Genomic DNA, 115343 nt, shown 5'->3' on the forward strand with positions numbered 1-115343 from the left:
AACCAGGCCCTGCGTTCCCTCGCGCTCGCGGTTCCGCAGGACCGACCCAGTGTCGTGGTCATCGATGAGGTCCCCTGGTTGGTCGAGCAGGACACGGAGTTCGAGGGGGCACTCCAGACGGTCTGGGACCGTCAGCTGTCCGCCAAGCCGGTCCTGCTGCTACTGGTGGGGAGCGACCTGTCGGTGATGCAGGCCCTGCAGTCGTACGGTCGGCCCTTCTTCGGCCGGGCAGCGAAGATGGTCGTCGATCCGCTCAATCTGGCCGACGTCCGCACCGTGACCTCGCTGGACGCCGCGACGGCCGTGGACGCCTACCTGATCACCGGTGGTTTTCCGGAGATCGTGCAGTCCTGGCGGCCCGGTACGAGCCGGACCGAATTCCTCCAGGCGTCGCTGGCGAATCCGCTGTCCCCCCTGCTGGTCGCCGGGGAGCTTGTCCTGTCGGGTGAGTTTCCGGCAGCCGGTCATTCGCGGGCGGTGCTGGAATCGATCGGTAGTGGCGAGCGGACATTCAGCGCCATCGCCGCCCAGGCCGGCGGTGCCAACGCACTACCGTCCGGGACGCTCTCCCCACTGCTCACCACCCTGCAGGAGAAACGCATTCTGGCGGTGGACGTGCCGCTGTCCACCAAGCCGGACAGCAAGAACAAGCGGTACCGGATCACCGATCCGTACCTGCGGTTCTGGCTGGCGTTCCTGCGCCGTGGCGTTCCCTTCGCGGAGCGGGGGCGGGCGGATCTGGCGCTGCAGCTGATCGAGCGTTCCTGGACGGCCTGGCGTGGCCGGGCGGTCGAGCCGTTGGTGCGCGAATCCCTGTTGCGGCTCCTGCCTGATTCCGGGTGGTCGGAGGCCGAGGTGGTGGGTGGGTGGTGGAACCGACAGAACAATCCGGAGATCGACCTGGTCGGCGCGGACCGTGCCCCGGTGGCCGCGAAGGTGCACTTCGTGGGCTCGGTCAAGTGGTTGGCGAACCGGCCCTTCGACCGCCACGACTACGACGCCCTGGTCCGCGATGTGCTCGCCGTCACGGGGGCGACGCCGGACACACCGCTGGTGGCGGTGTCCCGAGCGGGAGTGACCCCGGGGCTGCCGCTGGCCGCCCACTGGGGCCCGGACGACCTGGTGGATGCCTGGCAGCGCCGGTAGCGGGTGAATGAGGTGGTGACCGGGGTGCCCCGCTCTACCGGAGACGTTAGGAAGGGGCCCTTCCTTACCGGTGGGGAAATGTGCCGGGCTGCGCGGTGTCGGACGGCCGATAGACTCTGCGGTCATGAGCGTTGATGAGGACACGGCCAACCACGGCCGGCTGCTGGCCACGGTGCGCGGTCCGCAGGACGTCAAGCGGATGTCCACCGAGCAACTGGCCCTGCTCGGCGCGGAGATCCGGGACTTCCTGATCGCCAAGGTCTCCCGGACCGGCGGGCACGTCGGCCCCAACCTGGGCGTGGTGGAGCTGACCATCGCCATGCACCGGGTCTTCGACTCGCCCCGGGACCGGCTGCTGTTCGACACCGGCCACCAGGCGTACGTCCACAAGATCATCACTGGCCGGCAGGCCGGCTTCGACCAGCTGCGCCAGCGCGGCGGCCTCTCCGGGTATCCGAGCCAGGCCGAGAGCGAGCACGACCTGATCGAGAACTCGCACGCCTCCACCGCGCTGTCCTACGCCGACGGCCTGGCCAAGGCGTACGCGCTGCGGGGCGAGCAGCGCAGCGTGGTCGCGGTCGTCGGCGACGGCGCGCTGACCGGCGGGATGTGCTGGGAGGCGCTGAACAACATCGCCACCGCCGGCAACCCCCTGGTGATCGTGGTCAACGACAACGGCCGGTCGTACGCGCCGACCATCGGTGGCCTCGCCGACCACCTCTCCTCGCTGCGGCTCAACCCCGGCTACGAGAAGGTGCTGGACACCGTCAAGGACGCCCTCGGCTCCACCCCGCTGGTCGGCAAGCCGATGTACGAGGTGCTGCACGCGGTCAAGAAGGGCATCAAGGACGCGGTCGCCCCGCAGGCCATGTTCGAGGACCTGGGCATCAAGTACGTCGGCCCGGTCGACGGGCACGACCTGGAGGCCGTCGAGTCCGCCCTGCGGTCGGCCAAGAGTTTCGGCGGCCCGGTGATCGTGCACGCGGTGACCCGCAAGGGCTACGGCTACCGCCCCGCCGAGGAGGACGAGGCGGACTGCCTGCACGGCCCCGGCGGCGCGTTCGACGTGGAGACCGGCCAGCTGCTCGCCGCCTCGGCGGTCAAGTGGACCCACGTCTTCGCCGACGAGCTGGTAGCGATCGCCGACACCCGGCCCGACGTGGTGGGGATCACCGCCGCGATGGCCGAGCCGACCGGCATCGCCAAGCTGGCCCGCAAGCACCCCGACCGGGTGTACGACGTCGGCATCGCCGAGCAGCACGCGGCCACCTCGGCCGCCGGGCTGGCGCTCGGTGGGATGCACCCGGTGGTGGCGGTCTACGCGACCTTCCTCAACCGGGCCTTCGACCAGGTCCTGCTGGACGTGGCGATGCACAAGCTGCCGGTGACCTTCGTGCTGGACCGGGCCGGGATCACCGGCCCCGACGGCCCCAGCCACTACGGCATCTGGGACATGTCGGTCTTCGGGGCGGTGCCGGGTCTGCGGATCGCCGCCCCCCGCGACGCCGCCACGCTCCGTGAGGAGCTGCGCGAGGCGGTCGCCGTCGACGACGGCCCGACCATCGTGCGTTTCCCGACCGGGGCGGTCGCCGCCGACCTGCCGGCCGTGCGTCGGGTCGGTCCGGTGGACGTGCTGGCCGAGTCGGCCCGTACCGACGTGTTGCTGGTGGCGGTCGGTGCCTTCGGCCAGTTGGGCATGGAGGTGGCCGGCCGGGTCGCCGAGCAGGGCTACGGGGTCACCGTGGTCGACCCGCGCTGGGTCCGTCCCGTCCCGGCCGAGCTGGTCGAGCTGGCCGCCGGCCACCGGCTGGTGGTGACCGTCGAGGACGGTGTACGCGTCAACGGGGTCGGCAGCGCCCTGGCCCAGGCGATGCGCGACGCCGACGTCCGGGTGCCGCTGCGGGACCTGGGCGTGCCGGCCGACTGGCATCCGCACGGCACCCGGGCGCAGATCCTGGCCGACCTCGGGCTGACCGCCCAGGACGTGGCCCGGGACGTCACCGGCTGGATCTCCGGCCTGGACTCCCGGCCGGTCGACCCGGTGCGGCTCTCCGCCCCCGACGCCGGGGCGCAGACCTGACCTGACCTCGCGGAGTCGGGCCGGCCGTGCTGCGGCCGGCCCGATCTCTGTCGGGGAGCTACCGGCCGCCGGCCCGACTCCTCGTCGCCAGCTACCGGCCGCCTACCGAGCGGTAGTAGGTCTTCTCCGGCTCGGCCAGGCTGAAGGTCTCCTTGCCCTCGGGCTCGGGCACCACCACCAGTCCGGACCGGTCCACCAGCCGGGGGGTGCCCGGCGGCACCGACAGGGTGCTGTTGCGGTCGGCCTGCCAGCTCAGCACCACCAGCGGTTGGCCCGGCACCGGCAGCACGTACGTCTGCAGGGGGTTGGCGCGGTCGGCGCGGGAGAAGACCACCGGGCCGTTCCCGGCCGGCCGGTAGATGACCGCGGTCATCGCGCCGGCGTCGGTCTCCCAGCTCAGCTTCTCCAGCTTGCCCCGGTCACCGCCGCCGAGGGCGACCTCGCCCAGGGCCGAGGTGGACACCTTCTCCATCGGCCAGGACAGCGGCACCGCACGCGGTGCGTCCCGGTCGCCGATCCGGCGCGGGATGCTGCCGAACGGGCCCTCCCGCTCGGCGAGCAGGCAGGTGTCCAGCCCCTGCAGGGCCTTCCGGCCGGCCCCGCCCTCGTCGCGGACCAGCGGGTACCGCGGATCGGTGGTGGCCGTGCCGAGGTCGAGCAGCCGGTCGGCGGCCCGACCCCGGGGCAGCGACTCGGTGGCCCGCAGCGTGACAGTAAGCGGGGTGGCGGCACAGGCCGGCACGTCGGCCGGGTCGGTGAGGCCGTCGTTCTTCGCCAGCGCCTTGCCCTTCGGCCCCAGCAGCCGTTCCACCCGCCCGGAGGTGAGGTACCGGCGTCCGTCCGCGGTGTGCACCGGCAGCACGTCGGCGTAGACCAGGTAGCCGGGGTCGGTGTAGTCGGTGGCCCGGTCGACGACGTACCGGTCCCCCTGGGCGCTCAGCTGCAGCAGCCAGGACGCGCTCTCGCCGGGCACGTCGGCGGCGACCAGGGCCAGCCGGGTCCCGTCGACCTCACCGGAGTAGAGGATGCCGGAGGTGGGCAGGTGGGCCCGGTCGTCGATCGGGGAGCGCCAGGCCCGGACCGCCTCGGTGACCGCGCCGGTCGCCGCCGCGTCACCGGCCAGCGAACCCCGGGGCGGCCAGACCGCCAGGTCGCCGTCCATGCTGTCGTAGCCCACCCGCAGGTCCGCCCGGTGACGCTGGGTGTCGGGACCGCACGCCGTGGTGGCCAGCAGCAGGGTCAACAGCGCGGTGGCCATCGTGCCGGAACGGCCAACTGCAGCCACCTGGTACGCCCCCGATCGTCTCGCCGGTCGTTCGCGGAATGCCACATGGTACGAGACGTCGCGGCGACGCCCTCGGCCGGTCTCACGAACCAGCACAATGGACGAACCCGGGGCAATCGGGCCGTTCGCCTGCTCGGGTAGACTCCGCCGACTGTGACGCCTGCCGAGACCCGTGGTGCAGCCTCGCTGGACTCCGACACCCTGACCGTCGTGAAACCCGTGACCAGCCGTGACTCGGCGGTCTCCGATGGTGAGGTCGAGTCGACGGCGGTCCCGGAATCCCCGGCCGAGGAGGTGCCCGCGACCAAGGCCGCGTCCCCGGCCGGGGAGGTGCCCGGGTCCGATGCCGCGTCCCCGGCCGGGGAGGTGCCCGGGTCCGATGCCGCGCCGACCCGGGCCGGTCGCCGGCCCTGGTGGTTCAGCCGCCGTCGCCGTGACCTCGCCGCGTACGCGCTGTTCCTGGTGGCCGCGCTCTGGGTGACCAGTCAGATCTGGCTGGACCCGGCCGGCCGGGTGGCGTCGCTGTACGTCAGCGACCCCGCCCAGGTGCAGTACTTCCTGGCCCACTCGGTCCGGGTGGTGCTGCACGGGGACTTCCCGTTCTACACCGACCAGCTCAACTACCCCGACGGGGTCAACCTGATGGCCAACACGGCCATCCTGGCGCTCGGCATCCCGATGGTGCCGGTCACCCTGATCTTCGGGCCGGCCGTCTCCTTCGTGGTGCTGATCACCCTCGCCCTCTCCGGCACCGCCTTCGCCTGGTACCACGTGCTCTCCCGGCACGTGGTGCGCAGCCCGCTGGCGGCGGCCGTCGGCGGCTGGTTCTGCGGCTTCTCCCCGGCGATGCTGTCGCACGCCAGCTGGCACCCGAACATCATCAGCCAGTGGCTGCTGCCGTTCATCGTCTGGCGGGTCATGGTGATCACCCGGTCGACCCGGCCGTGGCGGGACGGGGCGATCCTCGGCCTGCTGGTGGTCTGGCAGGCGTTCATCAACGAGGAGATCCTGCTCTTCACCGCGATGGCCTGCGGCATCTTCCTGATCGCCGTGGTGGCGCAGCAGCCGGCGCGGTGGCGCGCGGCGTGGCGGCCCCTGGGCAAGGCGGTGCTGACCTGCACCGTGGTGGCCGGGTCGCTGCTGGCGTACCCGCTCTACATCCAGTTCGCCGGGCCGATGGCCTACCACGGCCTCAGCGCCGCGGTGCAGGACTACGGCAACGACATCGCCGCCCTCTTCGCGCAGGGCTCGCCCACCCTCGGCGGCGACCGGCGGGCCAACGTGAACCTGGCCCCGAACTACTCCGAGGAGAACGCCTTCTTCGGCTGGAGCCTGGCGCTGATCACCATCGGGATTGCCATCTGGCTGCGCCGCGAGCTGATCGTCCGGGCGCTCGCCGCGACCGGGTTCTTCTTCGTCGTGCTCTCCCTCGGCGAGCGGATCACCTGGTGGGACCGGGAGCTGTTCCCCGGCCCCTGGGAGCTGCTGGTGCACCTGCCGCTGCTCGACGCGGTGGTGCCCACCCGGTTCGGCATGATCACCACGGTGGTGATCGGCATCCTGCTGGCCATCGCCGCCGACCGGTTCCGGGCGCTGCGGGTGGCCGACGCGAAGACCCGCCGCACCCTCGCGGTCGCCGCCGCCGTCCTGGCGCTGCTGCCGGTCGCGCCGATGCCGCTGAAGATGACCTCGCGTCCGCCGGTGCCGGAGTTCATCACCGCCGACCGCTGGCGGGAGTACGTCGGGCCGGAGCAGACCCTGGTCCCGATCCCGGTGCCGAGCATGGGCAACACCCACGGGATGCGCTGGGCCGCCGCCACCAACAACGACTTCCGGATCCCGGGCGGGTACTTCCTCGCCCCGCGCAACGCCAACACCGGCGACCCGGGGCGCTTCGGTGGCCGCCCCAACGGCATGGGCAGCCTGCTGGAGGAGGTCTCCAGCACCGGCCGTACCACCAAACTCGACGACCGGCAGCGCCGGCGTTCCCTCGACGAGCTGCGGTACTGGCGGGCGGCGGTGCTGGTGCTGCCGGTGGGCCAGCACAACGCCGAGCCGCTGCGGCAGACCGTCGAGCAGGTGGTCGGTCCGGCCCGGCGGGAGCTGGACGTCTGGGTGTGGGACGTCCGCCCGCTCACCGAAGCGAAGGACTGATCCGGTAGCTGCCGGGCCGGCCGCGGGCCGCCGCGATGCGCGGCGGCCCGCGGCGGGTCAGTCCCGTACCTCCCAGAGCCAGACGTCGTCGACCCGCTGCGCCGGGGTCTCCAGCAGGCCGGTGATCAGGTCCCGCAGCACGGCCTGGCGGGGATGGTCACCGAGCACCACCACCGAGGCCTTCCAGTGGCGCAGGTCCGCCGCGGCCTGTTGCCGGTTCTCCTCGGTCAGCTCCGGCACCTCGCCACTGTCGATCGTGGAGTAGATCAGGGTGCTGGTCGGGCGGTTCGGCGTGCCGAACATGCCCTCGCCGGCCGGACCCGGGCCGATGAAGTAACCGGCGGGAATCGGGAACCCGTGCTGGGTAAGTGCGCTCCAGCGCAGCGTGGACAGGCCGTGCACGTTGCTCGGAATCGGTACCGGCACCAGGGTGCGGCCGTCGGGGACGTACTCCTGCCAGGCACCGGACATGATGAACCGGGGCGGCAGGTCGACGTGCTCGGCCGGCAGCGGGCGGGGGAACAGCGGCAGCACGGCGAGGGCGACGGCCGCGTACCCGACGGGTCGCCACCACCGTGGACGCGTGCGGTCGGCGCGCGAGACCGCCTCCCAGGCCAGCGCGAGCAGCACCCCGAGCGCACCGGTGACCACCAGGCTGAGCCGGGTGGGCATCATCATCTCGACAAGCGGCAGATCCTCCGGGATGAAGTGCCACGGGCCGGGGGTCTCGGTCTCGGTGCCGCCCAGCCGGATCCGTGGGCCCAGCGAGGCCACCGTGAAGAGCACGATCAGCACGCCGAGGATCCGGGCGACCAGTGACCGACGCCAGAGCAGCACCAGGGCGACCACCGCGAGCAGCACCACCGGCCAGCCGAACCAGCTGTTCTGCTCGGTCATGCCGATGGTCTGCTCCACGGCCGGGTCACCGGCGATGGTGTCCCGGGGGAAGGTCACGAAGGCGGCCAGGTCCTCGCCCCAACTGTGGAACACCCCGCCCTGCAGGCCGCGGTAGGACTGCGGGCCGTTGAACTGGAACCAGATCGGGTACGCCGTCAGCAGCAGCGCCAGCGCGCCACCGGTGCCGAGCCCGGCCAGGAAGGTGCCGGCGCGGGCCCGGGTGTCGGCCGGCCGCTGCACCGCGTACGCCACCACGATGACCAGACAGGCCAGCGCGGTGAGCAGGAGCATCTCCTCGTTGATGAAGATCTGGTACGCGACCAGCAGCCCGAGCGCCAGACCGTTGCGCTTCCACCGCCCCGGCTCGGCGAGCCGGAACACCCGTACCACGATCAGCGGCAGCAGGAAGTTGGAGACGAAGTTCGGCTGCCCGTTGGCGTGGTGCACGATGCCGGGGGCGAAACCCAGGAACGCGCCACCGACGAACGCGGCGGTCCGCGACCGCACCAGGTGACGGGAGAGCATCCAGTACGAGGTGGCGGCGGTCGCCGCCAACGCCCCACCCAGGTACAGCGCGTAGGTCACCTGCGGGCCGAACAGCCAGGTGACCGGGGCCAGCGGCAGGGTCACCCCGAGCAGCGAGGTGTTCGCCATCATGTTCACCCCGTCCGGGGCGTTCTGCCGGACGCTGAACAGCGGGTTCTCCAGGTGCCACACGGAGTACGCGCCGTGCGAGAAGAGCCACTCGAACCAGCTGTGGTCACTGGGCAGGTGGGAGGAGACCCGCTGGTCGACGTCCACCCAGTAGTTCAGGCAGACGAAGACGCCCAACAGCACGTACGCTCCGATGGCCAGTGTGTCGGCGCGGTTGGGGCGGCGGAGGATCCGCCGGCGTCCTTCGGTGCCGCCTCCGGCGGTCGCGTCGGGTCCGCTTCCGGCGGTCTTGTCGGATCCGCCTTCGGCATCGGTTGTCTTCGATCCGCCTTCGGCGGGTCTGGTCGGAGAGTTCGTCGAGGGGTCTACCACCGGCACAGCCACGACGGGCCATCGTACAGGCGGACCCGTCCGGAACCGGTCGGGCCGGTGGGCGGGAGGGACGTCCGTTGTCCGTCATCGATCTGGGCGAGATACGGCCCGACGACGCCCCGCCGCCGGTCGCCGACCGGACCCGACCACCCCGACGCGCGCTGCGGTGCCTGCTGGTGTTGGTGTTGACGCTGGGTACGCTGGCCGCCGCCGTCCCACGACCGCAGCGGGTGTCCAGCATCCTGCCCGCCTCGGTCGGGGCCACCGCGGCGCTCGTCGACGACCGGCTCTTCGTGTTCGAACGACAGAGCGCGGAGACCGGTGGCGACCCCCGGTTGACCGCCTGGGCACTGCCCGCGGTGGACCGTCCCGCCGACCGGCCGCGAATGCTGTGGCAGACGCAGGTGCCGGACCTGCTCCGGCTCTTCGACGTCGTGGTACGCGACGGGCTGGTCATCGCCGCCGGGTTCGGCGAACGCAGCGGCACCACGGTGGTCCTCGACGCCGTGACCGGAGCGCGGCGCTGGCGGCAGCCGGGCAGCGGCAGCCTGACCACCGGCGGCAACCTGCTGCTCACCGGGGGCCGCGGCGCCGACGGCCAGATCCGGGTGGTGGAGGTGGCCACCGGGCGGCCGATCTGGGTGCTGCCGGTCGGCCTGGACGGGGCCGCCCTCACCTTCCGGGCCGACCGGATCGAGCGGGTGGTGCTGACCACCGACGACGGGCGGATCGAGGTCCGCTCCGCCGACACCGGGGCCGTTCTGGTAAGCAGGCCCGTCGTCGCCGATCCCGCGCCGCCGTCCGTCTCGGTGATCGACGACGTGGTGCTGGCCAGCCAGGGCAGCACCGGCTCGGTCACCGCGTACGGGCTGGACCGGCTCGACGTGCGCTGGACCGGCTCCTTCCCCCGGGTGGAGTACTTCGTCTCCTGTGGTCCGGCGATGTTCTGCGCCTTCCAGCGCAACCGCCCGATATCGGTGCTGGAACGCGACACCGGCCGCATCCGGTGGCAGAGCGAGGACTGGTGGGTCTGGCAGGAGCTGGGGAACCGGCTCTTCGTGATGGCCGTCGCCGGCTCCCGCGTCGCCGACCCGAACAGCTACGGGGTACTGGACGCCGCCACCGGCCGGGTGCTGGGCAGGGTCGGGCCGTGGCAGCCGGCGGCTGGCCGGTCCAACACGCCGTACGCCCCGCTGCTGGTCCGCCCCGCCGGTGAGCGGGGGCTGCTGGTGGCCGAGCTGGACGTCGCCGCCGCCGAGGTCCGGTTGCTCGACATCCTGCCCGGGGCGGACCGGGACTGCCAGGCCGAGGCGGACCGGCTGCTCTGCCGTACCCAGGACGGTTTCGGGGTGTGGGCCCTGCGTCGGGCGGTGGCGACCCGGCACTAGGTTGGGGCCGGGTCGCAGGTGGAGGAGGCCGGGATGCGGGTGCTGGTGGTGGAGGACGAGCGGAACCTCGCCGACGCGATCGCGCGGGGGTTGCGCAAGCGTGGCATGGCGGTGGACGTCGCCTACGACGGCGACAGCGGCCACGAGGCGGCCTTCGTCACCCGGTACGACGTGATCGTCCTCGACCGGGACCTGCCCGGCGTGCACGGCGACCAGATCTGCGCCGAGCTGGCCGCCTCCGGCGCGTTGACCCGGGTGCTGATGCTGACCGCCAGCGGCACGGTCGCCGACCGGGTCGAGGGGCTGCAGCTCGGCGCGGACGACTACCTGCCGAAGCCGTTCGCCTTCGACGAACTGGTGGCCCGGGTGCAGGCGCTGGGGCGGCGGGCCACCCCGGCGGCACCGCCGGTCTTCGAGCTGGCCGACCTGATGCTCGACCCGGCCCGCCGGGTGGTCACCCGGGCCGGTGCGCCGCTGGAGCTGACCAACAAGGAGTTCGGCGTGCTCTTCGAGCTGCTCAAGGCGCGCGGCGCGGTGGTCTCCAGCGAGGAGCTGCTGGAACGGGTCTGGGACGCCAACACCGACCCGTTCACCACCATCGTCCGGGTGACCGTGATGACGCTGCGCCGCAAGCTGGGCGACCCGCCGCTGATCGAGACGGTCGTCGGTGCCGGTTACCGCACCGCCGGGGGCGGGGCGTGACCGCCCGGCCCCGGTTGCGGCCCACCCTGCGACTGCGGTTGACCCTGCTCAACGGGGTGCTGCTGGTCGGCGCCGGCACGATCCTGGTGCTGCTGGCCTGGCTGCTGGTCCGCGACGGGGTACGCCCGATCGACGAGCTGGCCCCGGGCAGCACGGTGGTGCTGGCCGACGGCCGGGTGCTCGACGCCGCCCAGTGGCAGCTCCAGCTGGCCGACGCGGCCTCCCGGGAGCTGCTGGTCAAGGGGCTCGTGGCGCTGGTGGTGATCAGCGTGGTCGGGGTCGCCGGGGCGTACGCGGTGGCCGGGCGGGCGTTACGTCCACTGCAACAGGTGACCTCGACCGCGCAGCTGCTCGGCGAGGCCACCCTGGACCAGCGGATCGGCTACTCGGGCGCGGACGACGAGGTGGCGGAGCTGGCCAAGACGTTCGACGCGATGCTGGACCGGTTGGCCGAGTCGTTCGAGGCGCAGAAGCGGTTCGTCGCCAACGCCTCGCACGAACTGCGGACACCGCTGGCGGTGATGCGTACCGAGATCGACGTGACACTCAGCGACGACGAGGCGGACATCGCCGAGTACCGCCGGATGGCGACCGTGGTCCGGGACGCCTCCGAACGGGCCAACGGCCTGGTCGACGCGCTGCTGGTGCTGGCCCGCAGCGAGGCACAGGCCGCCCGGCCGCTCGGCCGCCGCACCGAGTGCGACCTGGCCGACGGCACGGCCAACGCGCTGTCCGCGGTACGCCGGGAGGTGGACCGGATCGGGCTGCGGGTCACCACCACGCTGGAGCCGGCCCCGGTGGTCGGCGACCCCGGCCTGCTGGACCGGCTGGCCGGCAACCTGATCGAGAACGCGGTCCGCTACAACCACCTGCACGGGCGGGTCTGGGTGCGGACCGGCTCCGACGGCCACCGCTCCTGGTTGGTGGTGGGCAACACCGGCTTCGAGGTCGACCAGGCCGACGTGCCGGGACTGTTCGAGCCGTTCCGGCGCGGCGGTCGGGAGCGTACCGGGGCCCGCGGCTCCGGCCTGGGGCTCTCCATCGTCCGGGCGGTCTGCGACGCCCACCACGGCACCGTCCGGGTGTTCGCCCAGCCCGGCGGCGGCCTCGAGGTAACCGTCAACCTCCCCGCCCCCTCCGAGTAAGGAAGGGCCCCTTCCTAACGCATTCGGTAGAGAAGGGTGCCCCGCTCACATCTCCACCTACCCATAGGCTGCTGCCGTGCTCGCCGCCTTCGTGCCGATCTGGTTGTTGACCGGCTTCGGCTGGCTGGCCGGCCGGTACCGGTTGCTGGGCGGCGATGCCGACCGGGTGCTCGGCGCCTTCGTCTTCCACCTGGCCATGCCGGCCGCGCTCTTCACCGCCCTGTCCCGTAGCCCGCTCACCTTCGACGCCCGTGCGCTCGGCGCGTTCGCCGCCAGCACGGTGCTGACCATGGCCCTCGGGTTCGGGTTGAGCGGCCCCGTCCTACGCCGTTTCGGCGGTGTGGGGCGGGGCCGCTGGTTCGGCCGGGCGGGGTGGGTCCGCCGACGGCGCGGAGGTGCGGAGTCCGGCGGGGACGGGCAGCGGGCCACGGCCGGCCCCGGCGGGGACGGGCAGCAGGCTGCGGCGGGTCCCGGCGGGGAGGGGCAGTGGGCCGCGGCGGGTCCAGGCGGGGAGGGGCAGTGGGCCGCGGCGGGGTCGGGCGTGGGGGAGCGGACCATCGCGGCGATGGCCGCCGGCTACGTCAACGCCGCCAACCTGGGCATCCCCGTGGTGTTGCAGGTGCTGGGCAGCGCGGCGTTCCTGACCGAGGTGCTGCTGTTCCAGGTGCTGGTGGTCACCCCGGTGATCCTCGTCCTGCTCGACCGGGGGACGGGGCGGCGGCTGCGCCCGGGGCGACTGGTCAGCCTGCCGTTGCGTAACCCGGTCCTGGCCGGGCTGACCCTCGGCGCGCTCTGCTCCGGACTGGACTGGCGGGTACCCGCACTGGTGGCCGAACCGGTGGCGCTGCTGGGCGCGGCGGCGGTGCCGGCAGCGCTGGTAACCCTGGGGTTGTCCCTGACCACCCGGGGTGCCGGTCGCGCCGGGGAGGGTGCCCAGGTCGCGCTCTGCGGTGGGCTCAAGTTGCTGGTCCAGCCGGCGCTGGCCTGGGCGATCGGCACCCTGGCCGGGCTGGACGGCACGCGGCTGCTCGCCCTCGTGGTCTGCGCCGCACTGCCGGCGGCCCAGAACACCTACATCTACGCCCGGGAGTACGGCCAGGGTGCCTCGCTGGCCCGACGCGCCGTCATCACCAGTACGGCCCTGTCGATGGCCACGCTGGCCGCGATCGCCTGGTGGCTCGGCTGACCGGGAGCCGGCCCGGGTGGTGGGGGTGGTCCCGACCGACGGCCGGGACCACCCCCACCGAGGATCAGCCGGGCAGGCTCGCCGCGCCGGGCGGCAGGAACCGCCGGCCGGTGACCCGCTCGCTGGTGCCGGTCCGGTCCAGGTACGGCGTGATGCCGCCCAGGTGGAACGGCCAGCCGGCCCCGAGGATCAGGCACAGGTCGATGTCCTGCGCCTCGGCGACGACCCCCTCGTCGAGCATCAGCCGGATCTCCTCGGCCAGTGCGTCGAGGGCGTTCTGGCGTACCTGCTCGGCGGTCAACGGCTGGTCACCGACGACCAGCAGCTTCGCCACCTCCGCGTTGATCTCGTCGTCGACCACGATCGGCTGACCGCTGTCGGCGATGCGCTTGAGGTTCCCGCTGACGGTGAACCGGTCCGGGAACGCCTCGTGCAGGGTGCCGGCCACGTGGTGGGCCACCGCCGGGCCGACGAGCTGGAGCAGCGCCAGGGGGCGCATCGGCAGGCCCAACGGGTCCAGCGCGTTGTTGGCCACCTCCAGCGGCGTACCGGCGTCGACGGCGGCGAAGACCGTACCGAGGAACCGGGTGAGCAGGCGGTTGACCACGAACGCCGGGGCGTCGGAGACCAGCACCGAGGACTTCTTGAGCTGCCTGCCGACCGCGAACGCGGTGGCCAGGGTGGCGTCGTCGGTGCGTTCGCCCCGGACGATCTCCAGCAGCGGCAGCACGGCTACCGGGTTGAAGAAGTGGAACCCGACCAGCCGCTGCGGATGCTCCAGGTCGGCGGCCATCGCGGTGACCGACAGCGACGAGGTGTTCGTCGCCAGCACCGCCTCCGGGGAGACGATCTTCTCCAGCTCGGCCCAGACCTGCTTCTTGACCGACAGGTCCTCGAAGACGGCCTCGATGACGAAGTCACAGTCAGCGAACGAAGTGCGCTGACCCGGAGTCGAGGCAGCGAAGGCCTCTGCCGTTGTCGCGCCGCTGACCAGGCCGTACATCTTGGCGGCGGTGCCCTTGTCCAAGCGGCCCCGGGTTACCTGCTTCTCGATCTGGCTGTGTACGTAGGCCACGCCGGCCTCGACCCGGGCCTGGTCCAGGTCGGTCAGCACGACCGGTACCTGGAGGCGGCGGGCGAACAGCAGCGCGAGCTGGCCGGCCATCAGACCGGCGCCGACGATGCCGACCTTGGTCACCGGCCGGGCCAGCCCCTTGTCCGGCGCGCCGGCCGGGCGCTTGGCCCGCCGCTGGACCAGGTCGAAGGCGTACAGGCCGCTGCGCAGCTCCTCGGAGAAGATCAGGTCGGCAAGCGCCTCGTCCTCGGCGGCGGTGCCGGTGGCGAAGTCCGCGTCCTTCGCCGTCTCCAACAGGTCCAACGCCCGGTACGCCGCCGGCACCGCGCCGTGCAGCCGCTGGTCGAGGGTCTGCCGGGCGAAGTACAGCACGCCGGCCCACATGTCCCTGTCGACCTCGGGGCGGGTCACGGTGACCCGGCCGGAGACGACGTCGGCCGCCCACAGCAGGGAACGCTCCAGGAAGTCCGCCGGCTCCAGCAGCACGTCCGCGAGGCCCATCTCGGCGGCCTGCTTCGGCTTGAGCATCTTGTTCTGGGTCAGCGGGTTCTGCAGGATCACCTGGGTGGCGGCCGGGATGCCGACCAGGTTCGGCAGGAGCTGGGTGCCGCCCCAGCCGGGGACCAGACCGAGGAAGACCTCCGGCAGGGCCAGCGCCGTCGCGCCGCCGGAGAGCGTGCGGTAGTGGCAGTGCAGGGCCAGCTCCAGGCCGCCGCCCATCGCCGCGCCGTTGACGAAGGCGAAGGTGGGCACCGGGCTGTCCCGGAGCCGGGCGAAGATCCGGTGCCCGAGCCGACCGATCTCCAGCGCCTGGTCCCGGTCCGCCAGCGCCGGCAGGCCGACGAGGTCGGCCCCGACCGAGAAGATGTACGGCTTGCCGGTGATCGCGACGAACGCCGGGTCCGCCGCGAGGGCGGCGCTGATCGCCTCGTCCAGGCTGGCCAGCCCGGCCGGCCCGAAGGTGTTGGGCTTGGTGTGGTCGTGGCCGTTGTCCAGGGTGATCAGGGCGGCCCGACGGTCCAGCCCCGGCACGTCGACGTGCCGCAGCAACGCCCTGGTGACGACCTCGTTCGGTGCGACGAGTGCGCTCACTTGTGGTCTCCACCCTCCCGCTGCGCGGATGCGTCGGACGCCGTCCGTTGTGCGGACCCGTCTGATCCCGTCCAGTGCGGGTTCTCCCAGATCACCGTTCCGCCCATGCCGATGCCGATGCACATCGCGGTGAGCCCGTAGCGGACCTCGGGATGCTCGGCGAACTGCCGGGCCAGCTGGGTCATCAGTCGTACCCCGGAGGAGGCCAGCGGGTGGCCGATGGCGATCGCGCCGCCCCACTGGTTGACCCGGGGGTCGTCGTCGGCGATGCCGAAGTGGTCGAGGAAGGCGAGCACCTGCACGGCGAACGCCTCGTTCAGCTCGAACAGGCCGATGTCGTCGATGGTCAGGCCGGCGATGCGCAGCGCCTTCTCGGTCGACGGGATCGGGCCGACCCCCATCACCTCGGGCTCCACGCCGACGAAGCCGTACGACACCAGCCGCATGGCGATCGGCAGGCCCAGCTCGCGGGCGGTGGTCTCGGCGGCGATCAGGCTGGCGGTGGCCCCGTCGTTGAGACCGGCCGCGTTGCCCGCGGTGACCTTGCCGTGCGGGCGGAACGGGGTCTTGAGGCCGGCGAGCTTCTCCAGCGAGGTGTCCCGGGGCGCCTCGTCGACGGTGGCCAGGCCCCAGCCCTGCTCCTGGTCGCGGATCGCGACCGGCACCAGGTCGTCCTGCAGCTTGCCGTTGGCGTACGCCTTGGCGGTCTTCTGCTGCGAGGCCAGCGCGAACGCGTCGGTGCGGGCCTTGGTGATGTGCGGGACCCGGTCGTGCAGGTTCTCCGCGGTGGCCCCCATGACCAGGGCGGACGGGTCGACGAGTTTCTCGGCGACGATCCGCGGGTTGGGGTCGACCCCCTCGCCCATCGGGTGCCGGCCCATGTGTTCGACGCCCCCGGCGATCGCCACGTCGTACGCGCCCATGGCGATGCCCCCGGCGACGGTGGTCACCGCGGTCATCGCGCCCGCGCACATCCGGTCGATGGCGAAGCCGGGCACCGTCCTGGGCAGGCCGGACAGCAGGGCGGCGGTGCGGCCGATGGTCAGGCCCTGGTCGCCGATCTGGGTGGTGGCGGCGATGGCCACCTCCTCCACCCGGTCCGGGGGCAGCTGCGGGTTGCGGCGCAGCAGCTCGCGGATGCAGCGGATCACCAGGTCGTCGGCGCGGGTGTCGGCGTACATGCCGCCCGCCTTGCCGAACGGGGTGCGGACGCCGTCGACGAAGACGACATCGCGGACTTCACGGGGCACTTGGAGCCTCCTTGCCGGGGCGTTTCCTCGGATGCTACTCGTCGGTAACCATCGGCGTCACCCCTGAGCCGGGGTTTCCAGCGCGGGTGTGAGGACCGGCACGAGAAGATCCAGTTGCCACTCCCGGGCACCGACGCCCCGCAGGAACTCCGTCACGGCGGCCTCGGTGATCTCCACGGGCGGCTGCCAGGCCAGCCGGCGTACCGAGTCCGGGGTGATCAGGTTCTCCGGCGGGAGGCGGTGCTCACCGGCGATCCGGACGACCACCTCGCGGCACCGGGCCAACCGGGCCGCCGCCACCGGGTCCCGCTCCGCCCAGCGGTGCGGCGGCGGGGGCCCCTCCACCGTCGGACTCACCGGCAGCTGCGTGTCGGGCAGCTGCCGGGCCTCGTCCAGCGCGGCGAGCCAGGTCCGGGCCAACCGGCGTACCGACCGCCCGCCGAAACCGGGCAGGGTCAGCAGCGTCTTCTCGTCCCTGGGGTCCAGCTCGGCGGCGGCGACGATCGCCGAGTCCGGCAACACCCGCCCCGGCGCCGCGTCCCGGCGCGCCGCGATCTGGTCCCGGGCGTACCACAGCGAGCGGACCCGGGCCTGCGCCCGGGCGCCGCGCACCCGGTGGATGCCGGAGGTACGCCGCCACGGCTCCGCCCGGACCCGGGGCGGCCGGGTGCCGGCCAGGACCAGCGCGGCGAACTCCTCGGCGGCCCACGCCGACTTGCCCTGCCGCCGCAGCTCCGCGTCGAGGGCGTCACGCAGGTCGGTGAGCATCTCCACGTCCAGCGCGGCGTAGGTCAACCACGACTCCGGCAACGGTCGGCTCGACCAGTCCGCCGCCGAGTGGTGCTTCTCCAGGGTGTAGCCGAGCAGCTGTTCGGTCAGCGCGGCCAGGCCGACCCGCTCGAACCCAGCCAGCCGGGCGGCCAGTTCCGTGTCGAAGAGCCGGCGTGGGCGCAACCCCACCTCCGCCAGGCAGGGCAGATCCTGGTTGGCGGCGTGCAGCACCCACTCGGCCTCGCCGATCACCGCGTCCAGGCTGCTCAGGTCGCCCAGCGGTAACGGGTCGATCAGGGCCGTGCCGGCACCGGCGCGGCGCAACTGCACGAGGTACGCCCGCTGGCTGTAGCGGTATCCGGAGGCACGCTCGGCGTCCAGCGCGATCGGCCCGCTGCCGGCGGCGAAACGGGCCACCACCTCGGCGAGCTCCTCCGGGGTGGCCACCGGCTCCGGGGTGCCGTCACGCGGGGCGGTCAGGGGCACGGGACCGCCGGAGTCCGGGACGCCGTCCCCGTCGACCGCCGGGGCGGACGGCTGGGGCGGTTCGTTTTCCGGACGACTTTCGGCGGCCCGACGGTGCAGGGGTGGTTCGTCGGTCACCTGACAACCCTAGTGCGCGACGTGAAGCACCGTGCGCAGCCGGCCCGGCGTGTGTCGACGGCCCGGCGTGTGTGGGCGGCCCGGCGTGTGTGGGCGGCCCGCGTGCGCAGCTGGCCCGGTGTGTGTGGGCGGCCCGGCCTGCGCAGCTGGGCCGGCCTGTGTCGGTGGCCCGGCCTGTGTCGGTGGCTCAGCGTCGGGAGGTGGGATGCCCCGGGGTGCCGCTGGGTACTTGACCCCGGATGACAGGCTCGGAGGGCGGAGAGACAAACACCGACCGCGCGGGTACGGTCCATCGGGCCGCCTCCCCGGCGCGGATTTCCGGGGCGGCGCACTTCGCGTCGATGGGGAGGGCGTGGCGATGACGGCTGGTTACCCGGCTGATGACGGGCCGGGACACGGCGAGGAGTCGGGCTCTCCGGAGCGCTCGACCCGGCCCGGGCCGTTACCACCCCGCTTCGAACCGCCCCGTGGCTACCCGCCGCGCCCGCCGGCTGCGCCGGGCGTCGGCTGGCCGTCCGCTTCGGGTACCGCCGCCGCTCCCGCTCCGGCCACCCCCGCCAGCTGGTCGTCTGCCCCGGGTCAGGCCGCCGTGCCAGGCCCCGGACGGCCGCCTTCGGCCCCTGGTCAGGGCTATCCGGCGCCCGCCGTACCCAGTCGGCCACCGGCCGGGTCGGCCCAGGGGCACCCGTCGCCGGGCCATTCGCCGGTGCCGGCCCCCCGGTCCGGTTGGGCCGCGCCGCCGGCTGCCGGGTCGTGGCCCGGTGCGGCACCCACCAGCGGTACGCCGACGCCCGGCTCGGGCGGGCCGGTCGGACCCGGCGGCCCGGGTGGGCCGGTCGGCTCGGGTGGACCGTTCGGACCCGGTGGACCGTTCGGACCCGGTGGGCCGGTCGGCTCGGCTGGGCCGGTCCAGCCCTGGCCGGGTGGAGCGCCCGCGCCCCCACGGCCCCGGGGCGGCAAGCTGGCCGTCGTCGCGCTGGCGCTGGTCGTCGTGCTGGTCGCGCTGACCGGGTGGCAGGCGTACCAGATTCACGGGCTCACCGGCCGGCTCGGTGAGCTGGACCGCAGCCAGGCCGAGGGACGGGGCAGTGCCGACACCCGGCTCGACAGTCTGGAGGCGCGGGCGGAGGACCTGGAGCGGCAGACCTTCAACCCGGAGACCATCGCGACCGCCGTGCTGCCCAGCGTCTTCCGGGTCCGGGCCGGCCCGGCCACCGGTACGGCCTTCGCCGTCGGCAAGCCGGCCGCCGGTGGCGGAGCGAACCTGTTCACCAACTTCCACGTGGTCGAGGCGCTCTGGGAGAGCGGCGGTCGGCAGGTCTTCCTGGAACGCACCGACCAGCGGTTCCCGGCCACCATCGTCGACGTGGACCGGACCAACGACGTGGCCCACCTGCGTACCACCGGCACGTTCGCCGGGCTGGTGGCGGCGACCGAGCCGGTCCGGTCCGGTCAGCAGATCGTCGTCGTCGGCGCACCGCTCGGGCTGGAGGACAGCGTGACCACGGGCGTGGTCAGCGCCTTCCGCGAGGCCGACGGCAGATCCGGGCCGGTCGTACAGTTCGACGCCCCGATCAACCCGGGCAACTCCGGCGGCCCGGTGATCAACGGGGCGAAGGAGGTCGTCGGCATCGCCACGGCCAAGGCGCGCGATGCCGAGGGCATCGGCCTCGCCGTACCGATCAAGACGGCCTGTGACGCCTTCGACATCTGCTGAGCGGTCGGCCGTCGTACCCGCGGTACCGGACGGGGCGCCACCGCGTGGCGTCCCGCGACCGGGCTCTGGCAGCGGGTGGGCCCGGTCCGGGCCGGCCGCCGCCAGGCTTTTCCGGACCGCCGTGACCCCGTAGGGACCCACCCTCTGGAGGAAGAGTTGACCCAACCACCGCTCGGGCCGCAGGGGCACCCCCAGGAACCGCCTCCCGGTCCGCAGCCGCCCCGAGGCGCCGTCTACGGCAGAGCACCCGATGCCGGCCCGCCGTCCGAGCCGCCCCCCGTTTCCGACCAGCCCGCCGCGCCGTACCACCCACCGCAGTCCGGAGCACCGATGTCCGGAGCGCCGATGTCCGGCCCACCGCAGTCCGGTCCGCCTGGCTACGGAGCGGCGAGCTACGGTCCGCCGCAGCCGGGCTCGCCGCAGTCCGGCCCGCCTGGCTACGGCCCGCCGCAGTCCGGTCCGCCTGGCTACGGCCCGCCGCAGTCCGGCCCGCCGCAGTCCGGGGCGCCGATGTCCGGTCCGCCGCAGTCCGGTCCGCCTGGCTACGGGGCGGCGCAGCCCGGGGTGCCGGGCTATGGGCCACCGATGTCCGGCCCACCGATGTCCGGCCCACCGATGTCCGGGCCACCGCCGTACGGGTCACCGATGTCCGCTCCGCCGGGGCCGTACGGGGTGCCGGCCGCACCGGCCCGGCGTGGTCGGGCCGTGCCGGTGTTGGCCGTCGTGGCCGGCCTGCTCTTCGTCTTCGGCGGGGTGATGACCGGGCTCTTCGTCGTCAAGGGCAACGAACTTGACCGTACCGAGCAGCGGCTCACCGCGACCTCCACGGACCTTGACCAGCGTAAGAAGGACATGGAGAAGCTCAACGGCGAGCTGAAGACCGCGCGGGACAAGCTGGCCGACACCGAGCAGGACCTCACCGGCACCCGCAACGACCGGGACGAACAGGCCCGGCAGAAGCGGGTCATCGCCAACTGTCTGGACAAGCTCACCACCGCCCTCAACGCGGCGGCCCGCAACGACCAGTCCGGGTTCAGCCGGGCAACCCAGGGCATGGACCAGATCTGTGACGAGGCGGAACGGTACCTCTGACACCGGTCACCGGCACCGCCCACCGGTGCTGATCGACTCGGTTGGGCTGAGGTGGCGGCATCGACCGGCCCCGGACACCGCCATTCCGCCACAACCGAGTCGATCAAGACGGCGCGGACGGACGCCCCCCTTCCGGGCGGCGCACACCGGCCCGACACCCGCCCGGCCGGCGGCGCACGCCGCGGGCATCCCGCCCGGCCGGGGGCGTGGCCGGTCAGGCGGTGCCGGCCGCGCGGCGCTGCGGTAGTGCGGTCACCCCGGGCGGCGGCAGGCCGGCGGTCGAGGCGAGCAGGGTGCACCAGGCCATCAGGTGCGGCAGGAGGTCCTCCCCGAGCGGGGTCCAGGAGGCCCGGATCTCGATGTCGCCGCCGGCGGGCGGCCCGGCCAGCTCACCGAACCGGGTCGACATGGTCTGGGTGACGGTCCCGCCGAGGGCGCGGTGCCGGGCGTCCTGCGCGTCCAGCGCGTCGGTAAGCCAGGTCCAGCCCACCCCGGGCAACAGCGGGTCGGCGGCCAGTTCGGCCTCCAGGTCGGCGGTCACGTAGGTGACCAGGCGGAGGCTGCCCTGCCAGGCCTCGTGTCCGGCCGGGTCGTGGAGCAGGATCAGCCGGCCGGTGCCCACCTCGTCGCCGTCGCGGAACACGGTGGCCGAGAGCGCGAAGGCGTACGGGGCCAGGCGCTGGGGTGCCCCCACCTCCTCGAGCACGATCTCGGCCCGGGGGGTGGCCGACCGCAGTCCGGCGACCGCGCGGGCGAAGGTCTCCGGGTACGCGAGCGGGGGGGCCATGCCGGCAGCCTATGTCGCCCGCCGTCCGGCCGCCCGGATGGCACGCCGGGTCAAGCCCACCGTGACCTGTCCCGGCCCCGCCCCTCCCGGCGGCCCCGCCCCGCTTCGGGCTCGTCGTCGGCGAGGGGGTGAGAAGGGGACCCCGCTATACCGTAAGCGTTAACAAGGGGCCCTTCCTTGCACTGGGGGTGGGGGTGGGACGATGGGGGGGATGACCACCACCGCCACGGGCGCCGACGCCCGAGACCGAGAACCCCGCCCGGCTACGACCGATTCGCCGTTCGTCCGGGCCTGCCGCCGCCAGCCGGTCCCGCACACGCCTGTCTGGTTCATGCGTCAGGCCGGACGTTCCCTGCCGGAGTACCGGGCGATCCGGGCGAACGTGGCGATGCTGGAGTCCTGCCGCCGGCCCGACCTGGTCACCGAGATCACCCTTCAGCCGGTACGCCGGCACGGGGTGGACGCGGCGATCCTGTTCAGCGACATCGTGGTGCCGGTCGCCGCGGCCGGCGTCGAGCTGGACATCGTGCCGGGCACCGGTCCGGTGGTCGCCGAGCCGGTGCGGACGGCCGCCGACGTCGAGCGGATCCGGCCGATCACGGTGGCCGACGTGTCGTACGTGGACGAGGCGGTCCGGTTGCTCGTCGCCGAGCTGGGCGACACGCCGTTGATCGGCTTCGCCGGCGCGCCCTTCACCCTGGCCAGCTACCTGGTCGAGGGCGGGCCGTCGCGGACCCACGCCAAGACCAAGGCGCTGATGTACGGCGACCCGGACCTCTGGCACGCGCTCTGCGGCCGGCTGGCCGAGGTCACCCTGGAGTTCCTGCGGGTGCAGGCCGCCGCCGGGGTCTCCGCGGTGCAGCTGTTCGACTCGTGGGCCGGCGCGTTGTCGGAGGCCGACTACCGTCGGTTCGTGCTGCCGCACTCGTCGAAGGTCCTGGCCGGGCTGGCCGACACCGGGCTGCCCCGGATCCACTTCGGGGTGGGCACCGCCGAGCTGCTCGGGGCGATGGGCGAGGCCGGCGCGGACGTGGTGGGCGTGGACTGGCGTACCCCGCTGGACATCGCCACCGGCCGGATCGGCGCCGAGCGGGCGGTGCAGGGCAACCTGGATCCGACCGTGCTGTTCGCCCCCTGGCCGGTGGTGGAGGCCGAGGTGCGGCGGATCCTGGAGCAGGGCCGGGCGGCTCCCGGGCACGTGTTCAACCTGGGCCACGGGGTGCTGCCGGAGACGGATCCCGACGTGCTGACCCGGGTGGTCGCGCTGGTGCACGAGGTCAGCGCGGGCCGGGTCGACCAGGGTCGCTGACGATGCGGCGGCCCTGGCGGGTGGCGGTGGTCGGCGGCGGGATCGCCGGGCTGGCCGCCGCGCTCCGGTTGCGCGACCGCGCCCCGGCCGGCACCGAGATCACCGTGTACGAGCGGTCCGGCGCGTTCGGCGGGAAGCTGCGCACCGGTGAACTGGCCGGTCAGCCGGTGGAGTTCGGTGCCGAGTCGTTCCTGATGCGGGACCCGGCCGGTGGCGAGTCGGCGGCGGTGGCGTTGCTGCGCCGGCTCGACCTGGCCGGGGAGATCGTGCACCCGACGGTCGGGCAGGCCGCGCTGGCCGTCGACGGTGGGTTGCGTCCGGTCCCCGGCGGCACGCTGGTGGGCGTACCCGGGGATCTGGCGGCGGTGGCGACGGTGGCCCGGCCGGACGCGGCGGCCGACCGCGACGAGGGCCACCCGCTGCTGGCCGAGGGGGCGGACGTCGCGGTCGGGGCGCTGGTGCGCCGCCGGCTCGGCGACGAGGTGGTGGACCGGCTGGTCGACCCGATGCTCGGTGGGGTGTACGCCGGTCGGGCCGACGACCTGTCCCTGGTGACCACGATGCCGGCGCTGGCCCGGGCCGCCCGCCGGGAACACACGCTCACCGGCGCGGTCCGGGCCGCCCAGGCGGCGGCGCCCCGCGCCCCCGGTGCGCCGGTCTTCGGCACCCTGGCCGGTGGGCTGAGCCGGCTGGTCGAGGCGGCGGCGACCGCCAGCGGGGCGAGGTTGCGTCGTGACGCGACGGTACGGGAGCTGATCCCGACCGCCACCGGTTGGCGGCTGACCGTGGGCCCGACCCGCGATCCGGAGTGGGTGGCGGCCGACGCGGTGGTGCTGGCGGTGCCGGCCCGGCCGGCGGCCCGGCTGCTCGCCGGGGTGGCCCCGCAGGTGGCCGGGACCGTCGGCGGGCTGGACTACGCAAGCGTCGCGCTGGTCACCCTGGCGCTGCCCGAACCGACGCTGCCCACGCTCTCCGGTTTCCTGGTGCCCGGCACCGAGGGGCTGCTGGTCAAGGCGGCGACGTTCTTCACCACCAAGTGGGGGCACCTGCGCCGGCCGGACGGGCTCGCCCTGGTCCGCGCCTCGGTGGGCCGGTACGGGCAGGAGGCCGACCTGCAGCGCCCCGACGAGGATCTGGCGGCGACCGTGCACCGGGAGTTGTCCGCGGTGCTCGACACCGCGCTGCCGGCCCCGGTCGCCGGTCACGTGCAACGCTGGGGTGGGGCGCTGCCGCAGTACACCCCGGGACACGCGGCCCGGCTGGCCGGTGCCCGTACGGCGCTGCGCGCGGCACATCCGACGCTGGCCCTGGCCGGGGCCGGCTACGACGGGGTCGGCATCCCGGTCTGCGTCCGCTCCGGCGAGACGGCGGCCGAGGAGATCATCACCGCACTGGGAGGAACGGGGTCACCATGACCGAGCAGACCAACGCGGCGCGGCTGCGGGAGCTGAACGCGCGTATCCGCTACACCATGTGGTCGGTGTACCGGGCCAGCAGCCCGCTGCCGTCACTGCGGGAGAACGTCGTCGGCGAGGTCGAGTCGCTCTTCGCGGAGCTGGCCGGCAAGGACGTCACGATCCGGGGCACCTACGACGTCTCCGGGCTGCGCGCCGACGCCGACCTGATGATCTGGTGGCACTCCGCCTCCAGCGACGACCTGCAGGACGCCTACCAGCGGTTCCGGCGGACCACCCTGGGGCGGGCGATGACCCCGGTCTGGTCGCAGCTGGCGCTGCACCGGCCGGCGGAGTTCAACCGCAGTCACATCCCGGCGTTCCTCGCCGACGAGCAGCCCCGTGACTACCTCTGCGTCTACCCGTTCGTCCGCTCCTACGAGTGGTACCTGCTGCCGGAGGCCGAGCGCCGGGAACTGCTCGCCGAGCACGGCAGGATGGCCCGGGACTACCCGGACGTACGGGCCAACACGGTCGCCTCGTTCGCCCTCGGCGACTACGAGTGGATGCTCGCCTTCGAGGCCGACGAACTGCACCGCATCGTCGACCTGATGCGGGAACTGCGGGCCTCGCGGGCCCGCCGGCACGTCCGGGAGGAGATCCCCTTCTACACCGGCCGCCGCCGTCCGGTCGCCGAGATCGTGGCCAGCCTGGTCTGAGCCCCCTGCCGCCGGCTGGCCCCGGCGCTTGTCCGCACCGCCGGCTAGCCCCGGCGCTTGCCCTCAGGTGGCGTCCACGCCGACAGCAACGCACCGGGGTCGGATCCGATCGACTCGGGTCCGACCCCGGTGCGGTTACCGGATCAGGCGGTGGCGGTACAGGTGGGGGTGGGTGCGGCGGGGGTGCCGGTGGTCGAGCCGGTGAAGCCGAAGCTGGTGGTGCCGCCGGCGGCCAGGGCGCCGTTGTAGCCGGCGTTGCGGGCGGTCACGGTGGATCCGCTGCTGGTCACCGTGGCGTTCCAGGAACTGGTGATCTGCTGGCCGCTGGGGAACGTCCAGGTCACCGTCCAGCCCTTGATCGCCGTGCTGCCGGCGGTGACCTGGACCTCACCCTGGAAGCCGCCCGACCACTGACCGGTGCTCCGGTAGGTGGCGGTGCAGCCGGCCGAGCCACCCGGCGGGGTGGTCGGTGGGGTGGTCGGCGGCGTCGTGGGTGGGGTGGTGGGCGGCGTGGTCGGGTTGCTGCCGCCGAAGTTCACGTCGCTGCACAGGTAGTAGGACTGGTCGGTGTGGCTGGCCTGCCAGATGGTGTAGACGATGTGCCGGCCGGTGCGCCCCGGGGCGTTCGTCGGGATGTCGATCTGCACGCCGCCGGTGGTCGGCGTCCACTGCGAGGCCGGGGTGTTGCCGATCTGGCCGGCCAACTCCAGGTCCTCCCAACGCAGCGGCGAACTCAACGCGTTGAAGCCCTGCTTGGTGACGTACACCCGGATGTAGTCGGCGCCGTGGCTGGCCTGGTCGAAGAAGCGGACCCGGAAGTTGTTGGCGACGTTCGTCGTCCGCCAGGCGCCCGGCGTGTCCAGGGAGCGGTACCGGCCGTTCTCGGTCCGGCCGCCGCTGCACAGCTGCCCGTTGGGGATCGCACCCTGGTGGTTGCCGGCGACGCCCTCGCGGAACAGGCCGTTCCAGTTCCACATGGCGTTCGGGTTGTCCTGCCAGGCCTGCCAGCACATCGGGTCCTGGGTGGCCATGTTCGGGTTCTGGAAGTCGCTGCCCCACCGCTGCCAGCAGCCGTAGTTGCGCGAGGCCGGGTCGACCACGGAACCGTGGGCGGACGCGGGGACAGCCAGCACGGTGGTCAGCAGCAACACGGCCGCCGCGCCGGTGGCGAGCAGCCCGCCCACCAGCGGGATGCGTCGTGATCGGGAGATGATGGACATGGGTTGAGCCCCCAGGAGAGAGATCGGTCGTCGTTACGTCCGGACGGCCGGGAGTTGCCCTCGTCCCGTGCCACGTCGTACGGCTCCCACACCGCTACTGCCTCGCAGAGTGGCATATGTATTGGCGAGAGTCAATCTGAGGGGGGTGATCGGAGCTGCTCGGTCAGCCCGGGCGGCGCATCGGCACGTGCGGGATGCCGTCCTCGACGTACTCCGGACCGGCGACGGTGAACCCGTACCGGCGGTACCAGCCGGTCAGGTGCGACTGCGCGTGCAACTCGCTCGGCCGGTCACCGACCACCCGCAGCGCCTCGGTCACCAACCGGTCGGCCAACCCACGGCCACGCTCGTAGGGGGCCACCACCACCCGTCCGATCCGGGCCGTGCCGTCGGACTCGGCCAGAATCCGCAGGTACGCCAGCACCCCACCGGCCCGGCCCAGCCACAGGTGGCGGGTGCCCGGCTCGACGTCCCGGCCGTCCAGTTCCGGGTACGGGCAGGCCTGCTCCACCACGAACACGTCGATCCGCAGCCTCAGCAGGTCGTGGAACGTACGCGGATCCAACTCGGCGAACGACGCCACCCGAACCTCGATACCCCCCGACCCCACCCGCCCACACTACCCAGTAAGGAAGGGCCCCCTGTTATCGCTTTCTGTTGTACAGGGGTCCCTTCCTAACGCGTGGCCGACGGTGGCCTGGCGCGTGGCCGACGGCGGCCTGAGGGGTGCCCGACGGCGGGGCCGGCGCGGGGGGCGGCGTTGGTGGGGACGGATCAGGCGGGCCGGGCCCCGACCGCGTCGCGGATCTCGGCGCCCCGGGCGCCCTCCTCGCTGCGGGCACAGTGACCGCAGCAGAAGAACCGCCCGGACACCTCCACCCCGTGCCCGACGATCCGGATCTGGCAGTGCTCACAGATCGGCGCCAGCCGGTGTACGGCGCATTCGAAGCTGTCGAAGGTGTGCACGTCGCCGCTGACCGTCCGGACCTCGAAGGCCATCCAGTAGTCGTTGCCGCAGACCTCACAGGTCGCCATCGGAACCCCCGTCGCAGTCGTTTCGTCCAGCCTGCGCCCGGTCCGGGGCCGATGGGGAACAAACGCCCCAAGTGCCCTCCGGAGGGCGGCGCGTCGCCGTCGGTGGGTCGGGCGTTAGGCCGGGTGACGGCGTACCCCGCGGAGGATCACATGATCAAGCGCAGCAAGCTGTTCGGCAACCAGACTCGGGTGACCTTCTGCCTGCCCCGGGAGACGCCGGCCGGCACGGTAAGCGTGGTCGGCAGCTTCAACGACTGGGCACCGGGCCGACACGAACTGGTCCCGCGCCGTGACGGCACCCGTACCGTCACGGTGAAGCTCGGCCCGGGAGAGCACCGGTTCCGTTACCTGGCCACCGGCGGCGTCTGGCTCGACGACGAGTACGCCGACGAACTGGACGACCAGGGCGGCCGGCTCCGCCTCTGACGGTGCCGACCCACCCGGTCAGCCCTGGCTCGGCTCCAACCGGATGGAGACCGAGTTCACGCAGTGCCGGGTGTCCTTCGGGGTGAAGCCCTCGCCCCGGAAGACGTGGCCCAGGTGGCTGTCACAGCGGGCACAGCGGATCTCGGTACGGGTCATCCCGAGGCTGTGGTCGTCGATCTCCTTGACCGCACCGGGCAGGGCGTCGTCGAAACTCGGCCAGCCGCAGTGCGAGTCGAACTTGGTGTCGCTGGGAAAGAGCTGCGCTCCGCAGGCCCGGCAGTGGTAGACACCCGGGGTCTTGGTGTCGACGTACTCGCCGGTCCACGGGCGTTCGGTGCCGGCCTCGCGCAGGACCCGGAACTCCTCCGGGCTCAGCCGGACCCGCCACTCGTCCTCGGTACGGGGCAGTTCGCTCTCGTCAAGACTCACCCGTCAACGGTACGCCGACTGTCGGTGGCATGGCATATGGTCGCGCCATGGGGGCTACCAGGGCCACAGGCACCGGCAGATCCACGGACAGCGGCAGTGCCAGGGCGGGCGGGCGGAAGGCGGCGGCGGAGCTGCTCGAGGTGGCCGGGCACGATGTCCGGCTGAGCAGCCCGGACCGGGTGATCTTTCCGCAGCGCGGTTTCACCAAGGCTGACGTCTTCCACTACTACCTCGCCGTCGGCGAGGGCATCATGCGTGCCCTGCGCGACCGGCCCACCACCCTGCAACGCTTCCCCGACGGCATCGAGGGGGAGGCGTTCTTCCAGAAACGGGTGCCGGCCCGGGGCGTGCCGCCCTGGCTGGCCACCACCACGATCAGCTTTCCGAGCGGTCGCAGTGCCGACGAGCTCTGCCCGGTCGACCTGGCCCATGTGGCCTGGGCAGCGCAGATGGGCACCGTCGTGTTCCACCCCTGGCCGGTGCGCTCGGCCGACGTCGACCGTCCCGACGAGTTGCGCATCGACCTCGACCCGCAGCCCGGCACCGACTTCGCCGACGCGGTCACCGCCGCCGGGGAGGTCCGGGCGATCCTCGACGAGCTGGGCGCGACCGGCTGGCCGAAGACCTCCGGTGGTCGGGGCGTCCACGTCTACCTGCGTATCGCACCCCGCTGGACGTTCACCGAGGTGCGTCGGGCGACCATCGCGCTGGCCCGGGAGGTCGAGCGCCGCCGACCGGACCTGGTCACCACCGCCTGGTGGAAGGAGGAGCGGGGCGAGCGGGTCTTCGTCGACTACAACCAGATGGCGCGGGACCGCACGATCGCTTGCGCGTACTCGCTGCGGGCCACCGCCCGCGCCACCGTCTCCACCCCGGTCGACTGGGCCGAGTTGCCCGACGTGGACCCGGACGACTTCGACCTGCGCACTGTCCCGGCCCGGCTGGCCGAACGGGGCGACCCGCACTCGGGCATCGACGACGCCCCGTGGGACATCACCGAGCTGCTGGAGTGGGCCGACCGGGACGACACCGACGGTCGGGGCGACCTGCCTTATCCGCCGGACCACCCGAAGATGCCCGGCGAGCCCAAGCGCGTCCAACCCAGCCGCGCCAGGCCATCCACCAGCTGAAAACCATGAGCCCCGGGTCAGCTGCGGGGCATCAGCGCCTCGACGGCCTCCTTGGCGGTGCGCAGGTCGGCGCCGGTGGCCTCCCGATAGGCCTTGATCGCCTTGATCTTCTCGCCCCGGTCCAGGTGCTCGCGGACGCCCGGCACGATCGGCCGGTTGTCGACCACACCCAGGTGGTCCATCACCAACTGGAGCTTCCGCTCGATCTCGCTCAGCCGGTACGCCTGGCGGGGGCTGGGCTTCGATCCCCGGCTGGCGAGCAGCAGGACGAGGCCGAGGACGAGGGCGGTCGACGACAGGATGAGTTCCATCCCCGGGATTCAACCAGGTCCCGGCCAGCGGCTTCCCGACTGCGCTGCCCGACCGGAACCGATCAGCCGGTAACGATCACGTAACGGGCGCGAACCTTTTCCCCGGCGTACCCGGTCTTCCTGGTCATCGATCCAGCGGTGACCGGGGGAGGCGTCGGGATGACGTTGGTGTTCAGGCGGGCGGGCCAGGCCCGGGGCCTGCTGGCCGCCGCCGCGCTGGCGGCGCTGGTCGCCGTGGCGTCGGTCGCCGGGCTCGCCGAGTACAACCGGCGGGCGATCGACGCCGGTCAGCGCAGCCTGCTCGCCGCCGCGCCCGCCGCGGAGCGCACCCTGCTGATCAGTGGTGCCGGTGGCACCGGGTACGCGCAACGGGACGCCACGGTACGGGCCGGGTTCGCCGACGGGCTGGCCGGGTTGCCGGTCACCGTCGCCGCGGCGCGCTACGGCACCGGACGGGAGTTGACCGGGGACCTCGGCCCGGCCCGGGTCGGCGACGATCCGGTCTTCGCCAGCCTGACCAGTCTGGACGACCTGGCCGGGCACGCCGAGCTGACCGCCGGTGGCTGGCCCGCTCCCGGGTCCGACCCGGTGCAGGTGACGCTGCCGGAGCGGGTGGCGGCCAGCCTCCAGGTGGGTGTCGGGGACCGGATACCGGCCCGGGACCGCAGCAGCGGCACCGCCAGCGACCTGCTCGTCTCCGGCACCTGGCGACCGGTCGACGGCACCGACCCGTACTGGCGGTTGGCCCCGGGCGGGACCGCCGCCGACGCCGGTTCGGTCACCTCGTACGGGCCGTTCGCGATGGACCCGGCGGACTTCGCGGCGGCCTTTCCCCGGTCCTTCTCGGCGGCCTGGCTTATCGAGCCGGACCTGGCCGCCGTCAGGCCCGGCCGGCTGGCCCCGGTGAAACAGGCGATCGCCGAGGCCGCCGTCGAGGTGCCCGAGGCCGCCGGGCTCGGCTCGTCGGCGACCACCGCCACCAGCATGGACGAGCTCATCGACCGGCTCGGCCGGGCCGACCTGGTGGGGCGCTCCGCGCTGCTGACCCCGTTGCTGTTGATCGTGGTCCTCGGCGGGTACGCGCTGGTGCTGGTCGCCGCCCTGCTCCACGACGACCGCCGGGCCCAGACGGCGTTGCTGCGCGCCCGGGGCGCCGGACGGGGCCAGTTGGCCGGGCTCGCGGTCCGGGAGGCGACCCTGGTGGTGTTGCCCGCCGTGCTGCTCGCGCCCCCGCTGGCCGGGCTGGCGGTGCGCGGCTTCGACGATCCGAGCGCCCGGCCCGGCCTCGGGGGCACCGGTTGGGCGGTGGCGCTCGCGACCGCCGTGGGTTGCCTGGTCGCCATGGTCCTGCCGGCCCTGCGGCGGGCCGGTACCTACGTCGCCGACCTGGCGGTCCGGTCGCGGCCAGGCCGTCAGGTGGCCGCGCAGCGGGCCAGCGTGGATCTCGCCCTGGTCGGGTTGGCGCTGCTCGCCTGGTGGCAGTTGCGCCGGTACGCCGGACCGCTCACCGGTTCCGGCGGCCGGCTGGGCATCGATCCGCTGCTGGCCACCGCCCCGATCCTCGGGGTGCTGGCCGGCGCGGTGATCGCGCTGCGGCTGCTGCCACCGGGTACCCGGTTCGTCGAACGGTTCGTCGACCGGCGACCGTGGACGGCCACCGTGTTCGGCATGTGGCAGGCGGGTCGCCGACCGCACGCCGGGCCGGTGCTGCTGCTCGCCCTGGCCGTCGGCGGCAGCACGCTGGCCTGGTCGCTCCTGGCGACCTGGGAGAGGTCCCAGTCCGACCAGGCCGGGCACGCCGTCGGCGCGGACCTGCGGGTGGTCGAACGGGACGCCGCCGCGCCGGTGGGGCGGGCCGGCGAGTTGGCCGACCTGCCCGGCGTGCGGCGCGTCGTACCGGCCTGGCGGGACGAGGTACGCCTCGGTCGCGCCGACCTGCCGGTGACCGTGCTCGCCCTGGACGCCGCCGCCGGCCCGTCCAGCACCGCCGCCACCGAGCCGGCCAGCCCGGCTGGCCCGGCCAGCACCGACCGGGCCGGCTACGGGGTCGTCCAGATGGACGAGCGGCTCACCGACGGGTCGGCGGTGGAGCTGTTCCAGCGGCTCGTGCGGGCCCGGGGCACCCCGCTGGGCACCGGGCTGCCCGCCGGCACCCGACAGCTCACCGGCACCGTCGCCACCCTGGGACAGCAGGCCGTCCGCCCGCACCCGGTGACCGTGTCGGTGCTGGTGACCACGGCCGACGGTCAGGCGTACCGGCTGCCGGTGGCGCAGTCGGACAGCGCCGGCCGGTCGACCCGGTTCACCGTCGACCTGCCCGCCACCGGAGGCTCGCCGTTCCGGCTCGCCGGGTTCACCGTCGAGGCCCCGCCGCTGGCCCCCCGCTACCGGGTGGAGATCGCCGACCTCGGGGCGGTCGGCCCGGACGGGGTCGCCGCGCCCGTGCGGCTGGCCGGCGGGTGGGTGGCCATCGACAACGAGGAGCCGCCCCGGCCGGTCGTCACCGGAGCCACCACCCTCACCGCGGAGCTGGCGCTGCCGCCGGCCGGCGGTGTCGAGGGCTGGTACGTCACCCGACCGTCGCTGCGCTACGCGTTGGTGCCGCAGGCCTCCGCCGCACCGGTGCCGGCCCTGCTCACCCCGGGTACGCGGGCGGCGTTGAGCCTGCGGATCGGTGACACGGTGACCGTCGCCCTGTCCGGTGTCTCGATGCCGATCCGGGTGCTGGGTGAACTGGCGGCGGTGCCGGCGACCGGGGGCGACGCGATCCTGCTCGACCTGCCGGCGGCGGTGGACTGGCTGGTCCAGGCCCGTGGCGCGATCCGCCCGGTACCCGAGTGGTGGGTGCGGGTCGACGACGGCGACCACGCCACCGCCGCCCGGCAGGCCGCCGACCTGGCCGGCGTCACGGTGGCCGACCGGCATCAGCTCGCCGCGACGGCGGCCGGTGATCCGTACTGGCGGGCCGCCCGGACCGGGCTGCTCGCCGCCGCGTCGGGCTCGGTCCTGCTCGCCCTGGTCGGGTTGGCCGTCGACCTCTGGGCCACCGGCCGGCAGCGGTCGACCGAGTTCGCGGTGCTGCACACCCTGGGCGCCACCCCCCGGTTGCTGGCCCGGACCCTCCTGACCGAACAGGCCTTCCTGGCCGGGGCCGGCGTCGGGGTGGGGTTGCTGGTAGGTGCCCTGGTCGGCGCGACGACAGCGCCGCTGGTGATCGTCACACCCACCGCCGGCCGTCCGGTGCCCGAGCCGGCCTTCGAGCTGCCCTGGCTGCCGGTCGGGGCGACCGCCCTCGGTCTGCTGCTGGCGGCGTTGGTCGGTAGCGCGCTGGTCGCCGCCGGCATCCGGCACCGGGTGGCCGTGGCTCGGCTGCGGATCGGGGGCGACCGATGACCGGCGTCGTCCGGCGGATCCGGGCCCACCGTGGGTCGTTCCTGCTCCTGGCCGTGTTGACCCTGGTCGTCACCGCCGGGGTCAGTGGGGTGCCACGGTTCACCGCCCGGCTCTCCGATGAGGGGTTGCGCCAGCACCTGGCGGCCCAGCCGGCCACCCAGCGGGACCTGAGTTACACCACCGTCGCGGCCGCCCGGCCCGACGCGGCGTACCGGAGCCGGCAGACGGAGTTGGCGGCCCGACTGGACCGGATGCCGCCGGAGGTACGCCACGCGGTGGCGCACGGGTGGTACCTGGCGGAGACCGACCCCGGTCGGCTGGCCGGCCCCGATCTGGCGGCCCGGAACCTGCTGGTCGACCTGAGGCTGCGCGCCATGCCCGAGGTGGGGCGCGCGGCTGCCCTGGTCGACGGGGCCTGGCCGCCCGAGACGCCACCCGCGATGCCGCCCGAGACGCCACCCGCCCGGCGGCAGCCCACCCCGCTCGCCCTGGCCGTTGACGTGGCCGAGCGGCTCAACCTGCGGGTCGGCAGCCGGCTCACGCTGGCGGCGTCGTCGGCGGAGCGTCCGCTGGCCGGCGTCGAGCTGGTGGTGGTCGGGTTGTTCCGTCCGGTCGATCCCGCCGACGGCACCTGGGACACGTTGCCGCCGGTGCTGCGGGTCGTCCAACCCGAAGGGGAGGGCAAGCCGTTCAACGTGGTGGGTCTGGTCGGCGCCGGTGGGTTCGACGACCGGGCGGCGGCCGGCTGGCCGGTACGGTTCAGCTGGCGCTACCGGGTGGCTCCGGACCGCATCGACGTGGGTGACCTGGACCGGACCATCGACGCGCTGGCGGTGCTGGGCCGCGACGCCGGCACCGAGGCACCCCTGACCCAGGGCCTGGACCTCGTGCTGCGGGAGTTCGCGGCGGCGGCTGCTTCGGCCCGCAGCCTGCTCGCCGTGGTCTCCGCCGGGATGCTGGCCACCCTGGCCGGCCTGGTGGTGCTCACCGTCGGCCTGGCCGGGCGGAACCGGAGAGCGGAGTTCGCGCTGATCCGGGCGCGCGGCGGCACCCGGTTCGCCCCGGCCCGCCGCTGCCTGGCCGAGTCGGCGCTGGTGGTCGTGCCCACCGCGGTGCTCGGCGGGCTGCTCGGCAGCCTCGTCCCGACCGCCCCGTCCGGCCATCACGGGGGTGGCTCGGCCGGGGTCGCGCTGCTCCTGGTCGCCGTCGCGGTCACCCTGGCCCTGCCGCTGGCCGCGCTCGCCGTACCGGCCGGCACCGGTGGGCGGCGTGACCTGATCCGGCTCAGCCCCTCGGCCCGCCGGCTCACCGGGGAGGTGCTGCTGCTGGCGCTCGCGCTGCTCGGTGTGCTGCTGCTGCGCCGCCGGGGCCTGGCCGTCGGCGGGGTCGACCCGCTGCTGGTGTCGGTGCCGGTACTCGTCGCGGTGGCTGCGGCGGTGTGGGCGCTGCGCGCGTACCCGTGGCCGTTGCGCCTGGTCAGCCGGTTGTCGGCGGGTACCCGGGGCAGTGTGTTCTTCCTCGGCACCGCGCGGGCCGGGCGGGCGGGGGTGGCCACCCCGCTGGTCGTGGTGGTGGTGGCGGTGGCGACCGCGGCGTTCTGCGCGGTGGTCACCGCCGGGATCGAGGCGGGCCGGGACCGGTCGACCACCCGCGCGGTGCCGGCGGACGCGTTGGTCCACGGCTACCGGCTGGCCCCGGAGACCGCCGACGAACTGGGCCGGCTGGCCGGGGTACGGGCGGTGACCCCGGTGCTGGCCGAGTCGGGCCGTACGCTGGCCCGCGACGCGGTCGGGACCACGGCGGGCGTCGGCGAGACCGCGGTGCTGGTGGTCGACGGTCCGGGGTTGGTCGACGCCGCCGCCCGCGCCGGACGGGCCGTGCCGGTGCCCGACGCGCTCCGGACCAGCGGCACGGCGACCGGTGCGGTGCCGGCGGTGGTCTCCCCGGCGGTCGCCGCCGACCTGGCCGGGGCCGGCCTGGACCGGTCCGCCTTCGTCGAGGTCCAGGGCGAGCGGTACGAGTTCCGGGTCGCCGACACGGTGGCGGACTTCCCGTTGCTGCGGCCGGGCACCGAGCGGTTCGTCGTGCTGCCCTGGCAGACGTTGCCGCCCCGGCGGTACCCACCGGCGCCCACCGGATTCCTGCTGGCCGCCGAGGACCCGGACGTCGGCGCGTTACGGCGCGTCGGCGACGCCGGCCAGCGTCGGTTCCAGACCTCCGGCACGGTCACCGCGACCACCGTGCCGCTGCCGGTGACCGTCTCCACCTGGGCCGACCTGCGCGCCGAGCGGGCCGCCAGCGGGGCGAACGGGCTGCTGGCCTTCGGCTTCCTCGGTGGAGCCGTCGGCGGCACCGGTCTCGGTCTGCTGGCGATCGTCTTCACCGTGCTGGCCGGCGCCCGGGACCGGGGGCGGCTACGGTCCCGGCTGCGCACCCTCGGCCTGTCCCGCCGGCAGTGGCGGGGGCTGCTGCTGGTGGAGCTGGTGCCGCTGGTCGGCGTCGCGGTGCTCACCGGTGCGCTGGTGGGCGCGCTGCTGCCGGTGCTGCTGACCCCGGTGCTGGGGCTGTCCGCGTTCACCGACGGAGGAGAGTTGAGTTGACCACCACCGCATCCGGGAGCACCGGAACCGACGGCACCAGGCCCGACGCGACCGGGCCGCCGGACCTGGCCGACCTGCACCGGCGGGCCGCCCGGCGGGCGGCCGAGCGGGCCGGCGGGCAGGACCGGCTGCGCGGGCACATCGTCTGCGACGGTCTGGTCCGGATCTACCGCAGCGACGGCGTCGAGGTGGTCGCCCTGCAGGGGCTGGACCTGGTCATCGACCGGGGGGAACTGGTGGCGATCGTCGGCGCGTCCGGGTCGGGCAAGTCCACCCTGCTGAACATCCTCTCCGGGTTGGACACCCCGACCGCCGGCATCGCCAGGGTCGCCGACTACGACCTGCTCGCCCTCTCCGCCCGAAGGCGGCTGAGCTACCGGCGGCAGGTGGCCGGCTTCGTCTGGCAGCAGACCAGCCGCAACCTGCTGCCGTACCTCACCGCCGTGGAGAACGTAGAGCTGCCGATGCGGCTGGCCGGCCGCCGAGGTGGCCGCCGGGCCCGGCGCGAGCGGGCCCGGGAGTTGCTGGAGCTGGTCGGCCTCGGCCCCGGCGCCCACCGCCGGCCGGAGCAGCTCAGCGGTGGCGAGCAGCAACGGTGCGCGGTCGCGGTGGCGGTGGCCAACGATCCGGAGGTGCTCTTCGCCGACGAGCCCACCGGTGAACTCGACGAGGCCACCGGGGCGGAGGTCTTCGCCGCCCTCCGGATGATCAACGCCGAGCTGGGGGTCACCGTCGTGGTGGTCACCCACGACCACGCCGTGGCCGACCAGGTCCGCCGGACCGTCGCCATCCGCGACGGCCGGACCGCCTCCGAGGTACGCCGTACCGCGCGGGTCGGCGCCGACGGCGCCACCGAGCTGGTCAGCGAGGAGTACGCGGTGCTGGACCGGACCGGGCGGATGCAACTGCCGGCGGCCTTCGTCGACGCGCTCGCGCTGCGCGACCGGGTCCGGCTCGACCTGGCACCCGACCACGTCGAGGTCCGGCCGGCCAACGGCGGGCCGGCGGCCGACGGCGGGCCGGTCAACAGCGGGCCGGCGGCCGACGGCGGGCCGGTCAACGGCGACCGGGTGACCGACGGTGGTGGGCCGGCCGACGGTGGCACGGTCGACGACGACCCGCCGGAGGGCGGTCAACCGGGCGGGAGCTGGCGGGACGGTGACCGGCGGGGTGACGTCGCCGGGCGGGACGGGGCAGGGGCATGAGTGAGCAGGCCGTGGTGGGCGCGCACGGGCAGCCGGTGACCGGGCCGGTGGTCCTGGTCGAGGGGTTGCACCGCAGGTTCGGCCGGGGCGAACGCGCCGTGCACGCGGTGCGCGACGTCTCCCTCTCGGCCGGGCGGGGCGAGCTGGTGGCGATCCGAGGCCGTTCCGGAGCCGGCAAGACCACCCTGCTCAACCTGGTAGGCGGCCTGGACCGCCCGGACGCCGGCCGGGTCGTCGTCGCGGGCCGGGAGGTGACCACCGCCAGCGAACGGGAGCTGCTCGACCTGCGGCGGGACCGGATCGGGTTCGTCTTCCAGTCCTTCGGGCTGCTCCCGATCCTCTCCGCCGCCGAGAACGTCGGCGTGCCGCTGCGGCTGGCCCGGGTGCCGGCGGCGCAACGGGAGGAGCGGGTGGCGGTGCTGCTGGAGTTGGTCGGGCTGGGGGACCAGGCGGCGCAGCGCCCGTACGAGCTCTCCGGGGGGCAGCAGCAGCGGGTGGCGGTCGCCCGGGCGTTGGCCAACGACCCGGAGGTGCTGATCGCCGACGAGCCCACCGGACAGCTCGACTCGGAGACCGGCCGCGCCATCATGGACCTATTGCGGGCGGTGGTGCACGCCCGGGGGATGACCGCGCTGGTGGCCACCCACGACCCGGCCCTGATCGAGGTGGCCGACCGGACGCTGACCCTGCGCGACGGCCACCTGGTCACCGACTGAGGGGTCGGATCGTGGCCGGGCGGCCCGGGTCGGGCCGGTGGGTGGCAGCCGGGCGGCCCGGGTCGGGCCGGTGGGTGGCCGGTGGACGGGCCGGGTGGCCGGCACCGGGATCGTGCCGGCCACCCGGGGCGGGTCGCCCTACGCCGGTTGCTGGTCCGCGCTGCCCGGTACCCCCTGCACCGGCGGCGCGTCCGGGTTCACCCGGGGGCGTCCCCCGCCGGCATCAGGCCCGGGACCACCGCTGGTTGGTGCCACCGTGGCAGGTCCACGCCAGCACCGTGGTGCCGTTGGTGGTGCCGCCGTTGTTGACGTCCAGGCAGAGGCCGGGATGCCGGACGTTGCTGATCGTGCCGTTGCTGTTGAGGTTCCACTGCTGGTTGGTACCGCCGGTGCAGTCCCAGAGCTGCGCCGGGCTGCCGGCGGTCGCGGTGGTCGGGATGTCCAGGCACTTGCCGAGCACCCGCAGGGTCTGGCCGGTCTGGGTGAACTGCTGGTTGGCGTTGCTGTGGCAGTCCCAGATCAGCATCGTGGTGCCGTTGGCGGTGCCGCTGTTGTTGACGTCCAGGCAGCGGTTGGCGGCCTCGCTGCGCAGCCGGAAGGTTGGCGTGGGCTCCGGGTTGCCGGTGCCGCCGCCACTGACCCGGTAGACCACCGTGCCGTGCGCCGGGACGCTTGCCGAGATCGCGCCGGTGCTGGTCGAGGTGGCGTTGGTCCAGGCGTCGCGCAGGGTGAACGAACTTCCGGTCTTGCCGACGGCCGCCGCCGTGGTGGAGACCGTGGTGGTGGCGTTGCCCTGGTTGAACAGGGCCACCGCGACATCGCCGTTGGCCAGCCGCTTGGCCAGCACCCGTCGGGTGCCGTCGTTGGAGACCTGGACCGCCTGCAACGCCAGCGGGTCCTGGTTGATCGCGATCAGGTTCTGGTTGCGCAGGATGTTCAGGGTGGCGGTGTTGGCGTTGCGGATGTCGTTGCCGGCGATCAGCGGGGACGCCATGATCGACCAGAGGGCGAAGTGGCTGCGCATCTCGGTGTCGGTCATCCCGCCGTTGCCGACCTCCATCATGTCCATGTCGTTGAACGATCCGGGTCCGGCGTACCCGGCCAGCGGCACGGTGACGTTGACGATGTTCTGGACACCCATCGGGTAGCCGTTGGTCTGGCCGGTGTTCCACGCGTTGGTGATGTCCTCGGTGGTCCGCCACATGTTGGCCACGTCGCCCCAGTTGCGCTGGGGGCCGGTCTTCTCGTGGATGCTGTTCGGGTTGATGCTGTAGAGGATCGGCCGGCCGGTGGCGGCGAGGGCGTCGCGCATCCGGGCGAAGCCGGTCACCTGGTCGTTGATGGTGCCCCACGGCGAACACCAGTCGTACTTGAGGAAGTCCACGCCCCAGTTGGCGAACTGCTGGGCGTCCTGGTACTCGTGACCGAGGCTGCCGGTGGCACCGGGCCACGCTCCGAAGTACTGGGCGCAGGTCTTCTCCCGGGGCACCTGGTAGAGGCCGAAGAGCAGGCCACGGGCGTGCAGGTAGTCACCGAGGGCCTTCATGCCGCTGGGGAAGCGGCCCGGATCGGCCTGGAGGTTGCCCTGGGCGTCCCGGTTCGGGTTGAACCAGCAGTCGTCGACGACGACGTACTTGTAGCCCAGGTCGCGCATCCCGTTGTTGACGATGGCGTCGGCCATCTGGCGGATCAGCGCCTCGTTGATGTTGCAGCCGAAGGTGTTCCAGCTGTTCCAGCCCATCGGTGGGGTGCGGGCCACCCCGTTGTTGAGTGCCTGCGCCGGTCGCGGTGCGGAGAACCCACCGACGGCCGTCGCGGCGAGGGTCACCAGCAGCACACCCATTGCGGCCCACAGGCCTCTTCGTACCCGCATGCAGTCCTCCCGAGCGAAACGGGTGCCGCGACGGCACCCCGACGGTGGCCGGCCGACCCGGGCCACCTCGCCGACCGTGGTGGCGGGGGTACGGATTGCGCGGCCGTTGCCGAAGCATTACGCGCCGGCTACCGCGATGTTATCGATAACATCCATGGCTGTATATAGATGGGGGGAGTGCGTCGGCGGAGCCGCGGCTCAGCGGGCCGGGCAGCGTAGGCCCTCGCGGGGCACGGTCAGGTCGATCAGGTACGCGTCCACGGCGTTGGTGACGCAGGCGGTCTGCGGGTACGCGGTGTGCCCCTCGCCCTCCCAGGTCAGCACCCGCCCCACCCCGAGCATCGAGGCCAGGGCCGGGGTCTGCTCGTACGGCGTGGCCGGGTCGCCGGTGGTGCCGACGACCAGGATCGGCGGCGCTCCGTCGGCCGTCCCGGTGGGGTAGGGATCGCGCTGGCCCGGCCACTCGACGCAGGTCAGCATGCCGACCGCCAACGCCGGCCCGAAGAGCGGGTACTGCTGGCGCCACTGCGACTGCAGCTGACGGATCTGCGCCACGCTCGGCTTCTGCTCCTCGTCGGCGCAGTTCACCGCGAGGTTGGCGTCGAAGAGGTTGGAGTACCGGCCGTCGTCCTCCCGGCCGGCGTACGCGTCGGCGAGGCGGAACACCTCGCTCGGGTCGCCGCCGGCCAACCGGTCGATCGCCCGGGCCAGCTCCTGCCAGCCCGCCTCGGTGTAGAGCGAGGAGACGATCGCGTAGAAGATCCAACCGGCGGTCGCCTCCCGCCCCTGCGGATCGCGGACCGGTGCCGTGCGGGCCTTCTCGATCGCCGAGGTCACCGCCGCGCGGGCGTCCGGGGCGATCGGACACCGCTGGGCGTTTGCCGCGCACCAGCGGGTGAAGTTGTCGAACGCCCGCTCGAAGCCCTTGGCCTGCCCCTCCGAGCCGGCCACCAGGTCCTGCCGCGGGTCGACCGCCCCGTCGAGCACGAACGCCCGCACCCGCTGCGGGTAGAGCTGGGCGTACGTGGCACCGAGCAGGGTGCCGTAGGAGTAGCCCAGGTAGGTCAGCTTGTCGTCGCCGACCGCCGAGCGGATCGCGTCCATGTCCCGGGCGGCCTGCTCGGTGGCGTACAGCGGCAGCTGGTCGCCGTAGCGGTCACCGCAGGCCCGACCGATCCGCTGGCTCAGCGTGACGAGGCCGTCGAAGGACTGCTGACTGGTCGGATCAGGGTCGTAGCCGAAGCTGGCGTCCAGGTCGGCGTCGGAGATGCACTTGACCGGGCTGGAGCGGGCCACCCCGCGCGGGTCGAAGCCGACGATGTCGAACCGTTCGGTGACCGAGTCCGGCAGGCCACCGAAGGCCGAGCCGAAGGAGAGGTAGACGGCGGTGTCCACCCCGGACCCGCCCGGACCGCCGGGGTTGATCACCAGGGAGCCGATCCGGTCGCGCTGCGTGGTGGACCGGGCGCGCAGCAGCGCGATCTCGAAGGTCTCCCCGCTGCCCGGCCCGGCGGTGGCGCCGCTGCCGTCACCCCAGTTGCGCGGCACCGCGATCCGCGCGCAGTCGTAGCGCATCTCCGGTGCGCCGCGACCTACCAACTCGGTGGCCACCTCGGGACAGGGCCGCCAGTCGGCGGCGCCCCCCGGTGGGGTGACCTGCCGGCCGGGGCCGCGCTCGCTCTCGGCGTCGGTGCGCGGAGCGAATGCCGGCAGGGTGCAACCGGCGGCGACCAGGGTCGCCGCGACGAGCCCGGCGAGAGTGCTGCGGACCCGACGGATCCGGTGCGGCGTACGGGTCACGGGCTGCCCCTCCTGGTCGTGTCGGTGGCCCACGCTACGCCGGCTCCGCTGCCGGCGCGGCCGGGTCACCCCGGAGCACCTCGTCCACGTCGAAGCGGACCGGGCGGTCGAGCTGGTCGTATCCGCAGGAACGCGGGTCACGGTCGGGCCGCCAGCGGACGAACCGGGCGGTGTGCCGGAACCGGTCACCCTCCATTGCGTCGTAGCCGACCTCGGCGACCAGTGCCGGGCGCAGCGGCTCCCAGGACAGGTCCTTGCCGCCGGTCCAGCGGCTGACCCCGCCGGGAATGCGCTGGCCACGCTCGTGGTCGCCGTGCGCCCACGGGTGCTCAGGCCCGGCGTCGCGGTACGGCTGCAACTCGTCCACCAGCTCGGCCCGGCGGGCCGCGGTGAACGAGGCGCTCACCCCGACGTGGTGCAGCACGCCCGCCTCGTCGTAGAGGCCGAGCAGCAGTGACCCGACCACCGGCCCGGACTTGTGCCAGCGGAAACCGGCCACCACCACGTCGGCGGTGCGGGCGTGCTTGACCTTGAACATGAGTCGCTTGCCCGGCGCGTACGGCAGGTCGGCCGGCTTGACGATCAGCCCGTCCAGACCGGCGCCCTCGAAGATGTCGAACCAGCGACGCGCGGTGGCCGGATCGGTGGTGACCTGGGTGACGTGCACCGGCGGGCGGACCTGCGCCAGGGCCGTCTCCAGCCGGGCCCGGCGCTGCGGGTACGGCTGGTCGACGAGCGACTCGTCGCCCAGGGCGAGCAGGTCGAAGGCGACGAAGTCGGCCGGGGTCGTCTCGGCCAGCAGCCGCACCCGGGAGGCGGCCGGATGGATCCGCTGGGCCAGCAGCTCGAAGTCGAGCCGGGGCTGCCCGTCCGGGCTGTCGCGCCGGATCACGATCAGCTCGCCGTCGACCGCGCAGCGCCGGGGCAACTGCCGGCGGGCCTGCTCGACGACCTCGGGAAAGTAGCGGGTGACGCCCTTACCGCCCCGACTGGCCAGCTCCACCTCGTCGCCGTCACGGAAGATGATGCAGCGGAAACCGTCCCACTTCGGCTCGTAGGTCGCCCCGGCGGCGGTGGGCAGCCGGGCGACGCTCCTGGCCAGCATCGGCTCGACCGGTGGGTTGATCGGCAGGTCCACGGCGACAGTCAACCAGAGACCACCGACAGTCCGGTGGCGGAACACCGGTCGTAGGCTGGTCCGGTTGGTTCCTCCCGCGTGAAAGGGGCGTGCCGTGACGGCCCTGACCTACCCGCACGTCGGTGCCACCCGTACCGGTGCGCTGCCGGCCGGGTGGCGGCACGTCCGGCACCGCGTCCGGCTGCCGGCGGGGAGCTTCGCCACCGCCGGTGCCGCGGTGCTCAGCTGGCGGCTGCACCGGGCCGCCGGGATCCGCATCGACGCCGACGGGCCCCGGGCCGCGCCCGGCGTGCGGGTGACCTCCGGACTCGGGGTCGGTCCGCTGCGGCTGCGCGCCCCCTGCGAGGTGGTCTGGAGCGCCGCCGACGCGCACCGGGCCGGCTTCGGCTACGGCACCCTGCCCGGTCACCCGGCGACGGGGGAGGAGGCCTTCGTGGTCAGCCGGGACGACACCGGCCGGGTGTGGTTCGAGGTGATCGCGTTCAGCCGGCCGCAGAGCCGGCTGATGCGGGCGGCCGGCCCGGCCGGGCGGGCCTTCCAGACCGGGTACGCCTGGTGGCTCGGCCGCACCCTGCGCCGCCTCTGCGCGCGGGGCTGAGCCGACCGTCCCGCGCCGACTCCGCGCGGGGCTGAGCCGACCGTCCTGCGCCGCCTCTGCGCGCGGGGCTGAGCCGACCGTCCCGCGCGGAGCTGGGTCAGAAGCGGGCGAAGGAGCGCAGCGGCATCCGGGGGCCGAACCGGGGCGCCTGGATGCCGGCGGCGGCCAGCAGCAGGCAGACCCGCCCCCGGTGCCCGGCGAACGGCGCGAGCAGCTCCAGCATCCGGGTGTCGTCGCCGCGCGCCTCACCGGCCAGCGCCCAGGCGACGGTGTTCGGGACGTGGTAGTCGCCGACGCTCACCGCGTCGGGGTCGCCGTAGGCGATCCGGACCACCTCGGCGGCGGTCCACGCCCCGATCCCGGCCACGGCGGTCAGCCGCCGGGTCGCCTCGGCGGAGTCGGCACAGCGTTCCAGCCGGTCGGCCACGGCGGCGGCCCGCCGGAGCGTGTCGGCCCGCCGCTGCTCCACCCCGAACGGATGGAAGACCCAGTACGCGGTGGCGGCGACGGCCGCCGGATCGGGAGGCAGCAGCAGCGGCTGCGCCGGGCCGGGGGCCGGCGTGCCGAAGTGCCGGACCGTCGCCGCGTAGGCCCGGTAGGCCTCGGTGCCGGTGACCTTCTGCTCGAAGACCGCCCGCAGCACCCGGGGGAAGAGCTGACCGGTGGCGGGCATCCGCAGTCCCCGGTGCCGGGCGGCCAGCCGGGCCACCACCGGGTGCGCCCCGGCCAGCTCGGCGAAGCCGGTCAGGTCGTCGCGTAACCCCGCGATCGCGTCGGCCCGATCCACCACCCGGTCGGCGCCGGGGCCGTAGCCCTCGGCCAGGAGCTGTCCGCCGACCGGTCGCAGGGCGAGGGTGGCCGGCCCGTCCGGGGTACGGGTGGCCCACCAGAAGGTGCCGTCGGCGATCCGCGCGCACGGGTCGTACCGGCTGAAGGTGAGCGCGCGCACCGACTCCACCAGCCGGTAGTCCGCCGGCGGGCACAGCACCCGGCTGGCCGCCGGTCCGGTCTGGCTCACCCGGCCACTCTGCCATGCCGGACGCCCCCGGCCGCAGGACGGCCTGCTCCCGACCGTCGAGGTGTCGGCCCCAGGGGGCCGGAGGCCCGACCGTCGAGGTGCGGGGGCCCGGGCGCAGAATGACACGCGGCGCCGGCCCGGGTGGGCCGGCGCCGCGGCCGGGACGCCGTTCGCTGCCGGTGCGCCGACGTCCAGGTCGGCACCGCGCGGCCGCCGGTCACGCCCCCGGTGGGGGGCGACCGGCCACCGGCTGCGGTGGATCAGTACGAGTAACCCGAGTCGCCGCTGTTGTCAGCCGGCGGCTCGACCGCCTTCGGGGTGCCGGTCGGCAGGCACTCCAGGTTCTTCTTGCCGTTGGGCTGGATGGCGAACCAGGTGCCGCCGACGCCCTGGCCCTTCCACTGACCGGCCTTCTTGTCCCCGATGTAGCGGTACAGCGGCCAGCCGTCCAGGGTGATCTGGCGGGTGCCGTCCTGCCGGGTCACGGTGCCGACCTTGTCGTCGGAGACGCCGGTGAGCTGCGGGTTGCCGTCGGTCAGCGCGGGCGGCCAGACCTGGGCGCACTTGTCGACGCAGTTCGAGGCGGCCGGGTCGTTGGTGTCCTTGTCGAAGCGGTAGAGCAGGAAGCCCTTCTCGTCGGTGACCACGTTGCCCATCTTGGGCACCGCCTTGCCCTTGAGGGCCGTGGTCAACTTGACGTTGGCAGGCGGTGGCGCGGCCTCGGGGGCGTCGGTCGCCTCGGGGGCCACGGTCTCCTCGGGAACGGGGGTCTCGCTGGACTCCGGTACGACCGTCGCGGTGGGTTCGGCGGCGGCGACCGCGACCGGCTCGGCCGCACCCGGGTTGGCCGGGTCGTAACCTGCGGGAGCGCAGGCCGTAAGTGCCACCAGCGCACCCGCGACGATGACGGTTCGCTTCAGCTTTGCCACGTGCCCTCCTCATACTTGGCAGTTCACCGAGTAGTACGGGGAGAGTGCTGTCAAGGTTGAACGACCAGGGGTGCTCAATTTCACTCCGGTGCCATTGAACCGCTCGGCCGATTCGTGCGTGGGAGTCCACACCCGAGGCGTTCGTGGCGGAAACGACGGATCGGCGCCGGCCACCCGTACGGGTGACCGACGCCGATCAGCGCCCGTTGGCTAGAGCTTCGCCGCCACCAGCGGGGTCGCCACCCCGTTGACGTCGACGGACTGCACCTGGAGCCGGGCGATGTCGTCCCGGGTGGCGAAGGTGGAGGCGCCCAGCACCAGCTTCTCCGAGTTGCTGTTCGTGCCGTACCCGCCGGGCGGCACCGACCAGGAGGAGATGACCTCGGTCTTGCCGTCGCGGCGGACCACCACCAGCCGGCAGGTACGCGGACCGGGCAGCTTGTCCATCACGAAGTTGACCTGCGTGCCGTACTTCTTGTCGGCGATGTAGAAGGTCGCCGCGACCCCGGTGGTCGGATCCGTGGCGGCGAACGGCTCACCCTCGATCGGGTTCGGGCCACCCAGCCCCGGACCACTGACCGTCGGGTTGGGCGGCGGGTCCACCGACGCGTTGGTCGTCGGCTCGGCGATCACCTGCTGCCCACCGCCGTCGCTGACGCTGGCGATGCCGACCCCGGTCAGTCCGCCGAAGACCACCACCGCGGCGGCGGCGGTCAGGACCTGCCGGAACCGCTGGCGCCGCCGGTGGGCCCGCACCGCGACCAGGGTTCGGTCCAACAGGCGGGGATCGGTAGCGGTCTGTTCCATCGCGGTCATGGTCTCGCCGTCGATGTCGGAGAGCAGCCCCACCACCGGGACCATGGTCTCCAGCTCGGCCGCGCAGGCCCAACAGGTGGCGAGGTGTTCCTCGAACCGTTCGGTGTCCTGCTCGTCCAGCACGCCGAGCGCGTACGCCGCGACGTCCATGTGCTCGGTCCGACTCATTCCGTCACCCCCCTCTCCTGTAGAGCCGTGCGCAGCGCCCGCAGCGCGTAGTAGACCCGCGACTTCGCGGTGCCCAGCGGCAGCCCCAGCTCCTCGGCCGCCTCGGGCACCGTGCGTCCCCGGAAGTACGTCGCCACCAGGATCTCCCGGTGCGACTGACTCAGCGTACGCAGGGCGTCCGCCACAGTCATCGTCCGCAACACCCGGTCGGTGCTGTCGGACTCCGCGAAGGCGGTCAGGTCCCGGTCGTACGTCTCCGCCGGCCGGGCCTGCTCACTGCGGTGTTCGTCGATGGCGATCCGGCGGGCCACCGTGACCAGCCACGGCCGTACCGAACCCTGCCCCTGCGCGCCGAGGCGGTGCGCGTTGCGCCAGGCCCGCAGCAGCGTCTCCTGCACGATGTCCTCGGCCCGCTGCCGGTCGCCGCCGGTCAACCGCATCACGAACATCAGCAACGGGCCGGCGTGCTCGGCGTAGAGCAGCCGGATCAACCGGTCGGCGTGACCGGTCTCCTCCGGCGCCTGGTGCCGCCCAGGGGTCGGGCGCGGCGTCACCGGCTCGTTCTGGCGATCGACCGGACGGGTGTCGACCCCTCGCGTCGATCGGGGCACCCGGGACTGGGAACGGGCGGACATCCAGTCCGGCCGGACCCGGTCGCCGTGCCAGCCGGCCGCCACCGCATGCATGCAGACCTCCGGAACGTCCTATGAGCACAGCAACCCTTGGCAGGTGCCGCCCGATGATACGGAGGCGCGCTCCCAGCGGATCAACGCCGGGAAGAAAAAAATCCGAGTGGGGGCGGCTCGGAGCCGGTGGCGTCGGTGTCCCGCACCACCGGGGCCCCGCCGGCGAACCGGTCGAGGTCCGCACCGGCGACCACCCGGCCGGGAAACCAGTCGCCGGCGGCCCGCCGGGTCAGCTCCGGCACCGGCGGCTCGACCCGCCCGGCGACCAGCACCAGGTTGCCGTACCGCCGGCCGCGCAGCACCGCCGCGTCACCGATCAGGCAGGCCCGGGGCAGCACCGAACGGACCGTGGCCACCTGCCCCCGGGCGTGGCGCAACGGCGGGCCGTCGGCCAGGTTCGCCAGGTACCAGCCGTCGGGGCGCAACACCCGGGCCACCTCGTCGACGTACTCCACCGAGGTCAGGTGGGCCGGGGTCCGCGCGCCGGCGAAGACGTCGGCGACCACCACGTCGTAGCTCGCGTCCCGGGTGGAGGTGAGCGTCGCCCGGGCGTCGGCCACCCGGACCCGCAGTCGCGGGTCGGCCGGCCAGGGAAGTGCCCGCCGGACCAGCTCCACCAGCGCGCCGTCCACCTCCGACACCCGCTGGGTGGAGCCGGGCCGGGTGGCCGCGACGTACCGGGGCAGCGTCAACGCCCCGCCGCCGAGGTGCAGCACCCGCAGGGCCGTACCGGCCGGGGCGACCAGGTCGATCGCGGCGGCGAACCGCCGGACGTACTCGAACTCCAGGTGCGTGGGGTCGGTCAGGTCGACGTGCGACTGGGGCGCGCCGTCCAACAGCAGCGTCCACGATCCCGGCCGGTCGGGATCGGGCACCAGCTCCGCCTGCCCGGTGTCGACCGTCTCGACCAGCCGGTCCGCCACCCGCCGCCGACCCATCAGCCACCGGTCCGGGCGGCTGCGCCGGCCCTCACGGGCCGGTCCGGGCGGCTTGTCCCGGCCCTCATGGGCCGGTCCGGGCGGCGCTGCTCAGGGCCCGGTGCAGCAGTCGGGCGTCGCCGAGCATCGCGCGTAGCCGGCGTTCCAGCCCGGCGATCGGGACCAGGTTCTGTGGTGCCCGGGGATCCTTGTACGGGGTGGAGGCGAACCGGGGCAGGGTCACCAGCGACAGGTCGGCCAGCCGGACCGCCTCGGTCTCGGGCAGCTCCGGGGAACACTCCAGCCGGACGATGCCGGCCCACGGCGCCCCGGCCGCCACCGGCAGGCGGAGGTACCAGGAGTAGCCACCCCAGGCGGTGCCGAGCCGGAACACCGGTGAGCGTTGGCCGGAGCGCAACCCGGTCACCACCGCGGTCAACCGGGCGTCGAGGTACTGGCTGTGCTGGGTCTTGATGTAGCCCAGGGTGCGCGGCAGCTGCCGCCGGCTGCGCAGCGGACCGTCCACCACCAGCAGGTCGTCGTCGGTACGGGCCGCGCCGGAGACCTCCACCTCCAGCGCGGTCAGCGGCCCCTGCACCGCCGCGGGCAGCTTGTTCAGCTCACCGCTGCCGCCCACCCGGTGCACCGGGTACCGGATCCGCCCGGCCACCACCTCGCGCGCCGACGGGCTGGCCGTGAAGAGTCCCCGCGCCACCCGCGCCCCGGCCAGCTCGGCCGCGCCCCGCTCCAGGTCGCACCGGACCACCCCGGCCGCGTAGGAGGCGGCGAGCCCGGGGTACGACACACCGTCGGCCTCCGCCGTCCAGACGCTCGCGTCGATCCGGCGTACCCCGTCGACAAGCAGCACCACGTCCGGGGCGCGCACGTCCGCGCGCACGTCGATGGCCCGCCAGTCCACCACCGGCAGCTCCACCGTGGGGTCGACCTGGGCGCTGCTCGGTGCCGCCGGCCCGCCGGCCGCCGCCTCGAAGGAGGCGCCGTAGGCCGGATCCCAGCTGTCCACGAAGAACCGTCCGGCGCTCACCGGCCCGGCCCCCCGACCACTGTCGACCTCACCGGCCGGTCCGTTCCACCCGGGCGCTGCGGGCGTCCTTGCGCACCTCGAAGCGCACCGGTATCCGCTCGGCCAGGGCGGGCACGTGGGTGACCACCCCCACCATCCGGTCCCCCCGGGCGGCCAGCGTCTCCAGGGTGGCGGCCACCGTGTCCAGGGTGGCCGCGTCCAGGGTGCCGAAGCCCTCGTCCAGCACGATCGACTCCAGGCTCGCCGCCGTGGTGGACATCCCGGCCAGCTGCTCGGACAGGGCCAGCGCCAGGGCCAGCGACGCCTGGAACGTCTCCCCACCGGACAGGGTCCGCACCCCGCGCCGCAGCCCCGCGTCGTGGTGGTCGACGACGAAGAACTCACCCTTGTCGTGCACCAGGTCGTACTGGCCGCCGGAGAGTTCCCGCAGGATCGACGACGCCCCGTCGACCAGCAGGTCCAGCGCCTCGGCCAGCAGCCACCGCTCGAAGTTGTTGGCCCGCAGGTGCCCGGCCAGCGCCCGGGCCACCCGGGCCCGCTGCTCGTGCCCGGCCCGCTGGGCACGCAGCTCGGCGGCCTGCTCGCGGCGTTCCACCAGCCGGCGGTGGGCCGCCTCGGCTCGCTCCAGGGCGAGGGTGGCCGCGCGTACCGGATCGTCGTCGACCGGCAGACCGGCGGCGGTGAACAGCGCGGCGATCCGCTCCCGCACGGCCCTCTGCTCGGCGTTCGCCGCGTCGAGGGCGGCGCTGCGCGTCACCCGCTCGGCCCGCCGCCGGTCGGCCTGGTCACCCGCCCAACCGGTGAGCGCCGCCCAGGCGGCGGCGACGTCGTCCCGGTCGGCCGTCGGCGGACCGAGGCGGGCCAGCCCGTCGCGGGTCAGGTCGAACTCCCGCCACGCGGCACGCAGCCGCTGCTCGGCGGCGTCCCAGGTGCCGCGGGCCCGCCGGGCGGCGTCCCGGCCGGCCCGGACCGCGCCGGCCGCCTCCTCCAGCGCCCGGCGCAACCGGGCCTGCTCGGCCAGGTCGTGGCGGAGCGCCTCCGGCGTGGCCACCCCGGCGAGCTGGTCGTCCAACTCGGCCAACCGGCCCCGCAGCTGGTCGAGCTCGGTCCGGGCGCGCAGCAGGACCCGGTCCAGGTCGCGGGCGGCGGCGTCACGCTCCTGCAGGACCCGCTTGGCCGCCTCGCTCGCCGTCCGGGCCGCCTTGCCGGCGGCGGTGGCGCGGGCCACCGCCGAGCCGGCCGGCACCGCAGGCACCCGCGACACCTGCTGCTCGCAGACCGGGCAGGCCGCCCCCGCCACCAGGTGCGCCCGCAACGCGACCGCCTGGTCGGTGGCCTTGGCCTCCTCGTGGGCCAGGAACGCCGCCGCCAGCTCGGCCTCGGCCCGCTCGGCCGCCGTCCGGGCCTGCGCCAGCGCGGCCACCGCCGCGTCGTGTTCGGTCTGCGCCGCCGTCACCGCCGCGGCCACCGTCTCGACCTGGCCGGTGAGCCGGTCCCGGTCGGTGTGCGCCTTGAGCAGCAGCCGCAGGGCGCTCTCGTCGCCCGCGCCGGTCAGCTCCCCGCGCAGTTTCTCCTCCCGCTCCTCGGCCAGCGCCACCGCCGCCGTCGCCTCGTCGGCGCCGGCCCGGGCGTCAGCCACCGCGCGGGCCACCTCGGCCACCCCGTCCGGCGCGGCCACCGCACCCAGCACGGTCAGCTCGGCGTCGAGGGCGGCCAGCGCCGCGTGTGCCTCGCGCACCGCCGCGTCGGCCCGCTCCCGCTCCGGTACGGCCGCCGCGACCGCCCCGGTCAGCTCCCGCAGCCGTTCGACCTGCCCCTCGGCCTCGGCCAGCGTCGCGTCGTCGACGCCGGTCAGCGCGTCGAGCAGCCGGGTCACCTCGTCCAGCCGCGCCTCGGCCTGCCCGGCCCGTTCGGTGGCCCGGCGCTGCACCTCCTCGTAGACGCCGAGGCCGAGCAGGTTGACCAGGATCTGCTGCCGGGTGGCCGGCCGGGCGTGCAGGAAGTCGGCGAACTGCCCCTGCGGCAGCACCACACAGCTGGTGAACTGCTCGTACGGCAGCCCCACCGCCGCCAGCACCGCCTCCTCCATCTCCGCCGGCGTACCGGCGACCACCTCGCCCAGGTCCTCCGGGCTGAGCCCGGTGTCCAGCTTGGTCACGTCGAACCCGGCCGGCATCAGCTGTAGGCCCGCGCCGGCGGTCTTCACGTTGCCCCGGGAGTCCCGGCGGACCACCCGGGTCGCCACGTAGCGTTCCCCGGCCGACTCGAAGACCAACCGGACCCGGGCCTCGGTGGCCGACGGAGCGAGCGCGTTGGCCAGTCCCCGGGTCCCGCCCCAGCGGGGCACCGTGCCGTAGAGGGCGAAGCAGATCGCGTCCAGCACCGTCGACTTGCCCGAACCGGTCGGGCCGACCAGGGCGAAGAAGTCGGCGTCGGTGAAGTCGATGGTGGTGTCGTCCCGGAAGACGGTGAAGCCCGCCAGGTCCAGCCGCATCGGTCGCACTACCGGTCGACCTCCTCGAACAGCTCGTCGAAGAGCGCACGGACCTCGTCGTCGGCGTGACCCCGGCTGCCCAGGTAGTCGGCGAAGAGGTCCCGGGGCGACCGACCGGACCGCTGGGCGGTCCGGGTGGCGCTGCCGGGCGCCGGCAGCAGCTGCGGGTCGATCCGGATCTCCAGGGCGTGCGGGAGCAGCTCCTGCACCTCCTCACGCAGCCCGGCGCGGGGCTGCTCGCTGACGAAGACCCGCAGCAGCCCCTCCGGCGGCGGCGCCTCGGCGAGCTGGGCCAGCGTGCCGCGTACGGTGCGCAGCGGAACCGCCGCGGCGATCGGCACCTCGCGGACCCGCGCCGCGGTGGTGGCGGTCACCTCCACCACGGTCACCGACGGCACGTTCTCCTGCTCGCCGAAGTCCACCGCCAGCGGGCTGCCGCTGTAGCGGACCGGGCAGGGGCCGACGACCCGCTGCGACCGGTGCAGGTGACCCAACGCGACGTAGTGGGCGGTGCCCGGGAAGACCGAGGCCGGCACGGCGTAGCCGAGCACGGTGTGCGCGTCCCGCTCGCCGCCGCCGGTGCTCGCCCCCACCACGGTGAGGTGGGCGGTGACCAGGTGCACCCGGTCCGGCTCGTCGAAGCCCTCGGTGAGCCGGTCCAGCACCCGTCCCAGGTGGTCGGCGTAGGTCTGGGTCGCCTCGGCGGCGGTCAGCTCGTACATCTCCACCGCGCGGACCGCGTACCGCTGGGACAGGAACGGCAGGGCGGCCAGCCGCCAGCGTTCGCCACCGGCGGTGACCCCGTCGACGACGTGCTCGTCCGGATCGGCGAGCACGCTGCCGCGCAGGGTGATGCCGGCGGCCTCGGCCCACGGCCGCAGCGCGTCCAGGGCCGGCCCGTTGTCGTGGTTGCCGCCGATGGCCACCACGTCCGCCCCGGTCCGCCGCAGCGCGGTCAACGCCCGGGTGACCAACCGGGTCGCCTCCGAGGTGGGCGCGGCGGTGTCGTACAGGTCGCCGGCGACGATGACCAGGTCGGGCCGTTCGACGCGGGCGACCTCGATGACCGCGGCGAGGACCTGCTTGTGCTCCTCGGCCCGGGACTGGCCCTTGAGGACCTTGCCGACGTGCCAGTCGGAGGTGTGCAGGATCTTCATGGGGAGGGCACCTGACTGCTAGAACGGGATGTCGTCGTCGCTGCCGCCGCCGGAGCCGACCACCACGAACGGGTCCGCCGCCCCGGTGATCGAGCGCAGCGTCTCCGACGGGGCCCGGCCGGCCTCGGAGACCCGGGTCGCCCAGGCCGGGAAGGGGAACTCCAGGCAGAGCGGGACCGGGATGTCCGGCTGGTTGACGAACATCGTGCCCGGCTTGGCCAGCAGCGCCCGTTGCCGCTGGGCGGGCGGGAGGAAACCGTACTCCGGGCGGGACGCCTCGGCCGGGTCGAGCCGGCCCACCACCCGGATCGCCGAGTTGGTGACGATCCGGCGCTCCACCTCGCTGGCGGTCTGCTGCGCACCGACCAGGATCACCCCGAGTGAACGGCCCCGCTCGGCGATGTCCAGCAGCACCTCCTTGATGGGGGAGGAGCCCTCCCGGGGGGCGTACTTGTTCAGCTCGTCGAGGACGACGAAGAGCAACGGCTTGGCGGTGCCGGACTTCTCCTTGCGCTCGAACTCGCTCTTGAGCGTCACACCGACCACGAAACGCTGCGCGCGGTCCGGCAGGTTGTGCAGGTCGACCACGGTGACCTGGGCGCTCTCGGCGGTGTTGATGCTGTGCGGGCGGCGGGTGGCCAGGTCACCGCGGATCAACCGGCCCAGGTCCTTCTTGCTGCCGATCAGCCGCCGGGCGAACGCGTTGACGGTGCCCAGTCCGACCGCGCTGCCGGCCCAGTCGCCCCGGGTCTCGTCGTCGTTGAGCTGTTCGACGACGTGGTCGACCAGGTCGGCGTAGCTGCCCAGGCGCACCCCGTCGATGCTCACCCCGCCGTCGGCGGGCTGGGCGTACCGGGCCAGGTGGGCGGCGACCGAGTGGACCACCATCGTGTACTGCTGGCGCTCGTCGTCGGCGTCGGCGAAGACGTACGGCAGCAGCCGGTCGGCGCAGAACTCGCTGAGCGTCCAGTAGAAACTGTCCACCCCGGTCAACCGGCTACTCACGTCCGGGGTGCCGGAGGCGTCACCGACCCGGGGCGGAGCGTAGACCCGGACGTCCGGGAAGGCCCCGGCGGTCAGGCCCAGCTTCGCGTACCCGGCCCGGGTGGCGTCGTCGAGGCGGGTGTTGGGATGGTCGAGGAAGAGCAGGTCCTCACCCTTGACGTTGAAGATCAGCGCCTTGGCGTTGACCGCGTCGCCACCGAGCACCCCGGAGCGGAACACCGAGTAGAGCAGGAAGGTGGCGAAGCTGGTCTTGGTGGCCACCCCGGAGATGCCGGAGATCGAGACGTGCGCGCCCCGGCTGCCGTCGAGGAAGTCGGCGTTGAGGTAGACCGGCACGCCGTCGCGACCCATGCCCATCGGGATGCGCCGCTCCATCCGGTCGAAGTGCAGCGCCCGGGCCCGGGCGTCACCCTCGGCCCGGAACACCACCGCGCCGGGCTGCGGCGGCACGTACAGCTCCGGGTCGACCCGGGTGGTGGTGATCTCGGCCGCCTCCTGCACCATCGCCGGCAGGGTGCCGTCGGCGATGGCGAAGACGTCCGACTCGAACTGGGCGCCCTCGTGCCGGGCCCGGACCTGGGTGACCACCCCGGCGATCGTCACCGGCTCCCGGTCGGGCAGCTCGCGGCGGGTCACCACCACGTCGTCGAGCTGCAGGTAACTGCCGGGGGCCACCGCCGTCCAGAACTGCAACGGGGTGGCGTCGGCGGTGCCGAGCACCCGCCCGACACCCTCACCCGGTCCGTCGATCTGGTCGTCGGTCATCGCCGGGCTCCGGTCAGCCGGGGGTCTCGGTCAGCGCACACGTCCTGCATCCTGCCCGAGGAGTGTGACAGGTTGCCACGCGACGTGCCGCCCACGACGCGCAGCGACCGTCGTCGTACCGATGGTCACCCGCGCCGGGTGGCCGCAGGCGGCGGCGGTCCGGGCTCAGTCGCGGCCGTAGCGCAGCAGCAGGGTGCCGTCGTCGGCGTGCAGCACGTGCCGCAGTGGCAGCCGGCGCGGCGGGCTGGCCGCCGGCCCGGCGGTGATCCGGCCCGGCCCGGCCCCGGCCAGCAGCGGGGCGACGGTGAGGCAGACCTCGTCGACCAGGTCGGCCGCGGTGAGCGCGCCGAACAGCACCGGGCCACCCTCGCAGAGGATCTGGTCGAGCCCGCGTCGGCGCAGCTCGGCCAGGCCGGCGGCCAGATCCACCCGGTCGGTGCCGCAACGGACCAGGTCGGCGACGTCGGTGAGGCCGGCCGGCGGATCGGCCGCGGCGTGGGTGAGCACGATCGGTCGCACCGGCGCGTCGGCGAAGGCGGCCTGCGCCGGATCCACCCGCAGCGACCCGGAGACCACCACCAACGTCGGGTACGCGGACAGCCCGTGTGCCGTCCGCCAGGCCCGCCGGGCCTCGCTCAGGCGCAGCGCGTCGTACCCCTCGTGGCGCAGCGTGCCGGCGCCCACCAGCAGGGCGTCGCAGAGCATCCGCAACCGGCCGAAGACCCGTTTGTCCGGCGCGCCGGACAGCCCGGCGGAGTAGCCGTCGAGGCTGACCGCGCCGTCGACGCTGGTCACGAAGTTCATCCGCAGGTGGGGCCGGTCGGCGCGACCGTAGAGCGCGGTCAGCTCCGCGTCGTCGAGCCCGGCGCCGGGCGGTGTCGACGCCTCGCCGCCCGGTGTCGGCTGCTCGCGGTGCGGTGTCGGCTGCTCGCGGTGCGGTGCCGACGGCTCGTGGTGCGGTGCCGGCCAGAGCCGGCGGATCTCGGCGCGCCCGCTCATTCGCCGGCCGGACCGGTGACCGGAGGAGGCGGCTCGGGGGTACGGTGCTGGCAGTCACACCAGTTCCGGCCGGGGCAGTCGCCGTGTCGTCCGGCCCGGCACGCTCGGCAGATCATGCCGGCAGCCTATGCCGAGGGAGGACGGGGCCGCATGGCGCGTCAGATCTTCCAACTCAGAGTCTCCCTGGTCGGGGTCCGGCCCACCGTCTGGCGGCGGGTGCTGGTGCCCGGCGGGTACACCCTGGACCGGCTGCACCGGGTGCTGCAGTACGCCCTCGGCTGGCGAGACTGCCACCTGCACTCGTTCGACGTCGACGGGGTGGTGTACGGCGTACCGGACCCGGTGGGTGAGCTGGCCGTGCTCGACGAGTTGGACGTGCGGTTGGACGCGGTGGTCGGCAAGGGCAGCCGGTGGCGGTACACCTACGACTTCGGTGACTGGTGGGAGCACGACCTGCTGGTGGAGGACGTGTTCGTGGCCGACCCGGACGAGCGGTACCCGATCTGTGTCGACGGTGAGCGGGCCGGGCCGCCCGAGTCCGCCGGCGGTCCGAGCGCTTACCAGGTGCTGTTGGCCGCCCACGCCGACCCGGGTCATCCCGAGCACCTCGTGTTACGGGACTGGGCCGGGGAGCGGTTCGATCCGGCGGCCTTCGACGCGGGGCGGGTGACCACCCTGCTGCGTCGGCTCTGCTGACCCCGACGGCGTGAACTGGTCGTGGGTGGCGGTTCCGGGCGCGGGAGCCGGCGGTGCGTACCCGGACGATCACCCGTCGAATCCGGCCGGTGGTAACGATCGGGGAACGCTCCCGATCGACTATTGACACTCCTGTAACCCGACGGCAGTCTCATGGGAGCGCTCCCGGAGTCCCACGGAAACAACGGGCCGGAGTACTCGCCACCGCCCCGACCACCGTCTGGACCGGCGGCGTCAGCAGCACACCCCACCACGGAACCCACTGCCTCACCACCGAAAGAGGGTCAGGATGAGCGTCACCACGCGGCGTAACCGCCTTGCGGTCGCCGCCCTTGCCGCGATCACCGCACTCGGCGGTCTCACGGCCTGCGGCAACGACGAGGGCTCGGGCCAGGCGGACGGCAAGCCCGCCAAGCTGGTCGTCGACACCTTCGGCGAGATGGGCTACGACGAGCTCGTCAAGCAGTACGAGAAGGACACCGGCATCAAGATCGAGCTGCGCAAGACCGCGCAGCTCAGCGACTACCGTCCCAAGCTGGTCCGCTACCTGGCCACCGGCAAGGGCGCGGGCGACGTGGTCGCGCTGGAGGAGGGCATCCTCAACGAGTTCAAGGCGAACCCGGCGAACTGGGTGGACCTCGCTCCGCTGGTCGCCGACCACTCCAAGGAGTACCTGCCCTGGAAGTGGGAGCTGGGCAAGGCCCAGGACGGCCGGCTGCTCGGCCTGCCGACCGACGTCGGCAGCCTCGCGGTCTGCTACCGCAAGGACCTGTTCGAGGCGGCCAAGCTGCCGACCGAGCGGGACCAGGTCTCGGCGCTCTGGCCGGACTGGAACGCCTTCCTGGAGACGGGTCGCAAGTACAAGGCGGGCAGCGGCGGCAAGGCGATGATCGACTCGATCACCGCGGTCAGCAACGCCGTGCTGTTCCAGCAGAACGGTGACCTGTTCTACGACAAGGAAAACAACATCATCGCGGACAAGAGCCCGGCGGTGCAGGCCGCCTGGGAGACCGCGACCTCGATGTCCGACATCTCCGCCAAGGCCGCCACCTGGTCGCCGGCGTGGTCGGGTGGCTTCAAGCAGGGCACCTTCGCCGCGACCTTCTGCCCGTCCTGGATGCTCGGCATCGTGGCGGAGAACTCCGGCGAGGCCAACAAGGGCAAGTGGGACGTCGCGGCGGTGCCGGGCGGCGGCGGCAACTGGGGCGGCTCCTGGCTCTCCGTGCCGGCGCAGAGCCAGCACCAGAAGGAGGCCGCGAAGCTCGCGGAGTTCCTGACCAACGCCAACAGCCAGGTGGAGGCCTTCAAGGCCACCGGCCCGCTGCCCACCAACCTGGAGGCGCTGAAGAACGAGGCGTTCCTCAGCTACACCAACGAGTACTTCAGCGGCGCGCCGACCGGCAAGATCTTCGGTGAGAGCGTCGCGAAGATCCAGCCCGTCCACCTCGGCCCGAAGCACCAGGCCGTCAAGGAGAACGCGCTGGAGCCGGCACTGCGGTCGTTCGAGAACGGGCAGTCCGACAAGGCCAAGGCCTGGGAGCAGTTCCAGAAGGACGCGGCGATCCAGGGCCGCTTCTGAGCCAGTCCCACCCGGTGGCGTTCGGGGATGACCCGGACGCCACCGGTCGGTCCCGTTCCGCGTACCACCCTGCGCGAGATCCCCCTCCTTCTCGCCGGGAAAGGAAACCGCAATGAGCCTGTCGGCCACGACGGCACCGCCGTCACCAGCAGCACCACCACCCCGTGAGCCATCCTCCCGGCGGCCCAAGGGACACACCCTCTCGCGTCTGGATCTCAAGTACTCCCCGTACCTCTACATCGCGCCGTTCTTCCTGATCTTCGGCGCCTTCGGGTTGTACCCGATGCTGCGTACCGCCTGGATGTCGCTGCACGACTGGGACATGATCGGCGAGCACACCTTCATCGGGCTCGACAACTACACCCAGCTGATCCGGGACGACTACTTCTGGAACGCCCTGGTCAACACCTTCGGCATCTTCGCCCTGTCGACCATCCCGCAGCTGCTGCTGGCGCTCTTCCTGGCGAACCTGCTCAACCGGACCTTCCTGCGCGCCAAGACCTTCTTCCGGATGGCCATCTTCATCCCCAACGTGGTCTCGGTGGCCGCCGTCGCGATCGTCTTCGGCATGCTCTTCCAGCGCGACTTCGGCCTCTTCAACTGGATGCTCGGCTTCGTCGGGGTCGACCCGATCTCCTGGGACTCGCAGCGGTGGAGCTCGTGGACCGCGATCGCCTCGATGGTCAACTGGCGCTGGACCGGCTACAACACGCTGATCCTGCTCGCCGGCATGCAGGCCATCCCGCGCGACCTCTACGAGGCCGCCGCGCTCGACGGCGCCAGCCAGTGGCGGCAGTTCTGGCAGATCACCCTGCCCATGCTCAAGCCCACCTTCGTCTTCGTGGTGATCCTCTCCACGATCGGTGGCATGCAGCTCTTCACCGAGCCGCTGCTCTTCGCCAACGGCAGCATCACCGGTGGCAACCTGCGGGAGTTCCAGACCCTGGCGATGTACATGTACGAGATGGGCATCACGAACCTCAACTCCGCCGGTTACGGCGCAGCGGTCGCGTGGGCGATGTTCCTGATCATCGTGCTGGTCTCGATGATCAATTTCCTGCTCGTCCGCCGCTCGGCCAAGTGAGGAGAGAGTCGTGACCTCGGCTTCCCAGCGCCTCTGGCGCACCAGTCCACTTACCTACGTCGCGCTCGTCCTCGCCGCGCTGCTGTCGATCTACCCGTTCTACTACATGGTGGTCATCGGCACCCGCAGCCTCGACTCGATCAACGACGTGCCGCCGCCGTTGACCCCCGGCAGCGCGTTCGGCGACAACTTCGGCCGGGTCCTGGACAACAGCGCGGCCAACTTCCTCACCGGCATGATGAACTCGATCATCGTCTCGTCGGTGGTGACGCTGTCGGTGGTGATCACCGGCTCGCTGGCCGGGTTCGCCTTCGCCAAGCTGCGCTTCCGGGGCCAGAACGTGCTGCTGCTGGCCATCGTGGTGACCATGATGATCCCGACCCAGCTCGGCCTGATCCCGCTCTGGGGCATGATCCAGTCCCTCAACTGGTACGACACCCTCTACGCGGTCACGGTGCCGTTCCTGGTGAGCGCCTTCGGCGTGTTCATGATGCGGCAGTACGCCAGCCAGGCGATCTCCGACGAGCTGATCGAGGCCGGTCGGGTCGACGGCGCCAGCACCTTCCGGATCTACTGGAACATCGTGCTGCCGGCGCTGCGCCCGGCGGCCGGGGTGCTCGGTCTGCTCACCTTCATGGAGACCTGGAACTCGTTCCTCTGGCCGTACGCGGTGCTCAGCCCGGAGAACCCGACCCTGCAGGTGTCGCTGGCGTTCCTGTCGTACGCCTACTACACCGACTACTCGCAGGTCTTCGCCGCCACCGCCATCGGCACGATCCCGCTGGTGCTGGTGTTCCTCGTGTTCGGCCGCCAGATCATCGGCGGCATCATGGAAGGTGCCGTCAAGTCGTGAGCAACCCCGCAGGACCGCCCGCTGTGGGCGTGCTCGACCAGGCTCGGCAGCTGACCTTCCCACCCGGGTTCCTCTGGGGCGCCGCCACGGCGGCGTACCAGATCGAGGGCGCGGCCACCGAGGGCGGTCGGGGGCCGTCGATCTGGGACACCTTCAGCCACACCCCCGGGCGGGTGGTCGGCGGGCACACCGGTGACGTGGCGTGCGACCACTACCACCGGGTCGCCTCCGACGTCCGGCTGATGGCCGGCCTCGGCCTGCAGTCGTACCGGTTCTCGGTCGCCTGGCCCCGGGTGCAGCCCACCGGGTCCGGTGCGGCCAACCAGCAGGGCCTGGACTTCTACCGGCGGCTGGTCGACGAGCTGCTGGCCCACGACATCGAGCCGTGGCTCACCCTCTACCACTGGGATCTGCCCCAGCCGTTGGAGGACGCCGGTGGCTGGCCGGCCCGGGACACCGCCGCCCGGTTCGCCGACTACACCCGGCTGGTCGTCGACGCGCTCGGCGACCGGGTCCGGTACTGGACCACCCTCAACGAGCCCTGGTGCTCGGCGTTCCTCGGGTACGGCTCCGGGGTGCACGCCCCGGGGCGGACGGCCGGGGCGGACGCGGTCCGCGCCGGACACCACCTGATGCTCGGACACGGGCTCGCGGTGCAGGCGCTGCGGGCGGCCCGCCCACAGGCCGAGGTCGGCGTCACGGTCAACCTGTACCCGGTCACCCCGGCCACCGACTCGCCCGCGGACGTGGACGCCGCCCGCCGCATCGACGGGCTGATGAACCGCTTCTTCCTCGACCCGCTGCTGCGTGGTTCGTACCCGGTCGACCTGCGGGAGGACCTGCGCCAGGTGTCCGACTTCGGGCACGTGCGCGACGGTGACCTGGCCACCATCTCCACCGACCTGGACATGGTGGGGGTCAACTACTACAGCCGGCACGTGGTCGCCGCGCCGGTCGAGGCCCGGCCGCGGCCCGAGACGCCGGCGCCCTCCAGCTGGCCGGGCAGCGAGGACGTGCGCTTCGTCACGCGCGGCGTCCCGGTGACCGACATGCAGTGGGAGATCGACGCCCCGGGGCTGGTCGAGACGTTACGCCGGGTGCACGACGACTACACCGACCTGCCGCTGTACGTCACCGAGAACGGCTCGGCCTTCGTCGACACGGTGACCGACGGCGAGGTCGACGACGTCGACCGGCTGGCCTACTTCGACGCCCACCTGCGCGCCGCGCACGCCGCGATCAGCTCCGGAGTGCCCCTGAAGGGGTACTTCGCCTGGTCACTGATGGATAATTTCGAGTGGGCCTGGGGTTACACCAAGCGGTTCGGCATGATCCACGTCGACTACGACAGCCAGCACCGCATCCCCAAGTCCAGCGCCAGGTGGTACGCCGAGGTGATCCGACGCAACGGTCTGGCCGCACAATAGGCGAGGGCCAGCCAGTCACGAGCGGCTTCGGTGCCGTCCCCGCCGGGGACGGCACCGGGCCCGCCGGACGTCGGAGGAGCACACCATGACAACGCAGCGCACCCGCTCGCTCGGGCGCCCGACCCTCGACGCGGTCGCCGCGCGTGCCGGTGTCGGCCGGGGAACGGTCTCCCGGGTGGTCAACGGCTCGCCCCAGGTCAGCCCGGAGGCCCGGGCCGCGGTCCAGCAGGCCATCGCCGAGCTGGGCTACGTGCCGAACCGGGCCGCCCGGGCCCTGGTGACCCAACGGACCGACTCGGTGGCCCTGGTGGTCTCCGAGTCCGGCGACCGGGTCTTCACCGAGCCCTTCTTCGCGGCCATCGTCCGGGGGATCAGTTCCGGACTGCTGGAGACCCCGATGCAGCTCTGGCTGGCGATGGCCCAGTCGCCGGTCGAGCGGGAACGGGTCGAGCACCACCTGACCAACCAGCACGTCGACGGCGTCCTGCTGCTCTCGCTGCACGACGCCGACCCGCTGCCCACCCTGCTGGAGGAGCGCGGCCTGCCGACCGTGCTGGGCGGTCGGCCGGCCCGGATGCTGCACCCGTCCGCCGCCCCCGGCTGGTTCGTGGACGTGGACAACGTCGGTGGCGCCCGGCACGCCGTGGAGTACCTCTTCGACCAGGGGCGACGCCGGATCGCCACGATCGCCGGCCCGCAGGACATGGGCGCCGGCCTGGCCCGGTTGACCGGCTACCGGGAGGCGGTCCGGCAGACCGGGGCCGGCATCAACCCCGACCTGATCGCGTACGGGGACTTCAGCGAGGGCAGTGGCACCGCGGGCATGCGTCGCCTGCTGCAGCTCTGCCCGGATCTCGACGCGGTCTTCGTCGCCTCCGACCTGATGGCCTTCGGCGCGCTGCGGGCGCTGCGCGAGGCGGGCCGGCGGGTGCCCGAGGACGTGGCGGTGATCGGCTTCGACGACGCGCCGGTGGCCCGGCAGGCCGACCCGCCGCTGACCACCGTCTTCCAGCCGATCGAGGAGATGGGCCGACAGATGGCCCTGCTGCTGGTGGCCCGCATCCGTGGCGCGGAGGTGCCCTCCCCGCACGTGCTGCTGGACACCCACGTGGTCCGCCGCACGTCGGCCTGAGCGCAGCTCGACTCCGCTGTCAAGGGCAGATTTTCACCCCAGGTCATCCGGCCGCAACAGGGGCGAAATGGTCATCCGGCAGGCTGTCGCCTAGCCAGCCACCGTGCCGGCCCGCCGAGTGGAGGGACAGACATGTTGCTGAGAGTTCGGGTGACCCTGCCGGACCGACCCGGAACACTCGGCCAGGTGGCCCGCACCCTCGGGGTCTCCGGGGCGGACATCGTCCAGGTCGTCGTGCTGGAGCGGCTCGGCGGGCGGGCGGTCGACGACTTCACGGTGGTCTGGCCGGGCGCGGGCCGGGTGGAGCGGCTGCTGGCCGGTCTGGCGGCCATCCCGGGCGTCCGGGTGGACGGGGTGTGGCGGGCGATCGGCGCGCCCACCACCACCGGCCAGGACGCCGAGCTGCTGGCCCAGGTCGCGGCCAACCCGACCGACGGGTTGGCGACCCTGGTCGACGCGGTGCCGGGGCTGTTGGCCGCCGACTGGGCGGTGGCCGCGGTCGTACCGCTGGACTGGGCCTCGCGCGACGGCGGTGGCCGGCCGACCGTCGGGCACGCGAGCTGGAAGGCCCCCGTACCGCTGCGGTTGCCCGAGGTGACCCCGCTGCGGCCCCGGGCGGTCACCACGGCCGGCGGTGGGCACTTCGCGCTCGCCCCGTTCGGCCGGGCCGGGCTGGTGCTGGTGGTGGCGCGGGAGCAGAGCGAGCCGCTCAACCCGGCCGCCTTCCACAGCACCGAGGTCGACCGGCTCGCCCAGTTGGTCCGGGCCAGCGCCGTCATCCTCGGCGACCGGCTCGACCTGGTCGGATCGACCCCGCCGGTGGCCACCACCGGCTCCTGACCGCCGGGCCCGACGCCCGGTACGCGACGACGGCTCTGCCCCGGTTCGGGGTCCGGAGCTGCGGCCCTGGTCCCTCGCGGGACCTGTCGGCCGCGAGCCGACCCCGGTTCGGGGTCGGCTCGATCGCTGTCCGGACCGGGTTGTGATACCGGCCTCAGTCGTCGCCCGTCACCACCGGGCAACGCCCCGGCAACAGGCGGCGGCGATGGTCGTACCTGGTGAAAGGAGTGAACATGGCGCTGTGGCGGATCCGGGCGACCGTGGACGACCGGCCGGGCTACCTGTCGGTGCTCACCGCGAGCCTCGCTCTTCGTGGGGTCAACATCCTCACCGTCCAGGTGCACACCACCGAGGCCGGCGCGGTCGACGACTTCCTCGTCGACGCCCCGGAGGAGCTCGACGAGGCCGAGTTGCTGGCCGCCGTGGCCCGGGGGCGGGGCCGCAACTGCTGGGTGGCGCGCAGCGAGGCGCGCGGCCTGGCCGACCAGCCGACCCGGGTGCTCGGCCTGGCCACCCGGCTGGTCCGCGACCCGGAGGCGGCGGGTGAGGCGTTGCGGGTGCTGCTCGGTGCCGACGAGGTGAGCTGGCGTCCGGCACCGGCCGCCGACCGGCCCGGCATCGGCGACACCACCATGCGGCTGGCCGACCCGACCGGCGGCACCTACCTGCTGCGCCGGGCCGCGCCGAGCTTCACCCCGGCCGAGTTCGCCCGGGCACAGGCCCTGGTCGAGCTGGCGGCGGCGGCGGTGCGCCGCAGCGCCGAGCAGGTCACCCTGGTCCTCTCCGACGGCGCGGAGCTGGCCGTACGGGTGGCCACCGCCGACGACGTACCCGCGGTGGGTGCCCTGCACGAGAGCTGCTCGGCGCAGAGCCGGCAGCGGCGTTACCTCGGTGGGGCCGGGCTGCCCACGCCCGCGCGGTTGCGCCGGCTGGTCGAACCGGACCGGGGACTGACCCTGCTCGCCACGGACGTCGACGCACCCGGCGAGCCGGTGGTGGCCATGGCGAACCTGATCGCCGAGGGCGACGAGGCCGAGGCGGCCCTGCTGGTCCGGGACGACTGGCAGCGCCGGGGGCTGGGTACCGCCCTGCTGCGCCGGCTGGTCCGCCACGCCGAGCAGGCCGGGTACGTCGCCCTGGTGCTGCACACCCAGGCCGACAACGGGCCCATGCTGCGGGCCCTGCGCCGGCTCGGCCGGCCCGCTCCGGTCGACCGGGACGGCCCGGTGCTGACCGTCACCGTCCCGCTCGCCGTCACCGCTCCCAGCCCGAGCTGACGACCGGCCCCGGGTCGGGGTGGCGGCCCGACCCCGGGGCGGGCGGTGCGGGGGCCGCCGCTGTCGGGGTGGTCAGCCGAAGAAGAAGCCGGCGCGCCGGTTGCCCGATACGCAGAACCGGTTGCCCTCCGGGTCGGCGAGGACCACGTACGGCTGCACGCCCGGCTCGGGTTCGGCCGGATAGTGTGCCCAGTCGACCCGGCTGGCCCCCAGCCCGAGCAGCCGCTCCACCTCCTCGTCCAGGTCCACCTCGCCGGCGTTCAGGTCGAGGTGCAGGCGGGGGTAGGCCGGCACCGGGCTCTCGCTGAGGTCCATCGCGAGGGCCGTACCCGGGGTGCCCGGCGGGGGCTCCAGCACGATCCAGTCGTCTCCGGGGTAGCGGGGCGGACGGCGGACGTATCCGAGGGCGGCGCCCCAGAAGGCGGCGGCCCGCGCGCAGTCGGCCACGCCCACCGAGATCTGGTCGATCAGCGACATCGATCGACCATAGCGGTCGGTCTTCCCAAGTTGCCAGGTGACTGGATACATTGTCAGATATCCATGGGAGCGCTCCCGAAAGCCTCTCCTGGCACCCCCGAAGCCCCACCCCCACCACCGCCACCGGCAGCTCCGAGCGCGCCCGATGCCGTCCCCGCATCGCCTCGGAGCTGCCGGGGCACCCTTTCCGACAGGAGCCACCGGTATGCGCCACCCTTCCCGGCCCCGGGGCCCGCGCCCCTGGCTGCGCCGCCTACTCGCCTCCGGCATCGCGTTGACCAGCGGTCTCGCGCTCGCCGTCGGCACGCCCTCGGCCGGCACCGCCGCACCGGCCGCCGACGGAGCGGCCGCGAGGACCACCGTCGGCGCTGCCGGGTCGACCACCGTCGACGCTGCCGCGCCGACCTTCAACTACGCCGAGGCCCTGCAGAAGTCGCTGCTGTTCTACGAGGCACAGCAGTCCGGTGAGCTGCCGGAGTGGAACCGGGTCTCCTGGCGGGGCGACTCGGCGCTCACCGACGGCGCCGACGTCGGCCTCGACCTCACCGGCGGCTGGTACGACGCCGGGGACCACGTCAAGTTCGGCTTCCCGATGGCGTTCAGCACCACCATGCTGGCCTGGGGCGCGGTCGAGTACCGCGCCGGGTACGCCCAGTCGGGGCAGCTCACCCACCTGCTGAACAACCTGCGCTTCGTCAACGACTACTTCGTCAGGGCGCACCCGTCCCCGAACGTCCTCTACGGACAAATCGGCAAGGGCGACGACGACCACAAGTGGTGGGGTCCGGCCGAGGTGATGCCGATGGCGCGGCCGGCGTACAAGATCGATGCCAGCTGTGGCGGCGCGGACCTGGCGGGGGAGACGGCGGCGGCGATGGCCGCGTCGTCCATGGTGTTCCGACCCACCGACGCCGCGTACGCCGACAAGCTGGTCACCCACGCCAGGCAGCTGTACACGTTCGCCGACACGGTGCGCAAGAGCTACCACGAGTGCATCACCGACGCGACCAGCTTCTACCGGTCCTGGAGCGGCTACCAGGACGAACTGGTCTGGGCGGCGATCTGGCTGCACCGGGCCACCGGTGACGCCGCCTACCTGGCCAAGGCCGAGAGCGAGTACGACAAGCTCGGCACCGAGAACCAGTCCACCCTGCGCTCGTACAAGTGGACGGTCGCCTGGGACAACAAGCAGTTCGGCGCGTACGTGCTGCTGGCCAACCTGACCGGCAAGCAGAAGTACGTCGACGACGCCAACCGGTGGCTGGACTTCTGGACCGTCGGGGTCAACGGGGAGAAGGTCCGGTACTCCCCGGGCGGGATGGCGGTGCTCGACTCCTGGGGTGCGCTGCGGTACGCGGCCAACACCGCCTTCGCGGCCCTGGTCTACAGCGACAGGACCACCGACGCCACCCGCAAGGCCCGGTACAAGGACTTCGCCGTCCGGCAGATCAACTACGCCCTCGGCGACAACCCCCGCAACGCCAGCTACGTGGTCGGTTTCGGACAGAACCCGCCGAAGAACCCGCACCACCGCACCGCCCACGGCTCCTGGTGGGACAGCAGCAAGGTGCCGACCGAGACCCGCCACGTTCTCTACGGCGCGCTGGTCGGCGGCCCGTCGTCGCCTAACGACGCCTACACCGACAACCGCGACGACTACGTGATGAACGAGGTCGCCACCGACTACAACGCCGGGTTCACCTCCGCGCTGGCCCGGCTCACCCAGGAGTACGGCGGCACCCCGCTGGCCGGTTTCCCGGTCGCCGAGCGGCCCGACCTCGACGAGCTGACCGTGGAGACCACGGTGATGCAGGCCGAACCCCGGGCCACCGGGCTGAAGGCGATCGTCTACAACAAGTCGGCGTTCCCGGCGCGGGCGCTGACCAACGGGAAGTTCCGCTACTACTTCCGCCCCGACGGCACCGGCCCGGTGCAGGTCACCCCCGGTTACACCCAGGGCTGCCCGGCGCCCACGACCGCGAGGCAGTTCGCCGGCGACATCTGGTACGTCGAGGTCGACTGCACCGGGCACACCATCGCCCCGGCCGGCCAGTCGGCCCACCGGATGGAGGTCCAGTTCAAGATCGGCGTACCGGAGGGCGGCACCTGGGACCCGACCAACGACCCGTCGTACCAGGCGACCGCCGGGCCGAACCGGAAGGTCACCCTCTACGCGGGCAGCACCCGGGTCTGGGGCGACGAGCCGGGCACCCCGACCGCCGACACCACCCCACCCACCGTGCCGGGCACCCCGGTCGCCTCCGCGATCACCGCCAACTCCGTCACCCTCACCTGGCCCGCCTCCACCGACACCGGTGGCAGCGGACTGGCCGGCTACGTCGTCCGTCAGCGGCTGGTCGGTGGCGACGTGGTGACGACCTACAGCACCAGCACCAACAGCCTGAACATCGACACCCTCGCCCCGGCCCGGACGTACTCCTTCTGGGTCAACGCCCGCGACGGGGCCGGCAACCAGTCGACCAGCTCGCCCGAGCTGCGGGTCACCACCCCGGCCGGCACCGGCGGCGACACCACCCCGCCCACCTCGCCCGGCACCCCGGTCGCCTCGGCGGTCGGCCCGAACGGGCTCACCCTGAGCTGGGCCGCGGCCACCGACAACGTCGGGGTGACCGGCTACCGGATCTACCGACGGTCCACGCCGAGCGACCTGCCGGTCACCACCGTCACCGGCACCAGCCACGCCCTGACCGGGCTGACCCCGGCCACCGCGTACACCTTCTACGTGGTGGCCCTGGACGCCGCCGGCAACCCGTCGGCCCCCTCACCGAGCGTAACCGTGACCACCGGCTCGACACCCACCTCGTCGTGCCGGATCGGGTACGCCACCAACGACTGGAGCAACGGCTTCACCGCCACCGTGACCGTCACCAACACCGGCACCACCGCCCTGACCAGCTGGAACCTCGTCTTCACCTTCCCCAGCACCGGGCAGAAGGTGCAGCAGGCCTGGTCGGCGACGGTCAACCAGAGCGGTACGACGGTGACCGCGACGAGCCTGTCCTACAACGGCGCCCTCGCGCCGGGGGCCTCGACCAGCTTCGGCTTCAACGGCACCCACACCGGCACCAACCCCCGCCCTACCTCCTTCACCCTCAACGGCACCCCCTGCACCACCACCTGACCGCCCAAGCACAGGGCCGCGGGTCCGTGCGACCCTGCGCGTAGGCCGCGCGGGTCGCACGGCCCGTGCAGCCCGCACGGGCCGCGCGGGCTGATCAGTGAATCTTGGACACTTACCGTCGTATTTGGACGGTAAGTGTCCAAGATCTACGCGGTACGGAACCGGAGGCGCGGACAGGTGGGACGGTGCGGGGTGGGGTAGGTGCGGGTTGTGGTCGGTGGCTGAGGTGTAGCTCCGCTACCCCGGCCGGCCGCGTCACTGCGGCATCGCGGTTCGTGCCGTGCGCTGCTGACGCTGCCTCGCCCTCGTGCTGCCTCGCCCTCGTGCTGCCTCGCCCTCGTGCTGCCTCGCCCTCGTGCTGCCTCGCCCTCGTCCCGCCAGCCTCGCCTCGCCCTGTCCGGTTGCGTCTCGCCCTCGTGCTGCCTCGCCTCGTCCCCTCCCGTCCGTCCCGTTCCCTCCCGTCCGCCCCGTCGCGTGCCGGCCGGACCGGCCGGGCGTGGGTGGTGTGCGGGGGGTACGCGGGGATCCGGCGCGTGGGGTGGCTCAGGTGGGACGCCAGCCGGCGGCGACCAGGGCGCGGCGGAGGGTCTCGGCGACCTCGTCCGGGCGGACCCGGACCAGCCAGGCGGGGAAGCGGAGTATCCGGTCACCGGTGGCCCAGATGTCGTTCTGTCGCTGCATGTCCTCAGCCCAGTGCCGGACGTCCATGTGGTGCGACCCGTCGACCTCCACGTGCAGCCGCCACCGGGACCAGTAGGCGTCCAGCCACCGGGTCCGCCCGCCGGCGTCGGCCCGTCGGTGTTGCAACTCCGGCCGGGGAAGCCCGTACCGCCGGCACAACCCGACGAAGTCGATCTCCGAGAGCGCCTGTGCTCCGCCCGCTATGTCCGCCACCGTGCGCTGGATAAGCTCTCGCCGAGGCGCACGAGGTAGGTCGTCCAGCACGGCCCGGAGCTCCTCGGGGGTCACCCGGCGCTGCTGGCAGCCGGCGGCCAGTACCGTCATCGCCTCGGCCGGGTCCCGCGCCCAACCAGCCGCGTCCACCAGGGCGCGTGCGGTAGTGGTCCGGCCGGGTCTGGCCACCTGCCGATGAGCGTCCGGCAGCACCGTGGTCCGGTGCACCGTCACCGCCGGCATGTCCAGCGGCATCCCGCGCAGTACGCCCCGGCCGGCCCGACGGCTGGCCGGTACCAGGACGTGCAGCGGCTCGCGTCGCAGTCCCCGTACGCCCGCCTCGGTCGCTGCGGTGACCCCGGCGAGCAGGGCGCCCGTGCCGGTGGCGAGCACCGCCGCCCACAGTTGCTGGTCCCGGGTGAGCTGGCCGTTGCCGGTGAGCAGTACGCCCCGACAGATCGAGCGCCACCGTCCGGACCGGACCAGGCTGCGTACCCGTCCCTCGGTGAGCAGGTCGGTGGCCTGGCCGGTGGTGAGCATGCCCGACTGCTCGAACGTCACCCACGCCAGCGCGTCATCGTCCCCCACCCCCGGCACCGACCACACCCACCCACCCTCCCACCCCTCACTCGCGCCCACTGCCCCGTACCCGGATAGATCTTGGACACTTACCGTCCACATAGGACGGTAAGTGTCCAGGATCCACGCAGGGCGCCCCGCGGGCGGCGGGTGGGGGGATGGGGATGGAGGTGGGGATGGTGCGGCCGGGGCACCGGATCCGGTGCCCCGGCCGCACCCGGGGGAGAGAGGAACGATCGGTCAGCTGTCGGAGATGAGGGCGAAGCCCCGGTTCCAGTTCTTGGCGTCCGTGTCGGGCCGGTAGTTCTTCTCGATGTTGCCGGCCGCGTCCACCGAGAACCAGAAGATCTTGGTGCCGTACGGCACGGTCAGGGTCTCGGCTCCCTCCCGGAGACCCGCCGCGGCGTAGAGGGTGGACTCGTACGTCGGCTTGCTGCCGTCCAGGGTGTAGAAGACCGCCGCCGGTTCGCTGGTCTCGAAGGTCACGTCCACCATGCCCTCGGTGGCGCTGGGCTTGGTGACCAGGGTGCTGGTCGGGCGCTTCTTGTCCTTGTCGTAGTCGCGGGCGACCCGCATCAGCTCCACCAGACCGTTGGAGTACTCCAGGGTCTGCTGGTGCGCCTCGTCCCAGGCCGGCTGGAAGGAGGTGCCGACCTCGAAGTTCCAGGCGTAGATGCCGTACTTGTACCAGAGCATGTCACCGGAGTTGCCGGCCGCCGAGTAGAGCACGTCGGAGATCGGGCCGGTGCGGGCCGGGGTGACCGCCAGGTTCCGGTGCCGCTTGATGGCGGTCAGGATCCGCGACGACGCGCCCCAGAAGAACGACTCCTCGGCCAGGGTCGGGCGCGGCGCGGAGATCCGGCCCGGGGTGGCGTAGGCGCCCGGCGACCACATGAAGTAGTTGCCGGAGGAGTGCAGGTTCATCGAGAACTTGATGTTGGCCCGCTGGGCCAGCCAGTCCAGGTTCTTGTTCTCCGGCTCGGAGAGCTCGCTCGGGCCGGCGAAGGTGTCGCTGGTGCAGCTGGTCGACGCGCCCGAGAACCCGTCGAAGAGGCTGAACTCGGTGTAGTTGCGGTTGTTGTCCACGCCCCACGAGTTGCGGGCCAGCGCGTCGGTCGAACCACCCTCGGCGCAGTGGTTGGTCATGTTCCGGCGCTGCGAGTTGAAGTCGTAGAACGAGTAGTGCCCGCCGTCCGGGTTGATCGACGGGGCGATCCAGATGTCCAGGGTACGCAGGAGCTGCTTGGTGTTCTCGTCGGTGGCGGCGTTGCGCAGCAGGCGCTCGGCGGTCTCGATGGTCACCAGCGGCGGCACCCACTCCCGGGCGTGTTCCTGGGCGTAGGCGAGCACGCCGGTCTTGCTGCCGTCGCGGAACTTGCCGATCCGGATGGCGTACACCGGGTGCGGGTCGCGGGAGACCGAGGCCGGGGCCTTCAGGTTGTCGGTGAGCGCGGTCCGCGCGACCGGCGCGACCACGCCGTCGCCGACGCTACCCCGATAGGTGTACGCCTTGACGAGGCTGCCCGCCGAGGCGTTGATGGCCGCGGCGACCTGGGCGGCGGTGCTGGTGGGCGTACCGTTGCCGTCGGTGGCCAGGCTGACCCGGATGGCCTTGTCGGTCAGGCTGACCGAGAGGGCCTGGTCGGCGGCGCCGGGGTTGACCAGCTCGACGGAGATGTCGTTGCCGCCCTCGTGGCCCCAGGCGAGCGAGTCGACGGCCACCCGGTTGGCGTTGGCGCTGCCGAGCACCACCTGGGCCTTGCGCCGGTACCCGTTGGTCTTGTACGGCAGTTCGACGATCTCGGCCAGCTGCGGGTACTGGTCGGCGAGGCGCTTGATCCGGTCGTACAGCTCGGTCGGGGTGAGGTAGCTGCTGACGAAGTCCTTCTGGTAGCCCGGTCCCTCGGGTGCGTCGCCGGAGATCGGCAGCCACTCCTTGACCTGGACCTCCGCCACGTCACCGGTGGGGCTGGTGATCCGGATCTTGTCGGGGCGGGCGGTGACGGTGGCCGCGCCCCGGTGGTACAGGTACACGCCGGCGTCGACGAAGCGGGTGATGTTCTGGGTGCCGCCGGAGCCCATCGCGGTGCCCGGTCCACTGTCGCGGGTCACGGTCAGGGCGCTGGTGGAGGTCTGGCCCTGGGCCCACTTCGCCTCGACGCTGAGCACCTGGTTGGTGCCGGAGGTGTAGTAGTCCGCGCGGGTGATCTTGACGTCGGAGACGGCCGCGCTGCGGGCCAGGCTCGCCGTGAAGGCCTGGTTCTCGGCCTTGTGCTCGGCGATGGTCGCCTCGCGCTCGGCGACCCGGTCCTCGGAGTCCTCCGAGTCGAACAGGACCTTGCCCACCTGGTAACCCTGGGCCTTGAGGCCCTGGATCTCGGTCGGGGTCACCACCGCGTGTACGACGATGCCGGACTCCGTCTGGGAGACGTGGTGGTCCAGGTCGACGCCGGTGGCGACCAGCTCGTCGAGTTCGGTGCGGTCGGCGACGGTGACCTCGACGACGCTGGCGTCCTCGTCGGCGAAGCGTTCGAGGTGCTCGGCGTGGACTTCGTGGTTGTCGTCCGGGGCGGCGGCGGTCACGGCGGTGGCCGGACCGGCCAGGAGGAGAAGGGCGGTCGCCGCGGCGGTGGCCACGGGGAATCGCCTTCGCCACCGAGGCAGGGAGGAGGGGGACATGTCGCTACCTTTCACTGACGGTGCCGCTGGTCTTCCAGGGGTACGGCGGACCGGGTGATCCGCCGTTGGTCCACAGTGGACCTACGGCGTGGGGGTGTCACCCGGTCAGGTCGTGACGGCTGCCCGGACATCGACGTACCCCGAGGGGCGGCCGGTGTCGGGCGGGGGGAGTGGCGGGAGGATGTGCAGGTGGGGGCCGGTGGGGTTGGCCAATCCTGGACGGCCCCGACTTGATCTGTCAATCACCCCTGCGGACCGCTCACCGGCTGTAACACGCCCTGGGAGCGCTGCCCGGCAGACCCGCGGGGTCATCGGCGTCGGTCAGCGGGATCCGATGGGGATGGTGCGGGTCTGCACGGGTATCGCCCGGCCGGCTCCAACGTCACCGCGCCCGGCCGGCCGCAGGCCGCCGATCGGCGGATCCAGATCCATCGCATAACCGGACAAGCGCCTCGGACGTCCGGTCGTACCGACGTACCGCTGCGAGGCTGCGGCAGGACGGGTGCCCCCGGCCGGATCGGCGCGGTCCGGCACCACCCGCACCGCGTCGGACCAGCGGACAATCACCGGTTCCGCCAGGGTGGACTCACCCTGGCGGCGGAGCCGCACCACCGGTCGTGCCGGTTCGAAACGGCCCCGTCGGGGCGTGGGCGACAGGGCATCCGCCCGGCGGGGTCCGACCCGGACGGCCCGGGTCTCGCCGGGCCGGGCGGCATCCTTTCGGACGATGAGGGGCCGGGCGGCCACGTGGTCGGTCCGGACGGGTCAGCCGCGCAGTTCGCCGTGCTCGACGCAGACCGCGGACCAGCCGGCCGGCAGGATCTGCACCTTCATCCGTCGCCGGCAGTGGGCGCAGAACCGGGGTGGCTCCAGCGCCCGGGCCGACGCGCACGCCGGGTGCGCCCCGGCGTCCGCCGGCTCACCGCACCGGTCACACCAGCGCTGGGCCACCGGCGCGCTCACAGGGTGGCCGAGAGCGCCTTGACCGGCATCTTCAGGTCGTCGAGCAGCTTCAGGTCGTCGGTGGCCGGCCGGCCCAGGGTGGTCAGGTAGTTGCCGACGATCACCGCGTTGATCCCGCCGAGCAGACCCTCCCGGGTGCCCAGGTCGCCGAGGGTGAGCTCGCGACCGCCGGCGTACCGCAGGATGGTGCGCGGCATGGCCAGCCGGAAGGCGGCGATGGCCCGCAGCGCGTCCTTGCCCTCCACCACCGGGCGGTCGCCGAGCGGGGTGCCCGGCCGGGGGTTGAGGAAGTTCAGTGGGACCTCGTGCGGGTCCAGCGCGGCCAGCTGCGCGGCGAACTCGGCCCGCTGCTCCACCGTCTCGCCCAGGCCCAGGATGCCGCCGCAGCAGACCTCCATGCCCGACTCCCGCACCATCCGCAGGGTCTCCCAGCGCTCCTCCCAGCTGTGCGTGGTGACCACGTTGGGGAAGTAGGAGCGGCAGGTCTCCAGGTTGTGGTTGTAGCGGTGCACGCCCATCTCGACCAGCTCGTCGACCTGCTCCTGGCTGAGCATGCCCAACGACGCGGCGACCTGGATGTCGACCGCTGCCTTGATGGCGGCCACGCCCTCGCGCATCTGCTTCATCAGCCGGGCGTCCGGGCCACGGACGGCGGCCACGATGCAGAACTCCGTCGCCCCGGTGGCCGCGGTCTGCTTCGCCGCCTCGACCAGCGACGGGATGTCCAGGAACACCGACCGCACCGGGGAGGTGAACAGCCCCGACTGGGAACAGAAGTGGCAGTCCTCCGGGCAGCCGCCGGTCTTCAGCGAGACGATCCCCTCGACCTCCACCTCCGGACCACACCAGCGCATCCGCACCTCGTGGGCGAGCTGCAGCGCGGCGGACAGGTGCTCGTCGGGCAGGTTCAGCACCGCGAGGACGCCGGCTTCGTCGAGGCCGACGCCGTTCTCCAGCACCTGGGTCCGGGCCTGGTCGAGGATCTCTGGCATGGCTCGTACCCTACAAGGCCGCGTACCGCGCGGGAACGCCGCCGCCGGTGCGGCAGGCCGGCCGGACCGCGACCCACGCTCCGGCACGCCGGGGCGGGTCGGGACCCACCACCGTCCGGCACTCCGGGCGGACCGGGACCCACCACCGTCCGGCACGCCCGGCGAGGGCGGGCAGGCCCGCCGCCACGCCGGTACGGGCGGCAAAGATGGTAATTTCGCCCCGGTCGGCGGCGGATCGACGCCGGGCGGCGGACCCGGGGCGGGGCCCGGCCGTACCGGGCGGTGGTGTCTGCCGCCGCAGACCACGGCGGGGCCGGTGGGGGTCGGTCCCGGCGGCGGACGAAGATCCCGGCGGACGAAGGGGGACACGGTGGCGGACTGGCTGGCGGCGCTGGACCGCCGCGCCGAGCTGCGGGCCCGCGCGGGGCTCACCCGGCGGCTGCGCCCGCGCGCCGCCGGCGACGCCGTGACCGACCTGGCCGGCAACGACTACCTCGGCCTGGCCCGGCACCCCGAGGTCACCGCCGCCGCGGCCAAGGCCCTGACCGAGTACGGCCTGGGCGCCACCGGCTCCCGTCTGGTGCGCGGCTCCACCGAGGCCCACCAGGAGCTGGAGAGCGCCCTGGCCGACTGGCTCGGCACCGAGCGGAGTCTGGTCTTCTCCTCCGGCTACCTGGCCAACCTCGGCGCGATCCGGGGCCTGGTCCGCCCGCGTACCCTGCTGGTCTCCGACGCCCACAACCACGCCTCGCTCATCGACGGCTGCCGGCTCTCCGGCGCGGAGACGGTCGTCACGCCGCACGCCGACCCCGACGCCGTGGCCGAGGTGCTCGCCACCGCCGAGGGGCGACCGGCGGTGGTGGTCACCGAGAGCGTCTTCTCCGTCGACGGCGACCTCGCCCCGCTGGCCCGGCTGCACGCCGTCACCCGCCGGCACGGCGCGTTGCTGCTGGTCGACGAGGCGCACGCGGTCGGGGTCGTCGGGCCGGGCGGGGCCGGCGGGGTCGCCGCCGCCGGGCTGGCCGGCGCGCCGGACGTGGTGCTGACCGCCACCCTGTCCAAGGCGCTGGGCGGCGCGGGCGGGGTGGTGGCCGCCCCGGCCGGGTTCGTCAGGCACCTGATCGAGACCGGTCGGACGTTCATCTTCGACACCGCGCTGCCGCCGGCGATCGTGGCCGGCGTGCACGCCGCCGTCGAGCTGGCCCGCACCGGCGACGACCTGCGGGCCGAGCTGACCGACCGGGTCGCCACCGCGGTCCACCGGCTACGCGCCGCCGGCCTGACCGTCTCCGCACCGGACGCGGCGGTGGTGTCGGTGACCGCGCCGGACCCGGCGGCGGCGGTCAGCTGGGCGGCCGACTGCGCCGACCGGGCCGTCGCGGTGGGCTGCTTCCGGCCACCGTCCACCCCCGACAACCGCTCCCGGCTGCGCCTGACCGTCAACGCCGGCGTACCCCGGCCCGACTTCGACCGCGCCCTGACCACGATCGTCACCTGCGCCCCACAGGAAGTGCTATGAGCGACGCGTGGCACGGTCCGGTCCTGGTCACCGGCACGGACACCGAGGTCGGCAAGACGGTGGTGACCGCCGCGATCACCGCTGCGGCGCAGACCGCCGGGCTGCGGGTCGCGGTGATCAAACCCGGTCAGACGGGTACGGCCGACGGCGGGCCCGGTGATCTCGACACGGTGACCCGGCTGGCGGCCCCGGCGACCGGCCGGACCCTGGCCAGCTTCCCCGATCCGCTGGCCCCCCTCGCGGCGGCCCGGGTGGCCCAGTTGGAGCCGCTGGAGCTGTACCACGCCGTCGACGCCATCCGCGAGGAGATCGACAAGCACGACCTGGTGCTGATCGAGGGGGCCGGCGGGCTGCTCGTACCGATGGGGGTGCGTCCCTCCGGTGAGCCGTGGACGGTGGCCGACCTGGCGGTGTCGCTGGACGCGCCGGCCGTGGTGGTCGCCCGCGCCGGCCTCGGCACGCTCAACCACACCGCGCTGACCCTGGAGGCCCTGCAGCGACGGGCGGTACCGGCCGGGGTGGTCATCGGCGCCTGGCCGGCCGAGCCGGAGTTGGTGCACTGGGCCAACCTGAGCGACCTGGTGCCCAACCTGCTCGGCGCGCTACCCGCCGGGGCGGGCTCGATGGACCCGGGCGTGTTCCGCCGTTCCGCCCCCGGCTGGCTGACCCCGGTGCTGTACGGGGTGCTCGACGACTGGCGTTCCTGGGCCGAGGACGCCGGCTGACGTACCAGCCATCTTTTTCGTCCCCACCACCTGAATGCCCGCCCCGCCGACCTGCGGCGGGGCGGGACGACTGCGGTCACCGACCGGGCAGAACCCCGCCGGGGGTGAAGAGAACCTCGGGGAAGCGGGGGGAGGGGCCGTCGAGCAGTGGGACCGGCCGGTCGCGCAGGTGCCGGTCGACGAAGGCGGTCAGGTACGTCCGGGTGATCAGCAGTTGCCGCTCGCCCGACAGCGGCCCGGGGTCCTGTCCGAGTTGAGCGCCGAGGACCGGCCGGTCGGTGAAGGACATGTGCCCGGTGCCGGTGACGGTCAGCCACCGTTTCCACCCGGCCAGGCCGGGCCAGTCCCGCACCCAGCTGTGGTCCGGCACCCGCTCCGCGCCGACCAGCAGCACCGGCCGGTCCACCGTGCCGGGCGGGACGGGGACGAAGAGCGTGCCGTCCAGGACCGCGGCGGCGTCCACCCGCCGGTCGGTGCGGAGCGTGTGCACGGCGCTGGCGCCCCCGATGGAGTGGCCCGCCACGGCGATCCTGCGGTGGTCGACGAACCGGGCCCCCGGCCAGGCCGGCCGGACCCCCGTCAGCTGGTCGAGTAGGAACGCCAGGTCGGCGGCCCGGCCCTCGACGACCCGGGCGGGGGTGCCGGTGCCCCACTCGTCGCACACCTGGCACCCGATGACCCGACCGTCGGGGAACTCGATCCCGTACGCCTCGTACGGGTGGTCCACGCCGGCGACCACGTACCCCCGGCTGGCCAGCTCCTCGGCGAGCCCGGTGAGCGACTCCCGACTGAGCGTGAAGCCGGGGGAGAGGAGCACCAACGGCCAGTGGCCCGGCCGTACCGGGGCATCCCGACGGGAATTGGTGCGGACCGTGGTGAGCAGGTCCGGCGGCACCGGCAGACCGGTGGCGGCGAGGACCCGGGCGGAGACCTCCGCCGTGGTGTACGGCGCGGGCGGCTCGGCGGTGCGTAGGGCCGGGTACCAGATGGTGACCATCAGTTCCCGGGGCAGCTCGGGCCGCCACTGGTCCGGTCGTTCCCGGTCGGTCAGGTGCAACCAGGTCGTACCGACCGGGTGCCGGCCGGTCGGCGGGGGCAGGTGCAGACCGGAAGTCGTCGCTGGCGGGGCCGCGACCGCACCGGCAGGCAGGAGTACCACCAGCGTCAGCAGGAGTACGGCAAGCGCCCGGACGCTGCGCGGGCGTCGTTTCGGTGCCGGTGCTGCCGTCATCACGGTGGGCTTCGACATGGCACCCATGGTGGCCGATATCGCAGTCTGTCGCTGCCCCCTACCCACTTCTGCGGGTTCGCGGTCAGCCGTGCCGGTGAGCGGGGAACCCTTCTCTACCGAATGCGTTAACAGGGGGCCCTTCCTTACACACGAGGAGGGTGTCGGGGATGCGGAAGGTGAGGTTGTCGGGGTACCAGGGTGGACGGAGCACGGTCAGGCCGGGCAGCAGCGGGGCCAGCTCGTCGACCACCACGGTCGCCTCCAGCCGGGCCAGTTGTGCGCCGACGCAACGGTGCGCGCCCGCCCCGAAGGCCAGGTGCCGGCGGGACCCGCGCTGACCGGGTACGAACTCGTCGGGCCGGTCGACCACGGTGGCGTCCCGGCCGGCGCGGGCCAGCCAGAGCACGATGCTGGTGCCCGCCGGCACCGCCGTGGCACCCAGCGTGGTGTCGACGGCCGCGACCCGTCGCCAGGTGACGATCGGCGGCTCCAGGCGCAGCCCCTCCTCGACCACGTCGGCGACGTCGACGGTGCCCCGGCGCAGCCCGGCCAGGATCGCCGGCTCGCCGGTCAACCGGTGCAGCAGCAGGGTGAGGAACTGCGAGGTGGTCTCCTGCCCGGCGACCAGCAGGAAGAACAGCGCCCCGACCACGACGTCCGGGCCGTGCCCGGCCGCCCGCAGCCGCGCCGCCAGCCCCGGTCCGGTGGCGGCGAAGTCACGCAGCACCCGGTGGAAGCGGCCCACCTCGGCGGCGAGCACCTGCTGCCGGTCGGCGTCCAGCGGCGCCCAGAACAACTCCAGGGCGGCGCGGGCGAAGTCCTTCACCGCGCCCAGCGGCGCGTCGGGCAGCTCGACCAGCCGGGCCAGGGCCAGCAGCGGCAGGTCGGCGGCGAGTTCGGCGTGCAGGTCGACAGGTACGCCGGCGCGCAGCGCGGCACCGATCCGGGCGACCCGGCGGCGGACCAGCCCGGTCAGCCAGCCGCGCTGGGCCTCGACCCGGCTCGGGTGCAGCGCCTCGGCGACGATGGCCCGGATCTGCGGGTGGCTGGCGCCGGCGTTGTTGGCAAGTGTCGGCGGCAACCGGAACCGGTGCCCGGCGAGCACCCGCAACGCGGCCACCGGCACCGGGGTCACCGCGTCGAGGGCGTTGTCGGGCCGGTAGGTCTGCGGGTCGGCGAGCACCTGACGGACCAGGGCGTGCCGGGTGACCACCAGATGTCGTACGCCGACGTGGTCGACGACGCTCGCCACGTCCGGCCACCCGGGCCGCGCGCCAGCCGCGTCCGGGCCGCCGGACGCCATGGCGTCCACGTCCGGTCCCGCGGTGTCGGCGACCGCCGTCCAGCTCCGGAACAGCACCTCGACACGCTAGCCGTCGGCGCGCGGTCGGGCGGGGTTCAGCTCCCACACCGTGGTGCGCTTCACCCGGACGCTCTCCAGCGCCGGCGGCACCGGCACCTGGTAGCTGGCCAGCTCCCGGAACCGGTCCCGGGGCAGGAAGGCCCGCCCCGGGTCGCCGACCAGCACCCGGGCCCCGCCGCGGGCCGCGCGCAGCAGGAAACGCAGCATCCGGTTGGCCATCGCCTCGCTGTAGAAGACGTCCCCGGCGAGCACCACCTCGGCGTCGGCGGCGTCGGTGTCCAGCACGTCGCCGAGTTCGGCGTCGACGCGTACCTCGTTGGCGCCGGCGTTGAGGGCGACCGCGGCCACCGCACGCTCGTCGACCTCGACGGCGCGGACGCTGGTCGCGCCGCAGCGCGCGGCGGCGATGCCCACCAGCCCACTGCCGGCGGCCAGGTCGAGCACCCGCCGGTCGGCGACCACCGTCGGATGGTCGATGACGTACCGGGCCAGGGCCTGCCCGCCGGCCCAGGCGAAGGCCCAGAACGGGGGCGGTTGGGCGCTGCGGAACTCGCCCTCGGTCAGCTCCCACAACCCGATCGGCTCGTCGGCCTGGTGCAGGCGTACCTCGGGCACGAAGGCGACCGGGGCGAGCCGGGCGTGCAGCCGGACGAAGGTGGCGTGGAGGTCGGACATGGCGGTGATTGTCCCTCCCGACGGTTACTCGGCGTGTCGCGGGTCGGCCGTGAAGGGTTCATCACTGTCGGTGAAAAGCCGCCCCATAGTTGACGGTTCGCGCGAAGACGCCCCTCTACCGGCTGTCCGTTTCTGCTCCTAGCGTTGATCACTGGATGCAACCGACGGGAGGCGTGGGGCGGTGATGACGGTGTGGCGGTACGCGTTACGGGTCGGGGTGGTGCTGGCCTGTCTGTCCGGGGTGCAGGCGGCTCTGGCCGCTCCGGCGCACGCGGCGTTCAGCACCGAGCTGAGCGGCCTACCGGCCGAGTTCACCGCCGGTGGCCGGGCGGAGACGGTGTCGGCTGTGGTGTCCCGCAGCGACAACGGTGGGTGCCAGAAGGTGCGCTGGTCGATGCTGGTCCAGGTGCGGGGTCTCGGGCTGGACCAGGTGCGGATCGACCGGGTGGAGGAGACCGGTTCCTTCCCGGTGCAGGTGAGCACCGAGGGGGGTGCCACGGCCCGGCTGACCGACCGGCAGCTCGACCCGGGCACGCTCTGCCGGGACCGGACGGTCACCGCGCAGTACCGGGTGGCCTTCGTCGGTGACGTGGGCGAGGGGCGGGTCACCCTGGCCGCCGAGGCGTACGACGTGAACAACCGGCTGCTGGCCCGGCAGACCGCTACCCGGTCGGTGGTGGGTGAGCGGGCGGCCCCGCCGGCGCCACCGGCGCCGGAGCCGACCGCCGAGTCGACGCCCGAGCCGACGCCTGAGCCGAGCTTGGAGCCCACGGTCGAGGCGGAGATTCCGGTGGAGGAGCCGGTCGAGTCGACCGAGCCGGCGGTGGCCGAGGCCGGGGCGAACCGGCCGGTGGCCCAGTCCGGCGGGTTCGGCATGGTGCACGCCGCCTTCCTGCTCGGCGGGCTGCTGCTCTTCCTCGGGGTCAGCCTCCTGCTGCGGCTGCGGCACCTGATCCGCCCGGCGGCGGCGACCGACGCCGCGGCCGAGGAGCTGTCGCCGCACGAGCGGTGGGAACGACCGGTCAGCGCCCGGCGCTGGCGACCGGCCCGACGCTGACCACCGCCGACCGCCGGGCGGCTGTGGTCCGGCGGACGACCAATGCCTGACGGGTGACCGGCCCCGTCGGGGAGGAGCCTCCTCCCCGACGGGGCCGGACCGGTGTTACCGGGTGAACGCCTGGAACTCGGCGATCCGTACCTGGTCACGCGCCGGGCTGGCGGTGGCGCAGTCGGTGGTGGTGGCCGGGTCGTCGTCGCGCTCACCGGCGTAGTCCGGGCCGCCGGTGCACTGGCTGGTCAGCACCTCCAGCCGCAGGTGGGTGGCGACCGTGGTGGGCAGGGTGAACGACCGCAGGTTGATCTCCGGCACGTACGGGCGGTACGCGCCGCCCGGGAAGGCGTCGGGCCTGCTGGTGAAGACCCGCCTGAACCGGGTCGGGTCGGCGCAGTCGGTGGTCCTGGCGTTGCACGCCCAGACCGCGAAGGAGCGCAGCGAGGTGAGCGCGTTCTGCGCCCCGGCGTCCGCGTCCCCGGTGATCGTGGGACGCAGCATCGCGCTGACGTTGATCCGCTTCACCGCCTGCGGCCGGTCCCCGGCCAGGTCCACGGTGACCTGCCGACCGGCCACCCCGTCCCGGGACGCCCAGTTGGTCGCCTCGCTGTCGTCGGCGATCCGGTCCAGGTTGACCCCGTCACCGGAGACCGTGGCGCCGGCGGCCACCGAGGCCACGTTGGGCGGCAACCGCAGGTTGACGGTGCTGGTCCGACCCGCCCGGACGGTCACCGTCGACCGCTGGTGGCCGAAGCCGGGGGCCACCGCCAACAGGTCGTACGTCCCCGGCACCAGCTCGACGGTGTCCGGCAGGTCGGTGCCCGGGTCGGTGTCGGCGACCGGGGTGGCCCGCGCCTCGTACGCCCCGACGTACACCCGGATCGGCGCGTCGGCGCTCTCGCCCTTCGGGGCGAGGGTGAGCGTGGCGTTGCCGCCGTCGGGGTGGGCGAAGCTCGGCGTCGGGTCGGTGTCCGCCGAGCCCTGGGTGGCCGCGTCGCGACCCATGCCGGAGCGGGCGAACTCGGTCCAGAGCAGGTCCTGGTTGGCCCCGTCGAAGCGGAGCAGGTCGGCGGTGAGCAGGTTGTCCCGCATGTCCAGCATGCTGACCTGGCTGGCCGCCTGCAGCAGGAACGAGTCGAAGACCAGCTGCGCCCAGCGCCGGTTGCCGGGGCAGGCGTCGGCGGGCCGGGCCCCCCGCGCGCACTCCAGCTGCCGGGTGGCGTTGCCGGCGCCGTACCGCTTCATCATGGCCGCGCGGATCCGGAAGTTGGTGGCGCTCCAGATCTCCCCGTCGGCGTGCACCGCCGGCCCGCCGGTGTTGTAGCCGACGTCGGAGTAGTTCAGCGGGCTGCGGCTGAAGTCGTGGTTGCGGATGCCGCTCACCAGGTTGCCGGTGACGTACCCGCCGGTGACGAAGGGGGTACGACCGGGCGCGCGCAGCCCGTGCTGGAAGAGGTACTCGGCGGCGAGCAGGTCGCTCCACGACTCACCCATCGAGCCGCCCTGGTGGCCGCTGATGCCCGAGTCCGGGCCGGCGATCATCCGGTTGGTGATGGCGTGGGTGTACTCGTGCCCGATCACCGTCATGTCGTAGTCGCCGTCCACACAGGGCGGGTACGGGCCACCGGCCTGCGGCTGCCACAGGTACATGTTGGTGGTCGGGGCCAGGCCGTCGCGCGGGGTGGACTGGTTGGCGTTGTTGCGGTTGCCGGAGAGCGCGCCCTGCTGGGCGCGGCCCTGCTCGGCGTCGCCGCCGAGGCCCTGCCCGCTCAGGTTGACCGCCTGCAGGTTCCAGGTGGCCTCGGTGAAGCCCAGGTGCCAGGCCCAGTCGTGCATCCGGTTGTGCATGGCGAACAGGTTCGACACCGCCGCGTCGGCGTCGTTGCGCTGCGTCGAGGCGTACACCTCGGGGTTGCAGCGAGCCTGCCGCCACTGGTCGGTGAAGGGGTACTCGTAGCCGCGCTGCGGGCTCGGCGTGGCCGGCACCGCCGGGGTGCCGCCGCCCCAGGAGAGCACCGTGTTCGCCGAGTTGCCCCGGCTGGTGCCGGTCGGCTCGCCGGTGGCCACGTCGACGTCCCAGGCCCCTCCGGTGGCCGGGTCGCGGAAGGCCGCCTGGCAGTCCGGTGCGGGGTCGCCGCACCAGCGGAGGCGGGGGTCGGTGCCGGCGGGCAGGTCGGTCGGCGGGGCGGCCGGGAAGACCGCCCAGCTCGGGTTCTCCGAGTCGAAGTCGACCAGGTCCTGCCGGAGGAGCACCGCGCCGGTGATCCCGTCGACGTAGGTGGTGTACGCGGCGGGGTGGTCGGTGTCCGCGCCGAGCAGGGTCACCTCGTAGGCGGCCCGGGGCCCGTCCAGCGGGGTGGGCACCGCCACCCCGCGGACCCGGTGGCTGCTCACCTGGGCGGCGGTCAGTCCGGCGTCGGCGAGCGCCGCCGCGTACGCCTGCTGCCGGTCGAGGGTGGCCGCCGCCGGCGCGGAGGTGTCCCGCGACAGCGACGAGCTGACCGCCAGCACCTTCCCGCCGGTGACGGCCAGGGTGACCAGCCCGTCGTGTCCGGCGGGCAGGTCACCGAAGCGCTGCCGCAGGGTGACCACCGCGCCGCTGCCGATCGGGCGGACCAGCAGCCGGTCCATGCCGGCCACCGCGTCGGCGGTCAGCCCGAACAGGTCGGTCTGTTCGGTCAGGTACCGCCGGGCCGCCGCCTCCGGGTCGGTGGGCAGGCCGGTGGCCAGGGGAGTCGCGCCGGGGCCCAGCGCGTGCGGGGTGCCGAGGCGGTTCCACCGGACGTCCGGGTCGGCCCGCCGGGCCAGTCCGCGTTGCCGGGCGTCGGGTGCGGCCGTACCCGGGCGGTTGTCGACGTCGTCGTGCCGGTGGCCCTCGCCGGCGTCGGCGAACGGGCCGGAGGTACGCGCGGCGGCCGGGGCCGGCGCGGGGGTCTCGGGGGCGGCGGAGGTGGGAACGGCGGGCAGCAGGGCGGTGACCACCGCGGCGGCCGCCAGAACGGGAACGAGCCGGCGACGTCGCCGGCTCGTCCGAGGTGTCCACTCCGGTCGTGGCACAGATCCTCCTGGTGGGAGCGGGGGTGGGCCGACGATCGGCCGGCCCGGCGCAGGCGAGGTAATGCATGCGCATCTGTGAATATCAGTCGGATCCGTCCAGGGCAAGGTCCACCGACCGACCGTTCGGGTCGGCGGCACCAGGCGCCCGGCCGGCGGTAGCGGGTGCGGGCGGGCCGCGTCAGTCGAGCTGGGCGGGGTCCAGGCCCAGCTCGCGGGCGGTGACCAGGCGGGTCCACTCGGCGTACTGCCGGCGGGAGATCACCCGGTCGTGCACGGCGAACTGCACGGCGAGGCCGTCCATCACCGCGTTGATCCGCCAGGCGGCGCCGGCCGGGTCGGTGCACTGGAAGGTGCCGTCGGCCACCCCGGCGGAGATGACCGCGGCCAGGTCCGTGCGCCAGCGCAGGTCCAACCGGCGGGAGACCTTCTCCAACTCCGGGGTACGCAGTGACTCCGACCAGCCGTCGATCCACATCGCCCAGGGGATGGACCGGCCGGACGGCGGGGCGAGTCGCAGGATCCGCCTGAGCTTGACCAGGGGGGTGGCGGTGGAGCGCAGCACCGCGTCGAGCCGGGCCAGATCCTGCTCGACGGCGTACTCGAAGGCCCGCGCGAGCAGGCGTTCCTTGCTGGTGAAGTGGTAGAAGACCAGCGCCTGGCTGACCCCGGCGGCCTGGGCCACGTCGGCCGTGCGGGTGTTGGCCAGGCCGCGTTCGGCGATCACGTCGCAGGCGGTGCGCAGCAGGGAATCCAGGCGGATCTCGACCGCACGTCTCGTCACGGCGCTACCGTAGCCCATCCGTTCGTGCACAAACAGTTACCGCTCCGGGTGATGTGGCCGGGGACAGTCGGAAGCCGGACAGCGGTGCGGGCTTGCCCTGTGCCATGGACAGGCGTTGTCGCTGGCAGACGGCCCGAAGAGGTAAGTCAGGTTCCTAGGAAGCTATACGCGGGGTGACCCGAACCGCGGGCGCCGCGCCGAGCGGGGCCCCGAGTTGGCAACTCTTCCGGAGGTCGGCTAAAGTTCTCATCCGTCACCCGGGAACGCCGGGTGACACGCGGACGTAGCGCAGCTGGTAGCGCATCACCTTGCCAAGGTGAGGGTCGCGGGTTCGAATCCCGTCGTCCGCTCGGAGACATGCCGCCACCAATTGGGGCAAGCTCGGTGGAGTGGCCGAGAGGCGAGGCAACGGCCTGCAAAGCCGTGTACACGGGTTCAAATCCCGTCTCCACCTCGGCACCGACGAGGGCGATTGGCGCAGTGGGAGCGCGCTTCCTTGACACGGAAGAGGTCACTGGTTCAAACCCAGTATCGCCCACCAGATTGACACAGGCAAAAGCCGGTCACCGTACTCGGTGGCAGGCTTTTCTGCTTCTCGGGCCCGTCGGCACGCGTCGGGCATGGTCCTTCCCGGCCCTGGGTTGCCTGCTTGTTACGCCTTGACTAACAGCATGTTATCGCTCACAGTCGATGGACGGCGCGGGCCGCACGTCCTCGGGCGGGTACCTGTGTTAACGATCCCAGCGCTGTGCCGTGGGCCGGCGTGCCTGGTGCCGGGCGGCGGCTCAGCCGAGTGAATCCGCTCCGGTCTAAGGAGGATCATGGTCACCATCGGTGGGCCCACCCGGGTCGTACCACGGCGTCGCGGGCGGTTGTTCCGGCTCGCTGCCGTCGCGGTCGCGACGCTGGTGGGCGGTGCGCTCGTGGGGGTGGCCCCGACGCCGGCCCTGGCCGCGACGGTCGACACCAGCGCCTGGTACGTCCTGGTCAACCGCAACAGCGGCAAGGCCCTGGACGTCTACAACTCCGCCACCAACGACGGCGCGCGGATCACCCAGTGGACCCGCAACAACGGCAACCAACAACAGTGGCAGTTCGTCGACTCCGGCGGCGGCTACTACCGACTCAAGTCCCGACTGTCCAACAAGGTCCTCGACGTCTACAACTTCTCCACCGCCAACGGCGCCAGCATCGTCCAGTGGACCGACGGCAACGGCACCAACCAGCAGTTCCGCCTCGCCGACTCCGACGGCGGCCACGTCCGCCTGATCAACCGCAACAGCAACAAGGCCATCGAGGTACAGAACGCCTCCACCGCCGACGGCGGCAACATCGTCCAGTACGACGACTGGGGCGGCACCAACCAACAGTGGCAACTCGTCCGCGTCGACGGCGGAGGCGACCCGGGTAACCCGGGCAACCCGTCGGGGAGTTTCACGAATCCGGTGGTGTGGCAGGACTTCGCGGATGTGGACATCATCCGGGTCGGGGACGTGTACTACATGTCGGCCTCCACCATGCACTACTCCCCGGGTGCGCCCGTCCTGCGTTCCTACGATCTGGTGAACTGGGAGTTCGCCGGGCACTCGGTGCCCCGGCTGGACTTCGGCACCAAATACGATCTACCCGGCAACGCGCATGCCTACGTCGACGGGATCTGGGCCTCGACCCTGAACTACCGGCCGTCGAATCGGACGTTCTACTGGGCCGGGTGTATCGACTTCGCCCAGACCCACATCTACACCGCCACCGCCGTGGACGGCACCTGGAACAAACACACCACCATCCCGAACTGCTACTACGACGCCGGGATGCTCATCGACGACGACGACACCATGTACGTCGCCTACGGCAACGGCCGCATCAGCGTCGCCCAACTTTCCGCCGACGGCCGCACCCAGGTCCGCAACCAGCAGGTCTACCAAACCCCCACGAACATCGGCACCCTGGAAGGCGCCCGCTTCTACAAACGAAACGGCGCCTACTACATCTGGCTCACCCGACCCGCCAACGGCCAGTACGTCCTCAAATCCACCAACGGACCCTTCGGCCCCTACGAACAACGCCAGGTCCTACTCGACCTACCCGGCCCCATCACCGGCGGCGGCGTCCCCCACCAAGGCGGCCTCGTCCAAACCCAGACCGGCGCCTGGTACTACATGGCCTTCACCGACGCCTACCCCGGCGGACGCATGCCCACCCTCGCCCCCATCACCTGGACCGCAGACGGCTGGCCCCAAGTCCAAACCGTCAACGGACGCTGGGCCACCACCTACCCCAACCCCCTACCACTACGCCCCGTCAAACCCCTCACCGGCACCGACACCTTCACCGGCACCACCCTCGGCCCCCAATACGAATGGAACCACAACCCCGACAACACCCGCTGGAGGGTCAACAACGGCCTCCACCTCACCACCGCCACCGTCACCAGCGACCTCTACAAAGCCCGCAACACCCTCACCCACCGCATCCAAGGCCCCACCTCCACCGCCACCATCGAACTCGACCACACCGGCATGCGCGACGGCGACCGCACCGGCCTCGCCGTCCTACGCGACACCTCCGCCCACATCGGCCTCAAACGCGACAACGGCACCACCAGAATCGTCATGACCAACGGCCTCACCATGAACACCAACTGGGACACCACCAACACCGGCACCGAACAAGCCAGCGCCCCCATCACCGGCACCCGCATCTGGCTACGCGCCACCGCCGACATCCGACCCGGCACCGGCCGACAAGCCCGCTTCTCCTACAGCACCAACGGCACCACCTACACCCCCCTCGGCAACGCCCTCACCCTCAACAACAACTGGCAATTCTTCATGGGCTACCGCTACGCCATCTACCACCACACCACCGGCCAACTCGGCGGCCAAGTCACCATCCGACAATTCACCCAAACCACCCCCTGACCGAACGACGCACGGCCCCCGGGATTCCCATCCCGGGGGCCACCCCACGCCCACCCCACCCCGCGCCCACCTCTGGGAGATTCGGGGGCGCAGTTTCCTGGTTACGGTGGCCTCGGCGCGGATTCAAGGCGCAATTTCCCTGTTCTTGCCGAACATTTGTGACGGCAATTCCCCGCGCGGCCACGGAGGCGTCACACCAGGGGCGCCGGGTGGCATCGCGCCGGCGGGGGTGAGTGGTATCTGGTGGTGTGGTCGGCCGGGGGTGAGTCAGCGGCGGCGGCCCTTGAGATGCTGGCCGAAGGCACGGGCGATCTCCCGGTTGGCGTCCCGTTCGGCCAGCGCCTGCCGCTTGTCGTAGGAGCGCCGTCCCTGGGCCAGGGCCAGCTCCACCTTTGCCCAGCCGTTGGCGAAGTACATCGACAGGGGCACCAGGGTCAGCCCGCCGTCGCGTAGCCGCTCCAGGATCCGGTCGATCTCCACCCGGCGCAGCAGCAACTTCCGGGTACGGCGGGGCTGGTGGTTGGTCCAGCTGCCGTAGCCGTACTCGGCGATGTGCAGGCCGTGCAGCAGCAGCTCGCCGTCGCGTTCCTGGGCGAAGGCGTCGACAAGCGACACCCGTCCCGCGCGCAGCGACTTGACCTCGGTGCCGGCGAGCACGAGGCCCGCCTCGTACGTCTTCAGGATGGTGTAGTCGTGTCGCGCCCTGCGGTTGGTCGCGACAAGCTGCTGACCGGTCTGCCTTGCCGCGACGACCTCCTACGGTGCGTGCCGACGAGCGGCGCCTGCCGGTGCGTGCCGGCGACCGGTGTGTGCCGGTGGTTCGGTGCCCGTCGACGGTGCGGTGCATGCCGACGGTGCGAGGTGCAGGATACCGCCGACGACCGGCGCTGTGCGTTGGTCGTCGGCGGGTCCGGCGGGTCCGGCGGGTCCGGCGGGTCCGGCGGGTCCGGCGGGTCCGGCGGGTCCGGCGGGTCCGGCGGGTCCGGCGGGTCCGGCGGGTCCGGCGGGTCCGGCGGGTCCGGCGGGCGGCGAAGGCGACCGGCGGTACGGGCCGCCGCCCTCGGGGACGAACCCGGTCAGCGCGGCGGGACGATGTCCCGACGCTCCTCGACCCGGTACTCCACCGGCTCGGCGGCGGGAGCGGTGGCGACCGTCTGGCGGCGGCGGCCCCAGACCGCCGCGGTCATGATCAGGCCGAGTACGCCGGCGGCCATCAGGATCCAGCCGACGATGTCCAGGTCGACACCGCCGACGCTGGCGTTGACGGCGAAGGTGAGGATCGCGCCGACCGCGAGAAGGAAAATGCTCGTTCCGATGCCCACGACAGCCTCCTTCGAGGGGGTGATGTGCTGTCGGGGAGTTCAACTACCCCGCCGGTGAGCTGGGCAACCATCCGGGTGCGGGGGTGGCCGTCGGCTGATCTTGTCGTCGGGTAGAGTTCGCAACGTCGCTGGCGCTGGCCGGTGACGTGCGGACGTAGCGCAGCTGGTAGCGCATCACCTTGCCAAGGTGAGGGTCGCGGGTTCGAATCCCGTCGTCCGCTCGTGGTATGCCCCTGACCGGGGTGACCGTTGCCGAGCGCGGCCGTCGTCGCCGGGTCGGTGCCCACGGGCGATTGGCGCAGTGGGAGCGCGCTTCCTTGACACGGAAGAGGTCACTGGTTCAAACCCAGTATCGCCCACCGGTAAGTGAATGCCGTGTCGGCGGATCCGAACATCTCTTCTTTTTTCTCGTTCTGCCAGTGTGCTCCGCGTGTCGCGCGGGCTCGGTGTGGTGAAACGCCCAACGGGACGCCCGGATCAATTACGATTCGCCTAGTCCGTTTTATGCGTATGGGGGTTTTCGTGAATGTTTCTCCGGATTCGACGAATGACAGCGCGCCTGTCGCCGACTACCAGCGGCCGCATCTGCGTCGCCTCGGCACCCTGGCCGAGCTGACCCAGGGCGGTTTCCCCGGGGTGACCGACGCGGACGGCCAGTCCGGCGTCCTGGGCTCGATCTGAGCCGACGACCCCACCAGCGGCGGTCTGCTGTGGGTGTCGACCTGTCGGTGCACCGATGAGCAGCGACCTCCGCGCGGCACCGGCACACCCGCCGCCGGAACCGTCACCGGCCGGCCCGCTCGCCGTCGGGCCGGCCGGTACGGCATCGCGGTGGGCCGGTACGGCATCGCGGTCGGCTGGTGTGGGATCGCGGTGGGCCGGTGCGGCGTCGGCGTGGGCCGGTGGCCGTACGGTGCTGACGTTGCTGCGTCGGGACCTGTCCGAGCACCGCGGTCTCGGGCCACCGTTCCTGCTCGACCTGGCCTTCGGGTTGGTCAACCTGCTGGTGTTCCGCTTCGTCTCGCAGGTGGTCACGCTGGGCCCCGACGCCGACTTCACCCGCTCGACGAGCTACTTCGACTTCGTCGCGGTGGGCATCGTCTTCCTGCTGGTGCTCCAGGCCGGCACCGTCCAGGTGGTGACCCGGCTGGCCGGCGAGCAGCGGGCCGGCACCCTGGAGTTGCTGACCGCGCAGCCGGTGCCACGGTGGGCGCTGGGCCTGGGCCTGGCCGGGTACCCGTTCGTCTTCGCCCTGCTGCGGGCCGGGCTCTACCTCGCGGTGCTCGGGACCTTCTTCGGCCTGCACATCGGGCGGGCCGACTGGGTAGGGGTGGTCGTGGTCGCAGCCCTGGGCGCGCTCTGCACCCTGCCGTTCGGGCTCGCGTTGGCCGGCCTCGCGGTGGCCTTCGGCGCCGGGGAGCCGGTGGCCCGCCTGCTGGTGGTGGCGCTGTCCTTCCTCTCCGGCACGTATTTTCCGGTCTCGGCGCTGCCGGTGGCGGTACGGGCGTTCGCCGAACCACTGCCCACCCGGATCGCCCTGGACGGGCTGCGGCACGCGTTGACCGGCGGTGGTTGGTCGACGGCGGCGCTGGCCCTGACCGGGGCTGCCGCCGTACTGCTGCCGTTGTCGGCCTGGATCTTCGACCGCGCGCTGTGGCTCGCCCGGCGCAGGGGGGTGCTCACCCGTGACTGACCTTTCTCTTGCCCGGCCCACCGCGCAGGACGTGGCCTGCGGCATCGTGCTGGGCCAGGACCCGGCGGCCGGCCCGCTCACGGCCCGGCTGTCGGCTGCCGGCCCGCCCGCTGCCGGCCCGCCCGCGGTGCGGCCCGGCCCGGTGCCGGCCCCGCTGGTCGCCCTGGAACAGGCGGTGCTGCCGGCGTTGTGCCGGCCGCCCTGCCTGGTGAGCTTCTCCGGTGGGGTGGACTCCGCACTGGTGCTGGCCATCGCCGCCCGGGTCGCCCGGCGCGAGGGGCTGCCCGATCCGGTGCCGGTGACCTGGCGGTTCACCGACGCGCCCCGGGCACAGGAGTCGGACTGGCAGGACCGGGTGATCGCCGAGCTGGGGCTGGGCCGACACTGGCGGATCCTGTCCGCCGGTGAGGACCTGGACCTGGTCGGTCCGGTCGCCGCCCGGCTGCTCGACCGGTACGGGCAGCTGCATCCGCCGAACCGGCACCTGCACCTGCCGATCATCGAGCTGGCCCGGGGCGGGGCGCTGTTGACCGGGGTGGGCGGTGACCAGATCCTGGCCGGCTGGCGGCGTCGTCCCGGCTCGCTGCGCGCCCGGTTGAGCCGGCTGCGCCACAGCGTCGGGCGGCGGGCCGCCCGGGAGCCGGACCCGTTCCCCTGGTTGCGTCCCCGGGTGGCCCGGGAGCTGCGCCGACGGTTCCGGGCCGAGCGGCGGGCCGAGCCGCACCGGTTGGCCGGGCGGGTCGCCTGGCACCTGGGCCGGCGTGACCTGACCATGACCCGGGCCAGCCTGACCGCGGTCGCCGCCGACCACGACGTGCTCGCGGTGACCCCGCTGCTGGACGAGGGGTTCGCCGTCGCCCTGGCCACCCACCGGGGCCGGTGGCGGTCCCCGTCGCGGCGGGAGCTGCTGGCCGACCTGGCCGACGCCGACCTGCCGCCGTTGGTCGTCGCGCCCCGCCGCAAGGCCACCTTCGACGAGGTGTTCTTCCGCGCCGGGACCCGGGAGTTCGTGCACGGCTGGGACGGCACCGGCGTGGACGAGACGTTGGTGGACCCAGCCGCGCTGCGTCGGGAGTGGACCGCCTGGCCGGTCTGCCCCCGCACGGCGGCCCTGGTGCACCAGGTCTGGCTGGCCTCCCGGCCGGCCGGTACGGGCCCGGCACAACCGATCATGGAGGTACCGAGGTGAACACCGAGACCACGACCCTGTACCAGGTCGACGCCGAGCGGGTGGCCTGGCGGACCGTCGGGGACGAGGCGGTGCTGCTGGACGTCCGTAACTCCGTCTACTTCGCCCTGGACAGCTGGGCGGTGTTGCTCTGGCCGCACCTGGTGACCGGGGCGACCGCCGCCGACCTGACCGCCGTGCTGGCCGCGCACGCCCCGGTCGACCCGGAGCGGGCCGCCGCCGACGTGCGCTCCTTCCTGGCCGAGCTGGACACCGCCGACCTGCTAAACCGCCACTGACCGTTCGACCGCCACTGGCTGTTCGACCGCCACTGACCACGGCCGTGCCGCTCAGCCCTCGGGGTGGCGTCGGGCCGCGCGCAGCTCCCGCAGCGCCCGGGGCAGCGCGCGGGCGTGCCGGCGGTACCGGCGCAGGTGGGCCAGGAACAGCGTGCCCGCGCCGTGCCCGGCGAGCGGGTCGGCCAGCCGGAGGCGGTCGGGGGTGGGCAGGGCGAGCGTGGCGAGTCGGCGCAGCCGCCGCCACCGGGAAAGCTCGTCGAGGTCGGCGAGGTTGATCGCGAGCGGGCTGGCCCGCTGCGCGGCGAGCTGGTACGACCGTCCGCCGGTCGCGGGCAGCCCGAGGCCGGCGGCCACCGCCGCGCCCACCGGCAGCAGCCGGAGCCCGACGGTGAAGGCGGACAGCGCCGCGCACCGCTCGGCCAGGGCGGCCGCCGCCGGCCAGACCCGCAGCGGCAGCACGTCGAGGGCACGGGCCAGGTCGGCGAGGGGCCTGGCGGAGCCGCCGGGGCTGGCCGCGTGCAGGGCGACCAGTAGGGCGCAGCCCGCCTCGTCGGGCACCAGTACGGTGCCGCCGGCCAGGGTGACCGGTTCGGCCCCGGAGTACAGCACGGTCCACAGTTCGTCGGCGTCGCCTACCCGCGCGAAACCACGGTGCAGGTCCAGCACGAACGGCACCGGGCCGGGGACCGACCAGGTCTGCTCGTGCCAGAGCCCCCACCGTCGGTGCAGGGCGGTGTCCTCCCGGGGTCGGTAGCCGGCGGCGGCGAGCGCGGTCTGCGCGGCGGCGAAGCTGGCCGGCGCGACCAACAGGTCCACGTCGCCGTAGAGGCGCTCGACGCCGAGCCGGTGGGCCAGGCCGGCGCCCTTGAGCAGCACGCTCGGCACTCCCGCCTGGCGCAGCAGGTCGCTGGTGGCCAGCGCGGCGCTGTCCAGGGCGAGGCAGCGCAGCGCCAGACCGGCGGAGGCCGCGCTGCCGCTCGCCGCGCTGCCGCTCGCCGCGCTGCCGCTCGCCGCGCTGCCGCTCGCCGCGCCGCCGCTCGCCGCGTTGGCGGTCACCGGGCCATCGGCCGGCGGGAGGGGCCCGCCGGTGCCGGCGGTCACCGGGCCGCCCCGACCGGGGTGAGGGTGGCTGTCAGCAGCCGGTGGGTGGCGTCCAGGGCGGTCCAGTCGCGGGGGCGGGTGAGTTCGTACGCGGGGACGCCGGCCAGGCCGAGCAGCCGGGTCGCGTCGGAGGGCAGCTCCGGCAGGGAACGCAGGGCGGCGAGCCGGGCCAGCAGCTCGGTCGGGCCCAGCGGCGTCAACGCCGGCCCGTCGCCCCAGCGCAGGAAGAGCCAGCCGCCCAGGGGCAGCCGGTGCGGCCCGGCGGGCAGGGCGATCCGCAGCCGGCTGCCGTCACGCACGCCGCGGGTGGGCAGCGCCACGCCGGGCACCGGCTCCCGCAGGTCCACGCAGCGCGGCCCGGCGAGCACCTGGTCACCGTCGAGGACGGCGATGTCGTCGGTGAGCACCGGTACGCCCCGGGCGGCCAGCGCCGCGAGCAGGCTGCTCTTGCCGGCGGTACGCCCACCGGGCACCACCCAGGCCCGGCCGTCGAGCCCGAACGCCCCGGCGTGGAAGGTCTCCCGCCCCGCCCAGCGGTTGCAGATCACCGCCACCGGGGCGAGGTAGGGGTGGGCCAGCACCGCCGGGTCCAGCGGCGGGCCGTAGAAGGTCGCGGTGCGCAGCCGCCGGTCCAGCTCCAGGGTGCGCCCGTCGGTGAGCGGGCGGACCACCCGGTCGGCGTCCAGCGGCACCGGCTCCGGTGCCTCGGTGTCGCGTTGCCGCACGGTCACCGGTCGGCTGCCGGCCGGCGGGTACGCGGTGGCGGTCAGCTCGGTGACCCCGTCCAGGCCCCGGATGTGCAGCCCGTAGGCGGATCTGACTGGCATGCTCGTTCCTCACCTGGCTCTCGGTGGACAGCACCGGGTGGGGGCACGTCGGCCCCCACCCGGTGGTCAGCTGGTCGGACGGGTCAGCGGGTGCTGCCCCGTACGTTGGTCAGCTGTTGGCTCTTCGCCCGCTGCGCGGCGGCCTTCTTGGCCGCCTTCTGCGTCTTCGGGGTCACCGCAGCCGTGGCGGCGAGACCCGGCGGGGTGACGGGGCCACCACCGATGGCCTCGACGTCCCAGCCGACCCAGAAGGTGCCACCCTTGTCCACCTCGAAGACGAGGGCGATGTAGACGGTCCCACCGGGCGGCAGGCCGCCCAGCGGCAGTTGCGCGGTCAGCGTGCTGGAGAGCCCGCCGCCCGGCGGATCCACCGACGGCGGGTCCAGGTCGAGGTTCTGCACGGTCACCGTCCGTCCACCGACGGTGAACGTCTCGGTGGGCGTGGTCGGGTTGACCGCCCGCAACTCCGCCGGGTTGGGCGGGGTGGGGGTGCCCGGGATGGGCGCGCCGTTGACCTGGCTGAGCGTGGAGATGCGCAGCCGGACCAGGGTCGCCGGGGTGACGCCCCGGTTGGTGATCGCGCGTCGGATGATCAGCCGCTTGGGGCTGGTCGGGGTGGCGTCGATGATCTGCTGGTTCGGGGCCGCGTTGGAGGCCTTGGTCGGGTCGAGCAGGGTGGTCTGCAGGATGTTGCTCTGCTCGAACGGCCCGAACTGGCGCAGCGGCGACGGCGAGCCGAGCGTGGACGGCACCCCGTTGACCGGTCCGATCACGTTGGCGACCAGCCGGAAGTCGGTCCGGTTGTCGCGGGTGTCCTGCGGCGTGCCGGAGACCCGCAGTCGTACCCAGGCGTTCTGGACTGTCGGCGGGCTGGTGAACGCCGGCAGCGGCGTGCCGGTGGACCAGCCGGGTGTGCTGCCGGCCGCGTCGGTGATGGTGCCGGCGGCGTCGGGCACCCGCAGCCGCAGGCCGGTGCCGCCGGTGTTAGGCACCGGCCCGAGGGTCGGCACCAGCAGGTCCGCCGGGATGGTCGGGAAGGCGACGTTGTACCGCGCCGTGCCGATCAGGTAACCGACCCGGGGGCCGATGGTGGTCGCGGTGTTCGGGATCTCGATCACCACGCCGCCGGGGGCCTCCACCTTGATCCCGGGCAGCTGCATCGGGATCGAGGTGTTGTTGTAGAGCACCACGTACTGGTCGAACTGGCTGGGCGTGTTGGCGATGCCGGACTGCCGGAACTGGTCGATGAGCAACTGCCCCGGCACCCCGTTGACCTGCACCGGCACCGTGTTGGAGACGGACTCGCCGTTGGTGATGGTGGAGTCGAAGTCCACGAAGACCTGGTTGAGGCCGAACGCGGGCAGCTTCAGGGTGAAGGTCGCCCGGTTGAAACTGACGGTCTGGGTGCCCAGGTTGACGGTGACCCCGGTGCGCTGCCGGTCGAAGATGGTCACCGTGCCCTCGGCCTCACCCGGGCCGAGGTTGGCGGTGAACGTGACCGGACTGTCGAAGTTCACCGAGCTGGCGCTGGCGGTCAGGGTGACCACCGTCTGCGGCTGGATCACGATCCGGATCTGTGTTACGTCGCTGAGCCCGGCGGCGTCGGTCACCCGCAGGTCGACGCCGAAGGTGCCGGCGGTGGTGGGTCGGCCACTGATCTCACCGGTGTTCGGGTCGATGCTCAGGCCGGGGGGCAGGACGCCGGAGGCGAGCGACCAGACGTACGGGGCCACCCCACCGACCACGGTGGGTCGCAGCGAGTAGGGCGCGTTGACCTCACCCAGCGGGACGGCGGGAATGACGATGTTCGGCGCCGGGGTGACCGAGATGGTGATCAGCCGGCTGCCGATCCGGCCGGCGCTGCCGACCACCCGGACCACGAAGGCGAAGCTGCCCGCCGTGGTCGGGATGCCGGCGATGAGGCCGGTGTTCGGGTTGAGCGTCAACCCGGGTGGCAGGGCGCCGTAGGTGATGGAGAACGTCCACGGTGCCTGTCCCCGGGAGACGTCGACGTTCTGGCTGTAGGCCACGCCGACCTCGGCGTTGTTGCCGTTCCAGAAGACCCACGGCGACTCGTTCGGGACGACCGGGTGCGACGGCGCGGACTCCGGGCCGAGGCCCTGGGAGGTCAGCGCGGCGATGGTGAAGGTGTAGGTGATCCCGGCGGTCAGACCGCCCACGGTGGCGGTCAGCGGCGAGGCCGGCACCGTCTGCGACGCCTGCTTCACCCCACCGATGTACGGGAAGATGAGGTAGTTGGTGATCGGTGAGCCGCCGTCGGAGGCCGGAGGGCTCCAGCTGATCACCGCGGTGGTGACGTCGGCGGTGACCGCCCGGATGGTCGGCGCGCTGGGCAGGGCGAGCAGCTTCGGTGGGGCGGAGCGCTTGCTGGCCGGGCCGACGCCGGCCGTGTTCTTCGCCGCCACGGTGAACGTCCAGGCACCCTTGGCCGACGGCAGGGTCAGCTTCCGGCTGGTCTGCTTGGCGTCGAAGGCCTTCGTCGCCGCCTTCCGGCCGTCGCGGTACGAGGTGACGACGTACTCGGTGATCTTGTTGCCGTTGTCCTTCGGGGCCTTCCAGGTCACCACGGCGGTGGTGCCCTTCTTGGCGGCCTTCGGCCTCGCCGGGGCGGCCGGCTTGACCGGCTTGGCCTTCTCCACCAGCGGGGCCGGCGCTGCCGCCGCCTGCGGTGGGGCGGCCTGTGGTGGGGCCGCCTGCTGCGCGGCCACCGGGGACGTGCGGCCGGGTGACCGGGCTGCGGCGTTGGTCGGGGTGGTGATCGCCGAGGCGACGAGCGAACCGGCGATCACCCCCGCTACCAGCATGCGTAAACGGGACGTTCGGGGCATCCAGTGCCTACCTCTCGGGAGCTGGGGGTGGTGGCGGTGCAGAGTCGTCGGCGGGCGGCGGCGTCGGCGCACGCCGAACTGCTCGGCCGGTGGCCGAGTCGATGTGGGGAGAAAGCGAATGATATTCGCCCAGATCGATCTAAACCTGACTCTGTTCTACCACTTTTCCCAGCTCAATGGGGGTATGGCGGGTGCCGGATTTTCATCCGACGCCGACTCCGCCCGGGACGGCCCGCCGGCCCTGACTACCGCCGGCGCACCGGCAGGTCGAGAAACTCCTCGACGTCACGGCGACCGACCGGCCACCCCGGCTGGCCGTACCCGACCCGCAGCACCATCTGCGGGGTGCCGAACCGCCCCAGCGACAACCGGAGCGCCTCCCGCGCCGCCGGCACCTCGATCGGCTGGGAGAGCAGCGACACGGCCAGCCCGGCGTCGGTGGCGGTGAGCAGCACCCGCTGCAACGCCTGCCCGGCGACAACCTGGTCGGTGGCGGTGTTCCCGGCGGCACCGAGCACCGCCACCAGCGGCTCCGGCTCGAAGTCCCGGCCGGGCGCGCGTTCCCGGACCCCGAAGGCCCGGCTGGGCAGCAGATCCTGCGGCTGCGCCACCGGCCCACCGGCGGCAGCCGGCACCCCGTCGGGGGCGGGACCGCCGCGTACCCAACCGGCCAGCTCGTCCCGGTAGGCCCGGTCCCGGTCCAGCACCCGGTGGGCGCTCTGCGCCAGCGCGGCGAAGGCGTTCACCGCGCTCACCCCGATCACCAGCTCCAGCCAACCCTGCTCGGCCCGCGCCGCCTCCACCAACCGCCAACGCGCCTCGGCCGGCACCGGATTCGGCCAGAACGGCGCCCGGTGACTGAACCGGCGGGCCACGGCCGCGTGCAGACTCCGCTGCGCCGGGGTGGGCGCCCGGGGCACGTCCGGCACCAGCCGGGCCAGCACGTCCGGCTCACCCGGGTACGGCCGCAACCGCACCCGGGCCGGGGTACCGGCCACCGCCAACGACAACCGCAGGTTGAACAGCGCCGCCCCACCGGCGATCCGCGCCGCCCAGCCCGAGGGGTCGGCCGCCGGCAACCGCCGGTCCGGATCGACCGCCACCTCGATCCCGCCCTCGCGCAGCCGGAACCGCCACGGCTGACTGTTGTGCATCGACGGCGCGCGGACCGCATCCCGGGCGGCGGCCCGCAACTGCCCGACCCCGAACCCACTCTCCATGACCCCGCCCCCTCCCGACCTACCACCCACCCTCCCCCCACCCCCCGCCCCCCGTCAGGGCCCAACGACCTGAAAGGAAGGGCCCCCTGTTAACGCTTTCGGTATAGAAGGGCCCCCTTCTCACCACCCCGATGGAGCGGGGCCGGCCTCACGCCGGGGGAGCGGGTCGGCCTCACCCCGGGGGAGTGGGGCCCATCCCGGGAGAGCGGGGCCCATCCCGGGAGAGTGGGGCCCGCCCCGGGGGAGCGGGGCACGACCACGGTCGGTGGGTGACGGGACCTTCGGCCCTGCGGCGATCCGGGGCGAGGGGGTAGAAACGAGGGATGATCCGGGTGTTCCTTCTCGACGACCACGAGGTCGTCCGCCGTGGCCTTGCCGACCTGCTCACCTCCGGTGGCGACATCGAGGTGGTGGGGGAGTCCGGGTCGGCGACGGAGGCCACCCGCCGCATCCCCGCGCTCCGGCCGGACGTGGCGATCCTCGACGCCCGGCTGCCCGACGGCAACGGCATCGACGTGTGCCGGGACGTCCGGGCCGTCGACTCGTCGATCCGGGGCCTGATCCTCACCTCCTACGAGGACGACGAGGCGCTCTTCGCCGCGATCATGGCCGGTGCCGCCGGGTACGTGCTCAAGCAGATCCGGGGCACCGACCTGGTCGACGCGGTCCGCCGGGTCGCCGCCGGGCAGTCGCTGCTCGACCCGGCGATCACCACCCGGGTGCTGGACCGCATCCGCAGCGGCGTCGAGCAGCCCCGGGAGCTGCAGTCACTGACCGAGCAGGAACGCCGGATCCTGGAGTACGTCGCCGAGGGGCTCACCAACCGGGAGATCGCCGGACGGATGTTCCTGGCCGAGAAGACCGTGAAGAACTACGTCTCCAGCGTGCTGGCCAAGCTCGGCCTGGAACGGCGTACCCAGGCCGCCGTCCTCGCCACCCGCCTGCTCGGCAAACGTCCCTGAGCTGCCCGATCACCGCCTGACCGGCGGCAGACGCCCACTGAGCTGCCCGGTCACCGCCTGACCGGCGGCAGACGCCCACTGAGCTGCCCGGTCAGGCCGACAGCGGGACGCTCCAGCGCAGGCTGGTGCCGTGCGGGGTGACCGGGTCGATGGTGAACTCGCCGCCGTGGCGGTGCGCCCGTTGCCGCAGGTTGACCAGGCCACTGCGGGCGGCGGCGGGATCCATGCCGGTGCCGTCGTCGCTGACCGTGACCGTCAACCGGCCGGCGGCCACCGACACCGCCACCGTCAGCCGGGTGCACCGCGCGTGGCGTACCGCGTTGGTGAGGGCCTCGCGCAGCACGGCGGTGAGGTCGGGTCGGACCTCGTCCGGCACGGCGCTGTCGATCGGTCCGGTCAGCTCCACGACCGGGCGGTGGCCCAGCAGCGCGGCGGCCTCCGCCACCGCCTCCCGGATCTCGGTACGCAGCGCCGCGCTCATCGGGGTACGCAGCTCGAAGATGGTCCGGCGGATGTCGCGGATGGTGGCGTCCAGGTCGTCGACGGCGGCGTTGATCCGGCTGGCCACCTCGGGGCGGGTGCTGATCGGCACGGCGCTCTGCAGGTGCAGACCGGTGGCGAAGAGCCGCTGGATCACCACGTCGTGCAGGTCCCGGGCGATGCGTTCGCGGTCCTCCAAGACCACCAGCAGCTCCCGTTCCTCCTGGCCCCGGGCCCGTTCCATGGCCAGCGCCGCCTGACCGGCGAAGCTGCCCAGCAGGGCCACGTCGTCGTCGGTGGCGCCACCGTGGTCGGGGGCGTGGGCGATCAGCAGCACCCCGTGCAGGGTGTCGGCGGCGGCCAGCGGGGAGAGCACGGCCGGGCCGGCGGCGACCGGCACCGGCCAGGGTGCCGCCTCGGCCAGGTTGGCCAGCTGCGCGTGGCGGCGTTCGGTGACCGGGCCGGCGAAGGTGGTCTCGGCGGCCGGCAACACCGCCCCGACCAGCGCGCGGGCCTGCTCGTCGGCGCCGTCGACCACCTCCACGGTGAACTGCTGGGCGTCCTCGTCGTAGAGCAGCACCACCGCCAGCTCGGCCTCGGCGACCTCCCGGGCCCGCCGGGCGACCAGGGTCAACGCGTCGGTACGCCGGACCTCGCCGAGCAGCACCGAGGTGATCTCGGCGGTGGCGGCCAGCCAGCGTTCCCGGCGGTGGGCCAGCGCGTACAGCCGGGCGTTCTCGATGGCCACCCCGGCGGCGGCGGCCAACGCCACCACGATCTCCTCGTCGTCCTCGGTGAACTCCGCCGCACCCTGCTTCTCGGCCAGGTACAGGTTGCCGAAGACCTGGTCACGGATGCGGACCGGCACGCCGAGGAAGCTGTGCATCGGCGGGTGGTGCGCCGGGAACCCGTACGACCCGGGGTGCCGGGTGATGTCCGGCATCCGCAGCGGGCGGGGCTCGTCGATGAGCAGCCCCAGCACGCCCCGGCCGTGCGGCAGGTCGCCGATCCGGGCGTGCAGCTCGGCGTCGATGCCGTGGGTGATGAAGTCGTGCAGTGACCGGTCGCCGCCGATCACCCCGAGTGCGCCGTAGCGGGCCCCGACCAGCTCACAGGCCGATCCGACGATCCGTTGCAGGGTGCTGCGCAGGTCCAGGTCGGTGCCGATGCCGACCACCGCGTCCAGCAGGGCCCGCAGCCGCTCCCGGCTGGTCACCACCTCGCCTACCCGGTCCAGCATCTCCTGGAGCAGCTCGTCGAGGCGTACCCGCGACAGCGGACTCAGCCCGAGCGAGGGGATCGTCTGGTCGTTGCCGGAACGGGGTGCGCTGGCGGCCACCCGCCGAATGCTACCGCCCACCGCCGGCTCGTCGCGGCCCGCCCGAGCGACGGCGTCGCCGGTCCGGGCCGCGTGGCGGGGCGTCGCCGGTCCGGGCCGCGTGACGGGCGACGCCGGTCCGGTTCAACGCTGCGCGTCGCGTACCGCCGAGGTGTCGACGGTCTGTTCCACGGCGAGCCGGGGGGTGTGCGGCGGCCCGGCGTGCGCCGGGTCCGCCAGACCCAACCGCAGCACCAGGTACGGGTAGCCGAGGCCGGCCAGGAGCTGACGCAGGATCTGCCGGGTGCCCGGCACCTCCACCACGCCCGACAGCGGCACCACCGACACCCCGAGCCGGGTCGCGGCCAGCCAGGCGGCCGAGAGCGCCTCACCGGCCCGCAGCCAGCTCTCCGGCTCGTCCTCATCCCCGAAGAGCAGCGCGTACGCGGCCGCCCGGTCGTGCCCCGGCCCGACCGGCAGGGTGCCGGGGCGGCCGAAGTCGCGGCCCGGCACGGTGGTCTGCGGCGCCTGGTCGGGCAGCACCTCCGGCGGCAGCCCGGCACCGGAGGTACGGCTGGTCCAGTAGGCCAGCTCCTCCCGCAGCTGCGGATCGTCGGCCTCGACCGTGCCGGCGTGCGAGGCGGTCGCCGCCAACTCCAGGACCTGGTCCCGGTCCAGCAGCTGCAACCGGGCGCCCTCCCCGGAGGCGGCCTGGACGATCTCGGTGAGCTGGTCGGCCGGCACCGGATCCGCGCTGACCGGCCGCCGGTCGGTGTGCCGGACCTGCATGCACTGCACCAGGCGCATCGCCGGCGGGTCGGCCGCGCCGCGTCGCAGGTCGGTCAGCCGGGCCAGCAGCTCCGGATCGGCCGGATCGGGGCTGCGCTGCACCACCGACGTCCAGCCCTCGGCGCGCAACGCCACCCGGGCGTGGTGCAGGGCCGCTCCGCAGCTCAACGCCAGCAGCCGCCCCTCCGGGTCGGTGGCGGCCAGTCGCCGTTGCGAGGCGGTACGCAGCTCCAGGGCGTCCGGCAGCACCCGCCACCGCCACGGCTGGGTGTTGTGCACCGACGGGGCGTGCCCGGCCATCGCGGCGGCCTCGGCGAGCGCGATGGTCAACGGGCGCTGGGTGGCCGGCGTCTGAGGGCTCATCAGTCTGTGACCTCTCCGTTTTTCTCATCGTGCCCCAGCCGGGACCTGCCGGGGGCGGGGTTGCCCATCCATGGTCGGTCGGCGGGGCCGCCGACCGACACGGGCACAGGTCCGCCCCACCCGGGCCCTTCGGCCCCGCCCGGTGTGCCGGTCCGTCGCCCGGTGTGCCGGGACGCCGTGCTGGCCTGCCCGGTGTGCCGGTTTACCGCACGCGAGGCCCGGGGCGCTGGGACGATCCGCAGGTGGGGGCCGGACCTACCGAGTGCGTGCCGCAGCGGCCGGCACGGCGCGACGACACGCCCCGGCGACGGTGGTCACGCTGGCGGCAGTGGGTGCCGCTGGCCGGGTTGACCGTGGCGGTGCTGGTCGGCGCGGCGCTGGTGCTGACCGGCCGGCGCGGGGCAGGTGACCTGCTCTGGGCCGGGGTGACGCTGGCCGCGCTGCTGCCCGCCGCCTGGGCGATGCTGCGCCAGCTCTGGCACCGGCGGTTCGGGGTGGACGTGATCGCCGTGCTGGCCCTGGCCGGCGCGCTCGTGGTCGGTGAGTACCTGGCCGGGGCGGTGATCGCGGTGATGGTGGCCACCGGACGCGCCCTGGAGGCGTACGCCCAGCGTCGGGCCACCCGCGACCTGCGGGCGCTGCTGGAACACGCCCCCCGGACCGCCCGGCGACGTACCGCCGCCGGTGGCATCGAGCAGGTGGCCCTGGACCGGGTCGTGGTGGGTGACCGGTTGCTGGTCGGCCCGGGTGACGTGGTGCCGGTGGACGGCACGGCCGAGCAGCCGGCCACCCTGGACGAGTCGGTGGTCACCGGCGAGTCGCAGCTGGTCTCGCGGGCCGCGGGGCAGCAGGTGGCCAGCGGGGTGGTCAACGCCGGTGCCGGTTTCGGGCTGCGGGCCACCAGCGACGCGGCGCGCAGCACGTACGCCGGCATCGTGCGGCTGGCCGAGGAGGCCACCGCCCGCAAGGCCCCGATGGTCCGCCTCGCCGACCGGTACGCCGCCGTGTTCGTGCCGTTCACGCTGCTGCTGGCCGGGCTGGGCTGGCTGCTCTCCGGCGATGTGGTGCGGGCGGTGGCGGTGCTGGTGGTGGCCACCCCGTGCCCGCTGCTGCTGGCCACCCCGATCGCGATCGTCTCCGGGCTGTCCCGGGTCGCCCGGCGGGGGGTGCTGGTGCGTGACGGCGGTTCGCTGGAGCTGCTGGGCCGGGCCCGTACCCTGCTGTTGGACAAGACCGGGACGCTCACCGCCGGCCGGCCCCGGGCCGCCGAGACGGTCGTGGCCCCCGGCGGTGACCGCGACGAGGTGCTGCGGCTGGCTGCCTCGGTCGAGCAGCTCTCCCCGCACGTGTTGGCGGCGGCGCTGGTCGGGCAGGCCCACGAGCGGGGGTTGGCGCTCACCGAGCCGACCGGGGTGACCGAGGAGCCGGGGCGGGGCGTCAGCGGACGGGTCGGGGGGCGGCTGGTCCGGGTCGGCCAGCTCGACGGTGAGCTGCCGGAGTGGGCCGCGCGGGTCCGCGACCGCGCCGAGTCCGCCGGCAACTCGACGGTCTGGGTGAGCGACGACACCGGACCGATCGGCGCGGTCCTGCTGGAGGATCCGGTACGCCCCGACGCCGCCCAGACCCTGGACCGGCTGCGGCAGGCCGGGCTGACCCGGCTGGTGATGCTCACCGGTGACCGCCCCGGCACCGCCGACCGGGTGGCCCGCGCCGTCGGCGTCGACGAGGCGCTGGCCCGCTGCACCCCGGCGGAGAAGGTACAGCGGGTCCAGGCCGAGGCGCGACGGGCGACCACGGTGATGGTCGGCGACGGGGTCAACGACGCCCCGGCGCTGGCCGAGGCGCACGTCGGGGTGGCGATGGGCGCCACCGGGGCGACCGCCTCGGCCGACGTCGCCGACGCGGTGCTCACCGTCGACCGGCTGGACCGGCTGGCCGACGCGGTGGAGATCGCCAGGTACGCCCGTCGGATCGCGGTGCAGAGCGCCACCGTCGGCATGGGGTTGGCCGTGCTGGCGATGCTGGTCGCCGCCGCCGGCCGGCTGCCCCCGGTGGCCGGTGCGTTCCTGCAGGAAGGCATCGACGTGGTGGTGATCCTCAACGCGCTCCGCGCGCTGCGCGGTGGCCTGCGCCACCAGGAGTGAGCCCGCCCCGCCCGACCCGGGGGCCGGGCGGGGCGCGGTTCAGCGTTGCCGGATCACCGCCACCGGGCTGGCGGCGTGCTGGATGAGCTGCTGGCTGACCGAGCCGAGCAGCATCCCCCGCAGCCCGCCGCGGCCCCGGGTGCCGACCACCACCAGTTGGGCGTCCCGGCTGGCCGCCAGCAGCAGTGACTGGGGGCTCTGAGTGGCCACCTCGACGTCGACCGGTACCGCCGGGAAGGTCTCCCGCCACGGGGCCAGCGCGTCGGCGACCGCCGTCTGCTCGGTGGCCGCCGCCTCGTCGGCGTCGAAGCCCTGGGACCGGTACTGCGCGGGCGACCAGGCCCGGACGACCCGCAGTGGTACCCCCCGTTGCGCCGCCCGCTCCACGGCCCAGCCCAGGGCCAGCAGCGACGAGTCGGAGCCGTCCACCCCGACGACCACCGGCCCGGACCGCCGACCCGGCACCACCGCGTCCCCGGCTCCCGCACCACCGCCGCCAGTGTCGGTGCGGACGATGACCACCGGGCAGTGGGCGTGGGCGCTCACCGAGACCGCCGTCGAGCCGACCAACAGGCCGGCGAAGCCACCGTGACCCCGGCTGCCCAGCACCAGCAGACCGGCCTGCGCGGAGCGTTCCTGCAACACCAACGAGGGTGGGCCGTCGAAGACCTCCCCGTGCACGGTCAGCCCGGGGTGCCGGGCGGCGGCGTCCCCGGCCGCCCGCTGGACCAGCTCCTCGACCTGCCGGCGGGCGGTGTCGTCCGGCCACATGCCGGGGGCGACGCCGGGGCCGATCCAACCGGCCACGGTCAGCCACTCGAAGACGTACGCCAGGCGGACCGGCCGGCCGCTGTGGGCCGCCTCGTCCAGGGCCCAGGCCAGCGCCACGTCGGCGTCGGCCGAGCCGTCGTAGCCGACCAGGATCTCCTCGTCACTCATCGTCGTCACCTGTTCGTCGGGTCGGTTTCACGGATCCAGCGCCACTCGGCGACGCGGGGGTCGTCCTCGCCGTACCGGCGGGTGTGGTCCCGGCAGGCCTGCCGGGCGTCGACCATCTCCTGCCGCAGGTGCGCGGCCCGACCGGCCAGTCCGGGCACCCGGTCGATCACGTCGATGACCAGGTGGAAGCGGTCCAGGTCGTTGAGCATCACCATGTCGAACGGTGTGGTGGTGGTGCCCTCCTCCTTGTACCCGCGCACGTGGAGGTTGCCGTGGTTGGTCCGGCGGTAGGTGAGCCGGTGGATCAACCACGGGTAGCCGTGGTAGGCGAAGATGACCGGCCGGTCGCGGGTGAAGATGGTGTCGAACTCGTTGTCCGGCAGGCCGTGCGGGTGCTCCGAGGGGGGTTGCAGCCGCATCAGGTCGACCACGTTGACCACCCGTACCCGCAGCTGCGGCAGCCGCTGGCGGAGCAGGTCGGCGGCGGCCAGGGTCTCCAGGGTGGGTACGTCCCCGGCGCAGGCCAGCACCACGTCCGGCTCGTCACCGTCGTCGGTGCTGGCCCAGTCCCAGATGCCGAGGCCGCGCCGGCAGTGCTGGATCGCCTCGTCGATGGTCAACCAGTTCGGGGCGGCCTGCTTGCCGGCCACCACCACGTTGACGTACTGCCGGCTGCGCAGACAGTGGTCCATCGTGGAGAGCAGGGTGTTGGCGTCCGGCGGCAGGTACACCCGGACCACCTCGGCCTTCTTGTTGACCACGTGGTCGATGAAGCCGGGATCCTGGTGGGAGAAACCGTTGTGGTCCTGCCGCCACACGTGGCTGGAGAGCAGGTAGTTCAGCGAGGCCACCGGCTGCCGCCAGCCGATGCCCCGGGTGGTCTTCAGCCACTTGGCGTGCTGGTTGACCATCGAGTCGACGATGTGGATGAACGCCTCGTAGCTGGTGAAGATGCCGTGCCGGCCGGTCAGCAGGTAACCCTCCAACCAGCCCTGGCACAGGTGCTCGGAGAGCACCTCCATCACCCGGCCGTCGGCCGACAGGTGGTCGTCGTCGGCGGTGGTCGTACCGACGAACGCCCGGTCGGTGACCTCGAAGGCCGCCCCGAGCCGGTTGGAGGCGACCTCGTCGGGGCCGAACAGCCGGAAGGTCTGCGGGTTGGCGGTGATCACGTCGCGGACCCAGGGGCCGAGCACCCCGGTCGCGCCGGTCACCGGCTCGCCGGGGCGGGGCACGTCCACCGCGTACGCCCGGAAGTCCGGCAGCTCCAGGTCGCGCAGCACGCTGCCGCCGTTGGCCACCGGGTTGGCGCTCATCCGGCGCGCTCCGCGCGGTGGCAGGGCGGCCAGCTCGGCCACCGGCGCGCCGGTGGCGTCGAAGAGCTCCTCCGGACGGTAGCCGCGCAGCCAGCGTTCCAGCTCGGCCAGGTGCTCCGGGTTGTCGCGGACCTCGGAGATCGGCACCTGGTGGGCGCGGTAGGTCCCCTCGACCTGCTTGCCGTCGACCCGCTGCGGGCCGGTCCACCCCTTCGGGGTACGCAGGATGATCATCGGCCAGCGGGGCCGCTCGACCGGGCCGCCGGAGCGGGCCCGTCGCTGGATGGCGGCGATCTCGTCGACCGCCCGGTCCAGGGTCGCGGCGAGCAGCTGGTGCACGGTGGCCGGGTCGTCCCCCTCGACCAGGTACGGCTGGTAGCCGAAGCCGCGCATCATGTCGCGCAGGTCGGCGGGGGGAATCCGGTCCAGCACCGTCGGGTTGGCGATCTTGTAGCCGTTGAGGTGCAGGATGGGCAGCACCGCGCCGTCGCGGGCCGGGTTCAGGAAGACGTTGGACAGCCAGCTGCCGGCCAGCGGCCCGGTCTCCGCCTCACCGTCGCCGATCACGCAGGCGACCAGCAGGTCCGGGTTGTCGAACGCGGCGCCGTAGGCGTGGCTGAGGGCGTACCCCAGCTCGCCGCCCTCGTGGATCGAACCCGGCACCTCCGGTGCGACGTGGCTCGGGATGCCGCCGGGGAAGGAGAACTGCCGGAACAGCCGGGCCATGCCGGCCTCGTCCCGGCCGATCGAGTGGTACAGCTCGCTGTAGGTGCCCTCCAGCCAGGTGTTCGCCACCAGCGCCGGGCCGCCGTGCCCCGGCCCGGTGACGAAGATGGCGCTCAGGTCACGGGCCACGATCACCCGGTTGAGGTGGGCGTAGAGCAGGTTCAGCCCCGGGCTGGTGCCCCAGTGGCCGAGCAGCCGCGGCTTGACGTGCTCCGGGCGCAGCGGCTCCCGCAGCAGCGGGTTGTCCAGCAGGTAGATCTGCCCGACGGTCAGGTAGTTGGCCGCCCGCCAGTACGCGTCCAGCCGGCGCAACTCGTCGTCGGTCAGCGGAGCATCCAGGTCCACAGCGGTGTCCATATGGTCTCAGCCTCTCGCGGGTGGGGGAGTTCTGCATCCGGAAGGGACGTGCGGTCCGGCGCTTTCGAGGGTGCCGGGCGGCCCGGGGCGGCGGGCAGGGCCATTGGTCCCGGTCGAACCGGACGGCAAGACCCGCCACCGTGCCGGCGTCCCGGCATCACGCCGTGGGCGTCTCGGCCAGGCCCCGCACCACCAGCACCGGCGCCGGCGAGTGGTACAGCAGGGACTGGCTGACCGCGCCGAGCAGTCCCCGCCACGGCTCGTCCCCGCGCGCCGCGACCACGGCCAGCTGCGCCGAGCGGGACTGGTCCAGCAGGACGGTGCCGGGATCGCCGTGGATGGTGTGGCACTCCGCGCCCACCGACGGGTACCGCCGACCGCAGTCGGCCACCGCCTCGGTGAGGTGGGCGGTGGCGTCCGCGTCGGGGCGGTCCGGCTCGATCACCCGGACCGCCAGCACCCGCGCGGACCGACGGGCCGCGCAGTCGAAGGCGAAGTCCAACGCGGTACGGGAGCTGGCCGAGCCGTCCAACCCGACCAGGACCGGCCCCGGCGGGGGCGGCTCCCGGCGGACCACCAGCACCGGGGACTCGGCCCGGGCGGCCACCTGGACCGCCGGCGCGTCGGCGGGTACGCAGTCCGGGCAGTGGGCCATCCCACCGTCGCCGAGGACGGTCAGGAAGGCCGACGCCGACCGGCGGATCAGCGCGTCAACGGCACCGCCCTCGACCAGGTCGCCGCTGACCGGGACCACCGGGGCCACCTCGTGGGCGATCCCGGTGGCCTCCTCGATGAGCAGTTCGGCCTCGGCGCGGGGGCCGATCGGGGAGGGCGACGCCAGGGCCGCCGCCCAGTTGAAGGCGTGCAGCAGGCGCAGGGGTCGGCCGTGCGCGGCGGCCTCCCGGGCGGCCAGCTGGACCACTGTCGGGTTCGCCGTCGCCGAGCCGAGCCCGGCCACCACCGCCGACGGCTGCGGTGCGGTCATCCGGCACCACCTTTCGGCGTCGCTGCCTTGCTGACGAGGGTAGTCGCGGCACCCACCCGACGGGGCCGGTTCGCCCGCCCCGGCGCCTACCGGTTTGAAACCTCCCTGTGGTCATCTTTACCCCGGTCGGCGTCGGGTCGCCGAACCGATGCGGGTGCTGCACACTGACGCCGTGACAGGTGCAGAGCACAGCCGCCCAGCGGTGGCCGGGAGCGGGCCGCGCTCGGCCGTGGTGGTCAACCCGGTGAAGGTCGACGATCTCGACGAGCTGCGGCAGACGGTCGACGCCGCGCTCACCACCGCCGGCTGGCCGGCCCCGAGGTGGTTCGAGACCACCCCGGAGGACCCCGGCCGGGGCCAGACCGAGCAGGCGGTACGCGACGGCGCCGAGGTCGTCTTCGCCTGCGGCGGCGACGGTACGGTGATGGCCTGCGTCAGTGGCCTGGTCGGCACCGACGCGGCGCTGGCCGTGCTGCCCCAGGGCACCGGCAACCTGCTCGCCGCCAACCTGGGCCTCTCCGTCGACGTCGCCGCCGCGCTGCAGGTGGCCGTCGAGCGGGGCCGCCGCCAGCTCGACGTCGGCGCGGTCGAGGACCACTACTTCGCGGTGATGGCCGGGATGGGTTTCGACGCCCAGATGCTCGCCGACACCTCCGAGACGACCAAGGCCCGCATCGGCTGGCCGGCGTACGTGATGGGGGCCGCCCGGCACCTGCGGGACCGGCCGATGCGGGTGACCGTACGCATCGACGACCGGCCGCCGATGCGCCGCCGGGCCCGCTCGGTGCTGATCGCCAACGTGGGCCGGCTCCAGGGCGGGGTACGTCTGCTCGCCGAGGCGGAGCCCGACGACGGCTGCCTAGACGTGGCCGTGCTCACCCCCCGCAACCTGCGGCACTGGGTCGCCCTGGGCTGGGCCGTGCTCCGCAGGCGGGACCGGATCCCCCGGCTGGAGGTGCACCGGGGCCGGCGCATCGAGGTCACCAGCAACCGGGAGCAGCCCCGGGAACTCGACGGCGACCTGATCACGCCCGGCCGGACGCTGCTGGCCGAGGTCCGGCCCGGCGCGCTCTGGCTCTGCGTGCCGCAGCCGGAGGAGGCACCCGACCTGACCGTGGACGCCGAGGGCGCCAGTGAGCGGGGTGAGGAACTGATCGAGGAGGCCCGCCGTGAGTAGCACCCGGCTGGTGCCGGAGACCCGGCTGATGGCCGACGAGCAGCTGTCGGCCGACGACGCCTGGCACGCGTTGCGCCGCCACGGCGGCTGGCGGCTGCTGCACGACGCCTTCGTCCGGTTCCGCTACGGCGACGGGTTCAGCCACGCCCGGGCCTTCGCCTTCCAGCTCTGCCTGGCCGTGGTGCCGTTCCTGATCGCGCTGACCGGGCTGATCACCGAACTCGGCGTACGGGAGGGCGGTGAGGTCGTCGCCGACACGGTGCTGGCGCTGACCCCCGGTGCCAGCGAGACGATGGTCAAGGAGCTGCTCGGCGAGGGTGAGCGCACCGAACGGATCGGCGAGTGGGCGCTGAGCCTGGGACTGTTGACCGGGCTGTTCGCGCTGACCAGCACGATGGCCCAGATCGAGCGGGGCGCCAACCGGATCTACGGGGTCGAGCGGGACCGCCCCGCGTTGTGGAAGTACCTGCGGGCCGCCGTGCTGGCCGTCGCCGCCGGTCTGCCGGCGCTCTTCGGCTTCCTGATCCTGGTCGCCGGCGGGCCGATGGGCGACTCGGTGCAGCGGCACTACCGCTGGGGTGCCGGCGTCGACGCCGGCTGGGACGTGGTCCGCTGGCCGGTCAGCCTCGGCCTGACCGTCGTGGCCGTCGCGGTGCTGTTCCGGCACGCTCCCCGACGCAAACAGCCCGGACTGTCCTGGCTGTTCTTCGGCGCCGGCATCGCCACCGTGCTCTGGTGGGTGGCCAGCCTGCTGCTGGCGGCGTACGTGGCGTTCGCCGAGGGTTTCGGGCAGACCTACGGCGCACTGACCGGGATGATGGCGTTGCTGCTCTGGGCCAACCTGACCGGCATCGCGCTCTTCGGCGGGCTGGCCTTCGCCGCCCAACTGGAGGCGCAGCGGATCGGGGTGCGGGACCCGGCCCAGCCGGACCTGTGGGAGCCCGAGGCGCGTCGGTCCAGTCTCGACGACACCGGGGAAATGACCTCGTTGTGACCTCCGAGTGCCCGGTTGCGTGTACCGCGACCGTGGATCGGGTAGAAGCGGCACGCCACAGCGAGAGGGAGGCTGCCGTGACCGGGGTCAAAGAGGTACTGCGACGACCACTGGGTCATTTCACCCAACGGAGCCTCGCCGGACTGGCGCTGCTGCTCGCCGCCGGGGTCGCGTTCGCGCTGCTGCTGGTGCTGGTCCGGGTGGAGTGGACCCCGCTGTACGACGTCGACCACGGCATCGCGGCCTGGCTCAACGACCAGATCGCACCGATCGGCCCGCTGGTCACGGTGCTCACCGCGATCACCGACCTGGGTGGCCGACCGGTGATCATGTGGCTGGTCAGCGTGGCCGTGGTGGGCCTGCTGATCCGCAAGCAGGGCCGGCTGGCGGTCTACGTGATCGTCACCGGGCTCGGCGCGCTGATCCTCGACCCCTCGCTGAAGACGCTCGTCGACCGGCTGCGCCCGGAGGTGGACGTGCCGATCGGCACGTACGCCGGGCAGAGCTTCCCCAGTGGGCACGCGCTGGGCTCGATGGTGGCCTACGGCGCGATCCTGCTGGTCTTCCTGCCCGCCATCGCACCCCGCTGGCGCAAGCTGGCGATCGCGCTGGTGGGCGTGGTGGTGTTCCTGATCGGCTTCACCCGGGTCGCTCTCGGCGTGCACTTCGTCTCCGACGTGCTCGGTGCCTGGCTGCTCGGCGCGGCCTGGCTGGGCATCACCGCGTACGCCTTCCGGTTGTGGCGGTTGGAGCGGGGCCGACCGGTGGCGGCGCTGACCGAGGGGTTGGAGCCGGAGGCCGCACACGAGGTGGCTCCCGCCCCGGACGAGGGCAAGCTGCTGCCGCACGCCCGCGCCGGCATCGCCGAACTGGTCGTCGGCTGGGTGCTGATCTTCGGCGTGCTCTACGGTTTCGGCACCTACGTCAGCTACCACGCCGACGGGACCTTCTTCGCCACCCTCGACACCGCCGTGCCGAACTGGTTCGACGAGCACCGCACCCCGTGGCGTGACGACTTCAGCTACTGGTGGAGCAAGGTCGGCGACACCCACGCGATCCTGCTGATCGGGGTGGTCTTCTGCCCGCTGGTGCTGGCCGTCTGGCGGCGCTGGCGACCGGTGCTCTTCGTGGCGCTGACCATGTTCGGCGAGCTGAGCCTCTTCCTCGCCTCGGCCGCCGCGGTGGACCGGCCCCGTCCGCCGATCGAGAACCTGGACGGGCCGATGCCCACCTCGTCCTTCCCGTCCGGCCACATCGCCGCGACCCTCTGCATCTGGGTGGCCGTCGCGGTCGTGATCTTCCCGCGTACCGACCGGTGGTGGCGGTGGGTGTTCGTGGCGCTGGCCGTGGTCATGCCGGTCGGGGTGGCGGTCTCCCGGATGTACCGGGGCATGCACCACCCGACCGACTTCATGGGCGCGATCATGCTCACCGCGCTCTGGATCGGGCTGCTCTACTGGGTGGTCCGCCCCAACGCCGACGTGTACGAGGGCAACCAGCCGAGCATCGAGTCCGAGGACGTGGACACCCTCGACGACGAGTTGGCCAAGGCGTCCCGGGCGGAGTGATCCCCGGTGCTGCGGGTGATGACCTGGAACATCCGGACCGGCGGGCGGGACGCCGATGGTGGCGACCGGCTGGCCCTGGTGCGCCGGGTCGTCACCACGCAGCGACCGGACCTGCTCGCGTTGCAGGAGCTGCGCGGCTTCGACCGGCCCGGTGTGCTGGCCCGGTTCGCCGCCGGGGTCGGGATGCGGCCGTACCTGGCCCGGAGCCGGTGGGGTCAGCCGGTGGCGGTGCTGGTCCGTCCGCCGCTGCGCATCCTGGCCGCCGCCGGGGTGCGCCGTCCGTTCCACCACGGCGCGCAGCGGGTCACCGTGGCCACCTCGGCTGGCCCGTTGACGCTGACCGGCACCCACCTCTGCCCGTTCTCGGGCACCCGACGGCTGATCGAGGCGGGCTGGCTGGCCACCACCGTCCGCCACGCCAGCGGCAGCGTGGTCGGTGCCGGGGGCGGGGCTGACGACGGGCCGTTGGTACTGGTGGCGGGGGACCTGAACACTCTGGAGCCGGGGGTCGACCACCGGGACCGGATCGCGCGGCTGCCGGCGGCGTACCGGCGGCGGCACCTGCGGCGCGACGGTCGGGTGGACACCCGGGCGGTCGGTCGGCTGCTCGCCGCCGGCCTGGTCGACCTCCAGCTCACGGCGGGCCGGCCGGGCGACGACGGGGCGACCGCGCCCACCCGGTACGGCGGCGGGGTCGAGTTCTCCGGCATGCGCCTGGACTACCTGCTCGCCACCACCGGGCTCGCCGCCGTGGCGCGGGACTGCCGGGTGGTGCGCGACGACGACACCGACCGGGCCTCGGACCACTGTCCGGTCCTGGTCGACCTGGCGATCGGGGCCACCTGAGCCCGGCCCGCCCGAGCGCGGGCCCCGCCTGAGCGGAGCCCGTCTTCGGGATCGGTGTCAGAGCCGGCGCAGCCGGGGGAGCAGTTCCTCCCGGGCCCAGTCCAGGAACATCGGCTGGGTCTCCCCGCCGACCTGGACGATCGCCACGTGGGTGAAACCGGCGTCGACGAACTGCCGGAACGCCTCGACGTGCCGCTCCACGTCCGGCCCGCAGGGGATGCCCTCGGCGACGTCGTCCTCCCGGACGAACTGGGTGGCGGCGGCGAACGAGTCGGGGCCGGGCAGGTCCGCGTTGACCTTCCAGCCCATGCCGAACCAGCGGAACTGGTCGTGCACGATCTTGCGGCACTCCGCCTCGTCGGGGCCGTAGCAGATGGCGACCTGGCCGAACCTCGGCTGGCCACTGCCACCGGCGTTGTCGTACAGCTCGATGATGTGCGGGTCGGGCTCGGTGGCGACGATGCCGTCGGCGTACTCGGCGGCCAGCGCGGCCGACGACGGCCCGGAGGCGGCGACGGCCATCGGCACCGGCGTGGCCGGCCGGTCGTAGAGGTAGGCGTCCGGCACGTCGAAGTGGTTGCCGGAGAAGGCGAGCGTCTCGCCGTTGAGTAGCGGCCGGATGATCTGCAGCGCCTCCTCGAACATCTCGTGCCGCTGCTGCACGTGCGGCCAGCCGCCGACCACGTGCTCGTTGAGGTTCTCCCCGGCGCCGAGCCCGAGGGTGAACCGGCCGTCGGAGAGCGCCCCGATGGTGCTGGCCTTCTGCGCCACCACCGCCGGGTGGTACCGCCGGATCGGGCAGGTGACGAAGGACATCAGCTCGGCCCGGTTGGTCGCGTGGGCGACCGCGCCCAGCACCGACCAGGCGTACGGGGAGTGGCCCTGCGAGTCCAGCCACGGGTAGTAGTGGTCGGAGATCACCAGCTGGTCGAAGCCGGCCGCCTCCGCCCGTACCGCGTAGTCGACCAGTTGTTTCGGGCCGGCCTGCTCGGACATCAGGGTGTAGCCGACGGTGACCATCGCGGATCTCTCCTTGCGCCGTTTCGCAGATGGGGAACGTCGATCGGATACCCCGCCGTGGGCCGGTCAATCCCACCGGCACCGTTCGTCCCGTCCGCCCCCGGCGCTTGACGTGACGGTCATCGATGGTTACTGTCGCAGCTTAACCGGTTCAGCCGGGTTGAGCGGGCATCCTGTGGTGGGGATGACGCACCTGTGGTGGCCCACGGCAACGTGGGCCACCACAGGTCTCGCCGGCTGCCAGGTGGGTGGAGCTGAACCGGTTGCCGCGCCACGACATCGCCGCACACCGATGCCGTGTCGCCGGGAGCCGAACGGCGGTTGTCGGGCTGCGACCGCCACCCCTGTCACCGCCGCACCCCCACCTGGGCACGGGGGCATCTCGATGCTGAGGAATGCCATGAAGAAACGACTCTCCACCGCCGGGGCGGCCCTGCTCGCGCTGGTGGTCGCCCTGCTCGCCTTCGGGCAGCCGGTCCACGCCGCCACCGGCTTCTACGTCGCCGACGGCAAGCTGTACGACGCCAACGGCACCGAGTTCATCGCCCGGGGCGTCAACCACGCCCACACCTGGTACCCGCAGCAGACCAGCTCGTTCGCCAACATCAAGGCGCTCGGGGCGAACAGCGTCCGGGTGGTGCTCTCCAGCGGTGACCGGTGGACCAAGAACGACACCGCCGACGTCACCAACGTCATCAACCTGTGCAAGGCCAACCGGCTGATCTGCATACTGGAGGTGCACGACACCACCGGCTACGGCGAGCAGAGCGGCGCGATCACCCTGGACCGGGCGGTCGACTACTGGCTGAGCATCAAGAGCGCGCTGGTCGGCCAGGAGCGCTACGTCCTGGTCAACATCGGCAACGAGCCGTACGGCAACCAGGGTTACGCCACCTGGGCCACCGACAGCGGCAACGCCATCAAGCGGCTGCGCGCCGGCGGACTGACCCACACCATCGTGGTGGACGCGCCGAACTGGGGCCAGGACTGGTCGTTCACCATGCGCGACAACGCCGCCTCGGTCTTCGCCGCCGACCCGCAGAAGAACACCGTCTTCTCCGTGCACATGTACGGCGTCTTCGACACCGCCGCCGAGATCAGCGACTACCTGGGCCGGTTCCGCACCGCCAAGCTGCCGATCATGGTGGGCGAGTTCGGCCACAACCACTCCGACGGCAACCCCGACGAGGACACCATCCTGTCGTACACCCGGGCCAACGGGATCGGCTGGCTGGGCTGGTCGTGGAGCGGCAACAGCGGTGGCGTCGAGTACCTCGACCTGGCCGTCAACTTCAACCCGAACAACCTCAGCAGCTGGGGTCAGCGGCTCTTCAACGGCGCGAACGGCATCAAGCAGACCGCCCGCGAGGCGACGGTCTTCACCGGCACCCCGCCCACCACGCCGCCGACGACCCCGCCCACCACGCCGCCCACCACCCCGCCGACGACTCCACCGACCAGCCCGCCGGTGGGCATCGGGTGCAGCGCGACGTACTCGGTGACCAACCAGTGGCAGGGCGGCTTCCAGGCCGACGTCAAGGTCACCGCCGGGGTGTCGGCGATCAGCGCCTGGACGGTCCGCTGGACCTACGCCGGCGGACAGACCGTCAGCCAGGCGTGGAACGCCGCCGTGACCAGCAGCGGTTCCACCGTGACCGCCACCAACGTGTCGTACAACGGCCGGCTGGCCGCCGGAGCGAGCACCAGCTTCGGATTCATCGGCACCGGTAGCGGCGCCGTACCCACGCTCAGCTGCACCGCCAGCTGACCGCACGCCCGGCGTAGGGCCGGTGGCCCGGGTCGACACGCACCCGGGCCACCGGCGTGGCCGCGATTGACGGCGGTCGGTGACGGTGCCAGGCTCTGCGCACATGGGAACGTGGCAGGGCGAGATCCACGGGACGTGGCAGGGTGACCGGGGCCACGGGACGTGGCAGGGCGACCGGGGCCACGGGACGTGGCAGGGCGACCGGATCGCCTTCGGGGCGGACTACAACCCGGAGCAGTGGCCCGAGCAGACCTGGGCCACCGACGTGGAGCTGATGCGCCGGGCCGGGGTCAACCTGGTCTCCGTCGGCATCTTCAGCTGGGCGCTGCTGGAGCCCACCCCCGGCCGGTACGAGTTCGGCTGGCTGGACCGGGTGCTGGCGCTGCTGCACGACGGCGGCATCGACGTGGACCTGGCCACCGCCACCGCCAGCCCGCCACCGTGGCTGGCCCACCGGCACCCCGGGACCCTGCCCCGCCGCGCC

General features: G+C 73.4%; 88 protein-coding genes, 5 tRNA genes and 2 pseudogenes (2 of these 95 only partly in view). 49 read left to right on the top strand and 46 right to left on the bottom strand.

The annotated features are described in order from the left end of the window. A protein-coding gene (locus GA0070617_RS09735; protein ID WP_091446175.1) for an ATP-binding protein crosses the window boundary here: on the top strand, positions 1 to 1146 show its 3' portion. It extends 294 nt beyond the left edge of the window; 1146 of the gene's 1440 nt are visible here — the last part of the coding sequence; its start codon lies off the left edge, out of view; its stop codon occupies positions 1144 to 1146. Positions 1147 to 1270: 124 nt separating this feature from the next. Beyond that, on the top strand, positions 1271 to 3226 hold the full coding sequence (gene dxs / locus GA0070617_RS09740) for a 1-deoxy-D-xylulose-5-phosphate synthase (protein WP_091435660.1): 1956 nt from the start codon (positions 1271 to 1273) through the stop codon (positions 3224 to 3226). Between the two features lie 91 nt (positions 3227 to 3317). Here dxs and GA0070617_RS09745 read toward each other — a convergent pair whose 3' ends face one another. Further along, positions 3318 to 4511, bottom strand: coding sequence for a hypothetical protein (locus GA0070617_RS09745; protein WP_373868422.1), 1194 nt, complete (start codon positions 4509 to 4511; stop codon positions 3318 to 3320). Between the two features lie 294 nt (positions 4512 to 4805). On the opposite strand from GA0070617_RS09745, the gene GA0070617_RS09750 reads away from it, so the two are divergent. Beyond that, entirely contained in the window at positions 4806 to 6665 is a 1860-nt protein-coding gene (locus GA0070617_RS09750) for a DUF6311 domain-containing protein (protein WP_373868427.1), read from the top strand. Positions 6666 to 6722: 57 nt separating this feature from the next. Here GA0070617_RS09750 and GA0070617_RS09755 read toward each other — a convergent pair whose 3' ends face one another. Further along, entirely contained in the window at positions 6723 to 8399 is a 1677-nt protein-coding gene (locus GA0070617_RS09755) for a DUF6311 domain-containing protein (RefSeq protein ID WP_373868423.1), read from the bottom strand. 266 nt (positions 8400 to 8665) lie between these two features. Here GA0070617_RS09755 and GA0070617_RS09760 point away from each other — a divergent pair, with 266 nt between their 5' ends. From GA0070617_RS09760 to GA0070617_RS09775, 4 genes are all read left to right on the top strand, one after another. Continuing rightward, on the top strand, positions 8666 to 9976 hold the full coding sequence (locus tag GA0070617_RS09760) for an outer membrane protein assembly factor BamB family protein (protein ID WP_091435663.1): 1311 nt from the start codon (positions 8666 to 8668) through the stop codon (positions 9974 to 9976). A gap of 33 nt (positions 9977 to 10009) precedes the next feature. Then, positions 10010 to 10678 (top strand): response regulator transcription factor, encoded by a 669-nt coding sequence (locus GA0070617_RS09765; protein WP_091446179.1) that lies wholly within the window; start codon positions 10010 to 10012, stop codon positions 10676 to 10678. After that, positions 10675 to 11823 (top strand): sensor histidine kinase, encoded by a 1149-nt coding sequence (locus GA0070617_RS09770; RefSeq protein WP_091435664.1) that lies wholly within the window; start codon positions 10675 to 10677, stop codon positions 11821 to 11823. The genes GA0070617_RS09765 and GA0070617_RS09770 overlap by 4 nt, the downstream gene beginning before the upstream one ends. A 76-nt stretch (positions 11824 to 11899) precedes the next feature. Further along, positions 11900 to 13009, top strand: a complete 1110-nt coding sequence (locus GA0070617_RS09775; protein ID WP_091435665.1) for an AEC family transporter — start codon at positions 11900 to 11902, stop codon at positions 13007 to 13009. 64 nt (positions 13010 to 13073) lie between these two features. Here the strand turns inward: GA0070617_RS09775 and GA0070617_RS09780 are convergent, their stop codons facing one another. Genes GA0070617_RS09780 through GA0070617_RS09790 form a run of 3 tightly spaced genes read right to left on the bottom strand, consistent with a single transcriptional unit; the run spans position 13074 to position 17800 of the window. Next, positions 13074 to 15176: a 3-hydroxyacyl-CoA dehydrogenase NAD-binding domain-containing protein gene (locus tag GA0070617_RS09780; protein WP_091435666.1), complete on the bottom strand. Its 2103-nt coding sequence runs from the start codon at positions 15174 to 15176 to the stop codon at positions 13074 to 13076. Continuing rightward, on the bottom strand, positions 15173 to 16426 hold the full coding sequence (locus GA0070617_RS09785) for a thiolase family protein (protein WP_229688616.1): 1254 nt from the start codon (positions 16424 to 16426) through the stop codon (positions 15173 to 15175). The genes GA0070617_RS09780 and GA0070617_RS09785 overlap by 4 nt, the downstream gene beginning before the upstream one ends. 57 nt (positions 16427 to 16483) lie before the next feature. Then, entirely contained in the window at positions 16484 to 17800 is a 1317-nt protein-coding gene (locus tag GA0070617_RS09790; protein ID WP_091435667.1) for a ribonuclease D, read from the bottom strand. Positions 17801 to 18389: 589 nt separating this feature from the next. Between GA0070617_RS09790 and GA0070617_RS09795 the strand changes: the two genes are divergently transcribed. Both GA0070617_RS09795 and GA0070617_RS31415 read left to right on the top strand, forming a co-directional pair. Next, positions 18390 to 19517: a S1C family serine protease gene (locus GA0070617_RS09795; protein ID WP_373868424.1), complete on the top strand. Its 1128-nt coding sequence runs from the start codon at positions 18390 to 18392 to the stop codon at positions 19515 to 19517. 645 nt (positions 19518 to 20162) lie between these two features. Then, positions 20163 to 20609: a hypothetical protein gene (locus GA0070617_RS31415; RefSeq protein ID WP_229688617.1), complete on the top strand. Its 447-nt coding sequence runs from the start codon at positions 20163 to 20165 to the stop codon at positions 20607 to 20609. A 214-nt stretch (positions 20610 to 20823) separates the two neighbouring features. Here GA0070617_RS31415 and GA0070617_RS09805 read toward each other — a convergent pair whose 3' ends face one another. Then, positions 20824 to 21396 carry a DUF3000 domain-containing protein gene (locus GA0070617_RS09805; RefSeq protein ID WP_091435670.1) on the bottom strand — a complete coding sequence of 191 codons (573 nt, stop codon included), beginning with the start codon at positions 21394 to 21396 and terminating at the stop codon, positions 20824 to 20826. A 211-nt stretch (positions 21397 to 21607) separates the two neighbouring features. On the opposite strand from GA0070617_RS09805, the gene hemE reads away from it, so the two are divergent. Genes hemE through hemQ form a run of 3 tightly spaced genes read left to right on the top strand, consistent with a single transcriptional unit; the run spans position 21608 to position 24818 of the window. After that, complete coding sequence (hemE, locus tag GA0070617_RS09810) at positions 21608 to 22705, top strand: uroporphyrinogen decarboxylase (RefSeq protein WP_091435671.1); 1098 nt, start codon at positions 21608 to 21610, stop codon at positions 22703 to 22705. 2 nt (positions 22706 to 22707) lie between these two features. Then, positions 22708 to 24120, top strand: a complete 1413-nt coding sequence (gene hemG, locus GA0070617_RS09815; protein ID WP_091435672.1) for a protoporphyrinogen oxidase — start codon at positions 22708 to 22710, stop codon at positions 24118 to 24120. Beyond that, positions 24117 to 24818 carry a hydrogen peroxide-dependent heme synthase gene (gene hemQ / locus GA0070617_RS09820; protein WP_091435673.1) on the top strand — a complete coding sequence of 234 codons (702 nt, stop codon included), beginning with the start codon at positions 24117 to 24119 and terminating at the stop codon, positions 24816 to 24818. The genes hemG and hemQ overlap by 4 nt, the downstream gene beginning before the upstream one ends. Before the next feature lie 143 nt (positions 24819 to 24961). Here the strand turns inward: hemQ and GA0070617_RS09825 are convergent, their stop codons facing one another. From GA0070617_RS09825 to GA0070617_RS09835, 3 genes are all read right to left on the bottom strand, one after another. Continuing rightward, positions 24962 to 26038, bottom strand: a complete 1077-nt coding sequence (locus GA0070617_RS09825) for a lytic polysaccharide monooxygenase auxiliary activity family 9 protein (protein WP_091435674.1) — start codon at positions 26036 to 26038, stop codon at positions 24962 to 24964. Positions 26039 to 26201: 163 nt separating this feature from the next. Next, positions 26202 to 26633 carry a GNAT family N-acetyltransferase gene (locus GA0070617_RS09830; protein WP_091446181.1) on the bottom strand — a complete coding sequence of 144 codons (432 nt, stop codon included), beginning with the start codon at positions 26631 to 26633 and terminating at the stop codon, positions 26202 to 26204. Positions 26634 to 26812: 179 nt separating this feature from the next. Further along, on the bottom strand, positions 26813 to 27073 hold the full coding sequence (locus GA0070617_RS09835) for a Prokaryotic metallothionein (RefSeq protein WP_091435681.1): 261 nt from the start codon (positions 27071 to 27073) through the stop codon (positions 26813 to 26815). A gap of 150 nt (positions 27074 to 27223) precedes the next feature. Between GA0070617_RS09835 and GA0070617_RS09840 the strand changes: the two genes are divergently transcribed. Further along, a complete protein-coding gene (locus tag GA0070617_RS09840; protein WP_091435684.1) occupies positions 27224 to 27499 on the top strand; it encodes an isoamylase early set domain-containing protein in 276 nt (91 codons plus the stop codon). 18 nt (positions 27500 to 27517) lie between these two features. Here the strand turns inward: GA0070617_RS09840 and msrB are convergent, their stop codons facing one another. Next, positions 27518 to 27928 (bottom strand): peptide-methionine (R)-S-oxide reductase MsrB, encoded by a 411-nt coding sequence (msrB, locus tag GA0070617_RS09845; protein WP_091435687.1) that lies wholly within the window; start codon positions 27926 to 27928, stop codon positions 27518 to 27520. A 47-nt stretch (positions 27929 to 27975) separates the two neighbouring features. Between msrB and ligD the strand changes: the two genes are divergently transcribed. Next, positions 27976 to 29058 carry a non-homologous end-joining DNA ligase gene (gene ligD / locus GA0070617_RS09850; RefSeq protein ID WP_091435689.1) on the top strand — a complete coding sequence of 361 codons (1083 nt, stop codon included), beginning with the start codon at positions 27976 to 27978 and terminating at the stop codon, positions 29056 to 29058. A 17-nt stretch (positions 29059 to 29075) separates the two neighbouring features. On the opposite strand, the gene GA0070617_RS09855 is transcribed toward ligD, so the two are convergent. Further along, positions 29076 to 29369 carry a hypothetical protein gene (locus tag GA0070617_RS09855; RefSeq protein WP_139135628.1) on the bottom strand — a complete coding sequence of 98 codons (294 nt, stop codon included), beginning with the start codon at positions 29367 to 29369 and terminating at the stop codon, positions 29076 to 29078. A 159-nt stretch (positions 29370 to 29528) separates the two neighbouring features. On the opposite strand from GA0070617_RS09855, the gene GA0070617_RS09860 reads away from it, so the two are divergent. The 4 genes and pseudogenes from GA0070617_RS09860 (at position 29529) to GA0070617_RS09875 (ending at position 37283) form a co-directional block, all read left to right on the top strand. Beyond that, positions 29529 to 32762: an FtsX-like permease family protein gene (locus tag GA0070617_RS09860; RefSeq protein ID WP_091435691.1), complete on the top strand. Its 3234-nt coding sequence runs from the start codon at positions 29529 to 29531 to the stop codon at positions 32760 to 32762. Next, complete coding sequence (locus GA0070617_RS09865; protein WP_091435693.1) at positions 32759 to 35362, top strand: hypothetical protein; 2604 nt, start codon at positions 32759 to 32761, stop codon at positions 35360 to 35362. The genes GA0070617_RS09860 and GA0070617_RS09865 overlap by 4 nt, the downstream gene beginning before the upstream one ends. Further along, a pseudogene (locus GA0070617_RS09870) lies at positions 35359 to 36357 on the top strand (ABC transporter ATP-binding protein); the annotation flags it as partial. The gene GA0070617_RS09865 and the pseudogene GA0070617_RS09870, both read left to right, overlap by 4 nt. Positions 36358 to 36563: 206 nt before the next feature. Further along, a complete protein-coding gene (locus GA0070617_RS09875) occupies positions 36564 to 37283 on the top strand; it encodes an ABC transporter ATP-binding protein (RefSeq protein WP_091435696.1) in 720 nt (239 codons plus the stop codon). A 223-nt stretch (positions 37284 to 37506) separates the two neighbouring features. Here the strand turns inward: GA0070617_RS09875 and GA0070617_RS09880 are convergent, their stop codons facing one another. From GA0070617_RS09880 to GA0070617_RS09890, 3 genes are all read right to left on the bottom strand, one after another. Further along, on the bottom strand, positions 37507 to 39156 hold the full coding sequence (locus GA0070617_RS09880; protein ID WP_091435699.1) for a glycoside hydrolase family 27 protein: 1650 nt from the start codon (positions 39154 to 39156) through the stop codon (positions 37507 to 37509). 198 nt (positions 39157 to 39354) lie between these two features. Beyond that, a complete protein-coding gene (locus GA0070617_RS09885) occupies positions 39355 to 40956 on the bottom strand; it encodes an alpha/beta hydrolase (RefSeq protein ID WP_091446186.1) in 1602 nt (533 codons plus the stop codon). A gap of 34 nt (positions 40957 to 40990) precedes the next feature. Continuing rightward, on the bottom strand, positions 40991 to 42094 hold the full coding sequence (locus GA0070617_RS09890; RefSeq protein WP_091435701.1) for an ATP-dependent DNA ligase: 1104 nt from the start codon (positions 42092 to 42094) through the stop codon (positions 40991 to 40993). A gap of 94 nt (positions 42095 to 42188) precedes the next feature. On the opposite strand from GA0070617_RS09890, the gene GA0070617_RS09895 reads away from it, so the two are divergent. Beyond that, the gene (locus GA0070617_RS09895; protein ID WP_091435703.1) at positions 42189 to 42692 is read left to right on the top strand and encodes a DUF1990 domain-containing protein; all 504 of its coding nucleotides are present in this window, start codon (positions 42189 to 42191) and stop codon (positions 42690 to 42692) included. Positions 42693 to 42789: 97 nt separating this feature from the next. On the opposite strand, the gene GA0070617_RS09900 is transcribed toward GA0070617_RS09895, so the two are convergent. From GA0070617_RS09900 to GA0070617_RS09945, 10 genes are all read right to left on the bottom strand, one after another. Continuing rightward, a complete protein-coding gene (locus GA0070617_RS09900) occupies positions 42790 to 43710 on the bottom strand; it encodes a DNA-3-methyladenine glycosylase family protein (RefSeq protein WP_091435705.1) in 921 nt (306 codons plus the stop codon). A 260-nt stretch (positions 43711 to 43970) separates the two neighbouring features. Next, a complete protein-coding gene (locus GA0070617_RS09905) occupies positions 43971 to 44639 on the bottom strand; it encodes a COG4315 family predicted lipoprotein (protein ID WP_091435707.1) in 669 nt (222 codons plus the stop codon). A gap of 210 nt (positions 44640 to 44849) precedes the next feature. Continuing rightward, positions 44850 to 45623, bottom strand: a complete 774-nt coding sequence (locus GA0070617_RS09910; protein ID WP_091435709.1) for an anti-sigma factor family protein — start codon at positions 45621 to 45623, stop codon at positions 44850 to 44852. Further along, positions 45620 to 46309 (bottom strand): sigma-70 family RNA polymerase sigma factor, encoded by a 690-nt coding sequence (locus tag GA0070617_RS09915; RefSeq protein ID WP_091435711.1) that lies wholly within the window; start codon positions 46307 to 46309, stop codon positions 45620 to 45622. The genes GA0070617_RS09910 and GA0070617_RS09915 overlap by 4 nt, the downstream gene beginning before the upstream one ends. 80 nt (positions 46310 to 46389) lie before the next feature. Beyond that, positions 46390 to 47247 (bottom strand): spermidine synthase, encoded by an 858-nt coding sequence (locus GA0070617_RS09920; protein WP_091435715.1) that lies wholly within the window; start codon positions 47245 to 47247, stop codon positions 46390 to 46392. Between the two features lie 64 nt (positions 47248 to 47311). Beyond that, the gene (locus GA0070617_RS09925; RefSeq protein WP_091435717.1) at positions 47312 to 48271 is read right to left on the bottom strand and encodes a hypothetical protein; all 960 of its coding nucleotides are present in this window, start codon (positions 48269 to 48271) and stop codon (positions 47312 to 47314) included. Between the two features lie 28 nt (positions 48272 to 48299). Beyond that, complete coding sequence (locus GA0070617_RS09930; protein ID WP_091435720.1) at positions 48300 to 50774, bottom strand: AAA family ATPase; 2475 nt, start codon at positions 50772 to 50774, stop codon at positions 48300 to 48302. Further along, positions 50774 to 51922 (bottom strand): exonuclease SbcCD subunit D, encoded by a 1149-nt coding sequence (locus GA0070617_RS09935; RefSeq protein WP_091435723.1) that lies wholly within the window; start codon positions 51920 to 51922, stop codon positions 50774 to 50776. The genes GA0070617_RS09930 and GA0070617_RS09935 overlap by 1 nt, the downstream gene beginning before the upstream one ends. A gap of 18 nt (positions 51923 to 51940) precedes the next feature. Further along, the gene (locus GA0070617_RS09940; protein ID WP_091435725.1) at positions 51941 to 53692 is read right to left on the bottom strand and encodes an ATP-binding protein; all 1752 of its coding nucleotides are present in this window, start codon (positions 53690 to 53692) and stop codon (positions 51941 to 51943) included. Positions 53693 to 53857: 165 nt separating this feature from the next. Beyond that, the gene (locus GA0070617_RS09945; RefSeq protein WP_091435728.1) at positions 53858 to 54691 is read right to left on the bottom strand and encodes a pyrimidine reductase family protein; all 834 of its coding nucleotides are present in this window, start codon (positions 54689 to 54691) and stop codon (positions 53858 to 53860) included. Positions 54692 to 54841: 150 nt separating this feature from the next. Here GA0070617_RS09945 and GA0070617_RS09950 point away from each other — a divergent pair, with 150 nt between their 5' ends. The 8 genes from GA0070617_RS09950 to GA0070617_RS09985 all read left to right on the top strand — a co-directional run bounded on the left by GA0070617_RS09950 (position 54842) and on the right by GA0070617_RS09985 (position 63579). Further along, positions 54842 to 55387, top strand: a complete 546-nt coding sequence (locus GA0070617_RS09950) for a plasmid pRiA4b ORF-3 family protein (RefSeq protein WP_091435730.1) — start codon at positions 54842 to 54844, stop codon at positions 55385 to 55387. A 289-nt stretch (positions 55388 to 55676) separates the two neighbouring features. After that, positions 55677 to 56966: an ABC transporter substrate-binding protein gene (locus GA0070617_RS09955; protein ID WP_091435733.1), complete on the top strand. Its 1290-nt coding sequence runs from the start codon at positions 55677 to 55679 to the stop codon at positions 56964 to 56966. A 112-nt stretch (positions 56967 to 57078) separates the two neighbouring features. After that, positions 57079 to 58050 (top strand): carbohydrate ABC transporter permease, encoded by a 972-nt coding sequence (locus GA0070617_RS09960; RefSeq protein WP_091435736.1) that lies wholly within the window; start codon positions 57079 to 57081, stop codon positions 58048 to 58050. A gap of 10 nt (positions 58051 to 58060) precedes the next feature. Next, on the top strand, positions 58061 to 58903 hold the full coding sequence (locus GA0070617_RS09965; RefSeq protein WP_091435738.1) for a carbohydrate ABC transporter permease: 843 nt from the start codon (positions 58061 to 58063) through the stop codon (positions 58901 to 58903). Further along, on the top strand, positions 58900 to 60330 hold the full coding sequence (locus GA0070617_RS09970) for a GH1 family beta-glucosidase (RefSeq protein ID WP_091435740.1): 1431 nt from the start codon (positions 58900 to 58902) through the stop codon (positions 60328 to 60330). Before GA0070617_RS09965 ends, GA0070617_RS09970 begins: the two co-directional genes overlap by 4 nt. An 85-nt stretch (positions 60331 to 60415) precedes the next feature. Continuing rightward, positions 60416 to 61462 carry a LacI family DNA-binding transcriptional regulator gene (locus GA0070617_RS09975; RefSeq protein ID WP_091435743.1) on the top strand — a complete coding sequence of 349 codons (1047 nt, stop codon included), beginning with the start codon at positions 60416 to 60418 and terminating at the stop codon, positions 61460 to 61462. Positions 61463 to 61594: 132 nt separating this feature from the next. Next, on the top strand, positions 61595 to 62302 hold the full coding sequence (locus GA0070617_RS09980) for an ACT domain-containing protein (protein ID WP_091435745.1): 708 nt from the start codon (positions 61595 to 61597) through the stop codon (positions 62300 to 62302). 233 nt (positions 62303 to 62535) lie between these two features. Further along, a complete protein-coding gene (locus tag GA0070617_RS09985; protein ID WP_091446188.1) occupies positions 62536 to 63579 on the top strand; it encodes a GNAT family N-acetyltransferase in 1044 nt (347 codons plus the stop codon). A gap of 72 nt (positions 63580 to 63651) precedes the next feature. Here GA0070617_RS09985 and GA0070617_RS09990 read toward each other — a convergent pair whose 3' ends face one another. Then, complete coding sequence (locus GA0070617_RS09990) at positions 63652 to 64056, bottom strand: VOC family protein (RefSeq protein WP_091435748.1); 405 nt, start codon at positions 64054 to 64056, stop codon at positions 63652 to 63654. A gap of 205 nt (positions 64057 to 64261) precedes the next feature. Between GA0070617_RS09990 and GA0070617_RS09995 the strand changes: the two genes are divergently transcribed. Beyond that, positions 64262 to 67198 (top strand): glycoside hydrolase family 9 protein, encoded by a 2937-nt coding sequence (locus tag GA0070617_RS09995; RefSeq protein ID WP_091435750.1) that lies wholly within the window; start codon positions 64262 to 64264, stop codon positions 67196 to 67198. Positions 67199 to 67741: 543 nt separating this feature from the next. Here GA0070617_RS09995 and GA0070617_RS10000 read toward each other — a convergent pair. From GA0070617_RS10000 to bioB, 4 genes are all read right to left on the bottom strand, one after another. Then, positions 67742 to 68680, bottom strand: a complete 939-nt coding sequence (locus tag GA0070617_RS10000) for an endonuclease domain-containing protein (protein WP_244891700.1) — start codon at positions 68678 to 68680, stop codon at positions 67742 to 67744. 231 nt (positions 68681 to 68911) lie between these two features. Further along, the gene (locus tag GA0070617_RS10005; protein WP_229688619.1) at positions 68912 to 71308 is read right to left on the bottom strand and encodes a M14 family zinc carboxypeptidase; all 2397 of its coding nucleotides are present in this window, start codon (positions 71306 to 71308) and stop codon (positions 68912 to 68914) included. A gap of 807 nt (positions 71309 to 72115) precedes the next feature. Then, positions 72116 to 72313, bottom strand: a complete 198-nt coding sequence (gene bsaP / locus GA0070617_RS10015) for a biotin synthase auxiliary protein BsaP (protein WP_091435759.1) — start codon at positions 72311 to 72313, stop codon at positions 72116 to 72118. Continuing rightward, positions 72310 to 73305 (bottom strand): biotin synthase BioB, encoded by a 996-nt coding sequence (gene bioB / locus GA0070617_RS10020; protein ID WP_091435761.1) that lies wholly within the window; start codon positions 73303 to 73305, stop codon positions 72310 to 72312. The genes bsaP and bioB overlap by 4 nt, the downstream gene beginning before the upstream one ends. A 370-nt stretch (positions 73306 to 73675) precedes the next feature. On the opposite strand from bioB, the gene GA0070617_RS10025 reads away from it, so the two are divergent. Together GA0070617_RS10025 and bioD are read left to right on the top strand one after the other, a co-directional pair. Beyond that, entirely contained in the window at positions 73676 to 74824 is a 1149-nt protein-coding gene (locus GA0070617_RS10025; RefSeq protein ID WP_091435763.1) for an 8-amino-7-oxononanoate synthase, read from the top strand. Next, the gene (gene bioD, locus GA0070617_RS10030; protein WP_091435766.1) at positions 74821 to 75549 is read left to right on the top strand and encodes a dethiobiotin synthase; all 729 of its coding nucleotides are present in this window, start codon (positions 74821 to 74823) and stop codon (positions 75547 to 75549) included. The genes GA0070617_RS10025 and bioD overlap by 4 nt, the downstream gene beginning before the upstream one ends. 76 nt (positions 75550 to 75625) lie before the next feature. On the opposite strand, the gene GA0070617_RS10035 is transcribed toward bioD, so the two are convergent. The 3 genes from GA0070617_RS10035 to GA0070617_RS10045 form a co-directional block, all read right to left on the bottom strand. After that, positions 75626 to 76798 carry an alpha/beta hydrolase family protein gene (locus GA0070617_RS10035; RefSeq protein ID WP_217628781.1) on the bottom strand — a complete coding sequence of 391 codons (1173 nt, stop codon included), beginning with the start codon at positions 76796 to 76798 and terminating at the stop codon, positions 75626 to 75628. 64 nt (positions 76799 to 76862) lie between these two features. Further along, entirely contained in the window at positions 76863 to 78083 is a 1221-nt protein-coding gene (locus GA0070617_RS10040; RefSeq protein WP_091446191.1) for a cytochrome P450, read from the bottom strand. Between the two features lie 66 nt (positions 78084 to 78149). Beyond that, positions 78150 to 78818 (bottom strand): class I SAM-dependent methyltransferase, encoded by a 669-nt coding sequence (locus tag GA0070617_RS10045; RefSeq protein ID WP_091435768.1) that lies wholly within the window; start codon positions 78816 to 78818, stop codon positions 78150 to 78152. A 184-nt stretch (positions 78819 to 79002) separates the two neighbouring features. On the opposite strand from GA0070617_RS10045, the gene GA0070617_RS10050 reads away from it, so the two are divergent. After that, positions 79003 to 79875 (top strand): hypothetical protein, encoded by an 873-nt coding sequence (locus GA0070617_RS10050; protein WP_091435769.1) that lies wholly within the window; start codon positions 79003 to 79005, stop codon positions 79873 to 79875. Between the two features lie 105 nt (positions 79876 to 79980). Here GA0070617_RS10050 and GA0070617_RS10055 read toward each other — a convergent pair whose 3' ends face one another. Both GA0070617_RS10055 and GA0070617_RS10060 read right to left on the bottom strand, forming a co-directional pair. Continuing rightward, positions 79981 to 82926: a M36 family metallopeptidase gene (locus tag GA0070617_RS10055; RefSeq protein WP_091435771.1), complete on the bottom strand. Its 2946-nt coding sequence runs from the start codon at positions 82924 to 82926 to the stop codon at positions 79981 to 79983. Between the two features lie 178 nt (positions 82927 to 83104). Then, positions 83105 to 83707 carry a TetR/AcrR family transcriptional regulator gene (locus GA0070617_RS10060; protein ID WP_091446193.1) on the bottom strand — a complete coding sequence of 201 codons (603 nt, stop codon included), beginning with the start codon at positions 83705 to 83707 and terminating at the stop codon, positions 83105 to 83107. 277 nt (positions 83708 to 83984) lie between these two features. On the opposite strand from GA0070617_RS10060, the gene GA0070617_RS10065 reads away from it, so the two are divergent. From GA0070617_RS10065 to GA0070617_RS10080, 4 genes are all read left to right on the top strand, one after another. After that, positions 83985 to 84057, top strand: a tRNA-Gly gene (locus GA0070617_RS10065). Between the two features lie 33 nt (positions 84058 to 84090). Continuing rightward, positions 84091 to 84161: transfer RNA gene (locus GA0070617_RS10070), tRNA-Cys, on the top strand. Between the two features lie 12 nt (positions 84162 to 84173). Further along, positions 84174 to 84248: transfer RNA gene (locus GA0070617_RS10075), tRNA-Val, on the top strand. A 280-nt stretch (positions 84249 to 84528) separates the two neighbouring features. Further along, positions 84529 to 86628 carry a family 43 glycosylhydrolase gene (locus tag GA0070617_RS10080; protein ID WP_091435773.1) on the top strand — a complete coding sequence of 700 codons (2100 nt, stop codon included), beginning with the start codon at positions 84529 to 84531 and terminating at the stop codon, positions 86626 to 86628. 267 nt (positions 86629 to 86895) lie between these two features. Here the strand turns inward: GA0070617_RS10080 and smpB are convergent. Then, positions 86896 to 87369: pseudogene (gene smpB / locus GA0070617_RS10085) on the bottom strand (SsrA-binding protein SmpB); the annotation flags it as partial. 335 nt (positions 87370 to 87704) lie between these two features. After that, positions 87705 to 87950: a DUF6458 family protein gene (locus GA0070617_RS10095; protein WP_091435775.1), complete on the bottom strand. Its 246-nt coding sequence runs from the start codon at positions 87948 to 87950 to the stop codon at positions 87705 to 87707. A gap of 148 nt (positions 87951 to 88098) precedes the next feature. On the opposite strand from GA0070617_RS10095, the gene GA0070617_RS10100 reads away from it, so the two are divergent. The 6 genes from GA0070617_RS10100 (at position 88099) to GA0070617_RS30480 (ending at position 91110) form a co-directional block, all read left to right on the top strand. Then, positions 88099 to 88171, top strand: a tRNA-Gly gene (locus tag GA0070617_RS10100). A 66-nt stretch (positions 88172 to 88237) separates the two neighbouring features. Then, a tRNA-Val gene (locus GA0070617_RS10105) sits at positions 88238 to 88309 on the top strand. A gap of 163 nt (positions 88310 to 88472) precedes the next feature. After that, the gene (locus GA0070617_RS29840) at positions 88473 to 88631 is read left to right on the top strand and encodes a lasso RiPP family leader peptide-containing protein (RefSeq protein WP_139135629.1); all 159 of its coding nucleotides are present in this window, start codon (positions 88473 to 88475) and stop codon (positions 88629 to 88631) included. A gap of 55 nt (positions 88632 to 88686) precedes the next feature. Next, a complete protein-coding gene (locus tag GA0070617_RS10110; RefSeq protein ID WP_091435778.1) occupies positions 88687 to 89643 on the top strand; it encodes an ABC transporter permease in 957 nt (318 codons plus the stop codon). Then, entirely contained in the window at positions 89636 to 90832 is a 1197-nt protein-coding gene (locus GA0070617_RS10115; RefSeq protein WP_175440483.1) for an asparagine synthase-related protein, read from the top strand. The genes GA0070617_RS10110 and GA0070617_RS10115 overlap by 8 nt, the downstream gene beginning before the upstream one ends. Continuing rightward, positions 90829 to 91110 carry a PqqD family protein gene (locus tag GA0070617_RS30480; protein WP_175440484.1) on the top strand — a complete coding sequence of 94 codons (282 nt, stop codon included), beginning with the start codon at positions 90829 to 90831 and terminating at the stop codon, positions 91108 to 91110. Before GA0070617_RS10115 ends, GA0070617_RS30480 begins: the two co-directional genes overlap by 4 nt. Before the next feature lie 51 nt (positions 91111 to 91161). Here GA0070617_RS30480 and GA0070617_RS10125 read toward each other — a convergent pair whose 3' ends face one another. The 4 genes from GA0070617_RS10125 to GA0070617_RS10135 all read right to left on the bottom strand — a co-directional run bounded on the left by GA0070617_RS10125 (position 91162) and on the right by GA0070617_RS10135 (position 97107). After that, a complete protein-coding gene (locus GA0070617_RS10125; protein WP_175440485.1) occupies positions 91162 to 92166 on the bottom strand; it encodes a nucleotidyltransferase family protein in 1005 nt (334 codons plus the stop codon). A 41-nt stretch (positions 92167 to 92207) separates the two neighbouring features. Then, positions 92208 to 93038 (bottom strand): hypothetical protein, encoded by an 831-nt coding sequence (locus tag GA0070617_RS30485; RefSeq protein ID WP_175440486.1) that lies wholly within the window; start codon positions 93036 to 93038, stop codon positions 92208 to 92210. An 83-nt stretch (positions 93039 to 93121) separates the two neighbouring features. After that, positions 93122 to 95863, bottom strand: coding sequence for a fibronectin type III domain-containing protein (locus GA0070617_RS10130; RefSeq protein WP_139135630.1), 2742 nt, complete (start codon positions 95861 to 95863; stop codon positions 93122 to 93124). Positions 95864 to 96132: 269 nt separating this feature from the next. After that, positions 96133 to 97107, bottom strand: a complete 975-nt coding sequence (locus GA0070617_RS10135) for an Acg family FMN-binding oxidoreductase (protein ID WP_091435789.1) — start codon at positions 97105 to 97107, stop codon at positions 96133 to 96135. A gap of 323 nt (positions 97108 to 97430) precedes the next feature. Between GA0070617_RS10135 and GA0070617_RS10140 the strand changes: the two genes are divergently transcribed. Next, the gene (locus tag GA0070617_RS10140) at positions 97431 to 98069 is read left to right on the top strand and encodes a response regulator (RefSeq protein ID WP_091435792.1); all 639 of its coding nucleotides are present in this window, start codon (positions 97431 to 97433) and stop codon (positions 98067 to 98069) included. A gap of 91 nt (positions 98070 to 98160) precedes the next feature. Here GA0070617_RS10140 and GA0070617_RS10145 read toward each other — a convergent pair whose 3' ends face one another. Further along, positions 98161 to 99789, bottom strand: coding sequence for a sensor histidine kinase (locus GA0070617_RS10145; protein WP_091446195.1), 1629 nt, complete (start codon positions 99787 to 99789; stop codon positions 98161 to 98163). Positions 99790 to 100011: 222 nt separating this feature from the next. Continuing rightward, positions 100012 to 101019: an Acg family FMN-binding oxidoreductase gene (locus tag GA0070617_RS10150; RefSeq protein ID WP_091435794.1), complete on the bottom strand. Its 1008-nt coding sequence runs from the start codon at positions 101017 to 101019 to the stop codon at positions 100012 to 100014. 242 nt (positions 101020 to 101261) lie between these two features. Here GA0070617_RS10150 and GA0070617_RS10155 point away from each other — a divergent pair, with 242 nt between their 5' ends. Continuing rightward, a complete protein-coding gene (locus tag GA0070617_RS10155) occupies positions 101262 to 103163 on the top strand; it encodes a heavy metal translocating P-type ATPase (RefSeq protein WP_091435797.1) in 1902 nt (633 codons plus the stop codon). Positions 103164 to 103202: 39 nt separating this feature from the next. Here GA0070617_RS10155 and GA0070617_RS10160 read toward each other — a convergent pair whose 3' ends face one another. The 3 genes from GA0070617_RS10160 to GA0070617_RS10170 form a co-directional block, all read right to left on the bottom strand. Then, positions 103203 to 104102 (bottom strand): universal stress protein, encoded by a 900-nt coding sequence (locus GA0070617_RS10160; protein WP_091435799.1) that lies wholly within the window; start codon positions 104100 to 104102, stop codon positions 103203 to 103205. Between the two features lie 5 nt (positions 104103 to 104107). Beyond that, positions 104108 to 106501, bottom strand: coding sequence for a phosphoketolase family protein (locus GA0070617_RS10165; RefSeq protein WP_091435801.1), 2394 nt, complete (start codon positions 106499 to 106501; stop codon positions 104108 to 104110). Positions 106502 to 106658: 157 nt separating this feature from the next. Beyond that, a complete protein-coding gene (locus GA0070617_RS10170; protein WP_091435804.1) occupies positions 106659 to 107486 on the bottom strand; it encodes a universal stress protein in 828 nt (275 codons plus the stop codon). Between the two features lie 148 nt (positions 107487 to 107634). Between GA0070617_RS10170 and GA0070617_RS10175 the strand changes: the two genes are divergently transcribed. The 4 genes from GA0070617_RS10175 (at position 107635) to GA0070617_RS10190 (ending at position 112071) form a co-directional block, all read left to right on the top strand. Then, positions 107635 to 108663 carry a diacylglycerol/lipid kinase family protein gene (locus GA0070617_RS10175; RefSeq protein ID WP_091435806.1) on the top strand — a complete coding sequence of 343 codons (1029 nt, stop codon included), beginning with the start codon at positions 107635 to 107637 and terminating at the stop codon, positions 108661 to 108663. Continuing rightward, positions 108656 to 109657 (top strand): YihY/virulence factor BrkB family protein, encoded by a 1002-nt coding sequence (locus tag GA0070617_RS10180; RefSeq protein ID WP_091435808.1) that lies wholly within the window; start codon positions 108656 to 108658, stop codon positions 109655 to 109657. Before GA0070617_RS10175 ends, GA0070617_RS10180 begins: the two co-directional genes overlap by 8 nt. A 77-nt stretch (positions 109658 to 109734) precedes the next feature. Then, positions 109735 to 111225: a phosphatase PAP2 family protein gene (locus tag GA0070617_RS10185; RefSeq protein WP_091435811.1), complete on the top strand. Its 1491-nt coding sequence runs from the start codon at positions 109735 to 109737 to the stop codon at positions 111223 to 111225. A 6-nt stretch (positions 111226 to 111231) separates the two neighbouring features. After that, a complete protein-coding gene (locus GA0070617_RS10190) occupies positions 111232 to 112071 on the top strand; it encodes an endonuclease/exonuclease/phosphatase family protein (protein WP_091435813.1) in 840 nt (279 codons plus the stop codon). Between the two features lie 57 nt (positions 112072 to 112128). Here GA0070617_RS10190 and GA0070617_RS10195 read toward each other — a convergent pair whose 3' ends face one another. Then, a complete protein-coding gene (locus tag GA0070617_RS10195; protein WP_091435816.1) occupies positions 112129 to 113091 on the bottom strand; it encodes a TIGR03557 family F420-dependent LLM class oxidoreductase in 963 nt (320 codons plus the stop codon). 400 nt (positions 113092 to 113491) lie between these two features. On the opposite strand from GA0070617_RS10195, the gene GA0070617_RS10200 reads away from it, so the two are divergent. Together GA0070617_RS10200 and GA0070617_RS10205 are read left to right on the top strand one after the other, a co-directional pair. Beyond that, on the top strand, positions 113492 to 114859 hold the full coding sequence (locus GA0070617_RS10200; protein WP_091435818.1) for a cellulase family glycosylhydrolase: 1368 nt from the start codon (positions 113492 to 113494) through the stop codon (positions 114857 to 114859). 103 nt (positions 114860 to 114962) lie between these two features. After that, on the top strand, positions 114963 to 115343 hold the start of the coding sequence (locus GA0070617_RS10205) for a beta-galactosidase (protein WP_091435820.1). The gene runs 1686 nt beyond the window's last position; only the first 381 of its 2067 coding nucleotides appear in the window; the start codon lies at positions 114963 to 114965; its stop codon lies beyond the right edge, outside the window.

This window comes from Micromonospora yangpuensis (assembly GCF_900091615.1).
Classification (GTDB): Bacteria; Actinomycetota; Actinomycetes; order Mycobacteriales; family Micromonosporaceae; genus Micromonospora; species Micromonospora yangpuensis.

Coding starts and splice junctions, on each gene's coding strand:
- GA0070617_RS09990 (WP_091435748.1), bottom strand. CDS start 64,056: ATGTCGCTGATCGACCAGATCTCGGTGGGCGTGGCCGACTGCGCGCGG.
- GA0070617_RS09950 (WP_091435730.1), top strand. CDS start 54,842: ATGGCGCGTCAGATCTTCCAACTCAGAGTCTCCCTGGTCGGGGTCCGG.
- GA0070617_RS09980 (WP_091435745.1), top strand. CDS start 61,595: ATGTTGCTGAGAGTTCGGGTGACCCTGCCGGACCGACCCGGAACACTC.
- GA0070617_RS09875 (WP_091435696.1), top strand. CDS start 36,564: ATGAGTGAGCAGGCCGTGGTGGGCGCGCACGGGCAGCCGGTGACCGGG.
- GA0070617_RS10150 (WP_091435794.1), bottom strand. CDS start 101,019: ATGAGCCCTCAGACGCCGGCCACCCAGCGCCCGTTGACCATCGCGCTC.
- GA0070617_RS09985 (WP_091446188.1), top strand. CDS start 62,536: ATGGCGCTGTGGCGGATCCGGGCGACCGTGGACGACCGGCCGGGCTAC.
- GA0070617_RS10080 (WP_091435773.1), top strand. CDS start 84,529: ATGGTCACCATCGGTGGGCCCACCCGGGTCGTACCACGGCGTCGCGGG.
- hemG (WP_091435672.1), top strand. CDS start 22,708: ATGCGGCGGCCCTGGCGGGTGGCGGTGGTCGGCGGCGGGATCGCCGGG.
- dxs (WP_091435660.1), top strand. CDS start 1,271: ATGAGCGTTGATGAGGACACGGCCAACCACGGCCGGCTGCTGGCCACG.
- GA0070617_RS10050 (WP_091435769.1), top strand. CDS start 79,003: ATGACGGTGTGGCGGTACGCGTTACGGGTCGGGGTGGTGCTGGCCTGT.
- GA0070617_RS09945 (WP_091435728.1), bottom strand. CDS start 54,691: ATGAGCGGGCGCGCCGAGATCCGCCGGCTCTGGCCGGCACCGCACCAC.
- GA0070617_RS09940 (WP_091435725.1), bottom strand. CDS start 53,692: ATGACCGACGACCAGATCGACGGACCGGGTGAGGGTGTCGGGCGGGTG.
- GA0070617_RS31415 (WP_229688617.1), top strand. CDS start 20,163: ATGTCCGCTCCGCCGGGGCCGTACGGGGTGCCGGCCGCACCGGCCCGG.
- GA0070617_RS09955 (WP_091435733.1), top strand. CDS start 55,677: ATGAGCGTCACCACGCGGCGTAACCGCCTTGCGGTCGCCGCCCTTGCC.
- GA0070617_RS10140 (WP_091435792.1), top strand. CDS start 97,431: ATGATCCGGGTGTTCCTTCTCGACGACCACGAGGTCGTCCGCCGTGGC.
- GA0070617_RS09855 (WP_139135628.1), bottom strand. CDS start 29,369: ATGGAACTCATCCTGTCGTCGACCGCCCTCGTCCTCGGCCTCGTCCTG.
- GA0070617_RS10160 (WP_091435799.1), bottom strand. CDS start 104,102: ATGAGTGACGAGGAGATCCTGGTCGGCTACGACGGCTCGGCCGACGCC.
- GA0070617_RS10040 (WP_091446191.1), bottom strand. CDS start 78,083: ATGGCGTCCGGCGGCCCGGACGCGGCTGGCGCGCGGCCCGGGTGGCCG.
- GA0070617_RS30485 (WP_175440486.1), bottom strand. CDS start 93,038: ATGCCAGTCAGATCCGCCTACGGGCTGCACATCCGGGGCCTGGACGGG.
- GA0070617_RS09960 (WP_091435736.1), top strand. CDS start 57,079: ATGAGCCTGTCGGCCACGACGGCACCGCCGTCACCAGCAGCACCACCA.
- hemQ (WP_091435673.1), top strand. CDS start 24,117: ATGACCGAGCAGACCAACGCGGCGCGGCTGCGGGAGCTGAACGCGCGT.
- GA0070617_RS10170 (WP_091435804.1), bottom strand. CDS start 107,486: ATGACCGCACCGCAGCCGTCGGCGGTGGTGGCCGGGCTCGGCTCGGCG.
- GA0070617_RS10110 (WP_091435778.1), top strand. CDS start 88,687: ATGAGCAGCGACCTCCGCGCGGCACCGGCACACCCGCCGCCGGAACCG.
- GA0070617_RS09835 (WP_091435681.1), bottom strand. CDS start 27,073: ATGGCGACCTGTGAGGTCTGCGGCAACGACTACTGGATGGCCTTCGAG.
- GA0070617_RS10175 (WP_091435806.1), top strand. CDS start 107,635: ATGCGGGTGCTGCACACTGACGCCGTGACAGGTGCAGAGCACAGCCGC.
- bioD (WP_091435766.1), top strand. CDS start 74,821: ATGAGCGACGCGTGGCACGGTCCGGTCCTGGTCACCGGCACGGACACC.
- hemE (WP_091435671.1), top strand. CDS start 21,608: ATGACCACCACCGCCACGGGCGCCGACGCCCGAGACCGAGAACCCCGC.
- GA0070617_RS10195 (WP_091435816.1), bottom strand. CDS start 113,091: ATGGTCACCGTCGGCTACACCCTGATGTCCGAGCAGGCCGGCCCGAAA.
- GA0070617_RS10135 (WP_091435789.1), bottom strand. CDS start 97,107: ATGGAGAGTGGGTTCGGGGTCGGGCAGTTGCGGGCCGCCGCCCGGGAT.
- GA0070617_RS09920 (WP_091435715.1), bottom strand. CDS start 47,247: ATGGGTCGGCGGCGGGTGGCGGACCGGCTGGTCGAGACGGTCGACACC.
- GA0070617_RS09995 (WP_091435750.1), top strand. CDS start 64,262: ATGCGCCACCCTTCCCGGCCCCGGGGCCCGCGCCCCTGGCTGCGCCGC.
- GA0070617_RS10165 (WP_091435801.1), bottom strand. CDS start 106,501: ATGGACACCGCTGTGGACCTGGATGCTCCGCTGACCGACGACGAGTTG.
- GA0070617_RS10200 (WP_091435818.1), top strand. CDS start 113,492: ATGAAGAAACGACTCTCCACCGCCGGGGCGGCCCTGCTCGCGCTGGTG.
- GA0070617_RS09915 (WP_091435711.1), bottom strand. CDS start 46,309: ATGCATGCGGTGGCGGCCGGCTGGCACGGCGACCGGGTCCGGCCGGAC.
- GA0070617_RS09935 (WP_091435723.1), bottom strand. CDS start 51,922: ATGAAGATCCTGCACACCTCCGACTGGCACGTCGGCAAGGTCCTCAAG.
- GA0070617_RS10035 (WP_217628781.1), bottom strand. CDS start 76,798: ATGTCGAAGCCCACCGTGATGACGGCAGCACCGGCACCGAAACGACGC.
- GA0070617_RS09825 (WP_091435674.1), bottom strand. CDS start 26,038: ATGTCCATCATCTCCCGATCACGACGCATCCCGCTGGTGGGCGGGCTG.
- GA0070617_RS10045 (WP_091435768.1), bottom strand. CDS start 78,818: ATGTCCGACCTCCACGCCACCTTCGTCCGGCTGCACGCCCGGCTCGCC.
- bioB (WP_091435761.1), bottom strand. CDS start 73,305: ATGCCAGAGATCCTCGACCAGGCCCGGACCCAGGTGCTGGAGAACGGC.
- GA0070617_RS09975 (WP_091435743.1), top strand. CDS start 60,416: ATGACAACGCAGCGCACCCGCTCGCTCGGGCGCCCGACCCTCGACGCG.
- GA0070617_RS09910 (WP_091435709.1), bottom strand. CDS start 45,623: ATGAGTCGGACCGAGCACATGGACGTCGCGGCGTACGCGCTCGGCGTG.
- GA0070617_RS09880 (WP_091435699.1), bottom strand. CDS start 39,156: ATGCGGGTACGAAGAGGCCTGTGGGCCGCAATGGGTGTGCTGCTGGTG.
- GA0070617_RS09860 (WP_091435691.1), top strand. CDS start 29,529: ATGACGTTGGTGTTCAGGCGGGCGGGCCAGGCCCGGGGCCTGCTGGCC.
- GA0070617_RS10145 (WP_091446195.1), bottom strand. CDS start 99,789: ATGCTGGACCGGGTAGGCGAGGTGGTGACCAGCCGGGAGCGGCTGCGG.
- GA0070617_RS09765 (WP_091446179.1), top strand. CDS start 10,010: ATGCGGGTGCTGGTGGTGGAGGACGAGCGGAACCTCGCCGACGCGATC.
- GA0070617_RS10130 (WP_139135630.1), bottom strand. CDS start 95,863: ATGCTGGTAGCGGGGGTGATCGCCGGTTCGCTCGTCGCCTCGGCGATC.
- GA0070617_RS09805 (WP_091435670.1), bottom strand. CDS start 21,396: ATGGCCCCCCCGCTCGCGTACCCGGAGACCTTCGCCCGCGCGGTCGCC.
- GA0070617_RS09840 (WP_091435684.1), top strand. CDS start 27,224: ATGATCAAGCGCAGCAAGCTGTTCGGCAACCAGACTCGGGTGACCTTC.
- GA0070617_RS09865 (WP_091435693.1), top strand. CDS start 32,759: ATGACCGGCGTCGTCCGGCGGATCCGGGCCCACCGTGGGTCGTTCCTG.
- ligD (WP_091435689.1), top strand. CDS start 27,976: ATGGGGGCTACCAGGGCCACAGGCACCGGCAGATCCACGGACAGCGGC.